At 35.1% G+C, this 115,343-nt stretch carries 115 protein-coding genes, 1 tRNA gene and 1 other annotated feature (2 of these 117 only partly in view); of the genes, 33 read left to right on the forward strand and 83 right to left on the reverse strand.

Annotated elements, in window-relative coordinates:
* The 4 genes in view from ACI6PB_RS10815 to ACI6PB_RS10830 are tightly spaced (at most 45 nt apart) and all read right to left on the reverse strand, a layout consistent with a single transcriptional unit that may run on beyond the window.
* A protein-coding gene (locus ACI6PB_RS10815) for a TatD family hydrolase (protein WP_025084368.1) crosses the window boundary here: on the reverse strand, positions 1-621 show its 5' portion. It extends 141 nt beyond the left edge of the window; only the first 621 of its 762 coding nucleotides appear in the window; it begins with the start codon at positions 619-621; the stop codon falls past the left edge of the window.
* Positions 621-2,642 carry a methionine--tRNA ligase gene (gene metG, locus ACI6PB_RS10820; protein ID WP_404280445.1) on the reverse strand — a complete coding sequence of 674 codons (2,022 nt, stop codon included), beginning with the start codon at positions 2,640-2,642 and terminating at the stop codon, positions 621-623. The genes ACI6PB_RS10815 and metG overlap by 1 nt, the downstream gene beginning before the upstream one ends.
* Positions 2,643-2,687: 45 nt before the next feature.
* Positions 2,688-3,389, reverse strand: coding sequence for an NAD-dependent protein deacylase (locus ACI6PB_RS10825; protein ID WP_404327979.1), 702 nt, complete (start codon positions 3,387-3,389; stop codon positions 2,688-2,690).
* Between the two features lie 24 nt (positions 3,390-3,413).
* Positions 3,414-4,370, reverse strand: a complete 957-nt coding sequence (locus ACI6PB_RS10830; RefSeq protein ID WP_025084367.1) for a hypothetical protein — start codon at positions 4,368-4,370, stop codon at positions 3,414-3,416.
* Positions 4,371-4,401: 31 nt separating this feature from the next.
* Between ACI6PB_RS10830 and ACI6PB_RS10835 the strand changes: the two genes are divergently transcribed.
* Positions 4,402-4,908: a YbhB/YbcL family Raf kinase inhibitor-like protein gene (locus tag ACI6PB_RS10835; RefSeq protein WP_025084366.1), complete on the forward strand. Its 507-nt coding sequence runs from the start codon at positions 4,402-4,404 to the stop codon at positions 4,906-4,908.
* Positions 4,909-4,912: 4 nt separating this feature from the next.
* On the opposite strand, the gene ACI6PB_RS10840 is transcribed toward ACI6PB_RS10835, so the two are convergent.
* The 10 genes from ACI6PB_RS10840 to trpS form a co-directional block, all read right to left on the reverse strand.
* Positions 4,913-5,830, reverse strand: coding sequence for an exopolyphosphatase (locus ACI6PB_RS10840; protein ID WP_025084365.1), 918 nt, complete (start codon positions 5,828-5,830; stop codon positions 4,913-4,915).
* A 72-nt stretch (positions 5,831-5,902) separates the two neighbouring features.
* Positions 5,903-6,676: an ABC transporter permease gene (locus ACI6PB_RS10845; RefSeq protein WP_025084364.1), complete on the reverse strand. Its 774-nt coding sequence runs from the start codon at positions 6,674-6,676 to the stop codon at positions 5,903-5,905.
* Positions 6,669-7,316, reverse strand: coding sequence for an ATP-binding cassette domain-containing protein (locus tag ACI6PB_RS10850; RefSeq protein WP_404278288.1), 648 nt, complete (start codon positions 7,314-7,316; stop codon positions 6,669-6,671). Before ACI6PB_RS10850 ends, ACI6PB_RS10845 begins: the two co-directional genes overlap by 8 nt.
* A 210-nt stretch (positions 7,317-7,526) precedes the next feature.
* Positions 7,527-8,375 carry a peptidoglycan-binding protein gene (locus ACI6PB_RS10855; RefSeq protein ID WP_404327406.1) on the reverse strand — a complete coding sequence of 283 codons (849 nt, stop codon included), beginning with the start codon at positions 8,373-8,375 and terminating at the stop codon, positions 7,527-7,529.
* Between the two features lie 3 nt (positions 8,376-8,378).
* On the reverse strand, positions 8,379-9,311 hold the full coding sequence (locus ACI6PB_RS10860) for an IS30 family transposase (RefSeq protein WP_404327407.1): 933 nt from the start codon (positions 9,309-9,311) through the stop codon (positions 8,379-8,381).
* A 112-nt stretch (positions 9,312-9,423) separates the two neighbouring features.
* Complete coding sequence (locus tag ACI6PB_RS10865; protein ID WP_404327408.1) at positions 9,424-9,834, reverse strand: SLAP domain-containing protein; 411 nt, start codon at positions 9,832-9,834, stop codon at positions 9,424-9,426.
* 707 nt (positions 9,835-10,541) lie between these two features.
* Positions 10,542-11,273 carry a DUF4811 domain-containing protein gene (locus ACI6PB_RS10870; protein ID WP_404327409.1) on the reverse strand — a complete coding sequence of 244 codons (732 nt, stop codon included), beginning with the start codon at positions 11,271-11,273 and terminating at the stop codon, positions 10,542-10,544.
* On the reverse strand, positions 11,273-12,778 hold the full coding sequence (locus ACI6PB_RS10875; RefSeq protein WP_404327410.1) for an MDR family MFS transporter: 1,506 nt from the start codon (positions 12,776-12,778) through the stop codon (positions 11,273-11,275). The genes ACI6PB_RS10870 and ACI6PB_RS10875 overlap by 1 nt, the downstream gene beginning before the upstream one ends.
* 26 nt (positions 12,779-12,804) lie before the next feature.
* The gene (locus ACI6PB_RS10880; protein WP_025084360.1) at positions 12,805-13,242 is read right to left on the reverse strand and encodes a MarR family winged helix-turn-helix transcriptional regulator; all 438 of its coding nucleotides are present in this window, start codon (positions 13,240-13,242) and stop codon (positions 12,805-12,807) included.
* A 129-nt stretch (positions 13,243-13,371) separates the two neighbouring features.
* Positions 13,372-14,388 (reverse strand): tryptophan--tRNA ligase, encoded by a 1,017-nt coding sequence (gene trpS / locus ACI6PB_RS10885; RefSeq protein ID WP_309510715.1) that lies wholly within the window; start codon positions 14,386-14,388, stop codon positions 13,372-13,374.
* A gap of 323 nt (positions 14,389-14,711) precedes the next feature.
* On the opposite strand from trpS, the gene helD reads away from it, so the two are divergent.
* The gene (gene helD / locus ACI6PB_RS10890) at positions 14,712-16,985 is read left to right on the forward strand and encodes an RNA polymerase recycling motor HelD (protein WP_404327411.1); all 2,274 of its coding nucleotides are present in this window, start codon (positions 14,712-14,714) and stop codon (positions 16,983-16,985) included.
* Positions 16,986-17,111: 126 nt separating this feature from the next.
* Here helD and ACI6PB_RS10895 read toward each other — a convergent pair whose 3' ends face one another.
* Positions 17,112-17,777, reverse strand: a complete 666-nt coding sequence (locus tag ACI6PB_RS10895) for a type II CAAX prenyl endopeptidase Rce1 family protein (protein ID WP_404351071.1) — start codon at positions 17,775-17,777, stop codon at positions 17,112-17,114.
* Positions 17,778-17,890: 113 nt separating this feature from the next.
* Between ACI6PB_RS10895 and ACI6PB_RS10900 the strand changes: the two genes are divergently transcribed.
* Positions 17,891-18,964, forward strand: coding sequence for an acyltransferase (locus ACI6PB_RS10900; RefSeq protein WP_025085222.1), 1,074 nt, complete (start codon positions 17,891-17,893; stop codon positions 18,962-18,964).
* A 35-nt stretch (positions 18,965-18,999) separates the two neighbouring features.
* Here the strand turns inward: ACI6PB_RS10900 and ACI6PB_RS10905 are convergent, their stop codons facing one another.
* Entirely contained in the window at positions 19,000-20,976 is a 1,977-nt protein-coding gene (locus tag ACI6PB_RS10905) for a collagen-binding domain-containing protein (protein WP_025085221.1), read from the reverse strand.
* 136 nt (positions 20,977-21,112) lie between these two features.
* The gene (locus tag ACI6PB_RS10910) at positions 21,113-22,279 is read right to left on the reverse strand and encodes an MFS transporter (RefSeq protein ID WP_025085220.1); all 1,167 of its coding nucleotides are present in this window, start codon (positions 22,277-22,279) and stop codon (positions 21,113-21,115) included.
* A 195-nt stretch (positions 22,280-22,474) separates the two neighbouring features.
* Between ACI6PB_RS10910 and ACI6PB_RS10915 the strand changes: the two genes are divergently transcribed.
* Complete coding sequence (locus ACI6PB_RS10915) at positions 22,475-22,834, forward strand: winged helix-turn-helix transcriptional regulator (protein ID WP_404327413.1); 360 nt, start codon at positions 22,475-22,477, stop codon at positions 22,832-22,834.
* Here ACI6PB_RS10915 and ACI6PB_RS10920 read toward each other — a convergent pair.
* The 4 genes from ACI6PB_RS10920 to ACI6PB_RS10935 all read right to left on the reverse strand — a co-directional run bounded on the left by ACI6PB_RS10920 (position 22,831) and on the right by ACI6PB_RS10935 (position 25,020).
* Positions 22,831-23,169: a hypothetical protein gene (locus ACI6PB_RS10920; protein WP_025085218.1), complete on the reverse strand. Its 339-nt coding sequence runs from the start codon at positions 23,167-23,169 to the stop codon at positions 22,831-22,833. The genes ACI6PB_RS10915 and ACI6PB_RS10920 overlap by 4 nt on opposite strands.
* Before the next feature lie 105 nt (positions 23,170-23,274).
* Positions 23,275-24,144 carry a DegV family protein gene (locus ACI6PB_RS10925; RefSeq protein ID WP_025085217.1) on the reverse strand — a complete coding sequence of 290 codons (870 nt, stop codon included), beginning with the start codon at positions 24,142-24,144 and terminating at the stop codon, positions 23,275-23,277.
* Between the two features lie 228 nt (positions 24,145-24,372).
* A tRNA-Thr gene (locus tag ACI6PB_RS10930) sits at positions 24,373-24,446 on the reverse strand.
* Positions 24,447-24,498: 52 nt separating this feature from the next.
* Positions 24,499-25,020 carry an HdeD family acid-resistance protein gene (locus ACI6PB_RS10935; protein WP_025085216.1) on the reverse strand — a complete coding sequence of 174 codons (522 nt, stop codon included), beginning with the start codon at positions 25,018-25,020 and terminating at the stop codon, positions 24,499-24,501.
* A 121-nt stretch (positions 25,021-25,141) separates the two neighbouring features.
* On the opposite strand from ACI6PB_RS10935, the gene ACI6PB_RS10940 reads away from it, so the two are divergent.
* Positions 25,142-25,792 carry a metal-dependent transcriptional regulator gene (locus ACI6PB_RS10940; protein ID WP_025085215.1) on the forward strand — a complete coding sequence of 217 codons (651 nt, stop codon included), beginning with the start codon at positions 25,142-25,144 and terminating at the stop codon, positions 25,790-25,792.
* Positions 25,793-25,844: 52 nt separating this feature from the next.
* On the opposite strand, the gene ACI6PB_RS10945 is transcribed toward ACI6PB_RS10940, so the two are convergent.
* Complete coding sequence (locus ACI6PB_RS10945; protein ID WP_025085214.1) at positions 25,845-26,345, reverse strand: MerR family transcriptional regulator; 501 nt, start codon at positions 26,343-26,345, stop codon at positions 25,845-25,847.
* A 92-nt stretch (positions 26,346-26,437) separates the two neighbouring features.
* Between ACI6PB_RS10945 and ACI6PB_RS10950 the strand changes: the two genes are divergently transcribed.
* Positions 26,438-27,001: a sugar O-acetyltransferase gene (locus ACI6PB_RS10950; RefSeq protein ID WP_404327414.1), complete on the forward strand. Its 564-nt coding sequence runs from the start codon at positions 26,438-26,440 to the stop codon at positions 26,999-27,001.
* 154 nt (positions 27,002-27,155) lie between these two features.
* Here the strand turns inward: ACI6PB_RS10950 and ACI6PB_RS10955 are convergent, their stop codons facing one another.
* Genes ACI6PB_RS10955 through ACI6PB_RS10970 form a run of 4 tightly spaced genes read right to left on the reverse strand, consistent with a single transcriptional unit; the run spans position 27,156 to position 29,908 of the window.
* The gene (locus tag ACI6PB_RS10955) at positions 27,156-27,956 is read right to left on the reverse strand and encodes a DUF975 family protein (protein ID WP_056955774.1); all 801 of its coding nucleotides are present in this window, start codon (positions 27,954-27,956) and stop codon (positions 27,156-27,158) included.
* A gap of 57 nt (positions 27,957-28,013) precedes the next feature.
* The gene (locus ACI6PB_RS10960) at positions 28,014-28,946 is read right to left on the reverse strand and encodes a DUF4097 family beta strand repeat-containing protein (RefSeq protein ID WP_025085210.1); all 933 of its coding nucleotides are present in this window, start codon (positions 28,944-28,946) and stop codon (positions 28,014-28,016) included.
* On the reverse strand, positions 28,939-29,601 hold the full coding sequence (locus ACI6PB_RS10965; RefSeq protein ID WP_034544109.1) for a DUF1700 domain-containing protein: 663 nt from the start codon (positions 29,599-29,601) through the stop codon (positions 28,939-28,941). The genes ACI6PB_RS10960 and ACI6PB_RS10965 overlap by 8 nt, the downstream gene beginning before the upstream one ends.
* Complete coding sequence (locus ACI6PB_RS10970; RefSeq protein ID WP_025085208.1) at positions 29,594-29,908, reverse strand: PadR family transcriptional regulator; 315 nt, start codon at positions 29,906-29,908, stop codon at positions 29,594-29,596. The genes ACI6PB_RS10965 and ACI6PB_RS10970 overlap by 8 nt, the downstream gene beginning before the upstream one ends.
* 216 nt (positions 29,909-30,124) lie before the next feature.
* Positions 30,125-30,346: a binding site (T-box leader), on the forward strand.
* Positions 30,347-30,523: 177 nt separating this feature from the next.
* Between ACI6PB_RS10970 and ACI6PB_RS10975 the strand changes: the two genes are divergently transcribed.
* The 3 genes from ACI6PB_RS10975 to ACI6PB_RS10985 are packed head-to-tail and all read left to right on the forward strand — an operon-like array spanning position 30,524 to position 32,694.
* Positions 30,524-31,177, forward strand: a complete 654-nt coding sequence (locus ACI6PB_RS10975) for an amino acid ABC transporter permease (RefSeq protein ID WP_034544106.1) — start codon at positions 30,524-30,526, stop codon at positions 31,175-31,177.
* Positions 31,178-31,187: 10 nt separating this feature from the next.
* Positions 31,188-31,826 carry an amino acid ABC transporter ATP-binding protein gene (locus ACI6PB_RS10980; RefSeq protein ID WP_025085206.1) on the forward strand — a complete coding sequence of 213 codons (639 nt, stop codon included), beginning with the start codon at positions 31,188-31,190 and terminating at the stop codon, positions 31,824-31,826.
* A gap of 16 nt (positions 31,827-31,842) precedes the next feature.
* The gene (locus ACI6PB_RS10985; RefSeq protein WP_025085205.1) at positions 31,843-32,694 is read left to right on the forward strand and encodes a transporter substrate-binding domain-containing protein; all 852 of its coding nucleotides are present in this window, start codon (positions 31,843-31,845) and stop codon (positions 32,692-32,694) included.
* 13 nt (positions 32,695-32,707) lie between these two features.
* Here ACI6PB_RS10985 and ACI6PB_RS10990 read toward each other — a convergent pair whose 3' ends face one another.
* On the reverse strand, positions 32,708-33,661 hold the full coding sequence (locus ACI6PB_RS10990; protein ID WP_404327415.1) for an ADP-ribosylglycohydrolase family protein: 954 nt from the start codon (positions 33,659-33,661) through the stop codon (positions 32,708-32,710).
* A gap of 412 nt (positions 33,662-34,073) precedes the next feature.
* Between ACI6PB_RS10990 and ACI6PB_RS10995 the strand changes: the two genes are divergently transcribed.
* From ACI6PB_RS10995 to ACI6PB_RS11020, 6 genes are all read left to right on the forward strand, one after another.
* On the forward strand, positions 34,074-34,547 hold the full coding sequence (locus tag ACI6PB_RS10995) for a nucleoside 2-deoxyribosyltransferase (RefSeq protein ID WP_025085203.1): 474 nt from the start codon (positions 34,074-34,076) through the stop codon (positions 34,545-34,547).
* A 9-nt stretch (positions 34,548-34,556) separates the two neighbouring features.
* A complete protein-coding gene (locus ACI6PB_RS11000; protein WP_056955775.1) occupies positions 34,557-35,108 on the forward strand; it encodes a TetR/AcrR family transcriptional regulator in 552 nt (183 codons plus the stop codon).
* Between the two features lie 409 nt (positions 35,109-35,517).
* A complete protein-coding gene (locus tag ACI6PB_RS11005; RefSeq protein ID WP_025085202.1) occupies positions 35,518-36,693 on the forward strand; it encodes an MFS transporter in 1,176 nt (391 codons plus the stop codon).
* Between the two features lie 11 nt (positions 36,694-36,704).
* On the forward strand, positions 36,705-37,355 hold the full coding sequence (locus tag ACI6PB_RS11010; protein WP_404327416.1) for an HAD hydrolase-like protein: 651 nt from the start codon (positions 36,705-36,707) through the stop codon (positions 37,353-37,355).
* Positions 37,356-37,490: 135 nt separating this feature from the next.
* Entirely contained in the window at positions 37,491-37,943 is a 453-nt protein-coding gene (locus ACI6PB_RS11015; RefSeq protein WP_025085200.1) for a PTS sugar transporter subunit IIA, read from the forward strand.
* Between the two features lie 130 nt (positions 37,944-38,073).
* On the forward strand, positions 38,074-38,748 hold the full coding sequence (locus ACI6PB_RS11020; RefSeq protein WP_025085199.1) for a TVP38/TMEM64 family protein: 675 nt from the start codon (positions 38,074-38,076) through the stop codon (positions 38,746-38,748).
* A 39-nt stretch (positions 38,749-38,787) separates the two neighbouring features.
* Here the strand turns inward: ACI6PB_RS11020 and ACI6PB_RS11025 are convergent, their stop codons facing one another.
* The 3 genes from ACI6PB_RS11025 to ACI6PB_RS11035 are packed head-to-tail and all read right to left on the reverse strand — an operon-like array spanning position 38,788 to position 41,517.
* Positions 38,788-39,285 (reverse strand): PTS glucose transporter subunit IIA, encoded by a 498-nt coding sequence (locus tag ACI6PB_RS11025; protein WP_309510709.1) that lies wholly within the window; start codon positions 39,283-39,285, stop codon positions 38,788-38,790.
* A gap of 11 nt (positions 39,286-39,296) precedes the next feature.
* Positions 39,297-40,808: a PTS transporter subunit EIIC gene (locus ACI6PB_RS11030; RefSeq protein WP_025085197.1), complete on the reverse strand. Its 1,512-nt coding sequence runs from the start codon at positions 40,806-40,808 to the stop codon at positions 39,297-39,299.
* A 19-nt stretch (positions 40,809-40,827) separates the two neighbouring features.
* Positions 40,828-41,517: an N-acetylmannosamine-6-phosphate 2-epimerase gene (locus ACI6PB_RS11035; RefSeq protein WP_404327417.1), complete on the reverse strand. Its 690-nt coding sequence runs from the start codon at positions 41,515-41,517 to the stop codon at positions 40,828-40,830.
* Positions 41,518-41,677: 160 nt separating this feature from the next.
* Between ACI6PB_RS11035 and ACI6PB_RS11040 the strand changes: the two genes are divergently transcribed.
* Positions 41,678-42,496 carry a MurR/RpiR family transcriptional regulator gene (locus ACI6PB_RS11040; protein ID WP_025085195.1) on the forward strand — a complete coding sequence of 273 codons (819 nt, stop codon included), beginning with the start codon at positions 41,678-41,680 and terminating at the stop codon, positions 42,494-42,496.
* 31 nt (positions 42,497-42,527) lie between these two features.
* On the opposite strand, the gene ACI6PB_RS11045 is transcribed toward ACI6PB_RS11040, so the two are convergent.
* The 4 genes from ACI6PB_RS11045 to ACI6PB_RS11060 form a co-directional block, all read right to left on the reverse strand.
* Positions 42,528-43,859 (reverse strand): aryl-sulfate sulfotransferase, encoded by a 1,332-nt coding sequence (locus ACI6PB_RS11045; RefSeq protein WP_082603697.1) that lies wholly within the window; start codon positions 43,857-43,859, stop codon positions 42,528-42,530.
* A complete protein-coding gene (locus ACI6PB_RS11050) occupies positions 43,834-44,004 on the reverse strand; it encodes a hypothetical protein (RefSeq protein ID WP_404327418.1) in 171 nt (56 codons plus the stop codon). The genes ACI6PB_RS11045 and ACI6PB_RS11050 overlap by 26 nt, the downstream gene beginning before the upstream one ends.
* Entirely contained in the window at positions 44,001-44,687 is a 687-nt protein-coding gene (locus ACI6PB_RS11055; protein WP_404327419.1) for an IS30 family transposase, read from the reverse strand. Before ACI6PB_RS11055 ends, ACI6PB_RS11050 begins: the two co-directional genes overlap by 4 nt.
* Before the next feature lie 172 nt (positions 44,688-44,859).
* A complete protein-coding gene (locus ACI6PB_RS11060) occupies positions 44,860-45,348 on the reverse strand; it encodes an NUDIX hydrolase (protein WP_025085692.1) in 489 nt (162 codons plus the stop codon).
* A gap of 96 nt (positions 45,349-45,444) precedes the next feature.
* Between ACI6PB_RS11060 and ACI6PB_RS11065 the strand changes: the two genes are divergently transcribed.
* The 3 genes from ACI6PB_RS11065 (at position 45,445) to ACI6PB_RS11075 (ending at position 46,854) form a co-directional block, all read left to right on the forward strand.
* Positions 45,445-45,822, forward strand: a complete 378-nt coding sequence (locus tag ACI6PB_RS11065) for a hypothetical protein (RefSeq protein WP_056955800.1) — start codon at positions 45,445-45,447, stop codon at positions 45,820-45,822.
* A gap of 149 nt (positions 45,823-45,971) precedes the next feature.
* Positions 45,972-46,406, forward strand: a complete 435-nt coding sequence (locus tag ACI6PB_RS11070; protein WP_056955801.1) for a MarR family winged helix-turn-helix transcriptional regulator — start codon at positions 45,972-45,974, stop codon at positions 46,404-46,406.
* Between the two features lie 10 nt (positions 46,407-46,416).
* Positions 46,417-46,854 carry a GNAT family N-acetyltransferase gene (locus ACI6PB_RS11075; RefSeq protein WP_404327420.1) on the forward strand — a complete coding sequence of 146 codons (438 nt, stop codon included), beginning with the start codon at positions 46,417-46,419 and terminating at the stop codon, positions 46,852-46,854.
* A gap of 40 nt (positions 46,855-46,894) precedes the next feature.
* Here the strand turns inward: ACI6PB_RS11075 and ACI6PB_RS11080 are convergent, their stop codons facing one another.
* From ACI6PB_RS11080 to ACI6PB_RS11090, 3 genes are read right to left on the reverse strand one after another with little or no spacing between them, the layout of a single operon-like run.
* On the reverse strand, positions 46,895-48,370 hold the full coding sequence (locus tag ACI6PB_RS11080; RefSeq protein WP_404327421.1) for a glycerol kinase: 1,476 nt from the start codon (positions 48,368-48,370) through the stop codon (positions 46,895-46,897).
* A 17-nt stretch (positions 48,371-48,387) separates the two neighbouring features.
* Complete coding sequence (locus tag ACI6PB_RS11085) at positions 48,388-49,332, reverse strand: transketolase C-terminal domain-containing protein (protein WP_309510707.1); 945 nt, start codon at positions 49,330-49,332, stop codon at positions 48,388-48,390.
* Positions 49,332-50,156 carry a transketolase gene (locus ACI6PB_RS11090; protein WP_309510706.1) on the reverse strand — a complete coding sequence of 275 codons (825 nt, stop codon included), beginning with the start codon at positions 50,154-50,156 and terminating at the stop codon, positions 49,332-49,334. The genes ACI6PB_RS11085 and ACI6PB_RS11090 overlap by 1 nt, the downstream gene beginning before the upstream one ends.
* A 287-nt stretch (positions 50,157-50,443) precedes the next feature.
* Here ACI6PB_RS11090 and ACI6PB_RS11095 point away from each other — a divergent pair, with 287 nt between their 5' ends.
* Positions 50,444-51,874: an L-fucose/L-arabinose isomerase family protein gene (locus tag ACI6PB_RS11095; RefSeq protein WP_056955803.1), complete on the forward strand. Its 1,431-nt coding sequence runs from the start codon at positions 50,444-50,446 to the stop codon at positions 51,872-51,874.
* 105 nt (positions 51,875-51,979) lie between these two features.
* On the opposite strand, the gene ACI6PB_RS11100 is transcribed toward ACI6PB_RS11095, so the two are convergent.
* On the reverse strand, positions 51,980-53,419 hold the full coding sequence (locus ACI6PB_RS11100) for a glycoside hydrolase family 1 protein (RefSeq protein ID WP_404327422.1): 1,440 nt from the start codon (positions 53,417-53,419) through the stop codon (positions 51,980-51,982).
* Positions 53,420-53,582: 163 nt separating this feature from the next.
* Here ACI6PB_RS11100 and ACI6PB_RS11105 point away from each other — a divergent pair, with 163 nt between their 5' ends.
* From ACI6PB_RS11105 to ACI6PB_RS11115, 3 genes are all read left to right on the forward strand, one after another.
* A complete protein-coding gene (locus ACI6PB_RS11105; protein WP_025085686.1) occupies positions 53,583-54,596 on the forward strand; it encodes a LacI family DNA-binding transcriptional regulator in 1,014 nt (337 codons plus the stop codon).
* A 177-nt stretch (positions 54,597-54,773) separates the two neighbouring features.
* Positions 54,774-56,051, forward strand: coding sequence for a DUF4038 domain-containing protein (locus ACI6PB_RS11110; protein ID WP_404327423.1), 1,278 nt, complete (start codon positions 54,774-54,776; stop codon positions 56,049-56,051).
* A 4-nt stretch (positions 56,052-56,055) separates the two neighbouring features.
* Positions 56,056-57,969, forward strand: coding sequence for a beta-glucoside-specific PTS transporter subunit IIABC (locus ACI6PB_RS11115; RefSeq protein WP_404327424.1), 1,914 nt, complete (start codon positions 56,056-56,058; stop codon positions 57,967-57,969).
* A 37-nt stretch (positions 57,970-58,006) separates the two neighbouring features.
* Here the strand turns inward: ACI6PB_RS11115 and ACI6PB_RS11120 are convergent, their stop codons facing one another.
* From ACI6PB_RS11120 to ACI6PB_RS11145, 6 genes are all read right to left on the reverse strand, one after another.
* Positions 58,007-58,792 (reverse strand): hypothetical protein, encoded by a 786-nt coding sequence (locus ACI6PB_RS11120; RefSeq protein WP_404327425.1) that lies wholly within the window; start codon positions 58,790-58,792, stop codon positions 58,007-58,009.
* A 39-nt stretch (positions 58,793-58,831) separates the two neighbouring features.
* Complete coding sequence (locus tag ACI6PB_RS11125) at positions 58,832-59,959, reverse strand: AI-2E family transporter (RefSeq protein ID WP_056955805.1); 1,128 nt, start codon at positions 59,957-59,959, stop codon at positions 58,832-58,834.
* A gap of 78 nt (positions 59,960-60,037) precedes the next feature.
* Positions 60,038-60,901: a helix-turn-helix domain-containing protein gene (locus ACI6PB_RS11130; protein WP_404327426.1), complete on the reverse strand. Its 864-nt coding sequence runs from the start codon at positions 60,899-60,901 to the stop codon at positions 60,038-60,040.
* A 220-nt stretch (positions 60,902-61,121) separates the two neighbouring features.
* Positions 61,122-62,027 carry a glycine betaine ABC transporter substrate-binding protein gene (locus ACI6PB_RS11135; RefSeq protein ID WP_025085935.1) on the reverse strand — a complete coding sequence of 302 codons (906 nt, stop codon included), beginning with the start codon at positions 62,025-62,027 and terminating at the stop codon, positions 61,122-61,124.
* Between the two features lie 10 nt (positions 62,028-62,037).
* Complete coding sequence (locus tag ACI6PB_RS11140; RefSeq protein ID WP_404327427.1) at positions 62,038-62,901, reverse strand: ABC transporter permease; 864 nt, start codon at positions 62,899-62,901, stop codon at positions 62,038-62,040.
* Positions 62,894-64,105 (reverse strand): glycine betaine/L-proline ABC transporter ATP-binding protein, encoded by a 1,212-nt coding sequence (locus tag ACI6PB_RS11145; RefSeq protein ID WP_404327428.1) that lies wholly within the window; start codon positions 64,103-64,105, stop codon positions 62,894-62,896. The genes ACI6PB_RS11140 and ACI6PB_RS11145 overlap by 8 nt, the downstream gene beginning before the upstream one ends.
* Before the next feature lie 185 nt (positions 64,106-64,290).
* On the opposite strand from ACI6PB_RS11145, the gene ACI6PB_RS11150 reads away from it, so the two are divergent.
* Positions 64,291-65,214 carry an IS30 family transposase gene (locus ACI6PB_RS11150; protein WP_404327429.1) on the forward strand — a complete coding sequence of 308 codons (924 nt, stop codon included), beginning with the start codon at positions 64,291-64,293 and terminating at the stop codon, positions 65,212-65,214.
* 338 nt (positions 65,215-65,552) lie between these two features.
* Here ACI6PB_RS11150 and ACI6PB_RS11155 read toward each other — a convergent pair whose 3' ends face one another.
* From ACI6PB_RS11155 to ACI6PB_RS11190, 8 genes are all read right to left on the reverse strand, one after another.
* A complete protein-coding gene (locus ACI6PB_RS11155; RefSeq protein ID WP_059075255.1) occupies positions 65,553-66,587 on the reverse strand; it encodes an IS30 family transposase in 1,035 nt (344 codons plus the stop codon).
* 279 nt (positions 66,588-66,866) lie between these two features.
* Complete coding sequence (locus tag ACI6PB_RS11160; RefSeq protein ID WP_025085933.1) at positions 66,867-67,280, reverse strand: MerR family transcriptional regulator; 414 nt, start codon at positions 67,278-67,280, stop codon at positions 66,867-66,869.
* Between the two features lie 105 nt (positions 67,281-67,385).
* The gene (gene dltD, locus ACI6PB_RS11165) at positions 67,386-68,648 is read right to left on the reverse strand and encodes a D-alanyl-lipoteichoic acid biosynthesis protein DltD (RefSeq protein WP_404327430.1); all 1,263 of its coding nucleotides are present in this window, start codon (positions 68,646-68,648) and stop codon (positions 67,386-67,388) included.
* A gap of 3 nt (positions 68,649-68,651) precedes the next feature.
* Positions 68,652-68,891: a D-alanine--poly(phosphoribitol) ligase subunit DltC gene (dltC, locus tag ACI6PB_RS11170; protein WP_371125783.1), complete on the reverse strand. Its 240-nt coding sequence runs from the start codon at positions 68,889-68,891 to the stop codon at positions 68,652-68,654.
* Between the two features lie 23 nt (positions 68,892-68,914).
* Complete coding sequence (dltB, locus tag ACI6PB_RS11175; protein ID WP_025085930.1) at positions 68,915-70,126, reverse strand: D-alanyl-lipoteichoic acid biosynthesis protein DltB; 1,212 nt, start codon at positions 70,124-70,126, stop codon at positions 68,915-68,917.
* Complete coding sequence (gene dltA / locus ACI6PB_RS11180; protein WP_404327431.1) at positions 70,119-71,639, reverse strand: D-alanine--poly(phosphoribitol) ligase subunit DltA; 1,521 nt, start codon at positions 71,637-71,639, stop codon at positions 70,119-70,121. The genes dltB and dltA overlap by 8 nt, the downstream gene beginning before the upstream one ends.
* Before the next feature lie 18 nt (positions 71,640-71,657).
* Complete coding sequence (locus ACI6PB_RS11185; RefSeq protein ID WP_025085928.1) at positions 71,658-71,807, reverse strand: teichoic acid D-Ala incorporation-associated protein DltX; 150 nt, start codon at positions 71,805-71,807, stop codon at positions 71,658-71,660.
* A gap of 728 nt (positions 71,808-72,535) precedes the next feature.
* Entirely contained in the window at positions 72,536-73,408 is an 873-nt protein-coding gene (locus ACI6PB_RS11190) for an ROK family protein (RefSeq protein ID WP_404327432.1), read from the reverse strand.
* 288 nt (positions 73,409-73,696) lie between these two features.
* Here ACI6PB_RS11190 and ACI6PB_RS11195 point away from each other — a divergent pair, with 288 nt between their 5' ends.
* The gene (locus tag ACI6PB_RS11195) at positions 73,697-74,449 is read left to right on the forward strand and encodes a WxL domain-containing protein (protein WP_025085134.1); all 753 of its coding nucleotides are present in this window, start codon (positions 73,697-73,699) and stop codon (positions 74,447-74,449) included.
* Between the two features lie 192 nt (positions 74,450-74,641).
* Here ACI6PB_RS11195 and ACI6PB_RS11200 read toward each other — a convergent pair whose 3' ends face one another.
* The 7 genes from ACI6PB_RS11200 to ACI6PB_RS11230 form a co-directional block, all read right to left on the reverse strand.
* A complete protein-coding gene (locus ACI6PB_RS11200; protein WP_404327433.1) occupies positions 74,642-76,030 on the reverse strand; it encodes a glycoside hydrolase family 1 protein in 1,389 nt (462 codons plus the stop codon).
* A 3-nt stretch (positions 76,031-76,033) separates the two neighbouring features.
* Complete coding sequence (locus ACI6PB_RS11205; RefSeq protein ID WP_309510702.1) at positions 76,034-76,921, reverse strand: ROK family protein; 888 nt, start codon at positions 76,919-76,921, stop codon at positions 76,034-76,036.
* Positions 76,922-76,923: 2 nt separating this feature from the next.
* Complete coding sequence (locus ACI6PB_RS11210; RefSeq protein ID WP_404327434.1) at positions 76,924-78,408, reverse strand: sialate O-acetylesterase; 1,485 nt, start codon at positions 78,406-78,408, stop codon at positions 76,924-76,926.
* Positions 78,401-78,742, reverse strand: a complete 342-nt coding sequence (locus ACI6PB_RS11215) for a PTS lactose/cellobiose transporter subunit IIA (protein ID WP_025085137.1) — start codon at positions 78,740-78,742, stop codon at positions 78,401-78,403. Before ACI6PB_RS11215 ends, ACI6PB_RS11210 begins: the two co-directional genes overlap by 8 nt.
* Positions 78,743-78,756: 14 nt before the next feature.
* Positions 78,757-80,187 (reverse strand): PTS sugar transporter subunit IIC, encoded by a 1,431-nt coding sequence (locus ACI6PB_RS11220; protein ID WP_025085138.1) that lies wholly within the window; start codon positions 80,185-80,187, stop codon positions 78,757-78,759.
* Between the two features lies 1 nt (position 80,188).
* Entirely contained in the window at positions 80,189-80,497 is a 309-nt protein-coding gene (locus tag ACI6PB_RS11225; RefSeq protein ID WP_025085139.1) for a PTS sugar transporter subunit IIB, read from the reverse strand.
* Positions 80,498-80,743: 246 nt separating this feature from the next.
* On the reverse strand, positions 80,744-81,439 hold the full coding sequence (locus ACI6PB_RS11230) for a GntR family transcriptional regulator (RefSeq protein ID WP_054642886.1): 696 nt from the start codon (positions 81,437-81,439) through the stop codon (positions 80,744-80,746).
* 192 nt (positions 81,440-81,631) lie between these two features.
* Here ACI6PB_RS11230 and ACI6PB_RS11235 point away from each other — a divergent pair, with 192 nt between their 5' ends.
* Both ACI6PB_RS11235 and ACI6PB_RS11240 read left to right on the forward strand, forming a co-directional pair.
* On the forward strand, positions 81,632-82,708 hold the full coding sequence (locus ACI6PB_RS11235; protein ID WP_404327435.1) for a GDSL-type esterase/lipase family protein: 1,077 nt from the start codon (positions 81,632-81,634) through the stop codon (positions 82,706-82,708).
* Positions 82,709-82,860: 152 nt separating this feature from the next.
* Complete coding sequence (locus ACI6PB_RS11240) at positions 82,861-83,583, forward strand: GntR family transcriptional regulator (protein WP_025085143.1); 723 nt, start codon at positions 82,861-82,863, stop codon at positions 83,581-83,583.
* 50 nt (positions 83,584-83,633) lie between these two features.
* Here ACI6PB_RS11240 and ACI6PB_RS11245 read toward each other — a convergent pair whose 3' ends face one another.
* The 7 genes from ACI6PB_RS11245 to ACI6PB_RS11275 form a co-directional block, all read right to left on the reverse strand.
* A complete protein-coding gene (locus ACI6PB_RS11245) occupies positions 83,634-84,365 on the reverse strand; it encodes a GntR family transcriptional regulator (protein ID WP_056955810.1) in 732 nt (243 codons plus the stop codon).
* A 62-nt stretch (positions 84,366-84,427) separates the two neighbouring features.
* A complete protein-coding gene (locus ACI6PB_RS11250; RefSeq protein ID WP_081784508.1) occupies positions 84,428-86,077 on the reverse strand; it encodes an alpha,alpha-phosphotrehalase in 1,650 nt (549 codons plus the stop codon).
* 568 nt (positions 86,078-86,645) lie between these two features.
* Positions 86,646-88,376 (reverse strand): ABC transporter ATP-binding protein, encoded by a 1,731-nt coding sequence (locus ACI6PB_RS11255; RefSeq protein WP_309510700.1) that lies wholly within the window; start codon positions 88,374-88,376, stop codon positions 86,646-86,648.
* Complete coding sequence (locus ACI6PB_RS11260) at positions 88,373-90,139, reverse strand: ABC transporter ATP-binding protein (protein WP_404327436.1); 1,767 nt, start codon at positions 90,137-90,139, stop codon at positions 88,373-88,375. The genes ACI6PB_RS11255 and ACI6PB_RS11260 overlap by 4 nt, the downstream gene beginning before the upstream one ends.
* A gap of 45 nt (positions 90,140-90,184) precedes the next feature.
* Entirely contained in the window at positions 90,185-90,649 is a 465-nt protein-coding gene (locus tag ACI6PB_RS11265; protein WP_158136974.1) for a MarR family winged helix-turn-helix transcriptional regulator, read from the reverse strand.
* 608 nt (positions 90,650-91,257) lie between these two features.
* Entirely contained in the window at positions 91,258-91,941 is a 684-nt protein-coding gene (locus ACI6PB_RS11270; protein ID WP_056955811.1) for a GTP pyrophosphokinase family protein, read from the reverse strand.
* A gap of 73 nt (positions 91,942-92,014) precedes the next feature.
* Positions 92,015-93,451 (reverse strand): MFS transporter, encoded by a 1,437-nt coding sequence (locus tag ACI6PB_RS11275; RefSeq protein WP_056955812.1) that lies wholly within the window; start codon positions 93,449-93,451, stop codon positions 92,015-92,017.
* A 68-nt stretch (positions 93,452-93,519) separates the two neighbouring features.
* Between ACI6PB_RS11275 and ACI6PB_RS11280 the strand changes: the two genes are divergently transcribed.
* The gene (locus ACI6PB_RS11280; protein ID WP_025085147.1) at positions 93,520-94,050 is read left to right on the forward strand and encodes a PadR family transcriptional regulator; all 531 of its coding nucleotides are present in this window, start codon (positions 93,520-93,522) and stop codon (positions 94,048-94,050) included.
* A 134-nt stretch (positions 94,051-94,184) separates the two neighbouring features.
* Here the strand turns inward: ACI6PB_RS11280 and ACI6PB_RS11285 are convergent, their stop codons facing one another.
* Complete coding sequence (locus ACI6PB_RS11285) at positions 94,185-94,763, reverse strand: TetR/AcrR family transcriptional regulator (protein ID WP_025085148.1); 579 nt, start codon at positions 94,761-94,763, stop codon at positions 94,185-94,187.
* A 185-nt stretch (positions 94,764-94,948) separates the two neighbouring features.
* Here ACI6PB_RS11285 and ACI6PB_RS11290 point away from each other — a divergent pair, with 185 nt between their 5' ends.
* On the forward strand, positions 94,949-97,273 hold the full coding sequence (locus ACI6PB_RS11290) for an ATP-binding cassette domain-containing protein (protein WP_309510698.1): 2,325 nt from the start codon (positions 94,949-94,951) through the stop codon (positions 97,271-97,273).
* Positions 97,274-97,759: 486 nt separating this feature from the next.
* On the opposite strand, the gene ACI6PB_RS11295 is transcribed toward ACI6PB_RS11290, so the two are convergent.
* The 5 genes from ACI6PB_RS11295 to ACI6PB_RS11315 all read right to left on the reverse strand — a co-directional run bounded on the left by ACI6PB_RS11295 (position 97,760) and on the right by ACI6PB_RS11315 (position 103,649).
* Positions 97,760-98,608 carry a DegV family protein gene (locus ACI6PB_RS11295; protein WP_025085150.1) on the reverse strand — a complete coding sequence of 283 codons (849 nt, stop codon included), beginning with the start codon at positions 98,606-98,608 and terminating at the stop codon, positions 97,760-97,762.
* Positions 98,609-98,610: 2 nt separating this feature from the next.
* Complete coding sequence (locus ACI6PB_RS11300; RefSeq protein WP_025085151.1) at positions 98,611-99,147, reverse strand: DUF1836 domain-containing protein; 537 nt, start codon at positions 99,145-99,147, stop codon at positions 98,611-98,613.
* Positions 99,148-99,253: 106 nt separating this feature from the next.
* The gene (locus ACI6PB_RS11305; RefSeq protein WP_025085152.1) at positions 99,254-100,882 is read right to left on the reverse strand and encodes an APC family permease; all 1,629 of its coding nucleotides are present in this window, start codon (positions 100,880-100,882) and stop codon (positions 99,254-99,256) included.
* Positions 100,883-101,364: 482 nt separating this feature from the next.
* Positions 101,365-102,987 (reverse strand): APC family permease, encoded by a 1,623-nt coding sequence (locus ACI6PB_RS11310; RefSeq protein WP_025086412.1) that lies wholly within the window; start codon positions 102,985-102,987, stop codon positions 101,365-101,367.
* 107 nt (positions 102,988-103,094) lie between these two features.
* Positions 103,095-103,649 carry a TetR/AcrR family transcriptional regulator gene (locus ACI6PB_RS11315; protein WP_025086286.1) on the reverse strand — a complete coding sequence of 185 codons (555 nt, stop codon included), beginning with the start codon at positions 103,647-103,649 and terminating at the stop codon, positions 103,095-103,097.
* Positions 103,650-103,777: 128 nt separating this feature from the next.
* Between ACI6PB_RS11315 and ACI6PB_RS11320 the strand changes: the two genes are divergently transcribed.
* From ACI6PB_RS11320 to ACI6PB_RS11330, 3 genes are read left to right on the forward strand one after another with little or no spacing between them, the layout of a single operon-like run.
* The gene (locus tag ACI6PB_RS11320) at positions 103,778-104,830 is read left to right on the forward strand and encodes an ABC transporter permease (RefSeq protein WP_404278405.1); all 1,053 of its coding nucleotides are present in this window, start codon (positions 103,778-103,780) and stop codon (positions 104,828-104,830) included.
* Entirely contained in the window at positions 104,830-105,498 is a 669-nt protein-coding gene (locus ACI6PB_RS11325) for an ABC transporter ATP-binding protein (RefSeq protein WP_025086284.1), read from the forward strand. The genes ACI6PB_RS11320 and ACI6PB_RS11325 overlap by 1 nt, the downstream gene beginning before the upstream one ends.
* Before the next feature lie 17 nt (positions 105,499-105,515).
* Positions 105,516-106,013 carry a zeta toxin family protein gene (locus ACI6PB_RS11330; RefSeq protein ID WP_025086283.1) on the forward strand — a complete coding sequence of 166 codons (498 nt, stop codon included), beginning with the start codon at positions 105,516-105,518 and terminating at the stop codon, positions 106,011-106,013.
* Positions 106,014-106,211: 198 nt separating this feature from the next.
* On the opposite strand, the gene ACI6PB_RS11335 is transcribed toward ACI6PB_RS11330, so the two are convergent.
* The 9 genes from ACI6PB_RS11335 to ACI6PB_RS11375 all read right to left on the reverse strand — a co-directional run bounded on the left by ACI6PB_RS11335 (position 106,212) and on the right by ACI6PB_RS11375 (position 112,880).
* On the reverse strand, positions 106,212-106,610 hold the full coding sequence (locus tag ACI6PB_RS11335; protein WP_025086282.1) for a DUF3021 domain-containing protein: 399 nt from the start codon (positions 106,608-106,610) through the stop codon (positions 106,212-106,214).
* 1 nt (position 106,611) lies between these two features.
* On the reverse strand, positions 106,612-107,070 hold the full coding sequence (locus ACI6PB_RS11340; RefSeq protein WP_404327437.1) for a LytTR family DNA-binding domain-containing protein: 459 nt from the start codon (positions 107,068-107,070) through the stop codon (positions 106,612-106,614).
* A gap of 12 nt (positions 107,071-107,082) precedes the next feature.
* Positions 107,083-107,940 carry an ABC transporter permease gene (locus ACI6PB_RS11345; RefSeq protein WP_404327438.1) on the reverse strand — a complete coding sequence of 286 codons (858 nt, stop codon included), beginning with the start codon at positions 107,938-107,940 and terminating at the stop codon, positions 107,083-107,085.
* A 1-nt stretch (position 107,941) separates the two neighbouring features.
* Positions 107,942-108,817 carry an ABC transporter ATP-binding protein gene (locus tag ACI6PB_RS11350; protein WP_309511211.1) on the reverse strand — a complete coding sequence of 292 codons (876 nt, stop codon included), beginning with the start codon at positions 108,815-108,817 and terminating at the stop codon, positions 107,942-107,944.
* Between the two features lie 161 nt (positions 108,818-108,978).
* Positions 108,979-109,749, reverse strand: a complete 771-nt coding sequence (locus tag ACI6PB_RS11355; protein WP_404327439.1) for a DeoR/GlpR family DNA-binding transcription regulator — start codon at positions 109,747-109,749, stop codon at positions 108,979-108,981.
* Between the two features lie 62 nt (positions 109,750-109,811).
* The gene (locus ACI6PB_RS11360; protein ID WP_025086277.1) at positions 109,812-110,279 is read right to left on the reverse strand and encodes a helix-turn-helix domain-containing protein; all 468 of its coding nucleotides are present in this window, start codon (positions 110,277-110,279) and stop codon (positions 109,812-109,814) included.
* Positions 110,280-110,334: 55 nt separating this feature from the next.
* On the reverse strand, positions 110,335-110,820 hold the full coding sequence (locus ACI6PB_RS11365) for a PTS glucose transporter subunit IIA (RefSeq protein ID WP_025086278.1): 486 nt from the start codon (positions 110,818-110,820) through the stop codon (positions 110,335-110,337).
* Between the two features lies 1 nt (position 110,821).
* Complete coding sequence (locus tag ACI6PB_RS11370) at positions 110,822-112,432, reverse strand: PTS transporter subunit EIIC (RefSeq protein ID WP_404327440.1); 1,611 nt, start codon at positions 112,430-112,432, stop codon at positions 110,822-110,824.
* A gap of 145 nt (positions 112,433-112,577) precedes the next feature.
* Positions 112,578-112,880: a hypothetical protein gene (locus ACI6PB_RS11375; protein WP_025086280.1), complete on the reverse strand. Its 303-nt coding sequence runs from the start codon at positions 112,878-112,880 to the stop codon at positions 112,578-112,580.
* Positions 112,881-113,123: 243 nt separating this feature from the next.
* Here ACI6PB_RS11375 and ACI6PB_RS11380 point away from each other — a divergent pair, with 243 nt between their 5' ends.
* Positions 113,124-114,158, forward strand: coding sequence for an IS30 family transposase (locus ACI6PB_RS11380; RefSeq protein ID WP_059075255.1), 1,035 nt, complete (start codon positions 113,124-113,126; stop codon positions 114,156-114,158).
* A gap of 107 nt (positions 114,159-114,265) precedes the next feature.
* Here ACI6PB_RS11380 and ACI6PB_RS11385 read toward each other — a convergent pair whose 3' ends face one another.
* Both ACI6PB_RS11385 and ACI6PB_RS11390 read right to left on the reverse strand, forming a co-directional pair.
* A complete protein-coding gene (locus ACI6PB_RS11385) occupies positions 114,266-114,859 on the reverse strand; it encodes an NAD(P)-dependent oxidoreductase (RefSeq protein WP_025085653.1) in 594 nt (197 codons plus the stop codon).
* Between the two features lie 29 nt (positions 114,860-114,888).
* A protein-coding gene (locus tag ACI6PB_RS11390; protein WP_309510693.1) for an aldo/keto reductase crosses the window boundary here: on the reverse strand, positions 114,889-115,343 show its 3' end. It continues 463 nt past the right edge of the window; 455 of the gene's 918 nt are visible here — the last part of the coding sequence; the start codon falls outside the window, past its right edge; its stop codon occupies positions 114,889-114,891.

A 115,343-nucleotide genomic window follows, 5' to 3' on the forward strand; every position in this document is an offset into this window, starting at 1 on the left:
TGTTAAGTATGGTGCATCAGTTTCCACCAGCAATCGATCTAGCGGTGTATTCTTGGCTGATTCATGAACCTCGGGTGCGTTTTTAAATGAAACGACGCCACTATAAGAGATCCATAAACCAAGGTCTAAGAAACGATTAAGCCACTTAACATCCCCATTGAAACTATGCAAGATAATACCTGACTTAGACATATCATGATTCTTAAGAATTTCATACATATCATCAAAAGCATCACGACAATGAATTGAGACTGGCATGTTATATTGTTTAGCCACATCCAACTGTTGAATCAAAACTTTTTGTTGAATCTTGGGATCTGGGTCTTCTTCCCAATGATAATCCAAGCCAATTTCACCAATACCAACAACTTCGGGCAATTTGATCTGATTAACCAATTGTTCTTCATTGTACTCTTTGGCAAATTCAGGATGCCAACCGACTACAGCATGCAATGGTTGGTAATTCTGTGCTAAACGAATGGCTTCAATATTGAACTCTTCATTAGAACCAATAATAGCCATTTCAACAACATCTAACTCTTTTGCATTATCAATGAATTGTTGGGTTTTACCAGCAAAAGCTTCATCATTTAAATGTGTATGTGTATCAAAGATTTTCATTAGCCTAAAATAGCTCCATTTTTATGTGAATTATCCACGATAGCAAGTTTTACTTCGTCACCTTTTTCAGTTGATAGCAACATTCCGTTACTCCATTCGCCAACCATCTTACGAGGCTTCAAGTTAACAACTGCTAGGACTTTCTTACCAATCAACTCTTTATAGTTAGGGTAGAATTTGTGCATTCCTGAAAGGATTTGACGATCAACGCCTGATCCATCATCCAACTTAAATTGAAGTAATTTACTTGAATTTTCTACTGGTTTTACATCAAGAATCTCGGTTACAACCATCTTAACTTTTTCAAAATCATCAAATTCGATTTCTTTAGGATAACCATCGTCAGAAGCTGCTTGAGCTTTAGCCTTAGCTTGAGCAGATTTACTCAACTTACCAGCACCATGCTTAGCTTGTTCTTCAGCCATCTTGCCCTTAATATACTTAACTTCTTCTTCAGCATCCAAACGTGGGAAGATTGGTTCTGGTTTAGCAGTAACAGTCTTACCTACCACTGTGTCGCCAAAATCAAGTGACTTATCACTACTATAATCAAGGCCCAATTGAGAGAACATCTTAACTGGAGCTTGTGTCATAACGGGACTGATGAGCAAGGCAATCAAACGTAATGATTCAGCCAAGTGACCTAAGACAGCTTGTAGTTCGGCCTTCTTACTGTCATCTTTAGCAAGAACCCATGGTTGTGTCTCATCGATATACTTATTAGCACGACTGATGAATGACCAAACGCTAGCTAAGGCATCAGGGAATTCAAATTTATCCATATGTTCTCTGTAAGCTGCCAAAGTGTCAGCATATGATTTTTCAAGATCTTTATCAAGATCTGTTACAGCAGCGATTGAAACAACCTTACCATCATCATACTTATTGATCATTGAAATGGTTCTGTTCAATAAGTTTCCTAAATCGTTAGCTAAATCGTAGTTAATCTTGTCAATGTAATCTTCAGGAGTGAAGACACCATCGCTACCAAATGGCATTGCACGCATCAAGTAGTAACGAAGTGAATCTAGTCCATATCTAGAAACTAACATTTCTGGATAAACGACATTTCCCTTAGATTTAGACATCTTACCGTCTTTCATCAATAACCAACCATGACCGAAGACTTGCTTAGGCAATTCAACACCCAAAGCCATCAAAATGATTGGCCAGTAAATAGTATGGAAACGAACGATTTCCTTACCAACAAATTGAACATTAGCTGGCCAATATCTCTTGAAGAGTGAATCGTCGTCGCTTTCATAACCAAGAGCTGTGATATAGTTCAAAAGCGCATCAATCCAAACATAAACAACGTGTTCTGGATTACTTGGAACTTTAACACCCCAGTTGAAAGTTGTTCTAGAAATAGCTAAGTCTTCTAGACCTGGTTTGATAAAATTATTGATCATTTCATTCTTACGAATTTCTGGTTCGATGAAGGTTGGGTTGTCTTTATAATATTGCAAAAGACGATCAGCATATTTGCTCATCTTGAAGAAATAACATGGTTCTTTAACAAGTTGAACTTCATGACCTGAAGGAGCTTTACCACCGATGACTTTACCATTTTCATCATGATAAACTTCAGCCATTTGTGATTCAGTAAAGTATTCCTCATCGTCAACTGAATACCAACCTGAGTATTCGCCTAAATAAATATCCCCTTGTTTAATTAGACGTTCAATAATTTTTTGAACAGCTTTAACATGATAATCATCTGTTGTACGGATGAATTTGTCGTTAGAAATATCGAGCTTCTTCCAAAGCTCCTTGATTCCTTTAGCCATCATATCAACATATTCTTGTGGTTCCATATGCTTTTCTTCGGCTTTTTGTTCGATTTTAAGACCATGTTCGTCAGTTCCTGTTAGGAAGAAAACATCATAGCCTTCATTACGCTTGTAACGAGCCAAGGTGTCCGCTGCAATCGTTGTATATGAGTTCCCAATTGTTAATTTTCCTGATGGATAATAAATGGGTGTTGTAATGTAAAAAGTTTTTCTTTCTTCAGTCAATATATTAACCTCCACCGCTTTCAAATTGATATTAAGTATAGCATTCTTTTATATTTGTGAAAAAACGTTCGTCGCATCATCATCGATAGCTAGAATCGATGAATCAATGTTTAAATCTTCTTTATTGATAACCACTAATTTAGCTTGGGAAGTGCTATATTCTAGTAATCCTGCAAAAGGATATACTTTAAAACTAGTTCCCACTACCACTAGTAAATCAGCCTTTTGAACTGCTAAAGCAGCATTTTGAAAGTTTTTCGGGTTAATATTTTCCCCATATAGGACGGTCGTCCCAGGGCGAATAATACCGTTATCTTCATGGTGTCGATAATCTTTTAAATAGTCCTTATAATCAAACTCTTTGCCACAAGTTAGGCAATGAATATTATCATACAAATTACCATGAAACTCTACCACATTCTTAGCTCCCGCTTTTGTGTGAAGTTTATCGACATTCTGTGTTACGATGGCACCCTTTTGATTACTGATCTGTGCCATTTTTTTATGGATAATATTAGGTTGTGCATCAGGAAAGTACATATTATGAACTACGAAATCATGGAAAACATCAGGATGTTCAACTAAGTTGTCGTGACTCAACATATATTCTGGTGGAAAATTATAACTCTTCCGCTTATACAATCCGTTTTTTGAACGATAATCGGGAATTCCCGATGGTACAGATACGCCTGCACCAGTTAGAAAAGTTACAAAATTAGCTTTGTCTAGTAATTCTTTAAACTCTTCAATCTTATCTTGCACACAAATCCCCTCTTATCTAATTAAGTATTTAACTTCTTCTTTTTCGAAAACATCAATGATCTTGTATTGGTAGAAGGCCTTGTAAAATTCTGGCGTTACTTTACCGGGATCAATATCCAAAGTCGTAACGCTTTGACCATCATTAATACCCAAAAGTACGAAAGCATCTTTGCCAGTTGCACGATTCTTAAATGAAGAATGTTTTACTTGATAAACTTGATTTAATGATAATCTCAATTGACGTTCTGATAATACAGGTGTGATATTTAAAAATTCGTGATAGCCTAAACCTTCATAACCATTAGATAAAATAATTTCATTATAAGTGTCCAATGCATTAACTAAAGCACGTCTAAAGTGGAATGCGCTCGATAAATCATTAGCTTCTGCAATCTTAACCAATTTTTCAGCATACTTGTACGATGTTGGAAATTCATCTTTCCATTTATCATCTTGAGCGTGTTCACTAAAAATAATGCCATCAAACATGATCAAAGTACGGTAGAAGCGCATATTAGCCAAATCTAAAGAAACTTTAGGTGTAAGGGCTGCTTCAATTCCTTTGAGAAATTCTTCTTTGACCTCGTCTGTATAAGTTCCATCAGCTTTTTGAGATTTCAAAACCGAGATATGTTCTAATGTTTCAAAGATTGAATTAGCAATTGCTAGAATACGGCCATCATAATCTGGTTTGCCAGATGTTACAGCACAAGAGATACTTGGCTCATCAGACAATTCCAATGCAATATGATAAAGTTCATGTGCCAAAACAAATTCACTGTATTTTTCATTAGTGATAACGACTTTTACGATATCACCATTAACCTCATGACTTGCTTGATCTAAAGTCAAAAACTCTTGTTTTGAATAGTCTGAGTAAATCTCGACTTTTTTATTATATTCTTGCTCAATTTTTTGAACCTGCTCTACAATACTAGTAGATAGGTCGTTGTTATCTATTTGTTTCATTATTACACCTCATTTTAAAGGAGATTTTTTTATGGATGTTAATGTATCTTTACCAAATAATCTCTTGCCCGATAAATATGGCAAGCATGCTGCTCCTGAGGATATAAAAAATGGGAAACCTCTAATTAGTTTCCCAATTCAATTATCCAATCTACCGGCAGATACAAAAACTATTGCTTTGACTTTTACTGATCCTGATTCAATTCCCGTTTGTGGATTTGAATGGATTCACTGGACAATGGCAAATATTCCTAATTCACAGTTAGAAATACCTGAAAACTTCAGTCGACTTGCTCAAAGTCCAATTGTTCAAGGAAAGAACAGTACAGCCAGCCCATTATTTGATGGCCCCAAAGATTTGGCCACTGGTTACAATGGACCATATCCACCAGATCAAACCCATGATTATATTCTCAAGGTGTTTGCTCTAGATGATAACCTTAACTTGGAAAATGGTTTTTGGATGAACGAATTATTACACCAAATGGATGGACATATTCTTGACCAAGCTCAAATAACCATCCCTAGTCGCGCATAATTGTTTACTCTTTTAAATGCATCTTGTGGAAATAATTAAAGACATAGCCTTCTCTAACTCCGAAGTTCGAAAAACGAATTTCGGTAGAGGGGGTCTTTTTTATGATTTCAGAAATTATTAAGATTCCGCCCAAAATAACTTCATATCTACCATCACTCAACTCTTTGATTTGACTCCGTTCTTCCATTGAAGAATGAATCAATTGGTTAAATAAATCATCAATTTGGTCAACGGTAATCACTGAATTGTGAAGCGTCTTTTTTCTTCTATTTTCACGATTCAAAATACTAGTTACGGCCCTTAAAGTTCCGCCCAAACCAACAAAGGTAGCTTTTGCATTCATCCATGTAAGTCGGTCTAAACGTTCACTAATATCTTTTCTTGCCGCTCTTAGTTGTTCACTTTTTATTGGATCACTTTCTAAATACAAATCCGAAATTGAAATAGCACCAATTGGAATACTAAGACCGTGTTTTAAGCGTCCTTTTTTTGCCAAACTAATTTCACTACTACCACCACCGACATCAACAATCAATGCATCTTTGATCCGCATTGTGCTACGTACGGCCACATAATCATAATAAGCTTCTTCTTGCTCATTGATGATTTCTAGCTGCAAGCCAGTTTCTTTAAGAACAGCAAAAATTAGTTGTTCTTGATTTTTAGCCATTCTAACTGCTGCAGTGGCGATTAAACTAGTTCGATCTACGTGATACCTTTCAATTCGAGTTTGAAATTTCTTTAGAACATCAATGGTCTCTTCAATTTGATCATTAGTTAAAAGACGGCTCTGAGCAATTGATTTGCCTAATCGAACCGGCTCACGCCAACGATCCAAAGTTTTAAAGCGATTCTTTTTTGAAGATCGATACACTGATGTTCTAATGGAGTTAGATCCAATTTCAATAACTGCTAACTTCAAATTTACATCACATCCCATTGTATCAATTATATAAAAAAATAGGCCTATATAGTAGACCTATTTTTCACAAAGTTAAGAAATTAATTCATTTTTTAACTGTTTTCTTTCATTAAAGAATTGACGATAACCTAAATAACAGGAAATAATTGAACCGATACTAGTCGATGCTAACAGCATAAAGGTAACCATAATCTGATATTTAATTGCCTTAACTGGATCAACTCCGGCGAAGATCAAACCCGACATCATCCCTGGCAAACTGACCAAACCAAGTGTCTTAATTGAATCGATTGTGGGTTGCATACCACTCTTGATACTGTCTCGTAAAATATCGAGTGAAGCTAGTTTAATATCAGCGCCTAAAGCTAGTTTTTCCAAAATCTGTTGATGGCGATCAGAAAAGGTCTGCTTCATGTTGCGATAACAAAGGCCAATAGCGACCATGATATTACTAGCAATCATTCCGGTTACAGGGACGATCTGTTCAGGTACAAATTTAATTGAGCCAGTAAAAACTAACGTTCCTAAAGTGATGGTCGTTCCCACAAAAATGGCTAATAATGACGATTGAAATGCTTTTGGAATACCATTACCTCGTTTTCCTGCATTATAAGAAGCATTGATAACAATAATAATGAAGCAGGCTAAAGTTAACCAAATATCGTCAGCCTTAATAACAAATTTTAAAACATATCCAACAATCGACAACTGAATGATTGCTCGAACAACACCAATAATAATATCCTTATCAATATGTAATTTTTCAATATAGCCAATTACTAAGGCCACAATTACTAAGACGAAGCCCAACATTAGAGTTGAATTGGAAACTGTTAAATTAGACATTATCCACTACCTCCCCATTTTTGATCGTTATTTTATCCTGTGAGGCTTCAATTTCTGACTCATCATGTGTTACTCGTAAGATTGTCAATCCTCGTTGATTGAATTCATTTAGCATTGAATGAACAATATTTTTGTTTTCCACATCCAACCCAGCAGTAACCTCATCAGTTATTAACACTTCCGGTGGAAAAATCAAATTACGTAAAAGTGCAATTCGCTGTTTTTCACCACCAGAAACATCGTTAACACTCTTATCAAGATAGCTTTCATCTAAATTGACCATCTTTAAATATTGTTTAACTTTGCTCTCATCAAACTCTTCGTTACGAACTTCAAAGGGAAACATTAAATTATCTCGCACTGTTTTACCAAACAGGGTTGGTTGTTGAAAAGCATAAGAAACTCTTTGACGATATTCTGTTGGCTCATAGGAATCAACTGTTTTACCATTAAATAGTACTTTCCCCGATGTTTGACTGATCATTGAGGCCAAAATTCGCATAAAAGTACTTTTTCCACTTCCTGAAGGTCCAACTACTGTAATGTACTTCCCCTTCTCTATTTCTACACTGATATGTTTTAAAATCTCTTTATCACCAACTTGATAGGACAAGTCTTGAACATCAAAAATCTTTTCCACAATCATCTCACCTCTCCCACTAATTTCACTAACAATTATCAACATGTCTTTCTATAATACATAATAATCGGCTTATAAATAAAATCATAGATAAATACAAAATCTCGACCAATTAACCAATAATTGATCGAGATTCTTTTATTTAGGAAATTGAACACATTCTATCCCTATTGATAAAACCGAATTCTATTATATCGGATTCATTTCTGATTAAGCAAATACACGTTTGACACCGGCGATGTTCCCGCGTCCTGAATAGATTGAGTGTACTTGCACAGCATATGGCCATGATTCAATCATCGTATCACGATTTAAAAGAATCCCCACATGCCAAATCAAGCCAGTCGACGGATCAGTATAGAAAATCAAATCGCCTCTTTGACGATTATTGAAGTCAACTTTTGGCATACGATTATCACTCCAAAGCATTCGGCTATTCCACTCATTACCCACTTGAGCGTGTTGAATAGCCGAGACAGGTGCTGGATTGATACCTGAAGCATATAAAGCTTGTGTTACCAGTCCTGAACAATCAACACCATACTGTGGTGAACTGGCAGCACCAGAGATCCAAGTCTGACCTAAATACTTATAAGCCTGGTTGATCATGGCCTCAATATGATCCGATCTCGTACTTGTCTGGTTAGTTTCAAGCGGCGCTACGTACGAATCAAGGCTATACCAAGAAGACTCTGAGAAGCCCATATTTTTCCATGTAGCCAAGTTGACTACACCTGTTACAGGTAATCCTCTACGAGCTTGAAAACTTTTGACACTTGCTGCAATTGAACTGTCATAGATCGTATGAGTATTGGAGTAACCAAAATATTTTCTTACTAAATAAACTTTGACACCTTCAACACCATTATAAAGATCATACCCAACATTCCCCACGGGTTTGATTTGAGTATTTTGAATCTGGAACCATCCACTCGGATTCTGATAACCAACTGCTATGGTCGCATCGTTACTATTCACCCAAATATCATTGCCAATTCGATAATAAGTCAATCCGCCGCTCTGATCGACTTGATCGTATTTCCATAAGGTAGATTGCAACAATTAATCGAATTTTTCGGACAAGTCACCAAAGAAGACTTGGAGTGGCGTTTTCCACCCTAAACATTTCCGGGGACGCCAGTTTAAGTACTTTGAGATCATAGTCAGCTCTTCGTCCGTAACGCTCTCAATTGGCTGGTTCTTTGGAATGTGTAGCCGAATCTCGCGGTTCAACCGTTCGTTGGTTCCGCGTTCATGTGGCGCATACGGGTGGGCAAAATAATGGGCAATTCCGCAGGCTTCAATTTTCTTGAAGCCTGCGAATTCCTTACCGTGATCACTGGTAATTGACTTGACCAAGCCGCGCAACTCCTCGTTAAGCTCTAGGATTGCCTTAGTCATAGCTTTACTATCACGTCCCGGTAAACGACGAATAATCATTAGTCGGGACTTACGATCAGTAAAGGTAGCTAGGACCTCGCCCCTGGTTTTTCCTGATAGGATGGTATCGACTTCAAAATGACCAATCTCTTGACGCAGGTTAGCCTCGTCCGGGCGTTGGTTGATAAACTTCGCCCCACGTGTGTACTGACCACGACCGTCGTGGCTCTTTCGGTACCGCACACCGTGGTCTGGAAGGACCTCGCGTTTGATGTCCAACCAGCCCTTGTCCAGCCAGTTATAGAGGGTTTTGAATGGCATTTGGAGAATATGCGCGATGACTTCAAAACTCCACCGCTGTTCGAGAATGATCCCACGGACGAATTCTCTTAAATTCTCTGTTAGAAGAGTTTTCCGCCCCCGGTGAGTTAGCTTCTTTTCGCAGTCTTCCTGAGCTTGATCAGCGTCATAGTATCCCTTAGGACAGCGCTTTAGTTCATAGTTGATGGTTGAAGGAACTACACCAACTTCTTCAGCAATTTGTTTTTGTGAGTAACCAACCTTAAGCAGCGTTTGGATGACAGTTCTATCCGATAATGTTAAAATGTGACTCATGGGTAATGGACTCCTATTGTTTATAGTTTTGTCACTTAAAACAATACCGGGTCCATTGCCCTTTTTCTATCCAAATTTTTCGTCTGGGTAGAATTCTATTTAATCTTACAATCTACCATAACGAATTAGCCACAAAATTCTTTTGACCATTACGATAAAAGCCATTATCATCATGAGAAAAACTGACGCCACCCCAGTCATTGATAGCTACTATTCCAGATTTTGCATGACCGTAACTGATAGTTACATCTCCGGCTGCTATGTACTCATTCGTAGCCACTCGATAATAGGTTTGGCCTTGATACGTCAGTTTCTGATCAGTCACCCAAGCCGTATTAGCGCCTAATTTTTGATTTTGAATCAACTTACCATCTTCTGTATATAAATTCGTAATTGATTTCGTGTTAACAATCGCCTGCGAATCAATTTTGGATGTATTAGTCGTATCGGCTTTAACACTTTGCGGAGACATCATTAATAAAGCTAAACCACAAACAAAAGCAATTTTGAATCTTTTACTCATTTGTCTGTACCTCTTCCTTATAAATAACGAGATTTATTAATTTATATGTTTATAATTTTTTCGTAATAAATTTAACATCATATTTAATATTACTTAAATATTTAGGCGTCATTTTGATAGACGTTTTGTCTCCGTGATGTAAGGAGGTGTTCTACTACTACTGCTGTTGCTAGGATAGATATTCTATTGCCGTCTTCCACAAAAATTGGGAATGCCTTGGAACGCCATGGGCACGATTTGAAACTAATAATCTTACACTTTGTGTAAGATTATGGATTTCCAAAGTCGGCCTCATTGTGAGTGGCTATGCCACTTACAATGATTTCATGGCTGAAGGCATTCCCAATTTTTGTTCCAGACTAAAGAGTATTTCAATTTTTAATCTGAGAAATATGATTTGGCTTCTTTCATACCAATATTTCCAAACTAAAATTAATTTTATTATATGCTCTTCGATATGGATTGTTTTCTTGTCTTCTTTTCGTTAACATCCCTAGCATCCCTGAATTGTAAAAAGGGTCAACACTATTTCTTTCTCAATTGTGATTAGTTTTCCACTCTATCCACACAATATATATACATCCATTCCAAATAGAACTGTTCTCTAGTCTGAAGTAAAAGTTGAAAATGGCACTTTACACCAACAAAAATAGCACCTATCGGAAACTACCCAATAGATGCTATTTATTTTGTCCCACAAAGGAACTCTATTTTTGATTCTTAATTTCTTGAATTAGCTTAGCTTGTGCTTCGGCCTTAAATTCTTTTTGAGCTTGTTGAATAACTTTCTTTTGCTCAGCTGATGTCATAGTTGGATTTGCTTGCATTGCTTTGGCTACTGCTGCCTTCACGTAAGTTTGTCCTTCTTGTTTCATTTGAGCTTTGAAAGTTTTACTCTTCATTTTCTTTTGTAGTTGACTAGCTTGTTTTGTTGTCAAAACTAACCAATCATTTCCAACTTTGAAAGTATTTTTTTGTTTAACAAATTCTTTGTTGTTATCAGAAATTCCAAAGAGGAATGAGTAAAAACCATTCTTGTATTCCCAACGAGTTGTTTTCTTTGTTAATGTGGCGGCTGAATAATTTCCAGTCTTTACTACGTTCTTAACATTTACATCAACTTTAGTTGTTTGAGGTTTCTTAGCTTTAGCAGTTTCAGGGGTGCGATAAACATAAACGCTCTCCTTGCCACTTGTACCCAACTTTTTCTCTAAGAGTAAATTAGATCCCTTTTGAACTGATTGAATTTGATAAGTCTTTTCATTGGTTACTTTTTCCATTCCAAAATGACCATATTCATTTGAAATCAAAAGTACCAAACTTATGATGAATAAAGTGATAAATGTGAATGATAGTCCATATCCCACTTTTTTATTCTTTAAAAAGACAGCGAAGAAATATGCTAATCCTGCACAGATTAAAATTGTAATTAAAATCATTATTCTTCACCTGCCAATTCTGTTTTCTTCAATTGATCAGTATCGATTGTCTTTGATTTAGCACTGCCCTTAACCATAAACGTGATCAAGAAACCAATTAAACAAAAGACAATAGCAACAGCAAAGGCTGCGTGATATCCACTCAATGTAGCGTTGAAGAATTTATCTTTATACTCTAATGGTGTTGCTTTAAGAATGGCATGTCCTGGTTTTAAGTTGTTTGTAACATTAGTCAAGACACTGACCAAGATAGCTGTACCCATAGAACTGAAAACTTGTCTAACAGTATTATTAACGGCTGTACCATGACTCATCAAGTTGAATGGCAATGCATTCATACCATCAGTTGTAACAGGCATCAAGACCATTGAAATACCAAACATACGAATCATGTATAGCACAACGATATCTAAAACAGGTGTACTCTTTGTTAGGAACAAGAATGGAATTGTACCGGCTGTTAACAAGAACATACCCATACGTGCCAAATCTTTTGGTCCATATTTATCAAAAGCATTACCAGTAATTGGACTCATAACACCAATCATCAAGGCACCTGGTAGTAAGGTTAATCCAGAATGGAAAGCTGACATACCTTTAACGATTTGTAGGTACAATGGAAGCACCATTTCAACCCCGACCATGGCCATGTTAGTAACTGATGACAAAGCAGCCGCAATTGCGAATTTCTTTTCTGTGAAAACACGTAATTCCAAGAATGGTGTATCCATATGTAATTGGCGATAACCAAATAATAGGATGAAAATAATACCAACGACGATTGAGCCAATAACTTTCATTGAACCCCAACCATCATCACCAACAGATGAAAAGCCATAAAGAATGGCACCAAAACCAAGTGTTGATTCAAATAATGAAAGCACGTCTAATTTAGTACGGCGCGTTTTGATAACTGGACGCATAAAGAAGAATGCCAAAATCAAAACGATGATGACAATAGGAATGATCATTCCGAAAAGTTGTCTCCATGAAGAGTTATCAATAATGAAACCTGAAAGTGTAGGTCCAATAGCTGGAGCAAGTCCAATAACTAATCCACCAAGACCCATGGCGGCACCACGTTGATTAGCTGGGAAAATTGATAACATAACCACTTGCATAAGTGGCATTGTAATACCAACACCGACAGCTTGAATAAAACGTCCGGCTAAGATAGTACCGAAGTTTGGTGCTGTGAAACACATAATTGTACCGACTAAGAAAGTCGACATTGCGATAATATACAAAATCTTTGTACTAAAATTGTTACTTAACCAAGCAGTAACAGGAATCATAATTCCATTAACCATCAAAAATCCAGTTGTTAACCATTGAACGTCAGAAGTAGTAACGCTAAATTCCTTCATCAAGGTTGGAAAGGCAGTGGTTAAAATTGTACCGTTTAAAACAGTACAGAATGTACCAACAAGAAGCACTAAAACCAAAAGATTACGGTTAAAGGGTTTCCCGTGTGCATCCACGATTGCTTTATCATTATTCGCCATAATAACAAAATTCCTCTTCTCTATAATTATTTAGAAGGTATTTCGATATCATCAAGGTTCTTGTAAACCTTCATCAAAATATTTTCTAATTCTGTTTGTTCCTCAGAAGTTATGCCTTTAAAGATTGCATCATTACTCTCACTGAAAGCCTTGCGTACTTCACCATAAAGCTCTGAACCTGCTTCAGTAATGCTAACAATCTTCTTACGACGATTATTAGGATCAGCATGCCGGGATACAAATCCGCGATCCTCAAGTTTTTTTAACGAACGGGCAATACTGGCACCATCAAACAATGTGATTTCACCAATTTTATCCTGACTACATTCATGTCTTTTATAGACAATGGCTAGTAAAATACTTTCAAAAGCATTTAAATCTTCTTTTTTCAAATAGCTAGCTGCGATTCGCTTCCTGATCATCGTATATTTCATCACGAAACCAATCAAATTATAGTCATCCATAAATCTACCTCATTTTCTTCAAAAAAAACTTTAATTTTTTTAGAACAAAAAATATGCTACACCCGACTCTTGATAAAATCAAGAGTTAAGCATAGCATTTTTCTGTAAAAGCGTTTTTATTTTCAGAAACTAGTCAAAATAGTTAACACCAATTGCTTTTCTAACTTCTGTTAAAGTTTGGTTAGCAACGATGTTGGCGTTGTCGCTACCCTTTTTGAGAATATCGTAAACACCAGGAATATCCTTTTCATATTCAGCACGACGATTACGGATTGGTTCTAGAATTTCTTGTAGAACATCATTCAAATAACGTTTTACTTTAACATCTCCTAAACCACCGGCTTGATATTGTGCCTTTAACTCAGCAATCTTGTCTGTATCTGTTCCAAAGGCATCTAAATATGTAAAGACAGTGTTACCTTCAATCTTACCTGGATCTTCAACGTGAATGTGATCTGGATCAGTATACATAGACATAACTTTTTTAGTCACAACATCAGCAGGATCTGATAAGTAGATACAATTACCTAGTGATTTACTCATCTTGGCGTTACCATCAATACCAGGTAATCTACCTTGGCCCTTAGGTGGGAAGACACCTTGAGGTTCAACCAATGTATCAACATTATAAGTGTTATTGAAAGTACGAACTATTTCACGAGCTTGTTCCATCATTGGTTCTTGATCATCACCAACAGGAACTGTGTCAGCTTTGAAAGCTGTAATATCAGCCGTTTGACTAACTGGATATGTTAAGAATCCAGCAGGAATACTTTGTCCAAAACTCTTTTGTTGAATTTCTGACTTAACAGTAGGATTTCTTTCCAAACGAGAAACAGAGACAAGATCAAGATAGTACATTGTCAATTCATTTAGTGCTGGAATTTGTGATTGTACTAAAATATTAGTTTTGCTTGGATCAATTCCTACAGAAAGATAATCAAGCGCAACTTGAATCAAACTGTTACGAACTTTTTCTGGATTTCTGGCATTATCAGTGAAAGCTTGCATATCAGCAATCATGACAAACATTTTGTATTTGCCTTCATTTTGAAGCTTAACACGATTCTTCAATGAACCTAAATAATGACCAATGTGCAATTTGCCTGTGGGACGATCCCCTGTCAAAATAGTATTTGTTTTCATATTTTTCCTCCTGGATTCATTAATGCAAAAACATTTTTGAGATGGTATAATGGCTCTTCATAAAAAAAGCGCCCTATTATATTAAATAATAGGACGCTTATACGTGGTGCCACCTGTTTTGTAAAGTATACTCTACCGCTCAAAGTTATAAGGTAACTAACCATACCCATTTCCCAAAACAAGGTTGATAACTTTTTCAGCCATGAAGTTATTCTCTAAAAGCAACTACTTGAATTAGTACTCAAAAATGCTTATGCTTTAATGTACTCTAATTGCTATTAGCATAATTAAAAAACGACAAATTGTCAACGAGAGGTATTTTAATGACGATCAATCAATCCAAAGAATCAGAACAAAAGCGTGTCGATCAGGTTGCTGGAAAAATCGAACGACAGATTGAACGTGTTGATGCTAGTATTGCACAAGCGCACAAAGAAACTAGCCGTATCGAACGTAATTACGGAGAAAATACCAAAGTTAATACCACTGAAGTCGACGACCAAATGGAAACTAACGCTTCTGTTCAACAGCAGAAACAATTGGTTGCTTTAGCCGTTGAAAATGAAAATATTTTGAATTCAAACCGTCTCAAACTGGAAAATCTTCAAGGTTCTCCTTACTTTGGACGAATTGATATTGTTGAAGATGGTGAGGAAGACACGCTTTATATAGGCACTTCTACACTTCAAGATGACGATGGTGAATTCTTAATTTACGATTGGCGAGCTCCTATTTCCGGTATTTACTATAACGGTACTTTAGGAAAAGTCACTTATCCCACTCCCAATGGCACTGCTGAAGTTGAATTAAAGAAAAAGCGTCAATTCCAAATCGTCCATAATAAAATTCGAAATATGTTCGATACTAATGAAACCGTTGGTGATGAAATTCTCCAATCAGTTTTGAGTGAATACAGCGATGAATATCTAAAAAGTATCGTTGCAACTATCCAGCATGAGCAAAACATCATTATCCGTGATACTCGTTCCGATGTTCTTTTAGTTCAAGGTGTAGCTGGTTCAGGTAAGACTTCAGCTATTTTACAACGTGTTGCTTATCTGCTTTATCACAGCCGTACAACAATGAATGCTGACAATATTGTTCTCTTCTCCCCTAATAAATTATTCAGTAATTACATTTCCGAAGTTCTTCCTAGTTTGGGTGAACGAAACATGCGCCAAGTTACTCTCAATGAGTTCATTTCACTACGTCTAACTGGTGTTCAAGTGGAAACACTCTTCGAACGTTATGAAAAAGATGAACGTAATCTGCCAGAGACAACTATCAAAATGCGTTTATACAAAGAAAGTGGTGACTTTCTAGAACACTTGGAACAATTAGAAAACGATCATCGTGAACATACACCATACTTCGAAGATATTATTTTTGAGGGTAAACCGTTCTTCACTGGGGACGAAATTGCTGAAATTTATCAAAGTACCAATCCGGCCTACCACATTCCCGACCGTTTTCTAAAAACTAAGAACGCTTTGATCAAGCGTCTCCAAAGAAGGATTCATGAGGATCGAAATGAAGATTGGGTTCAAGCTGAAATCGATAATTTGTCTGATGAAGATTTTCAACAAATCATTACAGATCATAATATTGAAGAATCGGCCAACCAACGTGAAATTATCGCTGAAGAGTTTTTGCGTGAACGTTATGCACCAATTTATAACGCTCTACTCAATAATTACTTCTTTAATCCTTACAAGGAATATCTTTTCTTGCTTAATGAGACGCAACAAAGCTTGGTCTCTGACAGTGTTTGGCAAACTATGATTGAATCAATTGATAACCAAATTGAGGCCCATAAATTAAACCTTAGCGATTCGGTTGCCATTCTCTATTTAAGAGATTTTGTTACCGACGGTGGTATCAATCATGCTATTCAACACATTTTTATTGATGAAGTTCAAGACTACACAATGGCTCAGTTAAAATACATTTCCCACGCTTTTCCTAATGCTAAAATGACCTTGTTAGGCGATCGTTCACAAGATGTTTTGACTAGTTCTTATCGTAAAAATGATTTGGTTACTGAGGTTAATGAACTATTCAAAAAGAAACGTATCACTACTATTACTTTGAACCAGAGTTATCGTTCAACTGCTGAAATAACTAATTTTGCCAAGAAATTATTACCCAATGGCGATGAAGTCAAAGCTTTTTCCCGTCAAGGCGAGGATCCTGTTATCAAAGTTTTCAATAATGATGACTATTATCAAGGCTTGAAAGAAACAGCTAAAGAATTGAACAAAAAATATGACACTGTTGCGATTTTGGCCCGTAATCAGGCCCAAGCTGAACAAATTTACACCCATTTCAGTGACGAATCCATCGTTACATTAGTTGATGCTGATTTCCGTTCCATTCCTAAGGGAATTTTGATTTTACCAATCTATTTGGCTAAGGGACTTGAATTCGATGCTGTTATTGGCCACGATATTTCGGCTAAAAATTATCCTGACCTTCGTAGTACTGACGTTTTGTACACAATCTGTACTCGAGCAATGCATAGTCTAACTCTGTGCGTTGATGGCGAATTGTCACCTTTACTCCAAAAAGAACCTCAAAATTTAATTTCTGAACACTAATTTTGGACAATATAAAAAGTCGGCCTTTGTCTGGTCGACTTTTTTGATGTTCTTTTTTAGATAACCAATGTGCCTGACAATATAGTGGAAACGAGCTACGCAGGGACAACTCCTGCTTCGCTCTCTCTATATTATTATGGTTCCAACTGCGGCACTGACCATGGCTACAAATATCGCCATTTTTTCATCTTTGGTGTACAAATATGTTAAAGCATAACACCAACCTAGAGCCATCATCATTAAGAACTGTAAGATTGACCCTGGTAAACTAATTACTCCGGCTATAATTCCACTAAAAATAATTCCCATTACGGCGCTGTATGCTGAACTTTCTCTAAAGAAGTAATTGAAGAAAAAGCCTGTTTGCACCAATTGCTGCTGAACCGCAACAACAAAGACGTTCGCAATCATATTAAATACAAATACTTTTTGATCAGAACTGGCTATATCATCATTTTTGAAACTTGGTAATTTCCCAGTTACTTGTAAATAACTAACCATAATTCTTAACAAGCAAACCATTACGATCATCAAACTAACTAGACCGATGTTAGAAACTAGTGAATAGGCAAAGCCCTCTGCTGTATCTGAAAATGATTTTTCCTCACGGACATATTTTCTAATCATTAAAAACAGGGTGAAAAGTCCAATTAGGAAAAATATAACGGTAATCGGTATATTCAAACCCTTTTGGGTGGCAGCCGCGTTTTTAAACATCAGTGTAACAATAGAAAACACTATCCAAATTATATATCTGACAAAATCTGTACTTGGGGATTCTCCTACGCGCATAATAAATTCTTCCAATCAATAATTTTACTTTGCCATTATATCATACGCTAATACTTCATTTTAGAGGCGTTTTACATTATTATGGAGAGAGCTACTTAGGGGAGAATCTGCTCATGGATAAAAAACAACGGATTTTTTATTTAGATTTTATTCGTGTCATCGCTATTCTTTTAGTTATATTTATACATGTATCAACGATTGACACTACTAAACATATTGGAACTACCGACTGGCAAATTATAAAAATGCTTAACTATTTTGCCCATATCAGTGTCCCTATTTTTTTTATGATTTCTGGTACTTTAATTCTTAATAGTCCAAAAACTTTATCTTTAAAGTACACTTGGCAAAGAAGAATTCCTCGAGTTGTCATCCCTTTTATTATTTGGTCAATAATTTTACCAACTGTTATCAGCTTGACATCGAATTTACTATCAACTAATGATGTCTGGGAACGACTGAAATTCATCCTTAACAAACCAACTATTCCTGTTTTCTGGTTTATGTATCCTTTAATTGGAATCTACATTTTGGCTCCAATCATTAAAACTTTTGTCGATAATGCTAGTCTCAAGATGTTATTTTATGTTACTAGTGTTTGGTTAGTCACCTGTTCCTTGTTACCATCACTCAACGTTATGATGGGAAAAGATATGAAGCACGTTTTCCAATTATCACCAGTTTCAAATTTTTTATTGATTGGTGGGTTTACTGGTTATTTTATCTTAGGGTATTTATTGAGTCATATGGATTTTAGAAATATTAGTAGTTTCGCCTTGTTAACTTTATTTATTGGAATTGGAACTTTTGGGAACTTCTTTTCAGAATCTGTACCTAAAACTTTTGATAACAATAATAGTTACTATGTAACTTCTCTTTTCATTCCCATTATGTCGATTGCAGCTTTTATCTTATTACAAAAATGGGGAAGTAATATACGGTCCAGGGGGACAATTAACTTTTTTGAAAGTCTAGCACCTTTAGTTTTCGGAATTTATTTATTACATTATTTAGTCATATTTTTCATTGAACCGTGGTTTTTTAAAAATGTCGATCTTCGTGGCATTTCTGCAACTTTCCTTCGTTATATTGTCGTAATTATTATCACTACAGCAATTATTTGGTTAGTCAGTTTTATTCCTGGTATTAATTACTTACTCACTGGTCATACAAGGTCAAAAAAATAAACGATTTCCAAATGGAAGTCGTTTATTTTTTTGTGTTAGTTTTTCTTAGTCTTGGTCGTCTTTAATAAAAAACCAAAGATAATTAAAACAATTCCTGCTATAGTTGCGAGGATACTTGAAGCTTCACCAGTCTGTGGTAATGCTCCAGCTTCATCAGATGTACCAGTAGTTGGTAATTCTGATTCGTCCTTGTTGCCAGCAGTATCGGGTAATAAACCTTCTTCAGCATTACTTTCAGATTGACTACCTTCAGAACCACCATTGATTAAGTTTTGATTGCCATCTTCTTCAGTTGTTGCTTCCTCAGAATCAGAATCTTCTTCCTCTTCTTTGTCGGTATCTGGAGTTACTGTGCTGCCACCATTATCTTCCTCACTAGGTTTTTCTTCATCAGGTGTACCACCATTGTCACCAGTATCTGTGGTGTCATCTTCGTCTTCATTGTTATTTTCTTCAGGATTTTCAGGATCTGTGGTATTTCCTTCGTTATTATTGTTTTCATCGGGATTTTCAGGATCAACACCTAGATTACCATCTTCGTCAATATCCATATCTTCTTCTTCATCAGGTTCTTCAATATTAGAACCATCATTCTCATCTGGTTTCTCTTCATCAGGTTCTTCACCTTCATTAGGGAACCAATCTACTTCACCAGGTATAACAACTGGTTTTTCAAACTCAGTTTCAATATCTGAATTGTCCTGCAAATCCCATCTATGAGTCTCTCCACCAAGAACATTTACTTTATCAGCAACTATATTTCCATCTAAGTTTTGATGAATATTTATAGTAGCATCAGGAGCTAAGATACTACCTTGGAATGGACGATTAATCTCAATGTCACCAGCAAATTGATTATCCGATGCACTACTATCATAGAAGTTCCACAATAAATGATTATCATCAAAGAATTCAGTTTCTTGATTAGGACGTTCAACGTTGTTAACGCCATCACCATGGTTATAAATCAATTTAATCTGAGAATTAACATTAAGCGGATTAACACCCTTACCATCAACATTAATGATAATAGTAGTACCTCCCTTATCAGAAGATAATCCAGCAATAGTAAGAGGTGTATCCATATCTAACACATCTGCATCAAGATCAATGACAATCTGATTATTGGTAGGTTCGTAATTTTCCAAGTTGATAACACGCTGATTACGATCTGGAAAATCACTATTCTTTATACTTACAGTAGTATGACTATTGGCCAAATCAGAGGATGTTTGTTCTAGCTCTTCGAAATATTCCTTAAAATCAATATACTTATTTGTACCTTTATCTTGATAAATTTCATCGTTATCCAGATGATCAATCTTTATTTCATTAACTGATGGATTATTACCATTCTCACCTAACTTAATATCGTTATCAACTCCAAAGATAACCTTATTTGATCTACTATCAGTTTTATTAACAAACGAACTGTTTGCTAAATTGTGTACATTTTCAACGTACGAAATATCTTTATCTATTAATTTGTCTTCAGTCACATTAGTTCCAAAGTTTACATTGCCATTGAGATTTCCAACAGCGACATTACCATTAGTATGAGCATTTAAAGTTGCTTCATTAGCAAAAATATGAAATTTAGATGCATATCCTAATTTATTGTTAGCAACATCTGGAAAATCTTCAGAAACATTTCCCCCATCTTGAACATCGTTATTAACAGATTGTGTAGCTACTCCACTAGTAGAACTTTGAGTAGCAACTGGTGCTTGAGCTGTAGCTGAACTTTGAGCAGATGCAGTTTGTGCTGCATTTGTTGAACCTGCTACATTTTGATTCTGCACTGTATTTTGTGTAACTGCTCCCTTAGCAGTTTGTGCTGCATTATTACCACTAATCTGGCTTTGATCAGTTTGATTATCAGTACTTTGAGTTGTTGCCGTTGCACTGTCTGTTTCATCAGCATTTACAGTTGTAGCACTCATCCCTGTTAGCACTACCGCACTTATAGCAACACACGACAAAGCCCATTTTTTCCCTTTTCTCATTAACATAATCAACTAAATCTCCCTCGTTGAATTCAGAATAATAATTATTATTATCTAATAAAAATGGTAATAATTATATTTATGTCGATTATTGCTCTACTATTTTTTATTGTCAAATAACGATTTATTTAATGAGAATTAATCATTTTTTCAATTTTAAAGTTTCAATAATTGCGATTCCTAACGCTATAATAGAAATTATTCCTAACCCTGTAAAACCAACCGAAGAATATAAAATTGCTCCAATTAATGAACCTAGGGTTAATCCTAAGTAGAGAAATGAACTATTAAAGGACATTACCGTTGAACGTTTATCCGGCACAACACCCACAATATAAGTCGTTAAGGCTGTAACACCCAAGCCTTGAGCCAAAGCTAACAATATAAGAAAAATTATTATTCCCCATAACTGGTTTTGGCAAATCACCAACCCTAAAATAAAAATCATTGAGAAGAAACCATTGAGAATGACATCTTTCATAGCTCCTATTTTAGACAACAGGTGACCTCCGCAAAAGCTGGCAATAAAGTTGCTTAAACCATAGGCAATAAAGATATTGCCCGTTTGAGCTGTATTAAAATGAAAATTTTGATTCAAAAAAGTCCCCAGAAAAGTATAAATTAAATAGAACCCAAACATCCAAACCAAATTAATCGACAACGAAAGTAAAGCTCTTTTTGACTTAACCAAGGTTTGAAAGCTAGCTAAATACTTTAATTTCTCCTGACCATTCATTAAATTGGGAACGACTAATAATAAAACGACAAAGGCCACTAACGTCAATAAGATCGAACCCCAAAAGGCCATATGCCAGTTAGATAACTGTGATAATAATGTGCCCATAGGCACGCCGATAGCAATTGACAAGGATAAGGCTGACATTGTAATTCCCATTACAACATTCAATTTCTTACCCGAAAAATAGCTCCCCACAGTTGCCCAAATATTAGGCATTGTCACTGCTGCACCGATTCCTGCTACAGCTCTGCCAAAATAAAAGATTTTAATATTAGCGGCTTGTGCACAGATAAAACTACCTATTAGAAAGATTAATAATCCGACTATTAAGAGTTTGCGCTTATTAAATTTGTCTCCCAAAGGCCCGAAAAATGGACTCCCGATGGCGTAACACAAAGCATAAATAGTCACTGATAATGCTGCTTGCGAGGTTGTCACAACATAATCTTTTTCAATTGCTGGTAACAACGGCGAAATAATGAATGAATCGGCTCCAATAACGAAGACAACCAGGAATAAACCAATAACCAGCAAGATATCTTTAAATTTATAAGTATCATTTTGTTTCATAATTAATACTTCTTTCTAAATTTAATAAAAATTATTCTTAAGCATCTGCAATATAAATCCACAAATAAAAAAGTACAATACGGGAATTTAATGATACTAGGTATCAAAGAATTCCCGTATTGTACTTTCAAATTATTAGGTTCTAAACTGTTCTGATGATACAATTCAGCTGAATTTAACTATTGGAGGCCGATTATGGTTGCAGCTGAAATGAGCACTAGACATGGCGAGCGTTGTCCCTTGGACAGTACTCTCAAGATTCTCTATGGTAAATGGAAATCCATTATTCTTTGCCGATTAATGCAGCAAAAGGAGATGCGTTATAGTGAAATTCTTCAAACATTGTCTGGCTGTACAAGACGTATGCTTTCTTTACAATTATCCCAACTAGAAACCGACCACATCATAAAAAAAGAGATCGACACATCGTTTGTACCCATTAAAACCAGTTATCACTTAACCGAATTGGGACAATCACTCGTGCCGATCATTAAAGAAATGGATATTTGGGGACAAATGTACCTAGACACCCTATGTAAAATAAAGAATAGTTAAACTAACTTCTTGATGTCGTGGTTCAGAATCATTAATTGTGAGCCACAGAAAATTAAAACCAATCCTGTCAGTAAAATATCGATTCCGCTCAAAACAATCAAAACTGTATCCTCTAGATCTCTCATCATATTTAGAGAGAAATAAAGATAGACGACAATAATTGGAATAATAATTACGAGATAAATAACATTATAGACATAACTCTTGTTGAAAATTAAATTTAAATCTAAATTGTATTTTTGTGTTTTCATATCCATCACGTGAAAATGACGATCAATTAAATAGATTAGTCCTAAAGGATAGAAACCTAGAAGCATATTGTACAAAAGTTGCATGCGTATTCTCCAATGTATTTGATAATCTAACACTATCGATTTAAAAAAAATGGAGCAAGCAATTTTGACAATACTTTTATTTAGTTAACTTACTTATGAATATAATTATTGTCTATCCTGAGTTCCTAACGCAAAGACGGCCACACAACCGAATCCAGTATGACTGGAAATCGTCATACCAATAGGATTGACCTGAATATCAGCTTTAGGAATTTGACTGACAATATGTTGCTTAACCAATTCAGCTGCATCCCAGTCACCACTAGTCGTAATAATAATTGGTTGATCAGGATCATTTTGAACCGCTGTTACTACTTTTTCTGCCAAGGTTAACAGCGATTTTTTTCGTGTTCTAATCTTTGAAACAAAGCGTAATTTTCCTGCGGGATCAACGTCCAATAATGGCTTTACTTTAAGTAGCGTTCCCAAAGTGGCTGAAGCTCGGGAAATACGACCGCCGTGATAAAGATAAGTTAAATTATCAACTGTGAACCACTGTTGTAAACGTAACTTGTTTTGGTCAAACCAGGAAACCAAATCATCCAAGCTGGCACCAGTCTTTTGTAATCTGATTGCTTCAAGAAGCAGACGGCCTTCACCACCACTAGCTGCTAAAGTATCGACAATACGAATATCAGCTTCAGGGAAGTCTTCTAATAGGATCTCTTTGGCTTGACGAGCACTAGACATTGAACCGCTTAAACCGCCGGAGAAGCCTACATAAACGATGGCCATTTTCTTTTCTACATACTTTTTAAAAAATTCCAAGTATTCACCAACATTTACTTGTGTCGTAGACGGTAAAACTCCTGCTTTAATTTGTTCATAGAATTTATCTAATGAATAACTCTTGCCGAAATCATTGACGAGCTCTTTCCCATCAATTTCTGTGTGAAAATAAATTGCCTTAACATTATTTTCTTCCAAAAACTTCGCTGGCAAATCACATTCTGAGTCAGTTAAAATTTGATACATTTCATGTCCCCCTACAAAGGTTCCTCTAAATTCATTCCATAATAATACCATTTATCAAAATAATATACATTGCTTCTATACTTCTATCTGAGTTCATAATAACAGTAAAGATAGATTTAAAATATCATTTTAGAATTTTTTACATATATTTCAAAAAACAAAAAAGCACCTAAATGCTGGTTTAACAACATTTAGGTGCTATGAAGTTTATAACTGACGTTCTTAAAAAGCCGTCTATCGGATTTGAACCGACGACCCCCACCTTACCATGGTGATGCTCTACCTATCTGAGCTAAGACGGCAATACATCTCCTACATTTTATCAAACTTATATCATGTAGAAAATGCTTTTAATTAAAATGCTTCAATAATTTCGGCGATACCTGTAGCAAAGAAGAAGAATGCCAACATAAAGACAATGAATCCTCCTGCTAATACTGGATTGAACAATAGAATGATCGCAAACAACAGGTTCAAACAAGCCAAAATTACAATGAAGATGTAGTACTTTCTACCGAAGAAATGGTAAAAACGAGATGTCAGTATTTGCAAAACCGCATCTAGTAAGAACCAAATAGCAAACATGTAAACAATTGCTACAACTCCGACTTGTACGTGAGCGACAAAAATAATACCGATAATAATATCAACAACTGCTCCAAAAATGGTCCATCCACTTCTAACGCCTAAAAATTTAGTCATTTGAGAACCGAACCATAATTGATAAACTCCTCGTAGAATGGCGAAGAATCCGAATAATACGGCAATAGTCGACAAACTTCTCAATGGATACCAAGTTACTAAATATCCAGCGTATAAAGAGATTAAACCAATAATAAAACCAAACCAATCAAAACGTTTCTTAGGTTGACTCATATTTCTACCTCCCTTCTAAATACCAACAATTATTTTAACATTAAGAGTTATCAAAGTTGAGTAATATGCGTTATAATAGAGAGGCTAATAAAATTTTTAGGCTAAACGAAGGGTTGAAAAATTGTCACCTAACAAAGAAAACTATTTAAAAACTATCTACGAACTAAATTATGATTTCACAAAAATTACTAATAAACGTATTTCTGAGATCATGAATGTTTCCGCCCCATCAGTTACTGAAATGCTGAATGCTTTATCAGGCGAAGGCTATTTAACTCACTCACCTTATAATAAAATTGTACTTACCCCTAAGGGAAATAAGGTCTCTGAAAAACTAGTTAAAACACACCGTCTTTGGGAAGTATTTCTAAATAAATGCTTGAAGTACCCTGTTGACAACGTCCATCATAATGCCGATGCTTTGGAACATTCTTCAGATGACGATTTAATCGAACACTTGAATGATTTCTTGGGTCATCCCCAACGATGTCCACATGGTGGTATCATTCCTGGCAATGGTCAGGGTGAAACAGATGCCGATGATAAATTGTTAAGCATGATTCCAGATGATACTAAAGTTCAAATTGTTAGAGTATCTGACAATTATGACTTCTTACAATACTTCGGTAGCTTGAATCTTGAAATTGATGATACAATTACCGTTCTTAAACATGAAAAATTTGATAATTCCCTTGTTGTTGAAAAAGATGATGGTTCAAAATTAACTATCGGGGCTAAAGCTATCGATTACATTTTCGTGGAATTACGTTAAAAAATATATTTTGCATAAATAATAGGACGAGAAACCAATCTGATTTCTCGTCCTATTTGCGTTTATCGCGTTCAACTTCAATTAATTCACTCAAATCATGACACTTTTCCAAAGCCTCACGATACTGTTCATGAATATCTGGATCAACTCGCCTACCATCACCAGACGGTACCATATGAATATCCTCGGTGTCAGCCTCGACAGCTGTTTTAAAATACCACATCTTATAATGAAGAAAATCCAATTGATCTTGGAGAGTTTGAATCTGTTCTTTTACCGTTGCCGCCTCTTTTTCCAATAATTCATAGCGACCCATTAACGTAACATCACCTTGCATACATAGATCAATGAAGTGACGAATTTCAGTAATTGTCATTCCACACTTTTTCATGCATTCAATTACTTGTAAAAAGTTCAAATCATTATCCTTAAAACTTCTTCGTCCTGCACTATCACGATCAACAAATGGCAGTAATCCCTTACGATCATAATAACGTAAAGTTGAAGTTGGCAAGTTCATTTCCTCTGCCACATCTCCAATTGAATATCTCATTTTCAATTCCTCCTTGACTTGAACCATGGTTTAACTAGTAGTATAGCAGATGAGAGTATCAAATTTACTACTGATAGAGAGGATTTTATACAATGGAAAAAACTGAAATGCAGAAACTGTTAGATGGCGAATGGTATCGACTCACTGATCCTGAAATTGCAGGCCGAAAAACAAGCTCCGCAACTTTATGCCAAGATTTTAATGCTATCCCCGAAAATGAACCAGAAAAACAAACCGCCAAGGCACGTAAAATCTTTGGTTCTGCTGGCAAGAATTTAACTGTACACAGTCGACTAACCGTTGACTATGGTAAGAATATTCACGTTGGTGATAATTTTTTGTCTAATTATAATTTAACAATACTAGATATTGCACCAGTAAATATGGGTAACAACGTCTGGATTGGCCCTGATACTGACATCTATACTGTTAATCATCCTTTAACTGCAAAGGGACGTAAGCAAAGATTAGGAATTGGTAAACCAGTCAATATTGGTAACGATGTCTGGATCGGTGGACATTGTACGATTTGTCCTGGAGTCACAATTGGTAACGGTGTAGTCGTTGCAGCAGGAGCAGTCGTTACAAAAGATATTCCTGATAATGTCTTAGTCGGCGGTGTTCCAGCCAAAGTAATTAAGAATATTGAACAATAAAAAAAACGTCCTCCATTAAGTATTCAAGATATATCCCTTACTTGAATTTCTTAATAGAGGTCGTTTTTATTTTACAAAATCACTTATTAAACATACTTACCTCAAGAAAAATATTATTTAGTCTGGAGTAAGAATCCCGATTCTCTTTTTTTTACTATTTTTGTGTTTGTTGATTATTCTCGACAATTTTTTTATAGAAGACAGCCATAACTAATTGTTCATATGGTTGCAACCAAACAGACAACAACTCATGTGTCATTGCATTAAGAATTTCCCAGAAAAAAAACTCAAAAATAATTGAGAAGTAAGTCCACTTGTATCCACGCATCACGATCGTACTGCGACTAAAGCTAGAAAAAGCCATTCGTAATGACCATTTTCCTTGGTCAGCTTGATCGTCCTTGAAAACCAAGAATGACTGGGAAAAGATTACCAAAAACCAAATCCCAGGAAGTACATAAAGCATGAATCCAGCTTCCAAAAACAGCCCTAATAACGCCGTTATGAAAAGCAGTGGAAAGAAGTATTTGCCACTAAAAGCCTGCAAACTATCCTTAATAGCATTGATTTGATAATCTGGATTTCTCAACTTATCAATCAAAGCATAAGAAACACCAGCACAAACCATCATAAAGAAGAAAAAGAAAGCATAAACTGCAACGTTACTCTGTGGTGTTAAATTCAGCATATATTGCGATGCCGAACTTGGATCATTTGCCATACTCATTGAAATCTCTGACAGGCGACGGCTAGCCTGCTCTGGATCAGCTAAATTAACATTTATATTAGCCATCCAAGTTGTATAAATTTTCATTCCAAAATACACTGCTAGAAATCTTAACAAAATCGGTACGATATTAAGTGCAATATTTCCTTTAATATCTTTTCTAAAAGCACGATGTGCTTCACGTCTGACTTCAAAAGCAGATATTCGATTGTAATTAGCGTTATTCATCAATATCCCTCACATTAGATAACGCCATTATAACAAAGATGGATTAACTAAACTAATTTACTTTATTGTGATTGGCGCCTTTGTAGTCTTGATCATTAACAAATTATTAGCATCAACCTTATTCTGATAGGAGTTGCCATACTTCTTATCGAAGTATCGAACATAACCATGCTCACTCGTTAGATCTAGTCCTTCAACACTAAGTCCTGAGCCAATGAAATGTCCAGCGCCAAACATTCTGAAGTCATTATGATTCATCAAAGTTGTTTTAGAAATAGAAATTTTACTATGATTATTCAATGATTTCAACGTATCTAAATTAGACTGTTTAATATTCATCTTAGACTCATCTAAATTAAAACTAGATTTCAAAATAGTTGAATTAGTAGCCGTAATTTGTGAATAGGCACTAGCAACTATGTTGGCATTAGAAATCTTACTATTCTTCATTGTTAGCTTGGCATCATATAAGTTCATTTTTTCAATATTATTAATTGTAGCGTCACTCATATAAACATTGGAATCATAGTCTAAGTCTTTGGCTGACTTGATAAAGTTATTTATCGTTACATCGTTTATTTTAATATTTCCTTCAGCAAGACGAACATTTACATTATCCAATGACTGATTCATAGGAATAGTTATCGTTACGTTATTGTCATCCAATAAATCAATACCAACATGATTTTTTCTCTCCTGACCCGTAACGGTTAGAGTATTATTTTTAATCTTATAAGTTGGTTCTGAGTTTTTTTCACCATCAATACGAATCTTATAACGGTCACCTAAGCGGAAGGTAACATTAGTATTTCTACCTTCAACGTACACATTTTTGAAATTACTCAACGGATAAGTTTCATCAATCTTTTGGATAATTTTAAATCCGTGATTCCAAACAACCGATTTATTTCCACCCATAATGAATCCACCGAGCAATAATAAACCACCAACTATTAATAAATAAAATCCGGTTACAAAATACTTACGCATTTTCTTTTTCCCCCTTCATTGGAGTCTTTCTACCATGAAGCAATTTCTTACCCAACCAACGGAAGAAAATAACAACTACACTAAAGAACCATTTCAATAAAGCAATTGTTATAGGAATCAAGAAGAAATCGATACCCAGAACTAATAGTCCTCCACCAATGTAAAAGATAGCTACAGAAAATGATTGAAAAATAACTGAAAGGCCAATAAATATTGCTCCAATACCACCAACTACTGAAACAGCGACCAAGAATAAGAATATTAAGACAAACAATATTGCTAAACCAACTACTAAAGCCAACATTAATATCACTATAAATGCAATTGGTAAAGCAATTGGCGATGCCATTAACGCCAATAAAACTAATCCGATCATCGTTAGATTTCTCTTGAAACGATCATTATTTGAAATATGCCCATTAGCAACATTTTGATAATTTTGTTCTGACATTTTAATTGAGTAATCGGCTAAAACCTTACGTGCCAAATTCTTAGGTGTTCCCAATTCATTAATAATGGCATCGGACGTACTCAATTTAGCATCGATTATATATTCTCGATAAAATTCGATTACATCTTGTTGTTCAGCGTCACTCAATTGATGTAAATATATTTTAAATTCATCAATATACGAATCTATTGCTCTATTATTCATTATTCCCCTCCAAGATAGTATCAGTTGCTGACTTCAATTCCTGCCAATTTTTTCTAATCCTATCCAGTTGTTCTCTACCTAAACCAGTAATTTTATAATAACGACGATTTCTACCTTCGTAGGCCTCATCATAAGTACTCAACCAGCCTTCTTTTTTTAACCGACGCAAAATCGGATACATGGTTGATTCGGAAATAGGAAATACCATCTGGACTTTCCTAGTGATCGCGTACCCATAATAATCTTCACTTGTAAGCAGAGCTAAAACAGAACCCTCAAGTATCTCAGTTGAAACTTGAATTGCCATATTATCTCCTCATTTCTATCATATTATACAACGTATAATATCGTTCAATTAATAATATATGATAAAAAATAGTATAAGTCAATTTAACTCTCTATTTTGGGTGGTATAACATGCCGTGGCCCATAGATTTTTTTGTGGACGACAGCATATTTAATCTAAAAAGCTTGACAATCTTTTTTTTACGTCGTACGATAATTGCAACATTTTAAAACAAATCTAAAAACGACGACAGAAGAGTAACTAAGTTAATTAGTCCAGAGAGTTAACGTTGGTGCGAAGTTAACCTAATCCTTAGTGAAACACATCTGTAAGTTGAATGCCTGAAACAAGTAAGTCATTTCGGTAGCACCGTTACAGCTGAAGTTATTGTAACTTCATGAGTCTAATATTGTGAGATATTAGAAATCAGAGGTGGTACCGCGAATATTCGCCCTCTTGGTCCTTTTGGATCGAGAGGGTTTTTTATTTGGGATAACCCTTATTTAGTGACAATAACTTCTTGAGGTTAATATCGTGAGGTATTAACAAATTAAGGTGGAACCACGTTAAAAACGTCCTTTAGCAAATTTGCTAGAGGACGTTTTTTTATGTCTTTAGTTAAAAGGGGAAAAGATTATGATGAATTATATTTTTGAAATTTTACCATCGCTTTTGAGTGGTACAGCTATGACTTTAAAAGTTTTCTTTTGGACATTGATTTGTTCATTACCACTGGGAGTTTTAGTTTCTCTCGGTCGTAGTTCGAAATTCAAACCACTAAGCTGGTTGGTTTCCTTCTACATCTGGGTTATGCGTGGAACGCCTTTGTTACTACAATTAATTTTTGTTTTCTATGGACTACCTAATATGCCATTCGTCCATATTGTTTTTGAAAGATATGATGCCGCATTATTTGCTTTCATTCTCAATTACACAGCGTACTTTGCCGAAATTTTTCGTGGTGGCTTCAGCACTGTCAGCAAGGGACAATTCGAAGGTGCTAAAGTTTTAGGACTCAACTATTGGCAAACATTGAGAAAAATTATTATTCCACAAGTAGTTAAAATTGTGCTGCCATCAATTGGTAATGAGGTTATCAACTTGGTTAAAGATTCATCATTGGTCTACGTTATCGGTTTAGGCGACTTGCTTCGTGCTGGTAACATCGCCAGTTCACGAGATGTAACACTTCTACCATTAGTATTAGTTGGTATCATTTACTTACTATTGACCTTGATCTGCACCTGGTTGTTAAAAGTTTTAGAAAAACATTTCAGTTATTACCGTTAGGAGAAAAATTATGTTGAAATTAGAAAATATTACTAAAAGTTTTGATGGTAAAACCATCTTAGACAATTTAAACCTTGAGGTTAAAGACAACTCAATTCTCAGCATTGTTGGCCCTAGTGGTGCCGGTAAAACAACTCTTTTACGTTGTATTGCTGGTTTGGAAAAAGTTGATTCTGGAACTTTTATACTTAACAACAAGCCTTTCGATCCCTTTGATGAATCAGTTAAAGAACGAGTTATTGGTGTCGTCTTCCAAGACTTCAATCTCTTTCCCCATCTGTCTGTTATGGAAAATATTTCCCTAGCACCCAAGTTAGTTTTGAAGCAGGATAAAACTACTGTGCAAAAAAATGTGGATAAACTTTTGGCTCAATTAGGTCTCACTTCTTTAAAAGATCAATATCCTTTTGAATTATCAGGCGGACAAAAACAACGTGTTGCTATCGCTAGAGCTTTGGCCATGCAGCCACAAATACTTTGCTACGATGAACCGACTTCAGCACTTGATCCTAGTTTACGTGATACTGTAGCTCAAGTTATTTTAGACTTGAAAAAAACTGGCATTACACAAATTGTTATCACCCATGATCCTGATTTTGCCAAAAAGATTGCCGATCAGTTACTAGAAGTTAAACCAATCAATGATTAATCTCCGGGGGTTAAATATGAAGAAAAAATTATTAATATTCATGGCTTTATTCTTACTTGCCTTGGGATTAAGCGGATGTAGCGATAATCAAAAATCCGTTGCACAAGAGGCTAACACTACTGATACTTGGAATCATATCAAGAAACGTGGTCGTGTCATCATTGGTTTGGATGATACCTTCGTACCCATGGGTTTTCGTGAGAAGAATGGAAAGTTAGTTGGCTATGACATTGATTTAGCCAAAGCTGTTTTTAAACAATACGGTATCAAAGCCGATTTCCAACCAATTGACTGGAATATGAAAGAAACCGAACTTCGTAATCAGACTATCGACCTAATTTGGAACGGTTACACCATCACTCCTGCCAGAAAGAAACAATTGGCTTTTTCACGTCCATATATGGCCAATCAGCAAGTTTTAGTCACGAAAACAAATAAAAATATCTCTTCATTTAAAGATATGCAAAATAAAATTCTTGGTGTCCAAACTAGTTCCTCTGGTGCTAGTCTTTTAGATGAACATCCTACTAAGTTAAAAAATTACATTAAACATAAAACACCCGTCCTTTACGACTCATTTAACAATGCCTTAATGGATCTGGACGACAAACGAATTCAAGGATTATTGATCGATAGTGTTTATGCTGGTTACTACATTAGTAAGGAAAAAGATCCTGCATCCTATCGAATAACTCGTGGTGGATTCACTGGTGAAGATTTTGCCGTGGGTATGCGCAAAGGTGATAAAACTCTTAAACGAAAAATTGATAATGGTTTACAACATCTTGCTAATACCGGCGAACTTCAAAAGATAAATAAGAAATGGTTTGGTAATTCTGATAATTCCTTAATCCAACCTGAAAACTAAAAAAGCTGATCAATTAATTTTGACCAACTTTTTTAGTTTCTACCATTATAAATGGATCAATTATGCTATCCAATAGTTCCTTATTTTGTAATTGTGCCACCCATTCAGAATTAACAGTGTCTGTTTGATATACGCAACTGGCCAATGTACCAGTGATACTAGCAATTGTATCCGTATCTTCACCTAGATTAACAGCCATTAAAATTGCCTCATCAATTGATTTCGAATTTAATACACACCAAACACAGGCTAATAACGTATCAACATCATAGCCGGTTGATTTGATATTATTACGACTGATATCTTTAAAACCAGGTGTAAAAATATCTCTATAATAGATAAATTCCGACCATTCATCCGGTTCATTTTGTAGTGCTACTTTTAATTGTTCAGGCAAATCTTTTAAAATATCATTTAGGTTCTTACCATTTAGTAATCCATGTAAAATTTCTAAATAAATATAACTTCCCATGATGGCTCGTGCATGCCGATGAGTCAAACTGGTATAATTTTTAGTTAATTTCAACCGTTCGGACAGATTCTTTTTTGTCTGTAAATGAATTGCTAAAGGTGCCAATCTCATCAAAGCACCATTGCCATTAGCATATTCACTAGGATCGCCACATTCCAAAGCAGAATAATGATTTGTCGACCAGTTACGCACAGCTTTTGCACAAGTACCGCCAATTCCAAATGCAATTCCCTTAGGCGTATATTTGTTATGGAACATATAGTTTTCAAACTTCTGCATTAATTTCTCATAATCACTTTTTTCAGTTAGACTCTCAACTAAGGGCAACGTAAAAGAAGTGTCGTCTGACCAGCTACCGGCATCTTGTTCCCAGGTTCCACCAGAAATCATTGCATCAACATAATAGGTATCACGTTTTTTAAATTCTACAGGAACGCCCAAAGCATCCCCCACAATTCCGGCATATAAAATATTCTTTATTAGATCAGCTTTCATAATGCATCTCCAGTCAAAAAAACTGGGACCGAAATGAATTCAGTCTCAGTTATCATTTATATTTTAGAGTTTCCTATCCCATCTATAGCACGTATAATCCTAAAAGATCAATAAAACAAACGCCAGAAAAATACCAAATACTGCTAGCATACTGACTTTTCTCTTATCGTCATGAATTTTTCGCAATCCATTTTTATCCATAAGCATCATTCTTCCGTGCCGTCTTTATTATATCATCTAATCTCCACTATGAAAAGGCTTTTTTGAAAAATTAATAATTTATATTTCCTCGCTTTTTGATTAAACTATATTCTAACCACAAAAATATTTAATCTCAATATTATTTTTCACTTATTAAGCAAAAATTTAAGTATAATTAACATATAAACACAAAGGAGCTACTGACTTAACCATGAATAAAAAGAATCGAGTATATTTGGCTGGACCTTTCTTTAGTGAAAATCAAATTAAACGTTTAGACGAAATTCAAAAATTACTAGAGGCCAACTCTACAATTGGTGATGTATTCAGACCTGGAGACGACGAATATACAGCAGCCGAGTTTGGCTCATTTGAATGGCAAACTGCCGTTTACAAACATGATATTAACAATATCAATAATTCCGATGTTGTTGTCGCAATGTTAGATTATAAGATAGAAGAAAACGAATTAGAGCCAGATTCTGGTACAATGTGGGAATGCGGTTATGCAGTGGCTAACAATGTTCCTGTTATCGGAGTTAGAAATATTAAAGATGAACCCCTTAACCTAATGCTTGCTGGCAGTTTGACAGCTTTCTTCAATGGCGCCGACAGTATCAAAGAAATTAAGGATTATGACTTTAATAAACTAATGACTAGATATGAAAATGTAAAGGTACTTTAGGAGGGAAACATGTCACAAGTAACAAAAAGAACAGAGAAATCAATTATCACAGCAATGTTTTCACTGCTTCAAAAGAAACCATTTGAGAAGATCACCGTTGGTGACATCTGTGATGAAGCTTTGATCAACCATAGTACTTTTTACCGTTACTTCAACGACAAATACTCCCTTTTGCATGCTGTTTTTTCATATTTATTAGACGATTTATTGAACAACACTTCCAATGCCAAAACTATTGTCTACCAAATAGCAGACTTTATGGAAAAAAATAGCAAATTCATGCATCATATTTCTCCACAATATCAGACTAAAGCTAATCTTTACCCTGAGTTCAGAAGTATTTTACGTGATATTGTTAAAACTAAAAGTGCCGATCCTGAAAGTCAAAGTGATCCGCTTATCAAAATGATTACCGAGTCAGACAGCCCAGAATTAATGATTAGCTTCATCGTCGGAGGATTGATTGGTTTAGTAGAATATCTGGAAGATAATGACTTTAATGTTTCCTATGATAAATTCATTGATTTCACTGAAGATCTTTTTACTAAATGGTCTAAATGAACTACTTCGACACTGGAGTACCGAACCTCTAAAGACGTTTCAAAATTGCTAACCGATATTTTAATCAACTAGTAGCAGTTAAAAACATTTTACTAAAGCTTGTCCCATCTCAGTATTCAATTGAATTTATTAATCTTTGATAATTGTTTTATCTCTTCGTGAACTATTAAAAGTGTGTAATACTTGTTAGTTGATGAATTACAATCAGATACACGATTATAATTATTAGGCATCTTTAATCGTCAAATTATTTCATGAGTGTACATAGGAAATGTGGTTAAAGAAATTTTAATAGAATACATGAATCAACAATTAACGACTTTATAAAAGGATTGTGTCTTAGTTGGCACAATCCTTTTTCTGTTCTAAAATAATAATATTGTGTTCATCTTTGAGGGGGGAAGTTCAAATGCAAACTACTAAATCAAAAAAATATTTTCTATTAAGTATGATGTTAATTGCTGCCAATCTACGTTTGCCAATTATGATTATTCCTCCATTAATTAAATCAATTGAAAGCCAATTAGGTTTACCTAAGTCTATGGCTGGACTAATTACTTCAATTCCACTGATTACTTTTGCTATACTCTCGCCTATCATTGTCAAAGTTGCTAAAAAATTGGGCAATGAGCTAACAATCTTCATCTTCTTTCTACTATTAATAATCGGAAGTTATTTGCGGATTATTCCCACAATCACAGCTTTAATGTTTGGTACTTTTTTAGTCGGTATCGGGATTGATAGTGGAAACGTTCTAGTTCCTGCGATTATTAAGGATCGTATGCCTGATGAAATTCCTTTAGGAACCAGTTTATATACTCTTTCAATGTTATTGATTGGTGCTATTGGTACAGCTTTATCAGGAATCTTGATTACTAAAACAAATCTCCAGACAACTTTGGCTTTACTTTCAATTATGGGAGTCATCGCAACTATTTTTTGGTTACCTAATCTTAAAAATAATCAAAAAGACAACACTCAACAATCACAATCCAAAGTTTATCGAAGTGTTTGGAATCAATCCTTAGGATGGTTAATCACTGCTTTCTTCGGATTACAATCAATTGTTTACTACTCTTTTATCACTTGGTTACCTTCAATTCTTGAAAGTAGCGGTATCGCTAGTATTACTGCCAGTAATCTACTTACCTTATTGCAGCTGAGTGGTTTACCTTGCTCATTCATCGTTCCTTTTCTTTCAGTTAGAACGGGAGGAATGAAAAAACTTTTAACAATGCTATTTATTGGTTACGCAGTTGCACCATTAGGATATTTAATTTCTACTAGCAGTTTAGTCTTTTTAACTATTGTGACGGTGGTGACTGGATTTGGATCAGGTTTAGCTTTTAATATGGCTGTAGTCTTCTTCACTGAAAAAACTACTAATCCGATTCAGACCGCCGAAGTATCTGGTATGGCTCAATCTGCTGGTTATCTGTTAGCTGCAATTGGCCCAACGCTCTTTGGTTTTCTACAAAGCAGCACTCAATCATGGAATTTAATTATTATTATTTTAATTTTATTATCAATCTTACTAACACTATCAGGAATTTTTATTGCACATCACAAACCTATCAAAGAATGAGGATTAAAAAAATGAAATATATCTTTTTCGATTTCGACGGTACAATCGCCGATACTAAAGTTGGAACTATTAAGGCACTTCAATACATGGCTCAAAAATTGAATATCACTGACTTGGGGGCTGACACTTATCAAAAATTTATTGGTTCTGCTATCACCGAAAGTTTTGGCAAATATTATCCCAAACTTCCTAAAGAACGTTATTCTGAAGCTATTGCTGCCTACGACGAATATTACAAAAATGAAGGTCTCTATCAATTGACCCTTTATCCACAAATTGAAGATGTTTTATCAGCCTTAAAAGATGATGGCTATCGACTTTACATTTCGTCCGCAAAAACTGAATCACTTATTAAGAAGTTAATTGCTTACCTCAAATTAAACCAGTATTTCACCGGTCTTTACGGTGCTTCAGAAGATGAAGTAACACGTTCAAGCAAAGCTGACATTCTCAAATATGCACTTGAAAATGCTAATGCTAACGCCGATGAATCAGTTATTATTGGTGATCGTTCAACCGATATTCAAGGTGGCATTGCTAACAACGTTCACACTCTAGGTATCACTTACGGATTCGGAGATTACGCTGAATTACGTGATGCAGGTGCCGAATCAATTTTAGAAGATCCTACTGAAATTCCTTCTGAAATTCGAGCAATGTAGTTAGAAAACTTTTTCAAAAAATTTGAGCTTTTCCCTTGATATGAAACGGGTTCGATAAAGTAACATAATAATTGTAAAGAGAGTAAGACATGTCGAAGCTCCTTCGTTAAATAATGACAGAGGAGATATAATATTATGCTATTTAAAATTTTTAGAAAAAACCATACTACTGCTAACATCGAATTAAAGGACAATAATCAATTAAGTGCTTTGAAACTAGCTGCTGAAAAGGCCGCTGATGAATTCAGTTTGGACGCTCAAACTGTGCAAAGCAGTTTATTTGCTAGTGCCGCTCAAGAACCAACTATTCTAGCTGGTCGTGTTGTTTACATGTTTGTAACTAGTGACAAGAAACATAAGGCACACTCAATGACTTTAACTTTCAAAAATCCTATTGCTTGGGGAAATGATAAAGTCCCTGTTGACTATATGATAGTCGGCGTATTATCCGATGGTGCTGGCCAAGAGGATGCCGATCAACTAAAAGAACATATTACCGATAAAGTTAATGAGAACGCTGATAAATTGGATGATATCAGATTTAACGATTCCGAATTAAACAAATTCAATCAATCATTTACAGAATAAAAGAAGTCGACCAACCGGCCGGCTTTTTTGCTATAAAAATTAGAACAAGAAACCTAAGACTTTTCTATAGTCAGATTGAGTTTTTTGCTTAATAATAGTAGACAATGAGTATATATTGAGGGGAATAGCTATGAAATTCTATCATAAGGTAATTTTTATTACCCTAGGCATTTTAGGAATAATTCTTTTTTCTACCATGATTTGGTATCAGTATAGCGATATTATTCAAAGCTTCTTTAACTATACTTTCGATCGTGAAACACTTATTGATCTTTTAAGACATCAGGGTCGTCATAATGCTATCTTATTCATCGCCATAATTGCTATTGGTTCAGCCATTCCAGGAGTTCCAATTGCTGCGGTCGCAATTCTTTCAGGCGTCTGCTTTGGCCGTTGGCTTGGTTTCGGAGTTAATGTGATTGGTGCTGTTATTGGTAATATGCTGGCTATAAATATTTTAGGTTCATTCCCCCACAAAGTTCGCCCCAGTCGTTTTAGACCATTAGCCGATAAACTCAAGAATATGCGCCATCCCAGATTAGGATTAAGTATTGGTTACGCCGTACCTATGTTACCAACCTTATTAGTTAATTATGCTGCAATCGAAATGAAATTATCATGGCGCAATAAACTCATTTGTATTTTCTTAGGTTCTTTACCTGTATCATTCTTATACGCTTTTGGTGGAGATGAATTAATCTTTGGCAATATTAAAGTCACCATAATAGCCATTCTGATAGTAGTTTTAATGATTGCTTTGTACGATTTTATCCGTCGAGATCAGAGGATTAAACAAAGTATTTAAATAACTAAAAAAAGTCGACCGCTTTGGTCGACTTTTTGTTTACTTAACTTTCATTTCCACTACCTTTGACCCAATTTCTAAATCAACACCATTTTCCTTTAATAAATTGGTTTTATCAATTTTATCCGCAGTATTAGTTATGATTGTCAGAACAACAGTATCCTTTTTGGCAAGTTTTACTTGTTCCAAATCCATTCTAGCAATAGGTGTTTGAACTTTAACTTGTTCTCCTTCTTTAACTAAAATTTCAAAAGGTTTTCCTTCAAGCTCAACTGTATCTAATCCCATGTGAACCATAATTTCTAGACCACTTGGAGTTTTTAATCCTAAAGCGTGTTTAGTTTTAAAAACTGAGGTAATTGTTCCTTCCACCGGTGAACAAATATCTCCCTGAGTTGGTACAACTCCAAATCCTTCACCCATTAATTTTTGTGCGAATACTGGATCATTAACATTTTCTAATGTCTGTAATTTACCATTTGATGGAGCATATATTATTTCAGTAGTTTTTTTCTTTCCTAATCCGAATAATCCCATTTAATTTACCTCTATTCATCTGTTCCTAAAATACCATTTATCTCTTGGCTATATAGATCAGCCTTTCCACCGTAGACTGCTTGTAGTCCACCACTAACATCTAATACTGCCGTGGCGCCCAAATCTTTCAATATCTTTTTATCAACTTTTGTATTATCAGCAACAGCAATACGTAATCTCGTAGCACAAGCTTCAACACTTTGAATATTTTCAGCTCCGCCTAATGCACCAATAATTTGTTGTGATTGATCATGTAAACTGGAATTTTTATCAGTTGTCGATTCATTTGCTGAAGATTGTGTATTATCATCATCTTCCATTCCCGGAATTGCTACATGGAATTTTGTAATACAAAATCTAAACACCACATAATAAACGACAGCCCAAATTAATCCGAACCAAAGTACTGTAGGCCAATTAGTTTTATCCTTACCTTGTAAAACTCCGAACAATAAATAATCAATTAGTCCTCCTGAAAAGGAATTACCAATTCTAATATTAAGAATATCTGCAAAATAAAATGATAATCCATCTAGAAAGGCATGAATCACATAGAGCCATGGAGCAACAAACAAGAAAGTATATTCAAGTGGTTCAGTAATACCTGTTAGAAATGATGTCAATCCACCACTCAAGTAAAGTCCACCATCTTTTTTTCTATTTTTCTTTGGTAAACAATGATACATAGCTAAAGCTGCGGCTGGTAAACCAAACATCATCGTGGCAAATCTACCAGCAAAGAAACGTGTTCCATATGTAAATAAACCAACATGATTAGCATCTGCTAACTGTGCAAAGAAAATATTTTGAGCACCAACTACAGTATGTCCAGCAACAGTCGCGATGCCACCAAGTGATGTGTACCAGAATAATGGATAGATTGTATGATGCAAGCCAACAGCACCTAACAAACGAAGTAAGAAGCCATAGAAGAAAGTACCAATACTACCCATTTTGGCAATATTATGACCTACTATTACTAGCCAACCTTGAACGGGTGGCCAAATCATAAAGAATAATGCTCCAATAAAAATTGCTGTAAAAGATGTAATAATAGGAATAAATCTTGAACCACCGAAAAAGCCTAAAAATTGTGGCAATTCAATTTTACGATATCGGTTGTGAAGATAAGCAACCATACCGCCAATCACAATTGAACCAACTACACCAGTGTCAATGGTTGTTCCTTTTGGAGAAAACATTTGAATAAAACCAGCTATGGTAGCTGTATAAACTAAGAAAGAAACACCGGCAGCTAAACCGGCAGTACCTTTATCTCCATTCGCCAATCCAACTGCAATACCAATAGCAAATATTAATGCAATATTATTGAAGACGGCGCTACCAGCAAAATTCATAATCTTTAAAATTGTTTGTAACCAAGGCATTGATAGAAATGGATATGTCTTAACGGCGGCATCATTAGTTAACGCTCCACCTAAACCTAACAGAAGACCGGCTGCCGGCAAAATAGCTATCGGTAGCATAAAAGCTCTTCCTAACTGAGAGAATTTTTTGAACATTTTTATTTACCCCTTATTTTTAATTAAGTGCCGCAATAAAACGTTGTGCAATTTCCATTGGTCTTGTAATCGCTCCACCAACTACAATTCCAGTTACGCCCATATTCTGAATTTCTTTAGCTTGCTCTGGAGTATGAATCTTACCTTCAGCAATTACGGGCATCTCGGCATCAACATATGCCTTTATCAAATTGATATCCGGGCCATTTTGTTTTTTACTTTCTTCTGTATAACCGCTCAATGTCGTTCCAACAAAATCAACTCCAGCTTCATAGGCATTCTTACCTTCTTCAAAAATTGAAGTATCTGCCATCAATAACTGTTCCGGATATTTAGCTTTAACTTCTTTAATAAATTCTTCAACGGTTTTGCCATCATGGCGTTTGCGCAATGTACAATCTAAAGCAATTACTGCTACTCCTGTTTCATGTAACTCATCAACTTCTTTCATTGTTGCTGTAATAAATGGTTTTTCCGGTGGATAATCTTTTTTGATAATTCCAATAACTGGCAAATCAACCACTTCTTGTATTTCCTTAATATCTCGAACTGAATTTGCTCTGATACCAACAGCTCCAGCACGTTTAGCAGCGAGAGCCATTAATGGCATGATTCCTCCTTGTTCTGCATAAAGTGGTTCTCCAGGAAGCGCCTGACAAGAAACAATCAAACCACCTTTAATTTGTTTTATAAAATTTTCTTTTTTCATCCTTCATTTTCCCTCCAAAATTAATTAATTTGGATTACATTCTCCAGAAAGAAATATAAAACATTATTTAGTGTTTGTAAACCCTTTCTTTTTTAAGATTCTAAATAATCATCAGAAAATGTATAATTATCAAGAGAAATACAATTGGAGAATTTTCAAAATGAATATTGATAATTTAATTAAAGACAAATACGAAACTCTAACTAAATCAGAAAAGAAAATTGCACAATATATTATGAATAATAAAAAATCCATTATTTATGGGACAATGGAAACAATCAAAAAAAACGTCTCTGTGGGTGATGCCACGATAGTACGTTTTTCAAGAAAATTAGGTTTTTCTGGTTTTAATGATTTAAAAATCGATTTAGCTAAGACCGAACTGGAAGAAAGTAATATTGACTCTAGTCATGATTATTATGATGACATAGCAGATCGTCTGATTTCGACAATTAAGGATACCGCATCACTTATCGATCCAAATGATTTGAATGAAGCAATACGACTAATCACAAATTGTCATAAACTTTATATTTTTGGAGTCGGACATAGTGGTGAAATTGGAAAAGATTTTTCAAAAATGCTATTAAGAATTGGTCTAATCGTTCAGGCTGAAACTGATCCACATTTTCAGTCGCAAATGGCTGCCATGATGTCAAACAATGATCTTGTTATTGGTATATCTCTTTCTGGAGAAACCAAAGATACTTATGATTCACTCCAAATAGCTAAAAAAAGTGGTGCAAATATCATCTCTATTACTAACAATAATCTTTCATCCATTGCACAAATTAGCGATATAACGCTACGAACTTCAATCGAGGAATTCCTCAATGGCGGTTCATTAGCTGGTCAATTATCGCAACTATATGTTTGTGAAGTTCTAATTCGCGGTTATGAAAGACAAAATGGTGTAGATGCCGTTTCTCTTCGTGAAAAAGCATTACGTTCAATTATGGATAAAAGATTAAATAACTAAAAAAAGTCGACCGCTTTGGTCGACTTTTTGTTTACTTATTAACATCAAAAACGTATCCTTGTGGATAAAATTCTAGGCGATAGGCTCGATAAACATAAACTTTTGATGAAGCATTCTTAACTGTCACGTTGAAAACTTGATTACCACTTGAATCAACCTCAATCACATTACTTTCGGTACCATTATCTTTATATCCGAAATCGACTAACGTATTCCCATTACTTTCTCGTTCAGCATAACCGATAATATTTGTAAAATTAGTCTTTCCCAGTGATTTTCCATATGCCCAAGTCTGATCTATTGTCATCTTCTTAGTATCAATATGGTACTGAACTGCCTGTGAATATTTACCTGACGTCTTCTTATTACCATTAGTAACATCGACGTTATTATCATAAAGTAAAATATTCTCACCGTTCTTATCTTTACTTAACTGATAAAGTCCGTGCTGTCCACCAGTTATCGTCGTGCCTTTCGTCGGCGTCAACAATTTGCTGAGATATTTCTTAGGCCAGCTCTTCTTCGACTTCCCACTGTAAATCCAAATTATCTTATCAGTCTTATAATTCAACTTCATAATCATATCTTGATTACGTCCCGAAATCATAATCGTATTATCTGACTTATCATAATCAACAGCATTTTGATGGAACCAATCAATTTTTCCGTCTGATCCAGCTTTATAGTTCTTATACATTGAGCTAGGTAGAATTTTCTTCAAATCAATCACTTTAACTATTTTTCCGGTTTTATGGGAAATCTGAACCATCACATCTTCTTTATATTTAGATCCATCATTTACGGTCGCTAAAATATCCTTATTGGGCAATTCCAAAAGATCATGATGAATGACAGTTGTTTCATCCTTAGCATTACCACTGTCATTGGATTTAACTTTACTATTAAAACTATATTCTTGATAAACTCGACCTAGAACATCCGTCTCAATCAAATCATTATAAACAGTCGAATCAACATTTTTCTTAGTTAAAATCAAAAAGTGTCCATCATCGGTTTGTTCAATCGTATGTTGTGAATAATTAGTCGAATACCATCTGACCTCTCCGTCTGCATCAATGGCAAATGGTTCTTTAGTTGTACGGTTCATTAAAGTTAACTTATTATCGCCAATATCCATTTTGGATTTATCATTTTTAGAAACTACAATCTTGGCATTCTTAATATATTTAGGTAACTCTTCAGTTTGTAAATGTAGAACTTTTTGCTCCGTACTACCATCTTTATAAGTTACAGTAACTGTCACAGTATTATTGTAGTCAGCATACAAACCCGCTATTGGCACTTGGTGTGTTTTTTGATAAGGTAGATTGCAACAATTAATCGAATTTTTCGGACAAGTCATCAAAGAAGACTTGGAGTGGCGTTTTCCACCCTAAACATTTCCGGGGACGCCAGTTTAAGTACTTTGAGATCATAGTCAGCTCTTCATCCGTAACGCTCTCAATTGGCTGGTTCTTTGGAATGTGTAGCCGAATCTCGCGGTTCAACCGTTCGTTGGTTCCGCGTTCATGTGGCGCATACGGGTGGGCAAAATAATGGGCAATTCCTCGTTAAGCTCTAGGATTGCCTTAGTCATAGCTTTACTATCACGTCCCGGTAAACGACGAATAATCATTAGTCGGGACTTACGATCAGTAAAGGTAGCTAGGACCTCGCCCCTGGTTTTTCCTGATAGGATGGTATCGGCTTCAAAATGACCAATCTCTTGACGCAGGTTAGCCTCGTCCGGGCGTTGGTTGATAAACTTCGCCCCACGTGTGTACTGACCACGACCGTCGTGGCTCTTTCGGTACCGCACACCGTGGTCTGGAAGGACCTCGCGTTTGATGTCCAACCAGCCCTTGTCCAGCCAGTTATAGAGGGTTTTGAATGGCATTTGGAGAATATGCGCGATGACTTCAAAACTCCACCGCTGTTCGAGAATGATCCCACGGACGAATTCTCTTAAATTCTCTGTTAGAAGAGTTTTCCGTCCCCGGTGAGTTAGCTTCTTTTCGCAGTCTTCCTGAGCTTGATCAGCGTCATAGTATCCCTTAGGACAGCGCTTTAGTTCATAGTTGATGGTTGAAGGAACTACACCAACTTCTTCAGCAATTTGTTTTTGTGAGTAACCAACCTTAAGCAGCGTTTGGATGACAGTTCTATCCGATAATGTTAAAATGTGACTCATGGGTAATGGACTCCTATTGTTTATAGTTTTGTCACTTAAAACAATACCGGGGCCATTGCCCTTTTTCTATCCAAATTTTTCGTCTGGGTAGAATTCTATTTAATCTTACAATCTACCGTATAAAAAAAATGTTGATATTCCATCAACATTTTTTGAATTTTTTGTGAAAGCCTTATGACAGAACCTGCCAATGAGGATATTCAGTATCCTTAGTTTCAAATGTTTTTGTCAGAAGATACTCTCTTGCTTTAAGAACCAAAGGAGAACTATTATTAACATTCAATTCAGACAATGGTATCCAAATTGCACCTAACGAATCTTGACCAATAAATTGTGTCACAGTGGTTTGGGCCTTTCCCTGATATTCTTCTATCAGGTTGAACACACAAACATGTTCGTTCCACGTATATCTTTGATACTTCCAAGGAAATCTGAAACTGACTGTTCCCAATTGATGCAACTTTGTTACCTTCAATCTTGTCTCTTCAGCAATTTCTCTAACAGCAGTATTTTCTAATGGTTCTCCCTCGTCCATACTTCCACCAGGCAAATCGTAGCGATTAATGTATGGACCATCATTTTTCTTGATCACCAATAGCCTTCCTGATTTATGAATAATTCCGTAAGATCCGAATGCAAAATGAAAAGTTTTACTGCTCATTTAGCCCAACCTCCCCTATCATTGAATTGAAAGTATTATTATAATAGTCATAATAAATATTAAATTCAATAAAATCTTATTCAAGGGGTAGATATTATGGCAGAGATTTCATCAGACGACTATTTCAAAATTGTTAAAAAAGTATGGGCAGGCGGAAAATTCAAAGACATGGGCGTTACAACTGGTAAGAAATATATTCAAATGTACAATGAATTCATGAAAAATGTCGGCAACGGTCAAACAACTGAAATTGAAGAAAAATTTCATCCCGATGATTGTGAACTAATCGCCTCAACAAATGTTGACGAGGGCCAAATGGTCATCATGTGTTCTCAAGAAAAGAATGGTAAAACCTATTTAGAAACATTTTCAGCCATCACTGATATTGATTTCTCAAATATGACACCCGTTGAAAGTGAATTTTATCATGAAATGATCCGTGCAGATACACAAGGACGTATTAAGGAAATTTAGGGAACAAAAATAAATTCTTAACATACAGCACCAATTATTTAATCCAGTAACAACCAATAAAAATAGTTACTGGATATTTTTGTGTAAAGTAGTGGACTTAGTCCACTACTATGCTATAATATCCTTAATTCAATAAAGGAGGTTTTCTATTGTTAAATCAAAGTGAGATTACATCAATTCGTAGTTTTAATCGTAACTACACTAAATTACTAGGCATTCTTAACAAAAAAGTTTTAGATACTCCTCTTAGTTGGACCGAAGGCCGTGTCATTCTAGAAATATATTTTAATCAAGACAAAACTCCAATTGAGGTTGCCAATCACCTATCCCTTGATAAAAGTTATACCAGTCGTATCCTCAAGCGCTTTGAAAAAAATGAATTACTCTATAAGTCTCCCTCCTCCACAGATCTCCGTTCTAAAAAGATCCATTTAACCTCTCAAGGAACAAAACTCGCTCAACAGTTAGATGAACGTTCCGACCAGCAAATCAAAGATTTATTAATCAATTTGTCCCCTCAACAGCAACAAGAATTTTTTGAAGCCGTCGAAACATTAGATAAATTACTATTCAATAGAAAGTAGGTTCTTTTCAATGTGGTATTCCAAAAAATTTTCAGAATTAAGCACCGATGAACTTTTCAAAATTTTATATTTACGCACAAAAGTTTTCGTAGTTGACCAAAATAGAGTCTATCAAGAAGTCGACGAACATGATCCCGAAGCTATTCATATATTCGACTTAGAAAATGGCCAAATTGTAGCTTATGCTAGAGTCTTTAACCAGAATGACAAAGTTACTTTCGGTCGAGTTCTCACTAGCCCGGACTACCGTGGTCAAGGATTGGGAAATGAACTAATGCAACATATCCTTAACACAATAAAAAAAGACTTTCCAAAGAAAGAAGTCGAAATTGATGCTCAAGTTCAAGTAGAAGGATTCTATCAAAAATTTCATTTTCAAACACAAGGTTCAGCCTTCTTGTTTAACCACACACCTTATTTAAAAATGACTCATGAAATGATTAGCTAAAAAAATTCACTCATCAATTTGAGTGAATTTTTTATTATGCCTAAATATTTATTAACGAGACTGTCTTTTGCCATCCTTGAACTTTTTCATTACATTCATTAATCGACATTTTGGGTTCAAAACTACGATATTCAATTGCAGCCTGCAAGACTTTTTCATCATAAAGATTTAGTTGCAGACCAGCTAAGAAGACTGCGCCCAAAACACTTAACTCTTCCACATTAGGAATCTTCACAGTTGCTTGTAACAGGTCACATTGAAATTGCATCAAGTAATTATTAGATGTGGCCCCACCATCGACTTTCAAAATATTGATTTGACCGCCAGTATCTTTTTTCATTAATTGCAAAATATCATTGATTTGATAAGCAATACTCTCTAAGCCTGCTTTAACAACTTCATTCTTTCGGGTTTTACGAGTCATACCGACAATAGTTCCTGTCGCATCATCATTCCAGTAAGGTGCACCCAATCCAGTGAAAGCTGGTACTAAATAAGTCTTGTCACTCTTATTGGCTTGATAAGCCATCTCTTCAGTTTCAGCACTGTGCTCTATCAATCCCAAATCATCTTTTAACCACTTGATAACTGTTCCGGAATAATTGACATTACCTTCCAAAACGTAATTCGACTGACCATTAATTCTCCAAGCAACCGATGTGATTAAACCATTTGACGACTTAACTGGTTTAGAACCGATATTCATCATGATTGATGATCCCGTCCCATATGTGGATTTAACATCCCCAAAGTTGGTGCATCTTTGACCAAATAAAGCCGCCTGCGAGTCACCTAACACTCCGTAAATTGGGATTTGATGATTCAAGATTCCTTCAAAATCAGTCATTCCAAATTTATCATTTGAATCAACAATTTTAGCTAAATACGATCTCTTTAAATCAAAAATTTTTAATAAATCATCGTCCCAGTCACCACTCTTTAGATCCATTAGCTGTGTTCTGGAGGCATTAGAAGGCTCAGTTTTAAAGCTTTGACCTTCAGTTAATTGATAAATTAACCAACTATCAACTGTTCCCAGACACAAGTCATTCTTTTGAGCAGCATCTTGAACTTCCGGAATATTCTCTAGTAGCCAAGTAAACTTAGCTGCTGTGAAATATGGTGACAAGGGCATACCTGTTTTTTCATAAATAGCTTGTTCAACACCAGTTTTTTCAATTCGTTCACAAATATCTTTAGCACGTGAACATTGCCAGACAACTGACTCTGACAAAGGTTTACACGTAGATTTTGACCAAGCTGTTGCCGTCTCTCTTTGATTAGTAATTCCTAATCCAACAATTTTAGCTGAATCAACTTTAGGGTCATCTAGAATTTTTCTTACCAAAAACAAAATATTTTGGTAAATCTCACGTAAATCATGACTGACCCATCCCTGCTTGCTAATAATTTGTCGATGATTACGTGTTACTTTTCTTAAAATCTGACCATCTTGATCTACTAGAACTACTTTGGTACCCTGTGTGCTCTGATCAATTCCCAACAAATACTTCATAATAATTTCTCCTTAAACTAAGAAATTGATTTTTCAACATTTTTGGCAATTCCGGCACCATCTAGACCATAGTAACTAAAAACTTCATCTTGGGTACCAGCAATTGCAGGTGCATCTGGGAATCCTAGAATATGAAGTTTTGCACTGCCTGATGTAGCAACCACTTCAGCTACGGCTGATCCAATACCGTTATAAATACTATGTTCTTCAATTGTATAAATATCAGAGAACTCATTACTAATCTTACTCAATAGTTCCGTATCCAATGGCTTCAAGCTAACTAAGTCAACAACTGTAGCTTTGATACCTTGTCTTTCAAGTAAATCTGCAGCCTTCAACGCTTCGGGGACTGTTTCTCCCATAGCTACTAACGCAACATCCTTACCGTTTCTCAAGACATTGGCTTTACCAGGTTTTACAAAGGCCTCTTCAGGGTTACTGTAACAATTGTTCAAAGCTTTCTTACCAATTCTGATATAGGCAGGTTTATCCGATTTAACTAAATACTTAAACAAGCCAACTGTTTGATATTGATCACAAGGCATATAAACTTCCAAATTTGGAATAGCTCTAGTGATTGCCAAATCTTGTAGAGAATGGTGAGTACTGCCCAAAACACTATAGGAATTGCCACCACTGATACCTAGCAATTTAACATTAGTATTAGAGTAAGAAACATCCACTTTAACTTGTTCGATACTTCTCATTGTCAAAAAGGCGGCTGGTGATACGGCGAATGGACGTTTAGCACTGTGAGCTAATCCAGCACTAATTGTGACAAGATCTTGTTCAGCAATACCAACTTCGACAATTTGCTTAGGCAATTCCTTGGCAAAAGGAACCAAAGACCCCGAACCTCTAGAATCACTAGTTAGAACAACAATATCAGAATCCTTCTTCCCAGCATCTACTAATTGTTCACAGATTACTTCCCCAACTTTACGTGCTTTTTCTTCTGACATTATTCTCTTTCCTCCAATTCTTTATCAAATACATCTAAGGCTTCTTTATATTGTTCTTCTGTTGGTACTTTGTGATGCCATTCAGCCTTGTTTTCCGCGAACGAAACACCACAGCCCTTAACCGTGTCAGCCAAAATCAAAGTAGGTTTATTTTGAACTGGCTTCAAATCGAAAGCATCAACCAATTGCGACATATCGTTACCATCAATTTCAACGACATTCCAACCAAAGGCTTCATATTTAGCTTTCAAAGGTTCACTATTCATAACATCCTTAGTCTTACCTGTAATTTGAAGACCATTGTGATCAATAATAGCCGTTAAATTATCAAGTTTGAAACTACCGGCAGCCATGGCTGCTTCCCAAACAGAACCTTCTGCTTGTTCGCCGTCACCCATTAAAACGTAAGTATGATAATCTTTGTCATCCATCTTAGCTGCTTTAGCAATTCCAACACTCAAAGCCAAACCATGTCCCAGTGAACCGGTATTCATTTCAATTCCCTTAATGTGATTATTAGGATGGCCAATATATGGTGATTTGAATTGTGAATATGTTAGAAGATCTTCTTTAGGAAAATATCCTCGATCGGCTAAAATATTCAAAAGAATTTCTACAGCGTGACCCTTTGATTGAATGTAACGATCACGATCTTCATTCTTAAATGTTTCTGGAGTTTGATTAAGTACCTTATAGTAGAGAGCAACCAAAATATCTGTACATGAAAGATCTGAACCAGTGTGTCCGGTTTTGGCACGATAAATCATTTCCCATGTCGCCTTTCTCATTTCAATAGCTTTTTTCTCTAGTTGTTCGACATCCATAGTAATTTCTCCTTACAGTCAATTTCAGTAATCGCTTTCAAAATTTATACTAAACTGTTTATCTAAATTTTTCAATAGTTTAGTTAAATAAATTAATCATTTAAAATGATCAGATTTATTTTATATGACATATATTCCCGTCAAATAAGCATTTATAGAAGATTGTTCTATTTTTGTTTAGTTATTAGTTTTCATAAACTATTGAATATTAGTTAATTCAGTTTTATAGTTTAGTTATGGAAACGCTTTCCCAATAATTAATTTATTAAATTAAGGAGCAATTATTTATGAGTGTAGATAAAATCAAATTAGGTTTCGCACCTACTAGAAGAAATATTTTTTCAGCTGACGCTGCTATTGAGTTCGCTAATTACACACGTAAGAAGCTAGATGATATGGGAGTCGATTATGTTGATATTAAAGATGTTAATGATGATGGTCTTCTTTATGATGACGAAGGCATGAACAAGATTGCCAAGAAATTTCAAGATGCTGACATTGGTGGTTTGTTTTTAGCTAATGAAAACTTTGGTACTGAATACGAATGTGCTCGGTTAGCAAAGAAACTAAACGTTCCCGTTTTACTTTGGGGACCAAAAGATGAAGCACCTGCGGCAGATGGTTCACGTTTAAGAGATACTCAATGTGGTCTATTTGCAATTGGAAAAGTTCTACGTCGTTTCCAAATTCCATTCACTTATGTTAAAAACTGTGATCTTGACGACCCTGCTTTTGAACAAGGTGTCAATGATTTCATCAAAGTATGTAATGTTGTTAAGACATTCAAAAATACTCGTATCTTACAAATTGGACCTCGTCCATTCGACTTTTGGAGCACAATGGTCAATGAAGGTGAATTGCTAGAAAAATTCAATATCTCACTCTCACCTATTCCAATTACAGAATTGGTAGAAAAGATTCATGAGTTGATCGACAAGAAGGATCCTGAAATTGCAGAAACTGAAAAGACTTTGAACTCTGTCGCCGATGTCCAAATTTCTGACAAAGATTTACAAATGGTTGCTACACTTAAAGTTGCTATCAAGAGATTAGCTAAGGCCTATGGTTGCAATTCTGCCGCTATCCAATGCTGGACTGCTCTTCAAGACGAAATCGGTATTCTTCCTTATGCTTCTGAATCCTTGCTTCAAGATGAAGGTTTACCCGTAACTTGTGAAACTGATATTCACGGCGTTATCTCTGAACTATTGGTTGAAGCCGCAACTATGGGCGACCACAGAGCCATTTTTGCTGACGTTAACTGTCGTCATCCAGAAAATCCTAATGGCGAATTACTACAACACTTGGGTGTCTTCCCATATTCAACTGCTAAAAACAAACCTATTTTGCCAAAATCACACTTTGTTTTCGATTATCCAGGGTCAGTAGGATTCCAAGCTCAAGATGGTAACTACACTCTCTGCCGCTTTGATGGTGATAACGGTAAGTACTCAATGTTAATGGGTAACGCTAAAACATGTGAAGGACCATACGAACAAGGTACTTATATTTGGTTACAGTTTGCTAACCTCAACCGCTTCGAAACTAAACTAGTTTATGGACCATATATCCATCACATGGCTGCTGTTCGTGATGACGTTGTGCCTGTTCTCTATGAAGCATGTAAGTATTTAGGTGTTACTCCTGATTTCTATGATCCTATCGAGGACGATGTTAAAGCTTATCTTCGTGGCGACACTTCCTCAATCATTAAATAATTCAGTACGCAAAAAGAGTGATGTATTCTATTAAAAATACATCACTCTTTTTATTTCAAAAAAAAAGCCAAACCATTTCTGATTTGACTTCTTCAAATAAATTAACTACAATTCTTGACCATTTGATTCAATAACTTTTTGATACCAGTAGAATGACTTCTTCTTGTATCTGTCCATATTACCATTGCCATCATCGTCTAAATCAACATAGATAAAGCCGTAGCGTTTGGACATCTCACCTGTAGAAGCACTAACTAAATCAATGCAGCCCCATGGAGTGTAACCCATCAAGTCAACCCCATCGTCAATTGCACCGGCCATCGCTTGAATATGTTGTTTCAAGTAATCAATACGATAATCATCTTCAACATAATGATTATCATCTGGTTTATCGATAGCACCTAAACCATTTTCAACAATGAATAGTGGTTTTTGATAGCGATCATACAATTGGTTCAAAGCAATTCTCAAACCAGTTGGATCAATTTGCCAGCCCCAATCACTTGCTTTAAGGAATGGATTTTTAACACCACCTAATAGATTTCCACTAACTGTATCGTTATCTTTCTTAGTAGTTTCAACTGCTGAAGACATGTAATAACTGAAACCAATGTAATCAACTGGATACTTCTTGATCAATTCCAATTCTTCATCAGTTCTATCCAAATCAGAAAGTTTCAAACCGTATTCAGCTAACAATCTCCTTGTATAACTTGGATATTGACCACGAACTTGAACATCGCCACAGAAGAAATTGAAATCTTGGTTTTGTTGCAAAGTAGCCAATTGGTTGACTGGATTTGCATCATAACTATAAGTTGTAGCGTACAGAATCATACAACCAATTTGTAGGTTTGGATCCAATTCGTGACCGATTTTAACAGCTTTAGCACTAGAAACAAATTGATTATGCCATGCTTGGAAAACATTCTTCTTGTCGTTAGCACCATTTGAAGGAACTAAGCCTTGACCCATAACTGGGAAATGAGCAGCACTATTGATCTCATTGAAAGTCATCCAGTACTTAACTTTCTTGTAGTAACGTGTCAAAACAACTTTGGCAAATCTTTCGAAGAATGTGATTAACTTCTTATTCTTCCAACCACCATAATTTTTAGCCAAATTTAATGGCAATTCATAGTGAGAAATAGTAATTACTGGCTCAATATTGTATTTTAGACATTCATCGATTACTCGATCATAAAATTCCAATCCCTTTTCATTTGGTTCTGTTTCGTCACCATTTGGAAAGATTCTTGACCAAGCAATAGAGAAACGATAACACTTAAAGCCCATTTCTGAGAATAATTTGATATCTTCTTTAAAACGATGATAGTAATCGATACCGACATGATTAGGATATTTATATTTACTTTCATCAATCGTCCAGTCAAATTCAGGACTTTGAACAATTTGGAATCTCTCTTTGCCACCAGGCAAGGCGTCCGCAATAGATAGGCCACGTCCATCTTCCTTATAGCCACCCTCTAATTGATTAGCAGCTGTAGCGCCACCCCACAAGAAATTCTTTGGAAATTCTGTCATTAGATTCACCTCAAAATAAATTATTTAATTAAATGATACCGCATATTAATCGTTTCTGTAAACGTTTTACTAAACAAATTACATTATTTTACATAAAAAGTGTAATAAATTTTGCAATACCGATTTTAATTTAGTATTATTTTATGTGATAGGAGGTCATCTCATGACAGTAAAAATGGATGACATTGCACGTCTCGCCAACGTTTCTAAATCGGCCGTATCCTTAGCCCTAAATGGTAAAGACGGTGTGAGTCAAGAAACTAGAGACAAGATTTTTGATGTAGTAAACAAATATGGGTATAAACCACTTAGAAAGAACAAGAAGAATACTGATAAAGTTCTTACCAGCGTTAACTTCTTAGTTGTTAAAACAGCCGGCTTAGTTAGTGGAAATTACCGTTCGTTACCCTTCTTTGATAGTTTGATTTCTTCGCTATCAGAAAAAGTTAGTGAAACTGGTGGTAGCTTAAAGATAATCACTACTGATAGTGAATCGCTCCCTCAAACATTGGATGAAATTAAAAAGGATCAGACCGATGGTACAATCGTTTTAGGTACTGATTTGAATGCTACCCAAGCGGAACTAATTAACAATAAACTGAACAGTGTAATATTTGTTGATACATATTTCGACAATATAACAGCTGACTTTGTAACAATGGATAATTATCAGGGAGCCATGCTAGCAGGTAATTACATTTTAAGTAAAGGTTATAAAGATATTGGTTATTTTGCTTCCGATAAAATTATTTCCAATTTCATTGAACGAAGACGAGGTTTCCGTGATTCTCTTAAATTGGCCAACATTAAAATTAGCAATGATCATTTTTATTCAGTCTCTCCCACAGAAGTTAATCCAAAGGGATTAGATATTGAAAATATAACTAAAAAAGATTTACCTGAAGTAATCTTTTGTGAAGATGACTATATTGCCATTAGATTAATAAAAGCTGCTCAACAAAAGAACATCAAAATTCCTAAACAATTGGCTATTATTGGTTTTGACGATATTTACGAGAGTTCTTTGATAAGTCCTGAATTAACAACCATTCATGTCCCCGTTGATCAAATGTCCGAACAAGCTCTTTTCCAATTACAAAGACGACTATTCACTCCAAATTGGTCCCCACAGAAAACTCTTATCTCTACTAAATTAATTAAACGTAATTCAATTTAAGTCGAAGCAAAAAAGTTTCGACTTTTTTTATTGTCCAAAAATCCAATCAAATCAATGTTTTTATAAAACACACATTTTATTTTAGTTCTATTTTAGTAAAATACTCTTGATGTTTAATAATCTATGTGGTAATTCAGAGTCGTTAAAGAAAGCGGATACATAAAAAGGAGGACAACAATGCTTAAAGTAAATAATCATCAAATATATAAAGATGATAAGCCATTCTTCTACTTAGCAGATACTTGTTGGAGTGCTTTTACCAATATTTCAAACAGTGATTGGAAATATTACTTAGATTATCGTAAACAACAGGGATTCGATGCAATACAAATCAATGTTCTTAAACAATGGGATGCTAGTGGAGATGATTTAAATTTATATCCATTCCCCATCACTAGACACGAAGACGGAAGTTACTCATTTGATTATACAAAAATAAATGAAAAGTATTTTGATCGTGCCGAACAAATGCTATTCGAAATGCAAAAGCACGACATGGTTCCTGTTTTAGTTCTAATGTGGTGTAATTACGTGCCCGGAACCTGGGCATCACATTTAGCTATAAACAATCAGTTCCCTTACGAACAAATTGAGAATTATGTTAAATACGTTACAAATAGATTTAAAAAATTCAATCCAATTTATTTTGTAAGTGGTGATACAGATTTTCCGACTGAAGAAACTATTAAATACTACAGAGAAGTTTTTAAAGTAGCTAAAGAAAATGATCCTAACGCAATTTACACTTTCCATATTAAAGGAAGATATGAAGAGTTACCTGAAGAATTTAAAAAGCAAATCGACTTCTTTAGTTATCAATCTGGACATAATTTTGAAGGACAACACACCGCATATGATATTCCTATGCATCAAAGGTCTTTAGGGTTTGATAAACCAATTATTAATACAGAGCCATGTTATGAACAAATCAGCTACAGCCGTAACATGTATGGTCGTTATTCTGCTAAAGATGTTAGAGCTGCTTCCTGGAGTTCGGTTCTATCAGGTGCTAACGCCGGTATTACCTATGGCGCTCATGGCATTTGGAGTTGGCATCACACTGGTGCAACATTCGGTGTAGTTGAAGGTGAAGGATTTGATTCTCCCTTTGATTGGCACGATGCAATTCATTTTAACGGTGCAAACGACATAGCCTTCTTAAAACACATTATGGAAAAAGAATTTCCAAATGGATGTCAGCCAACTAATATCAAAATCAATAAAGAGGAAAGTATTAGATCAGCTATAAATGATAAAAAAGATAAAATGATTATTTATATTCCAACTAATACCAAAATTGATTTAAAAGATTCTGATTTTAACGAAAAAAATTCTCATGCAACAATTACTGACTTATTAACTTACAACACAAAAAATCTAGATTGGTTTAAACCTAAAACTCTGAATATGAGTAATGTTCAATCCGATTCAATAATTATTCTTTCAAAGGAGTAGAATCATGACTGATAAAGAATTAGCGCAAAAGATTGTTGATCTAGTTGGTGGAAAAAACAACGTTAATAGCTTAATTCATTGTGTAACTAGATTAAGATTTAAATTAAAGGATGAAAGTATTGCCAAAACAGATGACATCAAAAATCTTGATGGAGTCATGACCGTAATTAAAAGCGGTGGTCAATATCAAGTCGTCATCGGTGACAAAGTAGCAGACATCTATAATCAAGTTATGCCTATATTAGGTCTAAAGATTGATGATGATAACGCTGCCGAAAATATCGACAATAACAAAAAAGAAAAGAAAAACATTTGGAATTCATTAGTTGAATTACTATCATCCCTATTTATGCCTGTACTTGGTCCTTTAGCTTCAGCAGGTATTCTAAAAGGTATTTTAGTATTATGTACAGTTACTGGTATTCTCACCGAAAAGTCCGGTACCTACATGATCCTTTACGCAGCTTCAGATGCTGTGTTCTACTTCTTACCAATCATTTTAGGTTTCTCTGCAGCTAAAGCATTTAAAACAGATCCATTTCTTTCAGCAATTATTGGTGGTGCTTTAGTCTATCCTAATATGGTCAGTGCATACAGTGCTGGTAAGGCTCTACACTTTATGGGAATTCCTGTAATTCTTATGAATTATACTCAAACATTAATTCCTATCGTTGCCGCAATTTATTTGCTATCAATCGTTCAAAAGTACTTAAACAAAATTGTTCCTAAACAATTAAAGGGTATCTTTGTTCCTCTATTATCTCTAGTTATCGTTGTTCCATTATCATTCCTTATTGTTGGTCCTGTTACAAGCACTCTAAGTCAATGGTTGGCTGACGCTGTTCTATGGATTTACGGAATTGCACCAACATTTGCCGGTTTCCTTTTAGCTGGTATTTGGCAATTGGCTGTTCTTTTAGGTTTGCACTGGGCATTCATTCCTATTTTCCTAAACAACATTGCAACAAAAGGATTTGATCCAATTAACGCTATGCTTTACTGTACTGTTTTTGGTCAAGTAGGTGCTGCTTTAGCTATGTCTATTAAAGCCAAAGACCCTAAGTTTAAGGAGCTGTCTATTTCAGCAACCATTTCTGGTTTCCTTGGAATTACAGAACCAATTATTTATGGTGTTACCCTTCCACATAAGAAATCATTCCTAATGGCATCTATTGGATCTGCTTTTGGTGGTGCTATCGCCGGATTCTCTGGTGCCAAAATGTTTGGTGGCTTTGCATCAGGTGGTATCTTCGGTATCCCAATGTTCATCGGTAATCATGGTATCAATTCTTCATTTATTGGTTTTCTAATTTCATTGGTAGTAGCGTTCTCAATTGCATTAGTTTTAACATTAGTTTTAGTTCCTAGTGTCAAAACAAGTAAAAAAGATACAAAAGGAGCTACTACCGAAGTAACAGATTCAAGCATTGAATCACCATTATCAGGTACAGTAATGCCTCTTTCATCCGTAAACGACGAAGTATTTTCAAAAGGATTTATGGGTAAAGGAGTTGCAATTAGTCCCACTCTCGGAGAGGTATATGCACCATTTGATGGAGAAGTAGTATCAGTATTCCCTACAAAACATGCGATTGGCTTGAAATCTAATGCAGGTGTCGAATTACTAATTCACATCGGTTTAGATACAGTTAACTTAAAAGGAAAACACTTTGACACTCAAATCAAAGCAGGAGATACTGTTAAATCTGGTCAGCTTATAGAAAAATTTGATTACAAAGCAATTCAAAAAGATGGCTATGATATTACTGTTCCAATCATCATAACTAATTCAAATGATTTTAAGGACATTAGTGTTTTAAAATCCAATCAATCAATTGAGCATGGTGACGATTTACTTAATGCGTCAAATCAAAATAATGATGATGAAATTAACAGTACAGTTACTAGTCATGCTTAATCAATAAAAAAGAGGCTTCCAGTCGGAAGTCTCTTTTTTATATAAATCCTAATATCTTAATAACTACCATAGCTAAAACAATGCTGACAATAGCATGAAACATAAACAAAATTGAAAATGCTACAAAGTAAATTGCTCCAGTCATAACAGCTGTCCTTAAATTAAACAAATAAAGTATTGATCCCAAAATTAATAGAACTACGACCCATGGCAAAATGCCTTTATTAACGGTGATAAAATCGTTCTTACTCAAGTCATAACCGGTGCTGGCTATCATGATGGTCAACAATACATATACCAGAATCATCCACCATGAGGCATTAGCAAAACTTGATTTCATATTATCCAAAACGGAATCAAAGATTATGCTAATGGAAACACTCTTGTTAACATTCAAACTCTGAATCAATGTACTAAAACTAAATTGAGCTTTTAACAAGAACTTCTGTAACAAATACAATGCTAACGAACACATATAATACGGTGCTAAGCCTATAAAGAAGTTCCCTAGCATTTGATAAACATTGTGATCATTCCACTTATGATCTACAGAACCTAATGATCCTGATTGACGATAATTCAAGTTTAACAATTGAACGTTAGTTACCTTATGTCCAAACAGATAAGCAAAAATGGCATGACCTAATTCATGAATAATGACGCCGACTCCACCAACAATTAGCTGACTACTGTTTCCCAAATTATTAACCAAAGTAATTTTTGACAGATGTCCCAACCAGGAAGTTACCAGTGACGTTAAGTACGGAATTAAAGTAAAAGTAGCTACGAAAATTAACACGAAATCAAAATAATTATTCCACAAAGCTCATCTCTCCTTAGTGTAATTTTGTAAATTATATAACTATTTTACTTTTTCTATTCCATTTAGCCTGCGATTTGTATCATTCTTAAGTAATTGATAAATAGTTGCGGCTACGGGCACTCCCAAAAGCATCCCGACGATGCCGCCAAGTCCACCACCAACAGTAATTGAAGCCAAAACCCAGATTCCTGGTAGTCCAATTGAAGTCCCGACAACTCGTGGATAAATAACGTTACTTTCAAACTGTTGTAAAACTAATAGGAAAACGATGAAGAAAACTGCCTCAATCGGTGATTTAACAGCAATCAACAGGAATCCAACAATTCCACCCAACCATGCTCCCAAAATGGGAATCAAAGCTGTAATACTGACAAATGCACCAACTGATAAAGCATAAGGAAATCTAAATATTATCATTCCTAGTGAACATAAACTTCCTAAAATAATTGCTTCTGTAACTTGTCCAGCAATAAAATGGCTAAACATATCATCTGCAATATCAACTACATACTTAACCTTTTGGATATGTTCATTTTTCAAATAAGCATGAGCCAACTTTTTAATCTGACGACCTAACTTTTCCTTAGTAGCCAGAATATAAATAGCAAAAGTTAAAGCTAAAATGAAATTGACAAAGCCTTTAGTAATACCAGTCACAATTTTAAAAGTTGAGCCAAAGACACCACCCATTCCGCTAGTCAGATACTTCATAACTTTGCTTTGTACGGATGACCAATCAATATTCATTGACTCCAATTGATCAGAGATAACCGAATTATGATTTATTTTTTCTAACAGAGCCGATAAGCCTTCAAAGAATGAAGGAATATTTTTGAAGAAATCAGCTAAGGCATTGAAAAATTGAGGCAAGACCAATCTAAATACTCCTACCATTACTAAAGTCACAATAACCAAAGTGGTCAAAATAACTAGTGCCCGACGACTCTTCTGTAAAATTTTGATCTTAGTATTAGGAAAAAAATATTTTTCCAACTTAACACATAAGATATTTAAGACATATGCCAATACAGCTCCCAGAATCAGTGGCATCGCAACTCCCAAAATATTTAAAAAAATATTATAGATTTCTACTGGATATATCAGGATAAACAATACTAATACTATGATTATTCCATATTGGATTAATTTTTTTCGACTTAGCTTCATAGACTACTCCCTAATTTACTTGTCTAACCAATATATCATAAAAAAGGATGCCATAAATACCATGACATCCTCTTTCTTTTAAAGATTATTTGCTTTAACCCATCGTTTAATAACTTCAATCTCTTTTTTGTTACCATTAAACTCTGAGAAAACGAGTGCTTTATCGATGTAATCCTGTACTTTCCCATTATTACCGTTAACTCGATTTTCATTCATTGCTAGTTGAGCATAAATTCGAGCAATGTAATATGTAACATGATTCTCAGCACAGACCTTAACACCATAATTCAACAATGCATTAGCTGTTTCCAAATCCTGTTTTTCCGAATAGTAAATCGCAGAATAAAAAATAATATTGATATAACGCCAGATCTTGCTTACATCATCAATAGACATTGTATAAATATTATTGAATACCTTGCTGAAGTAGTATTCACTCTTCGAATCGTCACCTTGCTTGGCATAAACCATACCCATACCTACAAATGATAAGAAGGTAAAAATGGTTTCACCACGAGTATCTAATTCCGATAAAATACGATTGAAATCAAAGACCGCATCAAACAAATCTCCGTCATCCAAAACATTCAAATAACCTCTCAAATAATAATATTGCATCAAGAGGTTCTTATCATTATTCAAAATGTCAGGGTCAATCTTATTAATAATTGCCCAGGCATCATCATATTCCTGAATAATCAAATTGAATTCTGCTTGGCTCATTTCTTTAGCGACTTTTTTACTGCTGCTATCATTTACGCCAATAATACTATCTAAGGATAGACCGAGACGATTACATAATTTAATTAAAATTTTCAATGATGGAATTTTACCATTATTCTCAAACTTACTTAATGTAGCTTGAGTACAGATACCATTGCTCAATTCCTTTTGTGAGAGTCCTAACTCTTTTCTTTTATCAATAAACGCCTGTATATCCACGCCATCGCCCCTGTATAATAAATTTATATATAATTAATATAATTATATACCCATAATTAAAGCGTGTCATTGGTATAAAGTTGTCATATTGTCTAGTCCATTGTAAAAATATTGTTTTATATAATTAATACCATGACAAATAGATAATTTTATTCCATTTATATATTTAAAAGCTATTTAACGCAAAAAAAAATTGGAATTTCTTCCAATTTTTAATAAATTATTTATTTTTTAGATCATTAATGGAATTGATATTAGTCATATATTTTGGAACGGCTAATCCAACTTTGGCACCTTCCAAGTTAGCACCGAGATCTTCAAACTTACCTTTGTAATCAGAATAGAACTTAGCTGATGTCTTAGGCAACCAGGCACTGACAGTTGCATCAGCGGCTTTTGTAGAAATAGAAGCCCAGACAGGTTGCATTTCCATAGCTTGAATAGTTACTTTATAACCTTGATCTCGCAATACTTGTGCAATCACATTAGTTGAGGCAATTTCTGAATCCCAGGCAACATATGTGATCTTCAACGATTGACCATGAACCTTCTTGACGCCTTTAGTCCATTGTTGAACTAATTTAGGATTATTTTTAATCCATTGTTTAGCGGCCTTATCAGGATCCATACCACCATTAACTTTCAACATAACATCTGACATCTGTGAAGGTGTCCAATGGAAACGATCCAGAATAGTGTATGCTTCAGGCTTATCCTTCTTCAAACCTTTACGAACAACAGTACTGATATGTTCTGCTTTACCATAAACGTTCTTAGGATCTTTCAAAAACTTCAATTTATATTTTTTGAACATCCAATGTGGTTGCCATCCGGTAATCACAATTGGTTGTTTATTTTTGTAGGCTTTATCCAAAGTACTTGTCATAGCTGAAGTTGAACTAGGCTGTAATTGCCAGTTGTTCTTCTCCAAACCGTAATCTTTCAAAGCTGTTTGAGTAGAGGCCATTACACCAGCACCGGCATCAATACCTGTAATTGTGTAATTAATTTGTGGGCCCAACTTTTCCTTACTTTTGTACGGAGCTGTTTGGGAACTACATGCGGAAATAATTGGGATGATTAATACTGCTAACAAGAAAAGTTTAATAAACTTTTGTTTTTTCAAAAAATCCCTCCTAGTTCTTTCTGCGTGTTCTTGTTAATGATTGAGTCAATCTATCTAAGATGATAGCTAAGATAACAATAGCTAAACCAGCTGAGAAACCATTACCAGCATCGTTTCTACCAACGGCGAAGTAAACTTTAGTACCAAGTCCCATTGCACCAATCATAGAAGCAATAACAACCATTGATAGTGAAAGCATCATACTTTGGTTAACACCAGCCATTAAACTAGTCTTGGCAATTGGTAATTCAACCTTAAATAGTTTTTGCCATTCGGTTGATCCGAATGAATCAGCGGCTTCGATCAATTCATCAGGAACTTCACGAATACCCATGTTTGTCATACGTACTGTTGGTGGCATAGCGAAAATAACTGAGGCTACAATACCAGGAACCATACCAATACCGAATAAAGCAACAGCTGGAATCAAGTAAACAAAGGCAGGCATTGTCTGCATGAAATCAAGAATTGGTTTCAAAATAATCTCAGCAGTATGACTCTTAGCCATCAGAATACCCAATGGAATACCAATAACTAAGGCAATCAAACTTGAAGTTAATACTAAGGTCAAAGTTTGTGTCATATCACGCCAGTAATCTAGGTTCCAAATCAATAAGAGACCTAAGAATTCGAAGATCAATAGACCCCAATTTTGCTGATCACGATTAACGTAATATGTTAAAGCAATAACTAAAACAATAAAAAGCCAAATTGGAATAATGTCGAATAACCATTGAAAGGCATTATTGATTGATCCAATAAAATTAGTGATGGCATTGAAAAATCCAGTAAATTGAACTAACCAATCAACAAAATTATCAATCCAGTGTGCTAATGGAATTTGTGGAATACTACCTAATAAAAGACTATTCAAAATCACTCACCTCATTTCCGGCTAAGGCACCTAGAACGGCACCACGAACGATGATTCCCTTTAATTGCTTCTTATCATTGATAACAGCAAATGGAATACCTGTTTGGGAAATATCATCCATTAAATCAGAAATTGGTGTATCTTCTTCAGTTGTTGGAACTTTAGTTTGAATAATAGGTGTAATATCCCCTTTCTTCTCACGAACTAGTTTAATAACATCATTGGCATCAACTACTCCGAGTAATTTACGTTCGGCATTGACAATATAAGCGGTTGAAACTTCGTTAGCCTTCATCATCTTCAAGGTCAAACGAGGACCAGCCTTTTCAATATTAACTGTCATTGGACGAATCATTACGTTACCAGCAGTCAAAACCTTACTTCTATCAACATTTTCAATAAACTCTTCAACATATTCATCAGCAGGATGTGTCAAGATATCCTCTGGCGTACCAGTTTGAATAACTCGAGCATCCTTCATAATCATGATACGATCACCGATCTTCAAGGCCTCATTCAAATCATGACTGATAAAAATAATTGTCCTATGCAATCGTTCTTGGATATCCAAGAGTTGATCTTGCATATCGGTTCTGTTCAATGGATCAAGAGCTGAGAAAGCCTCATCCATTAATAGAATTTCTGGATCATTTGCAAGAGCACGAGCTAATCCGACACGTTGTTGCATACCACCTGACAATTGATCAGGATACTCATCGTTGTAACCAGTGATACCAACGGTTTCCAAAGCTTCTTTAGCTTTCTTTTCACGTGTATCCTTATCTACACCTTGAATTTCCAAGCCATATTCAGCATTTTCCAAAATAGTTCGATTAGGTAACAATCCAAAACTTTGGAAAACCATGCTCATTTTCTTACGACGAACCTCACGAAGTTCTTTCTTATCCATCTTCATTAAGTTTTCGCCATCAATCAATATTTCCCCATCAGTTGGGTCGATAAGACGATTGATCATTCTTACCAATGTTGACTTACCACTACCAGACAGACCCATAATAACGAAAATTTCACCATTATAAATCTTAAAGTTTGCTCGGTCTACACCAAGTGTGGCACCTGTTTCCTTGAGAATTTCCGATTTATCTTTTCCCTGTCTGCTTAACTCTTTAGCTTTATTGATATGCTTACCAAAAATCTTAGTTAAGTTTTTGACTTCTACTTTTGTACTCTTATTAGTACTCATTAAATCCCCCATTCTTGGAATTGAAATAAACATACTTTCCTATGCTCATTAATTAGAAATAAAAAAGCTATTATTTAAAAGTATGGCAGATTGTAAAATTTAAGTTGAACATTTAAGTGGACAGAAAAACCCATCAAGGTCTTTAATGGTGTTACCACAACATTCCATTAGAAAGAAGGACCTTAATGGGCACCACTATTTTATCATTCCAGAACCGTGTTGTCATTGAAACGCTTCATAATGAAGGACGTTCCTTGCGATACATCGCTAACTACTTAGGCTTTAGTAAGACCACCATCTTTAACGAACTTCACCGGCTAAATAGTGAGTACCAGGCTGAGCTAGCGCAAACTGACTTTGAACGAAAGGTTAGTCAACGGGGGCGGAAGTCTTCGCTCACTAAAAACCTTAAACACTTGGTCGAGGAAAAGATTCAAGTCCAGAAGTGGTCCCCTGAACAAGTTGCCCATGTGGTTGGGATTGCCTACAAGACGGTCTATAACTGGATTGATCAAGGCTGGCTTGATATACAGTTGCCCGATTTGCCTGATCATGGAATTCGTCGTCATCGTGCTAAAGAAAAGCGTGGTACGTTCAGTCACGGCCGCTCCATTGAGGAGCGTCCTCATAAAGTCGAAACTCGCCAGGAATTCGGCCACTTTGAAGCTGATACCGTACTTTCTGGCAAATGTAAAGGTCAAGCTGTGGCTACTTTTGTGGAGCGTAAGAGTCGCCTGACAATTGTTAAACGGCTCCATGGTCGCGACAGTCAGTCCATGACTCAAGCCGTACTTGAACTAGCTAGTCAACTTCAAAACAAGCTCAAGACGCTTACCGTAGATCATGGTAAAGAGTTCGCTAACTATCAGACAATTGAACGGCAAACTGGTACACAGGTTTATTTTGCCCATGCCTATTCACCACATGAACGCGGTAGTAATGAGAACCGTAACCGAGTTTTACGACGCTTTATTCCCAAAGGCCAAGCCATTGAAGAGTTAAGCGATCACAAGCTGATTCAAATTAATTGGTATTTGAATTCACGGCCACTTAAATGTCTTAATTGGCATACACCAATCGAGATCTTCTTGCTTAATTTACGTCACTAAATTCGTTCAAGTTATTTCTTGCAATCTGCCGTATAAATAACAGCGACCTTTATAACCCTAACAAATATTTCAAGCTTGTGCAAATATTTGAATCCATTGTAAGCCGTTTAGATTCGTAAAAAGTCCCGATTTTCGGCATTTTCAGGCACCATTCAACTCCACTTATAGTATAGGCTTAAGAGCTTTCACAAAGTTTCTAAGACAATTTATAAAAAAATAATCTATATTTCTCAAAAAAATATTATATTTTTTTCGAAAATTTCAATAACAAGTTAGCCACTTGGACAAAATAAATTGAATCCAAGTGATATCAGTATTTGAAGTTTATAAATATGTCTTTAAGCGCCACAGGAACTAGCAAAGAGTTCTTGTGGCGTTTTATAGTTCAATAACTTTCTAGGCATATTGTTGAGCTTAAATTCTATGTCTCTTATTACTTTTGGGCTGACTGTATCCAGTGACAGCCCTTTGGGCAAGTCACGACGTATCATTCGATTATGTACTTCATTTGTTCCACGTTCACAAGATGTATATGGGTGTGTGAAGTAAACATCCGCAACGCCAGCCATATCAGATGATAGATTAGAGAACTCAGGGCCATTGTCTGCAGTGATTGAATTGATAAGATCACCATAGTTCTTTATGATCTCTTTCATAGCATAATCTACAGAGTCGGCATCTCTACCGTCAATAAGTCTCATTATTTCAAAGCGTGTCTTACGCTCTATGAGCGTTAAGACGACACTCTCATGGCCATTTCTTTTGCCCACAATCGTGTCTATCTCAAAGTCCCCAAAGGATTCTCTGCTATCAACACTTTTAGGGCGTTTCTCAATACTACGACCAAGTAGACGCTTATGCTTTTTTGAAGTATGTTGCTTAGTCGGTCTAGTTGACTTTTCTACCAGATCAATATTCCGGATTTCAAGTCGTTGTTCATCAATATATTTGTAAAGTGTAGTAGTACAAACCATTTCATCTACTAAGAATAATTCTTCGTTCTTAGCTCGTCCAACGGCCGTATCAGGTGACCATCCATTATCTATGAACTGGCTTACAAAGAAGCCTAAAAAGGCTGTGACTTGGTCGAATTTAGAAGGACGATGGCAAAGCTTACGGTTCTTTACATACTTTTGATGTGCAGTGTCAGGAAAGTAGCAATTCAAGTGTTGAACTTTACCATTAACTTTCTTGATCTGCTCAACAGTACCTCTGTTAATTTCATTATTAATAGTCTGAGGTGAAACGCCGATAGCTTTAGCTATCTGGCGATTCGAGTAGCCAATTGAATGAAAGGAAGCAATCTTTCCACGTTCAATTTCAGTTAAATGATGTCCTTTAGGACGATTTATGATATTCTGTTCTAGCACCAAGACGAAAAACCTCTTTCATTGTTTGTGTGAGAACTCCAATGATACCTGATTTTTACGTCTTGGTGTTTTTATTTTGTCATTTTTCTAAAGTGGCTAACTTGATTATAAAATTCGCCATTATATTTTTTTCATTTAGCAACACAAAAAAAGAAATCTTTTTCTTTCTAAAAGACAGTTTAGAGTATGAATGTGCTTAAATTTTTATTTTCAAATCAAAAGAGGTGTTCATTATTGACCGAATTTAAACGGTTAATATCAACACCTCTTTTAAAGAACCTTTTAAGGTCTTTCTAAATGCATTTCTTTTTTAACATACTTTTCTGTACCATCTTCCGTGGCTTGTCCATAATACTTACATTTAAAATCAATTGTATTGAGAGTATTTTGCATAGCTTCCATTTGTTTCAAAACAGAAACACGTAATTCTTGAAACATCTGATAACGTTTATCCAAACTGGCATCCCCTTCAAGGGTCCATTGCATAAACTGCTTAATATCTCGAATAGGCATACCTGCATTCTTTAAGCATTCAATCATCTGCAAAGAGCCAATATTTTCTTCTGTAAAGCGTCTCACACCAGCTTCATTCTTATTAAGGTTAGGAATTAATCCTTCTTTATCATAGTAACGAATTGTTGGTAAACTCAATCCAAATTTTTCTGCTACCTCTCCAATTGAATAAGTAGTAATCATTTCTTGCATAAATAAACCTCCATATGCTTAACCTAAAGTTAAGTTTAGGTATTTGAGCTTTATCATAACATCAAAATAAAAAAGATACAGAATTCTGCATCTTTTTTATTTTGTAACATTTTTAGTTTGTACCCATTCGTTAGATAGGAAGTAATCATCCATCTTATACTGTGTATTTTCAGGATTTGCCTTCTTATCTTTGTAATAGCCTTTCAAATGATGATCTAGCATTAACCAGCCACGCCAGCCCATATGGATAGTATCTTCAGCAATATAGTTAGAATTCTTAACATTAGAAAGGTCTACTATATTATTGAAGCCTTGAGTTCTCAACTGATACTTAATTTTCTTATCGAAGTTAGTAATTGAACTCTTTGGCATTCCAGTATACTTAACCCAATGTGGATTAATAGGTTGAATTACAAACATTACTTCTACCTTATTCCTAGCAAACATATAAAGTAGTGCTTGAAAATCATTATACTCTGGCGAACTAGTATATTTAACGTGACGATGAGTATTCTTATAAGTTCTAATTCTCTTTCTTAATTGACGCTTGTAGAAAGAATCGCCAATTTGCATATCGTTATCACGTGAATTATGCTTTGCCATCTTAGTAGCTAATTTATTTAAATCCTTATAATTATAACTATCAGGCAATTTACTTGCGGCATCATTAATCATATTCTCATGATCATTCATTGATAATGATCCGAACAGATTATCCTGACTTTGTAAGCTTGAACGTACAAATGTCTCAATATAGAAACGTTGGAAACTAGTAATCTGTTTACCTTCAGAAATACGTTCTAGAGCATCATCTTCGATGGGGCCTTTGCTGACTCCCAAATCAAGAATCCTTCCAGCAACATATTTGTTCATTGCTTTATCACCAGTATTAGATTTCAAAATGAAACCTGTTAATTGCAATGGTGATAGGAAATATTTGAAAGCATCAGCTTGAACACCGGATTTACTAAACCATTGTGGAGAAATAATGAATACAGCTTTATTTCCCTTAAGATTAGACATCCCACCAACATTCATTGCTTGTGTCAATGAAGCAGTACCAGGATTCCCCTGCAAAAATGGTTTATTCTTCCAGTGATATTTTTGTGCCATGGAAGATGGATGGAACGGATCCATTCTAGAAAGTTCTGACGAACCAATAATAGGAATATAGTTTTCCTTTTCAGCAGCATTCTTCACACTTTCACCCTTCAAAACTCGGATGTCCAATGAAGTAGCGGCCTGTCTAACTTTTTGCGGTGTAACCGTCTTAAAGTTGATTGGCGCCCAGAGAAGAATTAATAAAGCAGCAATGGCAACTATAACAGGTCCAAAAATCATCCATAACTTTTTTTTCATAGTCTATTCCAATTCTTGTACACGTTGAGCAATTTTGTTAACTGTTGACCATTGTGAACGGTCGAATTCTGAAACTGGTACTTGAATTCCGAAATCATCTTGGAGTGTTACCAAAACTTCTACTGTTGCCATTGAATCTAGAACACCATCTTTAAATAGATCTTGATCAGCATCTTGGCCGACATTGTCTAGGCCTGTAACATCTTGTAAAATACCTACGATTTTTTCTTTAATATCATCCATAATAAACTCTCCTAATTTTTAAATTAAACGAACCATAATTTATTTAAAATACCTGAGAAAATCATAAAACTGAAACATACAACATTAAATGTTAAGAAGATAGCAAATGCTTCTGTAAACTTATTGCTTGGAATTTGTTTACGATGTTTCTTCTTATATCTTAACCAGGCATCATTGGTAATCATTGCGCAGGCGTGGAAAATACCATAAACAATGTAGTACCAAGTCTCACCATGCCAGAATCCCATGATCAGGAACAAAGTAATGTAGCCAACATTAGCAATTGTGACACGGTTCTTTAACCATTTATGTTTGATAACAGTGAACATTAAACGCATATAGATGAAATCACGGAACCAAAATGATAAAGTGATATGCCATCTATTCCAAAAGTCCTTAATATTGTGGGACTTGAAAGGAGCTCTAAAGTTCATTGGTGTCTTTACACCCATGAAATTACTAATTGCTACAGCAAACAGTGAGTAACCAGCAAAGTCAAAGAATAAATACATACTATATACATACATGTAGGCTACTAGTGCCCAAGAAAGTCCTAACGGAGTCTGACCTTTATAAGATAAAGTCAAAATCTGAATCTTCGGTAACAATAATGTGCCAAAGAAGTATCCGATAATGAATTTATATAGCAACCCTTGCATCAATTTGTTAACACCACTGTGCAAAAGTTCAACATACTCATCACGACTAGGAACATTCATAACATCTTTTTGGAAACGTCTAAATCTATCAATAGGTCCAGACGAGATGGTTGGGAAGAATAGTAAGAAACGAACGAATTCATATGGCTTAATATCCTTAATTACACCATCACGAATTTCCATAATTATTTCGACCGCTTTAAAGGTTAAATAACTGATACCTAAAAAGGCAAATAATGAAATGGTTTGATTCTTAAGAAGTGGATCTAACTTTACGAAAACTAGAGGAATGATTGCCAATACAACATAACTGGTAAAGATCCAGAAATTATTGTGTTTTTTACGATACGACAGATATGTAAACACTAATAACATTTCGTAAAGAACATAGAAAATCAATGAAATTCCTTGAGACATATTGCCACCAAAGAATGTGATTATTAAGATAATGACTGTTGCGATAAAATCATAAACTCTGAAACGTTTACCAAACCATAAACCAATCATGATTGGTAACAAGAGCAACATTAAATAGATAAAATAATGTGGACTACTATAGGGTGTAATGTTATTCATTAATCTGGCCTATTAAAGTCTTTCTATCAATTTTTCCATTTTTACTAATTGGTAGTTGCTCTACAAATTTCAAAACGTTAGGAATCATATATTCCATTGTCGTTTCTCTCAATGAGTCTTTAATATCAGAATTTAAATCATTCGCATCATTATCTTTAAATTCATCTTCCAAAACGATACAAGCAATCATCTTGCTTACTTGTTTCTTATTGTTATACAAAGGAACTGTACATGATTGCTTTACCTGTCTTAGGTTACCAAGCATTGAATCCACTTCTTCTAGTTCAATTCTGTAGCCATGCATCTTAATTTGGAAATCAGTTCTACCATGATAGAACAATAAACCGTCATCAGCTTCACTGACCATATCACCGGTATGATAAAACATCTTACCGTCAATCTCTTCAAAAGCTTTTTCAGTTTGGATAGGATTATTGAGATAACCCTTTGATACATCCGGACCACTGACGAGTAATTCACCTGTCATCAATCCAGTTTTTTCATCAATCGCACCGATAATTTGATGATCCATATTTGATTTCAAATAACCAATTGGTAGACGATCAAATTTATCTAATGCATCTTGATCAATTTTGATCGATGTAATTGCAACTGTGTTTTCAGTTGGTCCATAAGTGTTGTAAAGCTCAGCACTAGGGAACTTCTTCAACAGTTTTTTAGCAGTTGCATGAGTCAATTCCTCACCACAGAAGATAAACTTATTCAATTGTGGCATGTGTTCTTCATCAAAGCCTCTAAATAATAGACACATTTCAAAGAATGATGGTGTTGAAACCCATGTATTGAAATCTGATTCAATAATAGCCTCTTGCAATTTACCAAAATTCTTAGTTGTATCTTTATCAACTACATTTAATGTAGCGCCATTCATCAAGCCTGGATAAATATCAAAGACTGACAAGTCGAAAGAAAATGGTGCTTGCAATAACATATTCATTTTATCTGAATAGTTAAATTCTTTCTCAGCCCATTGAACAAAATCCAAAACGTTGTTCGTACTAATTTGTACACCCTTAGGAGTACCTGTTGTTCCTGAAGTAAAAATGATATAGAAATTGTCATTCAATCCAACACTACGATTGCTGTCATAAATGTTGTTGTCAGAATTTAGTACATTGGACATCTCTGCTTTAGTTATTTGCGGAGTATCTACTCCAAAATCTGTTGTGTCACTCCAATTAAGGATCAAAGAAGGTTTAGCAACCGAATTAATTTGAATAATTCTTTGTGGATCCGAACCATCATCAACTGGAATGTATGCGTGGCCGGCTTTAATTGAACCTAAAAACATTACTAACATTTCAAATTGTTGTCCACCATAGATGATAAGTGGACTTTTAGTAGGAAGAAATTTGTCCTGTATAAAACTTGCTACACGGTCTGATTGTTGCATTAATTCTTGATAAGTATGTGTCTCTGACCCATTCTTGTAGCAAACTTTGTCAGGGTTTTGTAATGCGACGGTGGTTATTTTTTCAATGATTTTATTCATTAATATTACCTTCTCCCGTTAAAATTCGTTGTAAATAAATTTGGCACTACCAACACCGTTATACCCATATATATATAAGAGCACTAAGAAAATAGCGAAAAATACAACTGTCTTAATAACAAAAACCGTGGCCGGCTTTTTTAGAAAAACAAGTAAACTATTTTTCATAATTAACACCTCGTTAAAAAGAGTTTGCTTTATGCGAAAACTATCTAACCATTCAATATAAATGGTGTCAAACCAAGAAATGAACCTAAATAATTGATTATTGTTATTTCTATATCATTTGTATAAACATTATAATAAAATCTCTAGTGTCATACGAAGGCTCTTTTTATAAAGAAATTTATTACTTTTTGACCAAACGCAACGCTGACATATGATTGATCGATTATCTGTTTAAACAAATTTATTATAATTGAAATAACTTTAACTTTCCACAATATACGCTTTGTAATTGGCAAGCTTTCTTAATAAAAACTACTTTTCACTTTTTAGAAAATTTCAATAAGGAATTGCTTTACCGTTTTTTATTATGAACGACACATATTAAAAGTAAATGAATGATCGTCACAATTACCAAAGTGTTAGTCTCATGTGACATTTTTGTAAGATAAATCGGTTACATTGAAACGATATATTTTTTGCTTTATTTGTTTAAAATAACAAAAATCACAATTATCATATTTCTTTATTTTGTTATTTTTGAAATAAAGAAATAACTTGATATATTCGATTCCACTAAAACTTTACTAGAATGTGAATACGTTCAAATTCCTGTTTTACACAAAAAGAAGTGTTCATACTGACCAAATTTAATTGGTTAATATGAACACTTCTTTTTCCATCAATTGATAATTCTACAATGTACGTCTTGGCAAAACTTTAGTAAGATTCTAAATGCTTTGTTTGAAATCAACATAAGCACCAATTAGATTAGCATCGTTACGATACTTACATGCCTTGATCATTGGCATGAATGGGGCGATCTCTACCTTATCTAATATAACTTGAATTTCTTTTTCAATATTTGGTATTAATGTATCTGATTGAGAAATTCCTCCACCTAATACGATCATCTCTGGGTCAAAACCATATTGTAGATTATAAATTGCTACAGCTAAGTGATGATATAAATCATGAGCATACTCTTGAGCTAGCTTATCGCCATTCTTAGCCAAATCAAATATATCTTTTCCAGAATAGTTAGTTCCTTTAGCATCATTGTAACGTTTAGCTAGTGACACAGCTGTACCAACGTTGCTTAACGTCTTATATCCTTCTGCAATAGTGTAACCAAATTCACCACCAAAAAGATGTTTTCCATGATGAACATGTCCGTCCATGATAACTGAACCACCGACACCTGTACCAATAACAATAAAGATCAAATTCTTTAGTCCTTTAGCTACACCACGATTCATTTCGGCCAAAGCAGCACAGTTAGCATCGTTTTCCATGCTTACTGGTAGGCCAAATCTTTTTTCTAATTCAGTTTGTATTTTAAAATTGTGAATATAAGGTAGGGCACTGGCACCCTCAATAACACCAGTTTCCTTATTAACTGCTCCTGGAGTACTCATCCCTACTCCCGCTAGTTCATGATTAGTTTTAAAATTATTAATTACTTTGGTCAAGCCTGCATAATAACCTGTGAGATCTTTCGGAGTATCAAAAGCACCCTTTTCGATTAACTGATCATTTTGACTATCCCACAATCCGTATTTAATACTTGTACCGCCGACATCTATTAAAGCAACATCCTTCATTTTTTCTCTCCTAATGCAATCGTTTTCATTTAATACTTCTAGATTAACATATCTATTAATAAATCGTTCAAAAGATTAGAAATCGAACACTTTTAATATATATAGCTGTTTAAACACAAAATATACTTATTTACATTTTTTTAATAGAAATGGTCTTGTTTTTGTTTATAATCATTTTTCAATTTAGATAAAAAACATTTATAAATTTAGATACAAACCGTCTGGCTTCTTTTGATAAACTCTAAGTATGAAATAGTTTCATGAATATCACAGTTAGGGGGTTAGCTAATGAAATTCTTAAAAAATATCATTCGTCTATTAGCTTTGACAAGTCTTAGTTTGTCTTTAACTCCCCTAACAACTATTAAGGCTGCCGAAGCTGATGCTATTAGTGTTGATAAATCTGACTCCGTTGTTACCTCATTAGCAGCCAATGATTCAACTGAACCTAATTCAACGACCTCAACCGTTACTGTGACCGTTCTTTCAGGTTATTTAACACTTGATGCTGTACCTGATTTCAATTTTGGTAATATTGCTTTAGGCTCAACGGCTAAATTGAAAAATAACACACCTGATACGACTGGTATCAATAATGCTGTTGATGATGGTAACAGCAAAGGACTTTTACAAGTCACTGATTCACGTAATTTAACTTCTAAAGAAGATATTCCCGGATTTAATTTATCAGCTAAAATGGGATCTTTAGTTGGAACTGATAACACATCACTTGATGCTATTTTGGATTTAAGTTCTATGCCTTTATTGGATTCTAATAACAATAACGTATCTAGCAGTTCCACTTCTCTTTCAACTCAAGCTGCTTCTTTAGTTTCAAATGCCAGCTCCACTTCAACTGTTATGGATCTAAAAAAAGGATCATACAATCCTGGTGTTATTAAGGCTGAATTTAATACACCTGATTCAGCAAGTATGACTCTCCCCAAAAATTCTGACTACAGTTACGACAAAACATCTAAAAATATGAATGCTGTGGTAACTTGGACATTAACTGCAAATCCTACAACAACAACTAAATAGATATCAAAATCCTCTAGCTTGAATATAAACTAGAGGATTTTTTATGATTAATTACAAAAAAAGACTTCCATTAAGTATTCAAGATATATTCTTTACTTGAATCTCTTAATAGAGGTCGTTTTTATTTTACAAAATTACGTATTAAACACACTCACATTTTAACCAAATTTGATTTTGATCTAACTGTCTTCTTTAAAATCCGTTATCAGCACTAATTTTAGCATACCATTGTCCTGATTTTTTCAATGTCTTTGTTTGCGTATGAATATCATCGCGAATCAAACCGTAACGATTACGATAGGCATTCTTCCAGGACCAACAGTCGATTGCCGTCCAAACAAAGTAACCATGGCAATTAGAACCAGCTTCGATACCCTTGTGCAATTGGACCAAATGATCATGAATAAAGTTGATTCGATAATCATCTTGAATAACGCCATCTTTCATGAAACGCTCTTCTCTTGAGACGCCCATACCATTTTCGGAAACGAACCATGGAATGTTTTTGTAGTTATCACGAATATTAATTGCAATATCGTAAAGCGTCTGTGGATAAATTTCCCATCCTTTATCAACATTCATAACTCGACCAGGCATTTCGTAATTATCAAAATAAATATCGGGCATCCAGTCTTGAAGACTCTTTGGTGAAACACTAGGTCTCTGGACTCTTTCAGGATGATAGAAATTAACGCCTAATACATCGACTGTATTGTCAGCAATCAACTTCAATTCTTCTGGTGTGCTTTGGAAAAGTACACCTGCATCATCTAATATTTGTACCAACTCTTCAGGAAAGTGTCCTAAGACAGCTGGATCCAAGAACATATTGTCATCCCACATAGTGGCGAATTTAGCAGCTTTGACATCTTCTGGATCATTTGAAGCTGGATAGGCTGGTGTTAAGTTCAAAATGGTTCCAATCTTAGCATCAGATTTGTTAGTTTTCTTCCAAGCTCTGAAACGCTTAATAGCTTTAGCAGATGCCAAATTCAAATTATAGGCAACTTGAACAGATGCTGGTCCATCAACTTTTAGTGGATAGTGAAATTGATACAAATATTCGCCATCCAAAATAACTTTAGGTTCATTAAATGTAAACCAGTTTTTAACTCGATCACCAAACAACTCAAAACATTTTTCAGCATAATCAGCAAATAGGTCAGTTACATGTTTTGATTCCCAACCACCAAATTCCTGATAGAGTTGAATAGGTAAATCAAAGTGAAACAAATTGATATACGGCTCAATTCCATTTTCAATCAAACAATTGATTACATTGTTATAAAATTCAGCACCATCTGGATCAACTTCACCAGTATCCAAATTTTTGATTAGACGTGTCCATTGAATTGAGGTTCTTAAAGCTTTGATACCAGCCTTTGCCATTAATGGAATATCTTTTTGATAGTCGTTATAGAAGTTGGAGGCTTCATCAGGCCCTACCCCATCGTAAAAATCATCCGGTTTCTTTTCAAACCAATAATCAAAGACATTTTGATTAGGCTTGTGAAAGTTACCTTCCGATTGTGGACCTGAAGTAGCTGCTCCCCAGGCAAAATCATCTGGAAATTTTATCATCGTTTAAGCATCCTCCTTTGGATACGTTTGAGCAAAATCAACTGCTGCTCCACGTAAATTAGCCTCGTCAGTGTAGTGACATGGTACGATTTCAGGTTTAATTGAAGCAATTTTAACAACTTTACGGATCTTTTCGATTTCCTTATTAACTTCAGGAATCAGATGTGGATTGTTAGATACTGCTCCCCCCAGAACAATCAATTCGGGATCAAAACTATATTGCAAGTTATAGATTCCTTTGGCTAAGGAATAATACATCGTCTGAACTTCTTTTTGTGCGCGTGTATCTCCATGATCAGCCAAATCAAAAACTTCTTTACCACTATAATTCGTAATTGGTTTGGAATTGGCATTATATCTTTGAGCCACACCAACTGATGTAGCCAAATTACTCAAAGTACTTTTATCATCAACCAGTGTAAAACCAAATTCACCGCCGAATAAATGTGCACCGTGCCAAATTTGATGATTGATAATTACTGATCCACCGACTCCTGTACCAATAATTAGAAACAGCAAACTTGAAACATCCCTACCAGCTCCTGAATCTAGTTCTGCCAAAGCGGCACAATTAGCATCATTTTCCATGCTAACAGGTAAATCAAAACGTTTGCTTAAAGCCTGTTGAATTTCAAAATTATGAATATACGGAATAGCGGAGGCTCCTTCAACTACACCAGTCTTCTTATTAACAGCTCCCGGTGAACTGATGCCAACACCTGTAATTTGATATTGTGCCTTCATCGAATCCACTTTATTTGTCAAAACTTGATAAAACTCTTCGAGTGTTTGCGGAGTTTTAACTGGTTCTAATTTTTCTAGTTGGTCATCTTTCATCACTGCAAATTTGATAGATGTTCCACCAATATCAACCAAACCTAAATTACTCATCTTTATTCAATCTCCATTTCAAAAGGTGCTAGTGGAGCACCAAATTCATTAAACAAGGTACACTTTGGATAATTTGCATAAGCATAGCGAATCTTTTCAATATCTTGAGCGTTACTGATTACGATAACATTACCAACTGCGGAAACTTCTTGTGTCGACCACTTACCTGCTTTTCTAACTTCCATTTCGGCTTTTCCGCGTTGAACCAAGGCACTTACCGATGCAACAAACAGAATTAATTGATTGCCTACTATTTGTTTCCGATAAACATATGGAGTCGAATTGTAACTTTTATCTGAGAGAATTTTACCAATTCTAGTTCCTGCTATTCGTTTATGAGTAGGATGAATATTGTGTTTTTCACCTGTATCAGCAATAGAAACTAAGTGAACATCATTCAAAGTTTGCGTAATTTCTAATTGGTGTTGTCGAATAATAGCCCAAGCATCTTGTGGTTCATCGTAATAACCTGGCAATTGCACAATATAAAATGGCAATGATTGATCAGCAAACAACTTACGCCAACTCGAAACTAAACCACGGAGCATAATGGCATATACATCAGGATTGTCAGCATCATTTTCTCCTTGATACCAAACAACTTTATTAAAAGAGTAATTACTTACTTGTTCAATCATCGTATGGAACAAACCATTGGGACGTAAATAGGAAGTCGGTGTCATTGGAGGTGGCCACGGTGTGTGACCAACTTTATCCTTGGCATCACTCAATGAAACCTCAGGATTTTCTTTTTGAAATTTGGCTAAATCGGTATTATGTTTTTCCACCGAAGCATTGTAGTCAGCAAACTCGCGGTCATAATCAATTTGAGTCTTACCAGTCGTAGCTTCTTTAAATGGTTCAACATAACGATCAATTAATTCTTGGCTACTTTGCAAAACCTCTTCTGGCACCCATGATGATATTGAAGTTCCACCTTTATAACAGTCAATAATACCAACCACTTCATCAGGATCCAATTTTGATAATTCTTTGGCGATCCAATAACCAATATCGGACATTTCCCCAAGAGTATCTTTGTCTGCAATTTCCCACTTAGATGTAGTTAAACCTTTTGGTAATGTGATTTCATTATCCTGATATTCTAACTGTGGAACATTATAAAAATAAACATTTTGTAGATTCAAATGATCAATTTGTTCTTGATATTCGGCGTCATCTCGAAATTTGAATTCAATATTAGATTGTCCTGTCAATAAAATAACTTTACCCGTTTTAATATCTTTTAAAGTTAACGTCTCGTCTAAATTCTTCAATTCAATATCAGCAACTGTCTTTTCTGGCAAGGCCGAAATCTTAATTGTCCATAAACCATCATCATTAGTATTTGTGATAAAAACCCGATCCAATACTTTGGCACTGACAATCGTATTACTAATAGCTCGTCCACTAATCTTAAAAGACTTATTTTCAGGAACAACCATCTTATCTGTATAGATACCGTCTACTTGTAAAGTCCTATCCATTTACTTGTTCCTTAGCCTTTAATTGAGCGATTTCATCATGCAAATTAATTACCTTTTCAGCCACAGTCATCATAATGTCAGCTGAAATGAAATGATCTTGAGAATGAATCAACATGATTGATTTCTCAACCTTTTCCCCATTCATCTCATCAGTCATCCATTTAGTCTGAATATTGTGTGCCTCATGTAAAGTTTTTTTAGCATCTTTTAAAGTTGTTCTAGCAGTGTCGATTTCACCTTTTTCTGCTTGATTCATAGCATTGATACACATTGATTTAGCAGTTCCGGCAACCGAGATCAATTCCATTGCACGTTTTAATTGTTTTTCATCCAAGTTAATGACATCTCCTATGCTTGACTTGTCTTTAATTCCTTTTCTGATTCTTTATGAGCTTCGTTCATTTCTGTTTCTTTAACAATATCTGGATTCAACTTGTTATCCATCTTAATGAATGGGTAGTAAATGGCTGTTGTAGCAACAACAATAACTGCCTGAACAATTAATCCATTGATTGATCCAGTGTATAGAAGTCCTGAAAGTAACGTAGGCACTGTCCATGGAACATTATTTACGATAGGTCCAATAAAACCAAGTTTTGTAAATAATAGTCCGATGTAGAATGCTAATGGTTGAGCTACTAACCATGGAATAAAGTACAAAGGATTCAAAATAATTGGCAAACCGAAAGTAACAGGTTCAGAAATATTGAAGATAGCAGGCATCAAAGAAATTTTAGAAACTTTCTTTGCGGCAGCTCTCTTTGAAAATAGGATCAAAGCTAAAACTGGTGATACTGAACATGAACCAGCAGCAACAGTTGAGAAATTCATGAACAATGTTGAGTAAATATGATGTGCTTGACCTAGCATGTTTTGAGTATCATTGATATTCCATGTTAAACCAAAGATTGGTCCCCAAATTGATGTTGGATGGATACCAAACCATTGAAGCAAGCTCCATGTTGTTTGCGATACAAAGGCAAATAGTCCAGTACCAGAAATAGCAAGAGCAGGTTTTTGTAAAGCAGTTAATAGCAATTCAGGCATTGTTTCACCAGTGAATGTTGTACTTAAACCTGTCAAAACAATGAAAACACCCATTGTAATAACACCAGGAATCAATGATTCAAAACTTCGTGCGACGGCTGGTGGTACTGAATCTGGCATTTTAATAGTAATGTTCTTTTCAAGAACCTTATTGTAAATCCAAACGGCAAACCCACTAATTAGTAAAGCAGCAAAAACACCTTTTGTACCAAAGAATGTTGTATCCATGTAATTTAAAACATCGATAGGTTTTTTAGCACCATCAGGTGTGTATTGGAACTTCCATGGCATACAGATAAAGAATGCACCTAAAGCATATAGAACAGAAGTCATATGTTCCTTACTCTTTGGGAAATATTTGCGTGAAAATGTATGTGAAAAAATAACAACTAATAGTACAGCAAAGGTATTTAATGAACCATTTGAAATAAGTCCAATCAAATTACCTGTTGTCGTTAAACCTTTAAACAAACCAGATGCAGCCCATGCGGACCATGAACCACTGATCAAACGACCTAAACCTAGACCTTGTTTACCGAAGATCAACCCGTTAGTTGGATCAACGAAAACATTTTGAATCATAATAGCAAAACCAGCAATCATTGATGTTGCAGCAACAATGATAAATGAATCACGTAAAGTTAATAACAACTTATTAGCAGCAATTTTACCAGCCACTCTAGTAAAATTTGCTTGGAAATTTTGTGTTCTGCTTCCTTTGCTCTTTCCCATTTTAGCCAATTCCCTTCTCTTTCAATACATCTACAAGAACTTGTCCGTCCATGCTACCGAATTGTTGCATGGTCAATAGAATTACTTTTGTATTTGGATGAGCTTCCTTAGTTTGATCATATGCCCAGCCAATTTGTGGAGCTAGCAAGATAACGTCAACATCATCACCAACTTCATCAACCATACCAAAATCATAAGCATCAACTTTTACATCGGCACCTTCGGCGTCGTATACCTTTTGCATCTTTGAACCAATTAGACTTGTGGAGAATCCCCCACTACAAAAGATAGCAATCTTTAATTGTTTCATAATGAAACCCCCTTCATTTGTTAACGCTTTCAGTATAAAAGCATATACTTTTGAAGTCAATACCATTTCTAAATTTGTTATAACAAATTTAGAATGCACATTGTCAACTACTAAACCAATGGTTATCCGAATTGCTTATAAAAGATGTTCAAAAAATGCCCTTTCAGCGCTATCTTGTGTTTTTTAGATAAAAAAAGTGCAAACTTGCTTTCGCAAATTTGCACTTTCTGAAATTAAACATTTGTTTTAAACTGATTCATGTAACGAGAATTGTGATGAACGAATGTAAGTATACGCATACTCGAAGATTTGCCCATTATCTAGGAATGAGCGCTGCTCCACTGTCAACAGAGGTTCAGGTTTTGATAGGTCCAATATTCTAGATGTATCATCATTGGAAATTTCTGAAGAGACAGTCCTGATAGCACTATCAATATTCAAATCTAATTCCTTTTCAATGAAGTCATAAATTGACCCCATTAAAGAGCCCATCTGCATTCCCTGAATTATCTTTACGGGCATAAAAATATTCTGTAAAGCAATAATTGTCTTACCATTCATAATCAAACGCTCAATTTCATAGGTCAAATCGAATTGATTGATATTCATTTGATCCATTACTGTAGGGCTAGGCTTACTTACGCCAAAATTAATCAGCTTCACGGAATACTTATTAAAATCAAATATTTCTAGAGATTGCTTACTTTGGACACCCTCACCTGGTTGATTATCCTTGACGAATGTCCCTGAACCTTGTATTCGATAGATCAGTCCTTCATTTACCAGAATATCTAAAGCCTTTCGAACTGTGATTCGACTGACATTCAATGACTTAGCTATAGCCGTTTCTTGGGGTAGCTGTTCATTGATTTGATATTCCTTCTCCAAAATCTGCTGTCTTAAACGATTCGCCACAATCACATATTTGGGCGTCTCTTTCATATACGTGCCTCCGAACTAAACTCAATATTTGTTATAACAAATATTTACTTGAACTATAAGTAATTATAACTCACGGTATAGATAAGTCTAACAATTCATCTATACCATTATTTTTTCAATTTTATCTTTAACTTTAATTGTTTAAACATGCTATGATACTACTATAAAGGTCTGAAAGAAGAAGGAATTATTATGATTAAAACTACCACATGGAAACATAATTTCAGTAACTACGATAACCTTGACCATATTAATGCTAATGGTCATCAACATTTAGAAATATTCCAACCTTTTGCTAGCAAAAAAATTCGATTGCAACTCAACAATCTATATGGCGAAATGCCACTAGTAATTGAGAGCCTAGAAATTTATACTGATTCCAAGAAAAAAGTTGCAGTAACAAAAGATGGTCGAAAATCATTTGCTGTGGAATCTCGTTTAGTGGAATGGTCTGACTGGATTGATTTCAACTTGCCAGCTGAATCCTACCTTTCAATTGACCTTGTCTCACCTACTAAAGCCATTCATACGTTAGGATTAACCATTTCTAACGATTTAATTAGGACTGAAAATTCTGATCCTAAGGAAACTAAATATTTCTTTGGCATTTCAGAAATTCAAATAAAAACTGAACACGCACATAAAAAAATTGGCCTATTCGGTGATTCTTTAACCAATCAGGGTAACTATACCGCTCCACTTTCTATTGATCTGGAAAAAGAATTTCACTGTGTCACCGCTAATTATGGCATCTCAGGTAATCGTCTACTTCATCCTGGCCACAGTACTTCACAATGGTCTACTAGTTTTGGTGAAGCTGGTTTCACCCGTTTCGATCATATGATTGCCGAATATCAGCCTAACATTGTTATATTCATGGAAGGTGTCAATGATTTACTTCATCCTGGTACTGGCGCCCCGGTCAGTGAATTACCTAATGCCAATGCCTTAATCAAGGCTATTCATACTTTAAGGAAAAAATGTAAAAAGCACGGTATTACTTTCGTTCCAATGACCATTACCCCTGCTTATGGCAATATTAACGGTGGTGTTTTTGCTTGGTCCGAAGAAAAGGAAAAAATTCGTCTGGCAGTCAATCATGAATTATTGAAGATGCCACATGTTATTGATATTGCTAGTTTCGTTGGTGAAGACAATAAACTTAAATCAGAATTTGACTATGGCGACCATGTCCATTTATCTGCTGAAGGTGGTAAAAAAGTTGCTAAATTTGTTGAAGAACAGTTAATTCGCAAACGAATGGTTTAAAATAATATTCCATGACATATAAGCTACATAAGTTTTTGGAATATATTCTTATATTTATAATTAAGTTTTTGGGTAATATGTTTAAATCATTTTTAATATAATGTAATATGAATAGTATATATTGATCAATTATGTTTATTGGAGATTTAATAATGGTTGAAACTACTAACAGTGATATTTATACAATATTAAAAGAGCGTGTCTTAAGCGGACAATACAACATTAAGATGCGTTTGCCAACTGAAGATGCTCTGATTGAAGAATTCAACGTTAGTCGTTATGCAATCAGAAAGGCCATTAAACAGTTGGTTAATGAGGGTCTTGTTTACAGTGTCAAAGGTAAAGGCGTTGTTGTTTTAGAACAGACTCCTCAAACTAAAGAAATTAATCTTAGCTTGGCAAAAATAAATGGTCTTCAATCTCTCAATAGTGCTCAAAAAATCGATCGAAAAACAATTATTGCCGACTTCCAACAGATTATCGTTGACGAAAAACTTCATCAAAAAACGTCCTTTTCTGTAGGTGTTCCCGTCTATGCTATCAAACGTATTCGTAGAATTAACACTAAAAACGCCGTTTTGGATATCAATTATTTCAACGCACAAATTGTTCCGAAGATCACACCTAAAATTGCATCAGGTTCAATCTATGATTATATAAAAAAAGATTTACAGATGAAAATTGCCGTAGTCAAACGACAATTACGAATTGAACACGCTTCTCAAATTGACTATGAACATCTCAATTTAGGAATCAACAATTGTGTTGGTAATATGATTAGTTTTGCCTTTAATGATGATGGCAAACAATTCGAATATACTGAATCACATTTTATTCCTGATAACTTCATTTTCAATCAAATCATTAAATTCTAATCATAACAAAAAGTGAGTAACCTTTCAGTGGCTACTCACTTTTTTTGTCTCTAATATGATTCAAATCCAACTAATGAGAAATGGTTAGGAATATATTTAGTTTCCGTACATTCAAACAAACTTCCCAAATCAGTATAAACATATTTCTTCAAAACACCGACACAATTAGATTCATTCAAATCCAATAGATCTGTTTCTCTTTCATCTGCTGTCTCTACTGTTGCTACCGATCGAGCAGCCGCAATTTTAAAGAGATCTTCATCACGAATATATTGATAAATGGACTTTTGCGCGTCGTTTTTACTCAAATTAGGCATATTTTCTTTTCTAAAATAACTCGTATCTAAAGCCATTGCCTTACCATTTACCATACGCAATCTTTCGATATGGTAGGCTATATCGCCTAAGCTAAAAGAAGTCTGCTCTGACAATTCACTATCGATCTCAACCTCTTCAAAGGTTAAAACTTTTGTAGCTAATTCCCTGATTGACTTGTTCTGTGGAAAACTGGTCAAATCTTGGAATCCAAAATGATTAGCCGCTGAAAAAACCATTCGATTATCGGTAACGGGTTCTAATACAACTACCCCACGTCCTTTTACTGTGTAAACCAGGCCCTCAGATTGCAGTTTTTTCAAAGCACGGCGAATCGTATTTCTAGTTACACTGAAACGTTCTGATAATTCTTCCTCACCTGGCAAAATTGTTTTTGGTGGATAAACATCACTATCGATTTCACCTTTCAATATGTGATATATATCTGAATATAAATTTTTTGGCATAATTTCTCCTCAATATAATTGCTTAACAGCAACAACCTCATCTATTTGAAGATATTAAATATCTACTTCTTTTCTAACATGACCGATTCATATGGGCGCAAAGTTATTTTTCCTTGATTGAGCTGCATATCGCCATAATTCCCCAAAATTAAATCGAAACCAGCAGCCACATCACGCTCTTGAGCATGTTCAGTAAAATTGGCCATTACTAAAATTTTACGCTTATTATTAAATCTTTCATAGCTATAGACACTATTGTCCTTGGGATTCAATAACTTGTACTCCCCATCAACAAGTACTGTTTTATGTTTTCGTAGAAAAATCAAAGCACGATAAAAATCGAAGATATTGTTCTTCGTTTTCAGCACTTTCTCAACTGAATAGTCATCATGATGTTGCGGTTTTAACCATGGTTGACCTGTTGTAAATCCATAATACTTAGTCGAATCCCATTGCATTGGTAAACGTGAATTTTCTCGCGATTTCTGTTGCAAAATTTGAAGTGCCAGATCCTCAGACATTCCATTTTTTAACATTTCATGATAAGCATTGATCGATTCATGATCCTTATATTGCTTGATATCAGTAAAATAAGCATTCTTCATTGCAATTTCATCACCTTGATAAATATAAGGTGTTCCTTGCAATCCAAATTCCACCATTGCTAACAATTTAGCTGACTGATCACGATATTCATCATCATTGGTAAATCTCGAAATTGCTCGTGGTTGATCGTGATTATTCCAGAATAAAGCATTCCAACCACCGTGACGTTGCATCTGTGTTTGCCAAGCACTTAAAATACTGGTCAAATCAGTTAACTTATAATGTCCCAAAGTCCATTTTTTACCATTAGTATAATCAACCTTCACATGATGAAAGGTAAATGCCATCGACAATTCTTGACGTTTAGGATTAGTATATTTCACAGCTTCAGAAATAGGTGTTGATGATAATTCACCAACCGTTACAAACTTATTAGGTCCAAAGACCTTCTCGTACATTTCGTGAATATATTCGTGGACATGTGGTCCATTGGTATAGAAGTTTCGTCCATCATCCAGAGGAGTGTTAAAAGTATCATTTGGCATATTTTTATCTTTGGAAATATTGTTAATAACATCCAAACGAAAACCATCAATACCCTTGTTAGCCCAATACGTCAGCATTTTAAAAATTTCAGCTCGTAAATTTTCATTACGCCAATTCAAATCGGGCATCGTTACATCATATAGATGTAAATAATATTGGTCTAATTCCGGTACATACTTCCAAGCACTACCACTAAATTTTGAAACCCAATTATTTGGTTCATGTCCATCAACCGGATCACGCCAAATATAATAATTGTGATACGGATTATCTTTTGATTTCAAGGCCTCTTTAAACCAAGAATTTTCATTTGAAGTATGATTCAATACCATATCCATAATGATTTTGATATCACGCTTATGCGCTTCCGATAGTAATTTCTCAAAATCATCCATTGTTCCAAAAACAGGATCAATCCTGTAATAATCAGCGATATCATATCCATTATCATTTCCGGGTGAAAGGTACATTGGCGTTAACCAAATCAAGCCAATTCCCAGCTTTTGTAAATAATCGAGACGCGAAATAATACCGTTGATATCACCGATACCATCCCCGTTAGAATCTTGAAAACTGCGCGGATAAATCTGATAAACAGTTTCTTTTTGCCATTCCTTCATTTTAATACTCCTCAATATAAGTCCTCACTTAACGACGCAATTTTATAATATGTTTATACAACTGTCAATTGTTCTATACCGGATGGAATAATGGAATATAGTCAAAATGACTATTATCACAACATTTCCAGGTAAATTTTAATTTAAAAAATAATATATTTTTTATGAAAATAGTTTATTTAATTTGGAAAAAATCGATGGATTGCTGGAACGTGGTGGACACGACTTGGAGCTAATATTATCAAATAAAATTGCAGTGTTTTGAGATTTCTAGCTCTGTATAATCATCTAATCCAAATAAGAATTTTAAGTCAAAAAAAGCCCTATTAAGTATTCAAAATATATGTTCTATATACTTGAGTATTTCTTAATAGAGGCTGTTCTTAGTTATTATTCATATTTTACAGTAACTGATAAGCAAAGCAGACTTTAGTCTGGAACAACAAGAAAATTGGTTCAGCCATGAGATTCTCTTAGCAATTTATTGTTTAGGGAAAGGTCGAGCTTGAAGCTAAACTTTCTTGTTGAAAAGGACAGCAATTTAAACCATTCTTTTCTTCAGTAATTACTACTCTTTAGTAAATTGACTATTGTACATATTTGTGTAGAAACCATTCTGTGCCATCAACTCTTTATGAGTTCCTCGTTCAATAATCTCTCCATCTTTAACTACTAAGATCAAATCAGCATTCTTAATAGTTGAAAGTCGATGCGCAATGACAAATGATGTTCTGCCCTTCATCAAAACATCCATTGCCTTTTGAATCTGTTCTTCAGTTCTAGTATCAACTGAACTAGTTGCTTCATCCAAAATCAACATAGGAGCGTTTCTAATTAGAGCCCGTGCAATTGTCAATAATTGCTTTTGTCCCACTGAGAGGCTCACTGAATCATCCAGAACAGTATCGTAACCGTTTGGTAGTGTTTCAATAAAATGATCCAAATCGACAGCCTTGGTTGCGGCTTTAATTTGTTCATCTGAAATATTTTTTTGATTGTAAACTAAATTATTTCTAACAGTATCCTCGAAAATCCAGGCCTCCTGCAGAACCATATCGAACTGATTTCTAACGTTGGAACGTGGCATATCTTTAATATCAACACCATCGATCGTAATTTTTCCGCCATTCAAATCATAGAAACGCATTAATAAGTTAACAGTAGTTGTCTTACCTGATCCCGTTGGACCAACAATGGCGACTTTTTGTCCTGCCTTTGCTTTCATCGAGAAATTCTTAATGATTTTCTGATCTAGCAGATAACCGAATTCAACATTATCAAATTTAACATTTCCTTTCGCACCAGATAAGGTTTGCTTGTCAGCATCTGCTTCAACTTCTGCTTCACCGAGAAAATTAAAAACTCGTTTCATAGCTGCTTGAGCTGATTGCAAGCTGGTAAAAGCCTGTGTAATCTGTGATAGAGGTTGCGTAAACAATCGTACATAGATCATAAAAGCTACAATTACACCAATACTGATTTGACCTTTCAATACTAAAACAGCGCCGACAACACTGACCATTACGTAACCAAAGTTACCAATGAAATTCATCAACGGTTGCATTATTCCTGATAAAAATTGTGATTTCCAAACATTTGTCTGTAGATCATCATTCAATTGTGTGAATTCTTGCTTTGCTTGGTTCGTATAGTTATAAGTTTTTACAACATCATGTCCAGCATAGATCTCTTCCAAATAGCCTGAAACATCAGCTAATTTGTTCTGTTGATTGTAAATGTAACGTTGTGATTTTGAGATTAACAGTATTGTCAAAGCAAATCCTACTAACACTGACAAAACGGCAGTTGTTCCTAATTTAATATTAGTAGTAAACATCATAACGATACTACCTAAAAGCAATGTTACAGCTGAAACTAATAATCCTAAACTTTGATTCAATGATTGACCAACAGTATCCAAATCGTTGGTTACTCGACTTAAAGTGTCACCTTCATTATGAGTATCAAAGTATTGTAACGGTAAATTATTAATCTTTTCAGTTATTTTAGTTCTTAACTTTTGAGTAAAACGTTGAGTAATAGTAGCCATAATATAACCTTGACCATATGATAGGACCGCAGCAGCTACGTAAATAGCGGTCAAGATTATTACAATATGCATAACTTTTGTTAAATCAATTTTTCCAAATAGACCTTTACTGATTAAATCAGTGATCTTGCTTAATTGACTAGGACCCACAATTGTGAAGATACTACCTGCCATGGCAAAGACAATTGCTATAATCAATGGCTTAATATATTCGGAACCATATTTCTTAATTCCATCAATTACTTTCATTCAGCTAATTCCTCCTTTGACAATTGTGAATAGGCAATCTCTTGATAAACCTGATTATTCTTAAGTAATTCATGATGTGTCCCTTGTCCAGCAATGTTTCCGTTATCAAGCACAATAATTTGGTCGGCATCCATAATGGTACTGATTCTTTGAGCAATAATAACTTTTGTTGTTTTTGCAGCCTTTTCTTTTAAAGCCTTACGTAATTTCTTATCAGTCTCATAATCTAAGGCCGAGAAGGAATCGTCGAAAAGCAAAATTTCTGGTTTTCTAGCAATAGCACGAGCAACAGCCAAACGTTGTTTCTGACCACCGGAGAAGTTGTCACCATGTTGTGCAACCTTGCTATCAAGCTGATCTCGTTTTTGATCGACGAAATCACGTGATTGCGCAATCTCTAAAGCTTGATTGAGCTGTTGATCTGATTTTTTAGCAGTAATATCGGTTTGTCCAAAATCAAGGTTTGAACGAATTGAACCACTAAATAGAACAGCTTTTTGTGGAATATACCCTAAACGATTGTTCAAATCTTCGATAGCATAATTTTTAACATCTACGCCATCAACCAAGACTTGTCCTTGAGTAACATCATACAATCTAGGAATCAAATTCATAACAGTCGATTTACCACTACCAGTTGATCCAATAATGGCAATTGTTTGTCCTTGTTGTGCCGCAAAGCTTAAATTGTGAATCGCATCAGCTTCGGCATGTGGATATCTAAAACTAACATCTTTAAATTCTATGGTTCCTGTCTGTTCAACATCTTCAGTTGTTTCCTTTTCACTAACAACGGATGGTTTTACGTCTAGGACTTGATTGATTCTGGATACTGAAACTGTCACACGTGGTAAAAGAATGAAAATAATTGATAGTAACAAGAATCCTAAGATAACTTGCATGGCATATGATGAGAAAACAATCATATTACTGAACAATGTCAATCTTGTGGCACTAGCGGTTGCTTGATTAATTATGATGGCACCGATCGCATAAACTGAAAGTGTTAGGGTACTGGAAATGAAACTCATTCCGGGATTCATCAAAGCCAATACTCGGTTAGCAAACAAGTTGGTATCAGTTAAATCTTTATTAGCTTGATTGAATTTATCATTTTGGTAATCTTCGGCGTTGTAAGCATGAACGACTCTGATACCTGATAAATTTTCTCTAGTAACTAAATTCAAACGATCAGTTAAACTCTGAACCATTTTAAATTTAGGTTGAACCATACCCAAAATGAACGTTAACATCACGATCAAAACAATAACGGCTACGGCTGTGGCAGTCGTCCATTGCCAACCTTTATTAGCAATCTTCGTGATCGCCCAAATGGCTGTAATTGGAGCTTTAATAATAACCTGTAAGCCCATGGCAATAAATTGTTGTAGTTGCGTCAAATCGTTTGTCGAACGTGTCAACAAACTAGAAACAGAAAATTTCTTAATATCTTGTGTCGAGTAATCCATAACCTGATTGAAAATTTGGCTTCTCAAACGAGCTGTAAATCCTGCCGCCACATGAGCTGCCAAATAACCGACGATGATTGAAGCAATGACACTAAAAATTGATAAGAGAATCATCATCATTCCTGGCTGTAAAATCTGATTGATCGTCGTTCCTTGCTTTTCCAGTCTTTCCGTAATAGTCGACATATAACTAGGAATTTCCAGCTCCAAGCCAACTTGCAATACGATAAAAATCAAACTAATAAAAATCATTGAATATTCTTTTTTATTGATTTTTTTAAATAGTTTTATCATTAAGTCCTCATATAGTTCGTATGTGAACCATAACCGCAAATTTTTTTATTTTGTATTCTTCCTTATTTGATCTATAACTTTAAAAAAGGTTGCCAAATCTTCCGGTGAAATACCTTGTTGGAGTACTTTCTCCGTTGTTTCAGCCTGATTGTTGATCTCATTCATGGCGTCTTTAGCATACGTAGTTAGATTAAGACATTTAACTCTAGCGTCATCAGGTGAAGGAGTTGTGTAGATCAAACCATTCTTGACCATTCGCTGCACTAACCCGCTAGCAGTTGACTTACTAATAGACATCGCTTTCTCTAAGTCTTTTTGAATAACTTGTCGATCTTGATGAGTATACAAAAAGCCTGCTGTCATGCCTTGTAATCGAGAAATGCGTTCACTTCCGTGTGTAACAAACACATTATTACCAACCTTTTTTTCATCATTGTTTTGAATATAATGGGAAATATGATTCGATAAATCTCTAATATTGTAAACAATCGTCTCTTTAAAATTAAGCATCTTAATTTCCCCTTTTGTTCGTATGCGAACTATATTAGACTTAAAAAAATATAAAGTCAATAATTTTTTCTTTATTTTTATTAGTGACTTCTCCATGCCGTCCTCCACAACAAGAAAATTTGGCTGGAACGCCATGGGCCGACTTAGAGCTAATTTTCTTGTTGCTCCGGACTAAATCCTGCTTTGCTAGGTAGTGTCATTGTAAAATTTGAATAATAAATAAGAACAGCCTCTATTAGGAAATACTCAAGTATATAGAACATATATCTTGAATATTTAATGGGGCTGTTCTTTTGATTTGAAATTTTTATTTAGATTATGTAGATCTAAAAATCTCGAAACACTGCAATTCTACTTGATAATATTAGAACTAGGGAACTAGTCGGTAGTAAAAAATTTGTGGTCCCTCAGTGGTGAAATTATACTTAGCTTGCGTAGCAAGGTTAGTATAAGACCGATCTTCGAGATCCATAATTTCGCACAAGGTGCGGAATTATTAGCTTGAAGTCGTGTCCACCACGTTCCAGCGGCCCACAGATTTTTTGCAGACGACGGCATACTTCAGTTATATTTGTTAGCATTACAACAAAAATCATACCTTCTTTACTCTAGATCAAATCTCTATGAATATCCTGCATGCCACGTTCAATATCTTCTAGTTCGTCAGCGTAACCCTTCAAACGATCGCCATACTTATCGACTAAGTTGCTATCAGTATCTGTTTTATAGCGTAACTTATGTTCCAAACTGGCCCACATATCCATACCAACTGTTCTAATTTGAATCTCCACTGGGACATCAATTGGCCCTTTAGATTGAAAAACTGGTACTTTAACTACAATGTGCAAACTACGATATCCGCTTTCCTTAGGATGCTTTAAATAATCTTTTCGTCTCAATAATGTGACGTCAGTTTGACTAGTCAGTAACTTTTCGATTTTATAAATATCATCAATGTAATTAGTTATTACTCTGATACCAGCAATATCATAAATATTCTTTTGAATACTTTCAGCCGTTAAATCATAGCCCTTACGTTGAGCCTTTTCGAACAAACTTTGAATCTTCTTCATACGTGATTCCATATGATGAATTGGATTGTAATCGTAATTAACTTGAAATTCTGAATCCAAATTTTCCAATTTAGTACTGATTTCTTTTTGACCTGCTTGATAAAGTTGATACATTTTTATCATTTTAGATAGTTCCTGTACATCAGGTCGGTTATCCAAATCCCCTAATTGTGACTTTAATTCCCGCAAATTAATAGTATTGGATCTTTCTAGTATCATACTTTCCGTCCTTTTAAATTAGTAATTATCAAAAAAGCAGCCATAGTGGCTGCCCTAATTTTAACTCTAAATATTATAATTTTAATGACGGATTTTCTTTTGACACTTTACGATGCCATAAATAAATTCCGACTAACAATAAAACACTAATAGTACATGACAACCCAAAGGTCAAATGCATTCCATCAATAAATAACTGTGGATCACTCGGTATGTAAGAAGTAACTCTGGAACCTTTCAAGATTGACATTGAACCAAATAACAACGTTGTCGACATTGCTGAACCAACTACCATCCCAACTGTTCTTGCCAAACTATAAACACTACCAGCCGATCCATAATCCTTTTCATCAACTGTACTCATAACCAAAACGTTATTAGGTGAATGGAATAATCCGTTACCCAATCCAGCCATAGCGGCTCCAAAAGCAAAAATCAAAACAGTATTCTGCAATCCACTAAGAACATAGAATATCTGACCAAAACTGATGATAGCTAATCCAATTAAAGTAATTTTAAATGGATCATGTTTATCGGCCAAACTCCCTGAAATTGGTGCAACGAATAATTGTACGACTGGGAAAATCAATAAGAAGAAACCACTGAACAAGGGACTGAACTCTCGAGCATTCTGCAAGTAAAATGGTGCAATCACATCAAAGAAGAAATCAATGATAAAGACCATAAAACAAGTTAACAATTGTACAGAAAACCATTTATTTTTAAATAAAGTTACTGGCAAAATAGGTTCATCTTGTTTATTTTCGTAACGATACAATAATGCTAAAAGAATTAGGCCAATGATTGTTAGAGTCAAAATACGCCAATCACTCCAACCTAATTGCTGACTTAAAAGAATACCAACAAACATACTGGTAAATCCAATAATCAATAAAATCGAACCAAACAAATCAAATTTGGCACTAGCAAATTTCTTATCCAAACTGCTAGGTAAATATTTAAATAGAATAAAAATAGCAATAAAACCAATCGGTACATTTAGCCAAAAAATGATGTGCCATGGGAAGAAGTTCAAAAGAATTCCACCCAAGCTTGGCCCAATAATACCACCTAGTGAGACGAATGATCCCATCCATCCTAGTGCTTGACCACGACGATCATCTGGAAAAATTTCAACAATAATTCCATTTGAAGTAGCCATTGTCATCGCAGCTCCAATTGCTTGCAAACTTCTAGCAATTATTAGAGTCAACCAGCTAACTGATAAAGCGCATAAAGCAGAACTGATGACAAAGATCAAAGTTCCCCATTGGAAAAATTTGATTTTCCCGTACTTATCACCCAATTTTCCAAAAATCATTAAAGTACTACTCATCACAATCAGATACATTGTTACGACCCAATTGATCAAACTCATATTAGTGTGAAGTGCCTTGCTTAAGACTGGTAGCGCTACAGTGACAATGCTACTATCAAGAGTAGACATAAAAATAACGATTCCAACACCAATCAAAATCATCGTTAAATTCTTTCTTTGAACTGTTTCCATAATCGTCCTCTATACTATATATTAATATATAGTTTAATACATAGTAAAAATTTGTAAAGGAGCATTCCATGGCACGTTCTAATACACTTCAATATATGATTCTAGGTTTACTTACTCGTCAACCGATGACTGGTTATGACATCAAACAGATTTTCGATAAAGAAAAAGCCGAATTCTGGACCGCACCCTTCAGCCAAATTTATCCCGAATTGAACCGCCTTTTGAATAAGGAATTGATCAGTTTAATACAGCCGACCGAAGATAATTCTCGAAGAAAAGTTTATCAACTAACTAAATTAGGAACTGATACTTTCACGGACTGGTTAAAATTGCCATTGTCACCAGAAATAACTCAATTAAACAACGACGATTTTATCTTACGCTTACACTTCTTAGGTAAGGACCATATTGATATTTTAAAAGCTTTGTTAAATATGAGAGAGCAAACTTTAAAATTAGAGCTAGCCCAATTGGAACTGGAGTTATCAGAAGTAGTTCACCATCCCGAACAATTTGGACGTGAATTGATTATTCAAAAAGAACTTTCTAATAAGAAGTCAGATTTGAAGCTCTGGCGTTCTGAATTAAAGAATCTATAACACTAAAAAACGGTCTCTATTAAACATATTAATAGAGACCGTTCTTTAATTTATTATCTAATTCAAACGTACACAGATAATAGAACAGGATACTAGTCTGAAAGACGGCAATTTAAGCCTGTGCTCAATTTCAATTAAGCTTCAGAAAAATCAGTCTGTTCCTCTTTAACTTCATGTAAATCAAAAAGAGACTTTTTATCCTGCAATTCTTCGGCGAAAACAACTTTAACAATAATATTCGTCAATACTTCTGGTGATTCCTTCATACCACTCTTAACCCAACGTTTCATAATGCCTTGGACACCCAGCATGATATAAGTAGCTTCATACTTATCCATCGTTGTCTTAATCATCTCCTCATGATCATGAAAATGACTCATCCGATCTAGCAATTTCGTTTTGCCTTCTACAAAGACTAAATTACTCAATACCGGATTTTTATAGAATTCCCTTAGCATAATTCTCAATCCTTCAATCATTGAAGTACCCTGAGGGATTTTTAAATTGTCTAAAAAATCAGTCTCGATACTGTCGACACACGAATATACATCATCGTAATAACGATAAAAAGTTGTTCGATTAACGTCAGCAGCTTTGCAAACTTCCGTTACAGTTATAGAATCAATCGATTCTTTTTGTAAAAGTGATAAAACTGTTTCTTTAATAATCTTTCTGGTATATTGTGCCCGACGATTATTTTTTATCCCGACCATGGTTTCTCCTTGAATGCAACAAATAAATGATTTTCGTTTAATTAATGACGCTTTGTCTCAAATTGATGGTTGAAAATTCATTAAATTGTTTTTATTATGTGAAACATAGTGTTGCAATAATGACATTCTAACAGAAATTTTATTAGAATCCATTAAAAATTTGAAGATTAGAGAGAGTTCAATTAATGCTGGAATTAAAACACATAAAAAAATACTATTATGTCGGCGATTCTGTTACTAAAGCCTTAGACGATGTGTCTGTCTCCTTTAGAAAACAAGAATTTGTCGCTATTCTGGGACCTAGTGGTTCCGGTAAAACTACTATGCTGAACGGTATCGGTGGCTTGGACATTTACGATTCAGGTGACTTAGTCATCAATGGTAAATCTACTAAAGATTTTTCCGAATCTGATTGGGATGCCTACCGTAACAATTCTGTTGGTTTTATTTTCCAAAGTTATAATATTATCGGTCATTTAAGTATTATCGATAACGTTGAATTGGGGATGACACTTAGTGGTGTCAATGCAGATGAAAAAAAGCGTAAGGCTCGTGAAGCTTTGGAGCGAGTTGGCTTAGGTCCTCATATCAACAAGAAACCTAATCAACTATCCGGTGGTCAACTTCAACGTGTTGCCATTGCTCGTGCGATTGCTAATGATCCTGAAATTTTACTTTGTGATGAACCAACTGGTGCCCTAGATACTGAAACCAGTGAAGAAATCATGAAATTGATCAAGGAATTATCAAAAGAACGCCTTGTCATCATGGTTACTCATAATCCTACTTTGGCTAAAGAATATGCTGATAGAATTATCAACTTTGCTGATGGTAAAATTTTAGACGATTCTAATCCTTTCGTTGATGATGCTACTAAGGATAATTTCGAACTTAAGAAAACTAAGATGACCTTCTGGACTGCTTTGAAATTATCCTTCACCAACTTGAAGACAAAGAAAGCCCGAACAGCTTTGACAGCTTTTGCTTCTAGTATCGGTATCATCAGTATTGCCATCGTTTTAGCCTTATCATCTGGTTTCCAAAAACAAATTGATAAGACTCAAGGCAATACCTTGGCACAGTTCCCAGTTACAATCTCCCAAACAGCTTCTAAGCAAACTGCTCCGGATACTAAGGTTAAGAGTTCCAGTTCTAAAAAGGTAACTGCTAAACTTAGCCAACAAGAAAAGTCAACACACACAAACAAATTGAGTAAAAGCTATGTAAACTACATTAAGAAACTTAATCCTGAATTAAGTAAAGACATTACTTATAATTATTCAACCGGAATGAATCTTTTGAGTAAAGTCGATGGCAAAGTTAAAACAGCTCAATTCTCAAACACAAGTAGCTCTAATTCAATGAGCAGCATGTCAGCTGCCATGGCTTCATCCACAGGTGTTGGTAGTTCTGTATATCCTTCATCAAATAACAATGGAACTAACTTCTTGAAGAAACATTACAAGGTTATCTCCGGTTCACTTCCTAAGAATGAAAATGATGTTGTTCTGATTGTCGATCGTGATAACTCTACTAATGTCAATGCTCTAAAGAATATCGGTATGAAAGTTAAAGACAATCAAAAATTAGACTTCAATAAAATTGTTGGCCAAGAGTTCAAAGTTGTTTCTAACAATGATTACTATAAACAAGTAACAGCTGGTCTCTTCACACCAAATACTGATCTTGCCAGTCTTTACAATAATTCTAACAATAAGACTTTAAAGATCTCAGGTATCTTAAAGGTCAAATCAAAATCATCAGAAAACATTCTCTCATCAGGTATCGCATATAGCGACAAGCTAACTAAAGATATCGTTAATACTAATAAAAACTCTGATATCGTTACTGCCCAAAAGAACAGTGATACTAACGTTCTAACTGGTGCCAGCGTCGATGATGCTACAACTAAAGAGAGCCTTGTTAGCTACTTAGGTGGTTCCGCTACACCATCAAGTATTCTAATTTACCCAAGCACATTTAAGACTAAAGACAAAGTATTAAGCTACCTTGATAAGTACAACAAAGACAAAAAAGCTTCTGACAAAGTTATTTACACTGACCTTGCTGGACAAGTTTCAAACCTTACAGGCGGCTTAATGGATGCTATCACTTATGTCTTAGTTGCCTTTGCTGGTATCTCATTAGTAACAAGTATGATCATGATCGGTATCATCACTTACACATCAGTTCTTGAAAGAACCAAAGAAATTGGTATTTTGAAAGCCTTGGGTGCTAGAAAGAAAGACGTTACCCGAGTCTTCGATGCCGAAACAACTATCTTAGGTGTCTCATCAGGTGTCTTAGGTATCGTAATTGCTTGGTTAGCAACCTTCCCTATCAATGCTATCTTGAAAGGACTAACCGATTTAAGCGGCGTTGCTCAATTGAACCCTGTACATGCGATAATCTTGATTGTCATCAGTACTGTTCTAACCGTTATTGGTGGACACATTCCTGCTCGTATGGCAGCTAGAAAAGATGCAGCTACTGCATTAAGATCAGAATAGAGAGCGAAGCAAGGGCGGTTAGCCCACGAGGATTTGCCTAAGTATCAGAATTACACGCGTATTTTGCGGATGATTTTGATACTGTAGCAAACCGGAATGGGTTGCCCTCGCGTAGCTCATTTCAATAGAGAGCGAAGTAGGCTTGGGAATTTCCGAGGATTTACCTAAGTATCAGAATTGCACGCGTATTTTGCGGGTGATTTTGATACTGTAGTAAACCGGAAGAAATTGGCCTACGCAGCTCATTTCAATAGAGAGCGAAGCAAGGGCGGTTAGCCCACAAGGATTTGCCTAAGTATCAGAATTGCACGCGTACTTGGCGGGCGATTTTGATACTGTAGCAAACCGGAATGGGTTGCCCTCGCGTAGCTCATTTCAATAAAGAGCGGAGTAAGCCCGCTTCCACTATAAAACATAGACCCATGGTTATTTCCCCAAAAGGACCAGTACTCAAATTCCGAGTACTGGTCCTTTTATGTCTATAAACTAAATTTTAACTACCGCGACCCCAATCAATCCAGGTCCGGTATGAACACCTAAAGCTGGTCCCACTTGCTCCGTAAATTCTTGTTGGCCTTTAATGCCATTTTCATGCAATAAATCCAGCATATTCTTACCACCAGCCTCATCAGCACCTTGTCCAATACCAATTAGATAATTTTTATCTTCACCAATAAACTTTTGGGCAAAGTCTAGCATCATCTTTTGACCTTTTTTCATACCTCGTGCTTTAGCAGCAATGGTATATGAACCGTCTTCTTTACAAGTAATAATGGGTGCTAATTTCAACATTCCACCAACTACAGAAGCGGCAGCGCTAATTCTACCACCAGCTCTTAAATAAGTCAGCGTGGGAATACAGAAGTAAACAACAGCATGTTTAATCATAGTCGCTACTTGAGAGGCTACTTCATCAAAGCTTTTTCCCGCATCTATCAAATCTTTAGCACCAATTGCAATTAAACCTGAGGCTATTGCTACTTGCTTGGTATCAAAATATTTCGTCGTGAAACGATCATCGTCATCCAAAAATACTTTGAGAAAGTTGAAGGTTCCACTTAATCCTGAAGAAACAGAAATGGAGATAATATGAGTACAGCCAGCTTCAGCAATATCATCTAGAGCTTTTTCGATTGATTCTCCTGAGGGTAATGAAGTCTTAGGAATTTCAACAGGAAGATGTTCATAAACTTCTTCGGCTGAAATGTCGACACGATCAAGATAAGTCTTGTCATGATAAGCAATTTGCATTGGTAACTCATAAACGCCATTTTTATCACGGTATTCTTTTGGTAAATCGCAGCAAGAATCTACCAACACAGCAATTTTTTCCATTTTTATTCGCTCTTTTCGTCTTGATTATTACTTTCAATCATTAATATTTTCTTAGTTATTAGCTTTGTTGCAAAAGACATTGTAGCCATTTCAACCATTAAGTAGGCTGAAGACTGATTCTTCTCTGAGAGGATTTGTCCCTCTTCACGATGATTTAACATTTTCAAAGCTAACTCTTGCTTATCACAGAAGAAATCAAAGGCCTTAGCAATTCCACCATTTAAATTGGTTTGAATTTCCAATCCCGCTTGAATCTCATTGATGGATACGACTTGTTTTAAAAAAGTTATCGCAATCAGATATGCTAAATGTTCGCGTGTGTAACGTTTCTTGATGGGATGTGGCAATAGTCCATTTTTTACGTAATTATTGACCATCGATGTTGTTACTACTGGTCCGTCCTCCAACCAAATTGGTCCAATATATTTATCAACTAAGGTTAAAAGTTGATCACGATACAGATCTAATTCAGGTAGATCTTCAAACCTAGGTAAACGATAATTTTCTAATTTGTCTAACCATTCTTGTAACTCATCCATGAACACGCACTCCTTTTATAATTACAAATATAATTTATCATAATTATTAATACTATTCAATCTAGTTTTAAAAGCTAGATATATTTATAATAAAAAGCCTTGAACATTACTCAAGACTTTCTTTAAGATTATATTCACGCCAACCGAAAGCAACCGTCATAACGATGCCAACTGCTGTCAATAAGACGATATAACCAACATTACTACTGAAATTAGTATCTCCCAGATACAAATCACCAAGTAAAGTTGCTAAGACAGTTACCCAGATTCCAATTCTTTGAGTTCTGGTAAAAGCTGTACCTGTCTGACTTCTCTTTTCTCTCTTTGTTATATATGGTAATACAAAACCCAAGCCAATTAAAACAAATATGGCTACAAAATTAATAACTAATTCATACCACCACATTGAAGATCCGAAAGCAACATCCTGTGGGCCAACCGCAGCAATTGTAGCTATCCCTGTCAGACCTAGACACCACCAGCCGACGATCAATGACATGGTTTTATTCTTAATATAAACATACCCTGACGAATAGATATCATCCCTCATTCTAACTTTGATGAAGGACCAGAAGATCCAACAAGTAACTCCTGGTGAAATAATTCCGTTCAGGTTTAATAACCAATTGAAAATATCTTTCATGTTTGGCAACAAGATGCCTAAGAACATGATAAAAGCACTCAACCCAACTGTGAGTAAGTAACCATTAATAGGCAATCCAGCTGAGTTAGTTTTTCTCAAAAATTCTGGCATGTATTTATTACCAGTATCAGAAATCAACATTCTAGTCATCGCATTCAATAGTACTGCTAACAAGGCTGCTAAGTAAAAGATTTCCGTGAAGGCGAATAAATACATTAAAGTATTGCCCATATGAAATTTATTACCTAAAGCTTGAAAAGCATAATAGGAACCATTGATCTTCAAATCATCTGGTAGATGATAAGCGTTAAAGAACACTCCTAAAGAGAATGATCCAAAGATTGTCAAAAAGCCTGTCATAACAGATAACATAATCATGGCTTTAGGAAAATCTTTATTAGGATTACGCATCTTTGTAACAAATGGCGCAATTCTTTCAGCTCCGTTAATAGCAAAAATCAGAAATCCTAAAGTTGTTAAATAGTGGAGATTGAATGAAGGCACAATCGTATGGAATGTTAATGGTTTAGTCGCAATGTGGCCTCCCATCATTAAAGCAGTAACGGTCATTATTACGAATAAAACAGTCATACCGAACATGGCAATTCCGCCAATTGTACTCAGTACTTCCAATGAATGTTCAAATCGTGACTGAATGATAATGAAGAAAATAAATATCAATAAGGTAAATAGTGCGAAATGACTGTTCGACATCTGTGTCTGCATTCTGTCACTACCATTAACGACCCAACCCATAGCTACAGCAATCGTATTAGCTGTATCAACGACATAAGGAATCGAAGCAGCCCAATATGTCCAAGCTGCAAAATATCCTAAAAATTCTCCACTAGTTTCTCTGACCCACGATGTTAATCCACCACCATCATCATCAAAGGTTGAACCTAATTGGCCTACCATCAATGAATACGGAATAACATACAATAAAATCATGATGATCCAGGACGTAATGACGCCCATTCCTTGATTTTGAAAATTGTAGGTCAGATCATCGAATCCAACTACAGTTACAAAATCCATTAAAGCTAGCACAGGCCAGCTGATATACTTCTTCTTTGTTCCTAAATCTGTCATGGCGTTTTCCTCAGTGAAAATAAATCATACTTTCTTAATTTACTCACCAAACGGTTACTTAAAATATACAATATTTTTTGCTAAATAAATTAAAAAATGATTCGAAAGTATAAAAAAATTTAAGCGCTTACTTACCCGACATGACCGCAACAGTAGCTGTTGCCTATTTTGTGTACAATTTGGAAAGTTAGCGACTCGAAATATTCTACCATAAAAGCAACGAACTAGATATATAAAATTTTCTTATCAAAAAGAAATTCTCTCGGTTTTAATTAAAGTACCATTAAATCCAACTGTTGATGAAAATGCTTCGACTTTAGACAAAAAATGTCGAACAGATTATAAATATTTTGAATTAATCTAATATTATTTATTCAGAAATAAAAAACGACATCTATTTAGAAACGTGTAGACACGTTTATCCTAAATAGATGCCGTTTATTTTAATTTTGATAATCTAAGAAAGAAATTAATAAATTCTATTATGCCTCTTTTAGATTATATTCTTTCCAACCAAAGGCAATAACCAAAGCTATTCCAATTACACTAATAAGCACAATTGAAACGATGTTATGTTCATAATTAGAACCACCTAGAGCCAAGTCACCAACAATTGTTAGGAACAACGCAGCCAGGATTCCTGTCCATTGTAAACGAGTAAAGGCTGAACCGGTAGTACTTCTACCCTCACGACGTGTTACATATGGCAAGACAACACCCAAACCAATCAAGACGATAATGGCAACGAAGTTAATTACTAATTCGTACCACCATGTTGATGAAGCAAACTTAACATCTTGAGGTCCGATACCAAAGATTGTAGCTACGGCAGTGATGATCAAGCACCACCAACCAACAGCTAGGGCTAATTTATCATTTTTAATATAGACGTAATCTGAAGGGAATTTTTGACTGTCTTGTCTGATCTTAATGAAAGCAAAGAAGATCCAGCAAGTAACACCTGGCGAAATAATTCCGTTCAAGTTTAATAGCCAATTGAAAATATCATTCATACTTGGTAAGAAAATACCTAGTAACATGATGAAAGCACTCAAACCACAAGTTAATAAGTAACCATTAACTGGTAGGCCATTGGAATTAGTTTTACGTAAGACCTTAGGCATGTACTTAGCACCTGTATCAGAAATCAACATTCTTGTCATAGCGTCCAATAGAACTGCCAACAAGGCTGCTAGGTAAAATACTTCAGTCCAAGCAAAGATATACATCAAAGTATTACCCATATGATATTGCTTACCTAAGGCTTGGAATGCGTAGTAAGAACCATTCATCTTCAAGTCATTTGGTAAGTTGAATCCATCAAAGAACACACCCAATGAGAATGAACCAAAGATAGTCAAGAAGGCCGTCATAACGGCTAACATGATCATGGCTTTAGGGAATTCACGCTTAGGATGACGCATCTTTGTAACGAAAGGTGCAATAAGTTCAGCACCGTTAACCGCATAAATCAACAAACCAATCGTTGTTAGATAGTGAAGATCAAACTTAGGTACGATGGTATGAAGATTCATTGGTTGTGTTGCAATATGACCACCAGCAGCAAGTCCGGCAAAAGTCATCAATACAAACAATACAGTCATTCCAAACATGGCAATACCACCAATAGTACTCAAAACTTCAAGTGAGCGTTTGAAACGAGATTGTACAAAAATAAAGACAATAAAAGTTACTAATGTCCAAAAAGCAAACCAACCGTTTGACATTTGACTTTGCATCTTGGCATTACCGTTGTAGGCCCATCCGAGTCCAACAACGATTGAATTAGCAGTATCAACAACATAAGGAATTGAAGCTGCCCAGTAAGTCCACGCAGTAAAGTAACCTAGAAATTCACCACTAGTACCGCGAACCCATGAAGTAAGTCCCCCACCTTCATGATTGAAAACTGATCCCAATTGACCAACCATTAATGAATATGGAATAACATATAGAAATAACATGATAACCCATGAAGTGATGACACCCATACCTTGGTTTTGGAAGTTATAAGTTAAATCATCAAAACCAATTACGGTAACGAAATCCATTAAGGCAAGAATAGGCCAGCTTATATAGTTCTTTTTTGGTTCTAAATCTTCCATAATAAGCTCCTATAAATTTATATACATATTAAGCACAATTTTATATTCTACACTTTTGAATTTATATACATAGAGCCTAAAAACGTTTTCTTTAATTAAATTATTTATTATTTATCAATTTCAATTGTTGATATTAACAATTTATCTGCTAAATTCGACAATTTAGTGATATCAAAATCTTTTTTACGCATCGCCGTGTGCAAAACTCCTACCATTCCCCAACAACAATAATTCAAAATATATTCAGCTTCTTCTTGATTTGAAAAAGGAATCACTTGCTGACCATTGGTAACAGTCAACTGGATCAATTTTTGCATCAATTCTGAATCGGGATTACGGCACAAGACACCAATCATTTTTTGATTATCTTCAATGTAAGACATGACGACCTTAAAGAATTGCGGCCCTATATCACTTTCCTCATTGGGAGGTTCAAAATCCTTCAGTATTTCACCAAAACGATTCATGACAAAATCTTCGGTCTTATGAAGCAAATCGTAAATATCTTCATAGTGAAGATAAAAAGTACGACGATTAATGTCAGCTTTATCAGTAAGCTTTTGAATCGTTATTTCTTCAATTGGCATAACTGACATCAAATCAATGAAATTATCGCGGATCGATTTTTGTGTTCGTCTAGTTCGACGATCATTCTCGTTCAATTTGTCCCCTCCTTTACTACACAACTTTGCCATTTTCGTGTATTAAGACACGAAAATAATAACTTTGTTTATTGTTCACAAAGCATCTTCTTAATATTATATAGCCATTAGTCAAGGAGGTACACATCATGTATTTAACTTTAAGGGAACTCAGACACGATAAATGGAAATTTAGTGCATTAGGATTAATCATCTTTTTGATTGTTTTCCTTGTTCTCTTCATTACCGGATTAGCTAATGGTTTGGCTAACGACAGCGGTTCAGCCATTAAAGAGACTCCTGCTGAAACTTTTATTTTACAAAAGGGATCACAGGCTCGATTAAACCGCTCTAAATTAACTGATCCAGATTGGCAAAAGTTCCAAAACAAATATCATAACGACGTTACAAAATTAAGTGTTGCTCAAATGACAATTCAAAAACAAAACAATGCTAGTAAGAAAACAGATATTGCCTATTTTGTTATAAATAAGGACAGTTTTCTTGCTCCTAAATCTGTTAAGAAAACCGATGGTAACCAAGTCTATGTCAGTCGTAAATTAGAATCTGACGGTTACAAAGTCGGTGACAGTTTCAAGGACTCAAACAGTGGCAAAACTTTCAAAATTGCTGGCTTCACAAATACTGAGTCCTACTCACATTCACCGGTTATTTATTTGAACAATCAACAGGCCCAAAACATCCTACCTGATTCCAAGAGTTTCAACGCTATTGCGTTAAAGAAAAATTTAACCAAGAGATCTGGTTATCAAGTTATCAGTAAACAGACTTTAATTAACAATATTCCTGGTTATTCAGCTGAGCAGAGCTCACTTTACTTGATGATTGGTTTCCTATATCTCATTTCATTATTCGTTCTCGCCGTTTTCTTCTATATTATTAATTTACAAAAAATCAGTGATTTCGGAACGCTCAAAGCTTTGGGTACCAAGACTGGTTACTTAGTTGGACATGTTTTAACCGAAATGGGACTATTGTCTGTAAGTGGGATTCTCGTCTCATTCTTGGTAACCTATTTGATCAAACTCAAAATGCCAGCTTCAATGCCATTTAGTCTCAGTTTAACGACTCTATTAGGAACTGGACTACTATTTCTCGGTATCGCCCTCTTAAGTGCCCTTCTCTCGTTAATCAAAGTTGTCAAAGTCGATCCTATCAACGCTATCGGAGGTAACAATTAATGCCAGTTTTAGAATTGAAAAATATTGTCAAAAATTATCCCGATGGGGAAAATATCAATGAAGTTTTGAAGGATATCTCCTTTCAAGTGAAAAAGGGTGAATTTGCAGCTATTATGGGACCTAGTGGAGCCGGTAAAAGTACCCTGCTTACAATCATGGGTGCCTTGCTTTCACCTAGTTCTGGAACCGTTTTGTTGAACAATCAAGATATCAGTCATTTTTCGAAAAAACAGCAGACTCAACTTCGCTTAAACGAGATTGGTTTTATTTTCCAAAATTCTGATTTGATTCCTTATTTAAAAATTTCCGAGCAACTACAATTCATCCAAAAGATTTCTAATAAGAAATCAACTGATGCCATTGCTATTCTCAAACAATTAGGATTAGGACATCGTTTAAGCAGTTATCCCAATGCCCTTTCTGGTGGTGAAAAGCAACGTGTTGCTATTGCTAGAGCCTTTATCAATCAACCTGATTTAATCTTAGCTGATGAACCTACAGCCAGTCTGGATTCCAAACGTGGTCGTGAAGTTGTACAGATTATCCAAGAAACCGTCCACCAACAAAACAAAGCTGCTGTGATGGTCACACACGATGAACGTATTCTCGATTTAGTTGACTCAATTTGGCAAATTGAAGATGGTAAACTGAATAAAGTAAATAAGTAGTTTGAAAGGCTTAAATTATGCAACCGACTTTAATTATTCTTCGTGGCAATTCTGGTAGCGGCAAAACTGCATTAGCCAAGAACCTTCAACAGTATTTTGGCACTGATAAATGTTTGCTAGTTCAACAAGACGTTTTACGTAGAGAAATTCTACATGCTAGCGATCATCCAAATACACCAGCTATTGATTTCATCGAAACCATCGTAAAATTTGGTTACCAACATTATCCTGTGGTTATTCTCGAGGGAATTCTCAGAAAAGATGTCTATGGTGAAATGTTGATAAAACTGTGTAAAACTTTTGCTCCTAGAGTCTTGGTCTATTACTTAGATGTTTCTTTTGAAACCACATTGAAGTTTAATGTTCTCAAGAAAACACCTTTTTCTGAGTCCGACCTTCATTCTTGGTGGTTAGATTCGGACTATCTGACTAATTCCGACTACAAATTAAATGCAGTTGGTACCGCAAATTTAAGGCAACAAGTCATCACTGACTATCTAAAATTTAAAGAATAGAAAACAACCTCTATTAAGTATTCAAGATATGTTCCTTTACTTGAATCTCTTAATAGAGGTTGTTTTTGGTTTACTAGATCAAATCACTTTACAATGATTACGTATTAAACATACTTATCTCAAGAAAAATAAGCGAAATGCTATTTAGTCTGTAGTAAGAATTTAAGCACATTCACACTTTTTCTGATTTAAGATCATTTAGGATTTTTTATTACGCATTTTTACTAATTTAGTTAATTTCTTAGCATCAATCATTTGATTGAGATATATTCCTAACCAAATAAAGATATAAATAATAACAAACATAAACAGATTGTTCCAACTGTGTTTGGATAAAATACCAAACCAACCGTTATAAGAAGTCATTGCTATTACCAAAGCTAGAGTCACTACAAAATGAATCACTATTTCTAATAAAATATTCAAATCATATTCAAATATCATCGATAACCAACCAATAAAAAGACTCATCAACCAAATGCTAAAAATATTTTGAGGTGTAACTGTGGTTGTGCCCTGCATAATAAGAATTGCTAAATAGGTCAACGATCCAATCAGAATTCCAATCAAGCCATAACGGAAAAGTTTTCTTATCATCTTACATCCCCAAGCTTTCTTTTAATTGTGTTAAATATTTACGACTAACGGTTAATTTTTCATCATTATCCATAAAAGCTAGCATATTACCCGAAAACGACGCTTCCAATGAACTCAAATGATTCAGATTTATCACAGCACTTTTAGAAATCTGGATAAAGTCACCATTATTCAGACGTTGATACATTTCTTTCAATTTTCCCCTTAATTTATACGCCTTGACTTGTGTATAAACCGTTAATTCATTTTTGTATACTTCAATCGCAATAATCTTATCCAATTGAATCATAACAACACGATCATCTACCGCTAACGGTACAACATCAGTATGATTATCCAAATTATCAATTGTCTTCATCAAATTTTGGACGTCGTCAGAAAAACTTTGTGCCTCAACGGTTACTTTAGCTTTGTCCACCGGCATGTCATCTTTTTGTTGATAATTAATTTCTATTTTCATAAGTTTTCCTAATTAAACTTTATTTAGAACTACATTTTTATTATATCGATAAAGTCCCAGAATTAGGACAATCACAATTATAAAAGTTATTCCCATGTTATATGTCTCTGTGGAAAATCCTTTACCAATAACGATTCCCATTGATTTTTTGAAATCCAAAACTTTATCCACAGGTAATCCTTTTAATGCATGATTCAGTTCTTTATTCATCATTACCTGTCGATAAATTGCAGCATTATATGGGACTGGTGTTAATTTAATTAATGATTTAGCAAAAGTAGGCATAGCTCCTATAGGAAAATAAACTCCCGCAAAGAATCCAGCTGCAGTTCCAATAATCGTATTGATTTTTCCAAAGGTGTCAGATGTCTTTACAAAAGTAAAAATCAAGAGATTGATCGCTGACCACAATAAACTACTTAAAATCATCAATCCTAATAACTTTAGAAAAACTACTCCATCAAAACTTATCTTGTCCTGAATCATGAAGTAAACTTGCATGATGGCGTACATAAAACCTTGCATAATAAAACCAATTATCCAAGCACTCAATAGATAGGATAACGTAATTTTAGTGTAGGAGGTATCAGTTAAAACTAAATCAGCTAATCGATTGCTTTCACGATCACTAACTAAATTGGTCATCGCACCTCCGGTAGTGGTTATTGTCGTGACTGTCAACGTTCCACCTATCAACCAGTAATCTAATATTTTTTGTGAATCTTTAAGTGCTGACCAACTTTCTTGCATACTCTGTCTTAAAAAAACTAAATAGAGTACAAATGAAATCAACGCTCCCAATAATGAGAAGAAAACTTTACTTTTACTAGAGAAGAACAATCTTAAATTACGCTCAATTAAACTTTTCATCCTATTCGACCTCTCTCCCTGTCAGATTTAAAAATATATCATCCATATTGCCTTGACGATAATCAAAACTGACTATTTGGTCAGATAACTGACTCAGAATTTCTAAACAATCTGATGTTGAAACAGATACAAAAATTTTGTACCCATCCCGTTGATATTGATATTTTCCCGGTAATTGAACATTCTTTGATCTAACCTTCATTGTTAAACGATTCTGAGCATATTTACATTTCAAATTCTCCACAGAATCCGACGCAATAATTTCACCATGATCAATTACATAAACAAAGTTTGCTTCCTCAGCTTCTTCTAAATAATGTGTTGTCAAAATTATGGTCAAATTCATTTCTCGGCGCAATTCATTAAGAACCTGCCAGATTAATTCTCTAGTTTGAATATCCAAACCTGTTGTCGGCTCGTCGAGGAATAGAACCTCTGGTTCATGCAGTAATGCACGTACAATATCGACTCGTCGCTTCTGACCTCCAGACAAAGTTCGATATTTCTGATCGATGATTTTTTGTAGCGCAAATTTTTCAATCCAATAATCGAGATTATTATTTAAATGTTGATACAACCCCCGACGGATCATTAAATTTTGTCTGACTGTTAGATCATCATCTAAAATGCTTTCTTGAAAAACAACACCAATTTTTTGACGATATGCTTTCTCTTGAGGAGTGAATCCATTTAAAGATATCTGACCTTGAGTTGGTTGAATAATTCCAATCAACATATTGATCGTAGTTGATTTCCCTGCCCCATTAGGACCCAAGAAAGCTACCAAATCACCTTTTTTGATTGATAAATCAACATTCTTAACAACTGTTTTATGATTGAATTTTTTAGTAAGATTTTGAACTTGTAAAAACATAATTTTGAACTCCTTTATTGAGTGAATTCATTATAGCCAGGACTTTTTCATCATGGTTTAATTCTTCGATAAGTGGTCAAAATTGATTGTTAAGATGTTGATTTTTAAACATAAAATACCACGTTATAGTATGTATATTGCATACTGTAACGTGGTATTATTTTTTACTTATTTCCAATTGTTCTAAAAACTACACTAGCTCTAAAATAACTAACATATTTAGGATCTAAGCCCCTGTCGGTAACTAACACATCGACTTGTTGACAATTCGTTACAACGTAAGGCGAAGTTTTCTTAGTCGTAAATTTATAATTCTGTGTAACCAAAATTATCTTCTTACCTCGTTGAACAGCTTTTCTCAAAATAGCTGCATCAGCTTTACCCATGACTGTTATGTCACCTTCATCCGTGATTCGAGAAGCACCGATAAAGACACCGTCGAAAACAAAATCATTCAGGCGGATCAATGTATCCAGTGATGATGCATAACGATTGATCTTATCAACAATTCCACCTAACAACTCAACTCTAGGAAATTTATTTTCCATCAAATGTTCAGCGTTGTCGATGCCGTGCGTCACGATTGTCGTATCAACTTCCCCCAATAGATCACAAAGTTGCACTAACGTCGTAGAAGCCCCGATAAAATAAAGTTTATTTGGATGAACATATGTCGCTGCGATTTTAGCCATTGAAGTTTTAACGGGTGACAAAATACGCTTTCTATTCAAGAATTCAGGTACTTCATCACCTTGAGTGATCATAATTCCGCCATGAACTCGAATAGCTTGGCCAGTAGAGGTTAAATGCAGAACATCCCTTCTAGCAGTATCAAAGTCTATCTCAAAATGATCCGCAATCTGTTTGGTTGATAACCAACCTTTTTCTTTTAATACTTCTAAAATCTGCACTTCTCTTTTTTCCTTAGGAATCATCCGCACTCGTCCCCTTATCATTCTCTACCCGAAAAATAGTTATTCTTGAAGTTAATCCCCCATCAGAACTCAATTGTTGCACTATCTAACTTTATTGCCCGCAATGACAATATCTCCGAACGTAATAGTTCATTCTCATGTTCTAGCTCACTTATTTTTTCACGATCAATAACTAATTGCTGAACATCTTTTCTGAATAAGCCTGTCCCTGTCCAACCGACATCATCATATCTTCTCTGCCAGTTGGCAATTGTCCCCGGGTTACTGATTTGAAAGTGATCCGCCGTTTTGGCATAAGTTGCCTGATGAGACTTTTTCCACTTTAATACACGTAATTTGAAATCGCCATCGTATTCATGACTATCCGTGCGTTTTTTCAAACCTTCAGAACCATATTTTTTATATCGTTGTACCCAATTGAAAACACTAAATTTACTGATGCTAAATTTTCTCTGCAAATTGATAGAACTTTCACCTTGTAGGTAAGCTGTTACTACCTTTAATTTCAATCCATAACTTATTTTAGTCAAAGTAAAACCTCCTATAATCTTTTTTTGAGGACCATGGGAGGATTACTTCAAAAATCTATTTTTCTTTGACGTCTGCAATTTTAGTCAAATTATCAACTTGACTACCAACTTCAGCCACCTGATTATAATCTTTCAAAACATCATTTGAATTAGTAATCAAAACCATTGTCATTGAATCCTTTTTAGCTGCTTTAATTTGATCAAAATCAACTTTAACTAGTCTCGTATTATTATCGACTTCATCGCCGACACTAACTAAAGTTTCAAACGGAGCACCTTTTAGATCAACGGTATCAATTCCAATGTGAATCAAAATTTCCATTTTTCCACAATTTATCCCTACAGCATGTTTCGTCGGAAAAAGTTGACTGACCGTTCCCTTCACAGGACTATAAATATTTTCATTACTAGGTTCAACTGCAAATCCTTTACCCATCGCACCGCTAGAAAAGACCTCGTCACTTACTTTATCAAGTGCAACTAGTTTTCCCGCTACGGGAGCGAAGAAATCTGTTTTCTTTTTAAAATTGAACAAACCCATATTATCCCTCAATTCCTAAATAATCTTCTACTTCTGGTCCAATAGTTGAAACTTTTGTACCATAAATAACTTGAACACCTTTTCCATGGACAACTGTTCCCACAGCACCAGTGGATTTCAAAAGGTTTTTCTTAACAATATCAGAGTTATTTACACCAACACGTAATCTGGTAGCACAAGCTTCGAAGGTACTGATATTATCTTTTCCACCTAAACCATCAACAATCATAGCTGGAATACTATCAGTTGATTCACCATTAGCATTCTTTTCATCAACATAATCTTGTTTTGTATGTAGAACAGCTTCTTCTTCATCATCTTCACGACCAGGAGTCTTCAAGTTGAACTTGAGAATAGCAAATTTAAAGACGAAGTAATACAAAGCAAAGTAGAATAAAATCAATGGTATTAAGCCCAACCAATTAGTACGAGCTTGTCCAGGCAAAACACCATAGAGAATCATATCTAGTAAACCACCGGAGAACGTGAAACCAACACCAATCTTCAATAAGGAAACAAAGACTGCTGAGAAGGCAAACAAGACACAGTGAATACCCCAGAATAGGAATGGTGAAGCAAATAAAATAGTAAATTCTAGTGGTTCAGTAATACCTGTCAAAATTGATGTCAATGAAGATGATAGTAACAAACCTTTAACATCCTTACGCTTATTCTTTTTGGCACAATGATACATGGCCAAAGCAGCAGCTGGAAAACCACCAATCATAACTGGGAATTCAAAGGCAAAGTATCTAGCAGCCTCCCATGAAATCTTTTGACCAGCAGCCATTTGAGCAAAGACAATATTTTGTGCACCAACAATTGATTTACCAGCAATAGTAGCAGTACCACCAACAGCTGTTTGCCAAAATGGTAAGTAGAACACATGGTGTAAACCAAATGGAATCAAAGCACGGTAAACATATGCGTAGAAGAAAGTACCAAAGTAACCCGATTTACCAATCAAAGTACCTAATCCAGCAATTCCCATAGCAATGTATGGCCATAGAAAGGCCATGATAAATCCTCCAACAATACCAGCTAAGGCGCCGGCAATAGGACTAAAGTGTGTGCCACCGAAGAATGAAATAGCATCGGGAAACTTGATTTTGTAATACTTATTATGTAACCAAACACAAATCAATCCAATAAAAATTCCTCCAAAAACACCAGTATTCATGGTGTTAGTGAAGCCAAGCATATTTGTAAGTAGACCGCCAATTTTCTTTAGACGTTCCAGCTCACCAAAGTTAACAATGGCACTAGTCATAGTGGCATACATCATGAAGTAGCCAACTAAAGCTGACAGTGCCGCGACACCTTTTTCACTCTTAGCCAAACCAAGAGCAACTGAAACAGCAAATAAGAGACCCAAATTATTAAAAATAACACTACCACAATCATTAAAAATCGTTAGTAATCTGTTCAAAAATGTACCTGGTCCTAAAATTGCCTCTAGATGATACATTTTGATAAATGATGCACCTGTAAATGAAGCACCGATTCCTAAAAATAGTCCCGCAACAGGCAATAAAGCGATTGGAAGCATGAAAGTCTTACCGACATTTTGTAGTGCAGCAAAAGCCTTACTTCCCTCTTTATTCTTTGACATATTAACCCTTCCTTATCAGGGTTACCGGTAACCTAATTGTTAATTAACGTTATTTATACTAGCATGCAATTATTCCAAACCGACAGTTTCTTCTTTATTTCAAGAAACTATCTACGTGCTTTTCAGCATTTCCGATTTCAAATGCTTACAGATGATTATCTACAATCTGTGATAAAGCGTCTCTTTTAAAATAGTCATACTCACCAAAACCACTCCAAATGAAGACAAACTCCAATCCTCGATGGATAAATTCTATTTTTTTCCAACCTTGATATTCCTCTTTACTAACATCAGAAATTTCTTTCAAGGATAGATGATAAGTTTGCTTATTGGTTAAATTTTTCAAGTCTAATACTTTAACCAATAGCTCGTCGTCATTCAAAGAATAGTCTACATAACCCACTGTGACTTTATTTTGCGGTGCTATCACCTGTACGTATTCAAACATTTACTCACGTCCCTTCTTGTTTACAGAAAATACTGTAGTCCATCAAACGCGTTTCATAACAAGTAAAAATGCAAAAAAAATCTCTAGATATTAGATTTTTTTCTAATATCTAGAGATTTTTTGTTTTGGCGAATTTTATAATCAAGTTAGCCACTTTAGAAAAATGACAAAATAAAAACACCAAGACGTAAAAATCAGGTATCATTGGAGTTCTCACACAAACAATGAAAGAGGTTTTTCGTCTTGGTGCTAGAACAGAATATCATAAATCGTCCTAAAGGACATCATTTAACTGAAATTGAACGTGGAAAGATTGCTTCCTTTCATTCAATTGGCTACTCGAATCGCCAGATAGCTAAAGCTATCGGCGTTTCACCTCAGACTATTAATAATGAAATTAACAGAGGTACTGTTGAGCAGATCAAGAAAGTTAATGGTAAAGTTCAACACTTGAATTGCTACTTTCCTGACACTGCACATCAAAAGTATGTAAAGAACCGTAAGCTTTGCCATCGTCCTTCTAAATTCGACCAAGTCACAGCCTTTTTAGGCTTCTTTGTAAGCCAGTTCATAGATAATGGATGGTCACCTGATACGGCCGTTGGACGAGCTAAGAACGAAGAATTATTCTTAGTAGATGAAATGGTTTGTACTACTACACTTTACAAATATATTGATGAACAACGACTTGAAATCCGGAATATTGATCTGGTAGAAAAGTCAACTAGACCGACTAAGCAACATACTTCAAAAAAGCATAAGCGTCTACTTGGTCGTAGTATTGAGAAACGCCCTAAAAGTGTTGATAGCAGAGAATCCTTTGGGGACTTTGAGATAGACACGATTGTGGGCAAAAGAAATGGCCATGAGAGTGTCGTCTTAACGCTCATAGAGCGTAAGACACGCTTTGAAATAATGAGACTTATTGACGGTAGAGATGCCGACTCTGTAGATTATGCTATGAAAGAGATCATAAAGAACTATGGTGATCTTATCAATTCAATCACTGCAGACAATGGCCCTGAGTTCTCTAATCTATCATCTGATATGGCTGGCGTTGCGGATGTTTACTTCACACACCCATATACATCTTGTGAACGTGGAACAAATGAAGTACATAATCGAATGATACGTCGTGACTTGCCCAAAGGGCTGTCACTGGATACAGTCAGCCCAAAAGTAATAAGAGACATAGAATTTAAGCTCAACAATATGCCTAGAAAGTTATTGAACTATAAAACGCCACAAGAACTCTTTGCTAGTTCCTGTGGCGCTTAAAGACATATTTATAAACTTCAAATACTGATATCACTTGGATTCAATTTATTTTGTCCAAGTGGCTAACTTGTTATTGAAATTTTCGGATTTTTTGTTTTTCCAATCAATTATTGATCGATATCTTCAACACCTAAAGTAACATTCTCCTTAGCATTATCAACAGCGTCAAGGGCTGCCAAAACAACCATGCTGACGGGTAAACTTCTGTGTGGTTCATTACTATCAACAGCTTCCTCATCGGATACCATTGTAGCTGGTCTCAAGATAACACTTCTGAATTTGCGTTTCTTCAAATCATCTTCGGCATCACGTTTTGTTTGAATATATCTCTTGTTTGCATTAGGAATGTCGTCAACTGAGAAGTAAACAAAGACAGGAACATTGTTCTCTTCAGCTGCGTCGGCAATATTTAGAGCACTCTCATAATTAACTTTTTCAAAAGTAAGGTTCTCGTTAGAATCTTCATGCCACTCACCGATTGTATCAATAACAACATCCGCATCCTTTAAATATTGTGTCCAGAATCCCTTGGATAAAGCATTTCCAATCTTCCAATCAACCTTGCTGTGCCATGAATCATTTCCAACTGGTTCACCAGTTCTAGAAATACTTGTAACTGTATAATCATCTTCTAAAAGTTGTTGAGCAAATTCCTTACCTGCAAATCCGTTTGCTCCTAAAATAACTGCTTTCTTAGTCATAATTTATCCCTCTTTCAATTAATTCAAAGCTATTCAACATCCATAAAAGCTTCGTCAATCGTGCGATAATCTTTATCACTCAGTTTGATATCTAATGACTTAACGTTTTGATCAACTTGTTCCGGTTTTCTAGCCCCTGGAATTACGATCGAAATATTAGGGTTTTGCATGTACCAAGCTAAAATTACTTGGGCGACGGTTGCTTCGTATCTGTCAGCAATCTTCTCCACAATTTCCAATGAAGTTATAATATCGCCAAATTTTTCACGACTGTATTGACTAAACTTATCACTGTCGCTGAATCTATATTTCCCAGTCAACAAGCCCGACGCTAGTGGGAAATATGGAACAAAGGAAATCTTATTTTCCTTCAAATATGGGAATAATTCTTTTTCAGCGTCACGGTGTAATAGGCTGTAATTATCTTCAACAATATCAACAAGCCCGTCTTTATTAGCCTCTTTAATTTGATCCAATGAAAAGT

This window comes from Companilactobacillus paralimentarius (assembly GCF_963227125.1).
GTDB classification, from domain to species: domain Bacteria; phylum Bacillota; class Bacilli; order Lactobacillales; family Lactobacillaceae; genus Companilactobacillus; species Companilactobacillus paralimentarius.

Bases quoted from the DNA above. Each gene is read 5' to 3' on its own strand.
- ACI6PB_RS10875 (WP_404327410.1), bottom strand. From the start codon at position 12,778: ATGGCGAATAATGATAAAGCAATCGTGGATGCACACGGGAAACCCTTT.
- ACI6PB_RS10905 (WP_025085221.1), bottom strand. From the start codon at position 20,976: ATGTTAATGAGAAAAGGGAAAAAATGGGCTTTGTCGTGTGTTGCTATA.
- ACI6PB_RS11085 (WP_309510707.1), bottom strand. From the start codon at position 49,332: ATGTCAGAAGAAAAAGCACGTAAAGTTGGGGAAGTAATCTGTGAACAA.
- helD (WP_404327411.1), top strand. From the start codon at position 14,712: ATGACGATCAATCAATCCAAAGAATCAGAACAAAAGCGTGTCGATCAG.
- ACI6PB_RS11260 (WP_404327436.1), bottom strand. From the start codon at position 90,139: ATGATAAAACTATTTAAAAAAATCAATAAAAAAGAATATTCAATGATT.
- ACI6PB_RS11060 (WP_025085692.1), bottom strand. From the start codon at position 45,348: ATGAGCAGTAAAACTTTTCATTTTGCATTCGGATCTTACGGAATTATT.
- ACI6PB_RS10965 (WP_034544109.1), bottom strand. From the start codon at position 29,601: ATGAATAATAGAGCAATAGATTCGTATATTGATGAATTTAAAATATAT.
- ACI6PB_RS11290 (WP_309510698.1), top strand. From the start codon at position 94,949: ATGCTGGAATTAAAACACATAAAAAAATACTATTATGTCGGCGATTCT.
- ACI6PB_RS10910 (WP_025085220.1), bottom strand. From the start codon at position 22,279: ATGAAACAAAATGATACTTATAAATTTAAAGATATCTTGCTGGTTATT.
- ACI6PB_RS11045 (WP_082603697.1), bottom strand. From the start codon at position 43,859: ATGACTTGTCCGAAAAATTCGATTAATTGTTGCAATCTACCTTATCAA.
- ACI6PB_RS10915 (WP_404327413.1), top strand. From the start codon at position 22,475: ATGGTTGCAGCTGAAATGAGCACTAGACATGGCGAGCGTTGTCCCTTG.
- ACI6PB_RS10900 (WP_025085222.1), top strand. From the start codon at position 17,891: ATGGATAAAAAACAACGGATTTTTTATTTAGATTTTATTCGTGTCATC.
- dltC (WP_371125783.1), bottom strand. From the start codon at position 68,891: ATGGATGATATTAAAGAAAAAATCGTAGGTATTTTACAAGATGTTACA.
- dltD (WP_404327430.1), bottom strand. From the start codon at position 68,648: ATGAAAAAAAAGTTATGGATGATTTTTGGACCTGTTATAGTTGCCATT.
- ACI6PB_RS11245 (WP_056955810.1), bottom strand. From the start codon at position 84,365: ATGCCAAAAAATTTATATTCAGATATATATCACATATTGAAAGGTGAA.
- ACI6PB_RS10870 (WP_404327409.1), bottom strand. From the start codon at position 11,273: ATGATTTTAATTACAATTTTAATCTGTGCAGGATTAGCATATTTCTTC.
- ACI6PB_RS11225 (WP_025085139.1), bottom strand. From the start codon at position 80,497: ATGAAACAATTAAAGATTGCTATCTTTTGTAGTGGGGGATTCTCCACA.
- ACI6PB_RS11250 (WP_081784508.1), bottom strand. From the start codon at position 86,077: ATGAAGGAATGGCAAAAAGAAACTGTTTATCAGATTTATCCGCGCAGT.
- ACI6PB_RS11015 (WP_025085200.1), top strand. From the start codon at position 37,491: ATGCTATTTAAAATTTTTAGAAAAAACCATACTACTGCTAACATCGAA.
- ACI6PB_RS11105 (WP_025085686.1), top strand. From the start codon at position 53,583: ATGACAGTAAAAATGGATGACATTGCACGTCTCGCCAACGTTTCTAAA.
- ACI6PB_RS10980 (WP_025085206.1), top strand. From the start codon at position 31,188: ATGTTGAAATTAGAAAATATTACTAAAAGTTTTGATGGTAAAACCATC.
- ACI6PB_RS10950 (WP_404327414.1), top strand. From the start codon at position 26,438: ATGGAAAAAACTGAAATGCAGAAACTGTTAGATGGCGAATGGTATCGA.
- ACI6PB_RS11150 (WP_404327429.1), top strand. From the start codon at position 64,291: ATGGGCACCACTATTTTATCATTCCAGAACCGTGTTGTCATTGAAACG.
- ACI6PB_RS11125 (WP_056955805.1), bottom strand. From the start codon at position 59,959: ATGAAGCTAAGTCGAAAAAAATTAATCCAATATGGAATAATCATAGTA.
- ACI6PB_RS11285 (WP_025085148.1), bottom strand. From the start codon at position 94,763: ATGGTCGGGATAAAAAATAATCGTCGGGCACAATATACCAGAAAGATT.
- ACI6PB_RS11325 (WP_025086284.1), top strand. From the start codon at position 104,830: ATGCCAGTTTTAGAATTGAAAAATATTGTCAAAAATTATCCCGATGGG.
- ACI6PB_RS11340 (WP_404327437.1), bottom strand. From the start codon at position 107,070: ATGAAAATAGAAATTAATTATCAACAAAAAGATGACATGCCGGTGGAC.
- ACI6PB_RS11345 (WP_404327438.1), bottom strand. From the start codon at position 107,940: ATGAAAAGTTTAATTGAGCGTAATTTAAGATTGTTCTTCTCTAGTAAA.
- ACI6PB_RS11295 (WP_025085150.1), bottom strand. From the start codon at position 98,608: ATGGAAAAAATTGCTGTGTTGGTAGATTCTTGCTGCGATTTACCAAAA.
- ACI6PB_RS11005 (WP_025085202.1), top strand. From the start codon at position 35,518: ATGCAAACTACTAAATCAAAAAAATATTTTCTATTAAGTATGATGTTA.
- ACI6PB_RS11190 (WP_404327432.1), bottom strand. From the start codon at position 73,408: ATGAAGGATGTTGCTTTAATAGATGTCGGCGGTACAAGTATTAAATAC.
- ACI6PB_RS11255 (WP_309510700.1), bottom strand. From the start codon at position 88,376: ATGAAAGTAATTGATGGAATTAAGAAATATGGTTCCGAATATATTAAG.
- ACI6PB_RS10925 (WP_025085217.1), bottom strand. From the start codon at position 24,144: ATGTATCAAATTTTAACTGACTCAGAATGTGATTTGCCAGCGAAGTTT.
- ACI6PB_RS11305 (WP_025085152.1), bottom strand. From the start codon at position 100,882: ATGACAGATTTAGGAACAAAGAAGAAGTATATCAGCTGGCCTGTGCTA.
- ACI6PB_RS11160 (WP_025085933.1), bottom strand. From the start codon at position 67,280: ATGATTACTACTTATTCAATTGGAGAGGTAGCAGAAAAATTTGGATTG.
- ACI6PB_RS10835 (WP_025084366.1), top strand. From the start codon at position 4,402: ATGGATGTTAATGTATCTTTACCAAATAATCTCTTGCCCGATAAATAT.
- ACI6PB_RS11230 (WP_054642886.1), bottom strand. From the start codon at position 81,439: ATGAAAGAGACGCCCAAATATGTGATTGTGGCGAATCGTTTAAGACAG.
- ACI6PB_RS10860 (WP_404327407.1), bottom strand. From the start codon at position 9,311: ATGAGTCACATTTTAACATTATCGGATAGAACTGTCATCCAAACGCTG.
- trpS (WP_309510715.1), bottom strand. From the start codon at position 14,388: ATGAAAACAAATACTATTTTGACAGGGGATCGTCCCACAGGCAAATTG.
- ACI6PB_RS11000 (WP_056955775.1), top strand. From the start codon at position 34,557: ATGTCACAAGTAACAAAAAGAACAGAGAAATCAATTATCACAGCAATG.
- ACI6PB_RS11075 (WP_404327420.1), top strand. From the start codon at position 46,417: ATGTGGTATTCCAAAAAATTTTCAGAATTAAGCACCGATGAACTTTTC.
- ACI6PB_RS10865 (WP_404327408.1), bottom strand. From the start codon at position 9,834: ATGAGTAAAAGATTCAAAATTGCTTTTGTTTGTGGTTTAGCTTTATTA.
- ACI6PB_RS11310 (WP_025086412.1), bottom strand. From the start codon at position 102,987: ATGGAAGATTTAGAACCAAAAAAGAACTATATAAGCTGGCCTATTCTT.
- ACI6PB_RS10945 (WP_025085214.1), bottom strand. From the start codon at position 26,345: ATGAGATATTCAATTGGAGATGTGGCAGAGGAAATGAACTTGCCAACT.
- ACI6PB_RS11065 (WP_056955800.1), top strand. From the start codon at position 45,445: ATGGCAGAGATTTCATCAGACGACTATTTCAAAATTGTTAAAAAAGTA.
- ACI6PB_RS11220 (WP_025085138.1), bottom strand. From the start codon at position 80,187: ATGGGAAAGAGCAAAGGAAGCAGAACACAAAATTTCCAAGCAAATTTT.
- ACI6PB_RS11300 (WP_025085151.1), bottom strand. From the start codon at position 99,147: ATGGATGAGTTACAAGAATGGTTAGACAAATTAGAAAATTATCGTTTA.
- ACI6PB_RS10985 (WP_025085205.1), top strand. From the start codon at position 31,843: ATGAAGAAAAAATTATTAATATTCATGGCTTTATTCTTACTTGCCTTG.
- ACI6PB_RS11205 (WP_309510702.1), bottom strand. From the start codon at position 76,921: ATGAGTAATTTAGGTTTGGTTGATATTGGTGGAACATCTATCAAATTT.
- ACI6PB_RS10960 (WP_025085210.1), bottom strand. From the start codon at position 28,946: ATGCGTAAGTATTTTGTAACCGGATTTTATTTATTAATAGTTGGTGGT.
- ACI6PB_RS11035 (WP_404327417.1), bottom strand. From the start codon at position 41,517: ATGAAAAAAGAAAATTTTATAAAACAAATTAAAGGTGGTTTGATTGTT.
- ACI6PB_RS11210 (WP_404327434.1), bottom strand. From the start codon at position 78,408: ATGGATAGGACTTTACAAGTAGACGGTATCTATACAGATAAGATGGTT.
- ACI6PB_RS10955 (WP_056955774.1), bottom strand. From the start codon at position 27,956: ATGAATAACGCTAATTACAATCGAATATCTGCTTTTGAAGTCAGACGT.
- ACI6PB_RS11240 (WP_025085143.1), top strand. From the start codon at position 82,861: ATGGTTGAAACTACTAACAGTGATATTTATACAATATTAAAAGAGCGT.
- ACI6PB_RS10845 (WP_025084364.1), bottom strand. From the start codon at position 6,676: ATGTCTAATTTAACAGTTTCCAATTCAACTCTAATGTTGGGCTTCGTC.
- ACI6PB_RS11335 (WP_025086282.1), bottom strand. From the start codon at position 106,610: ATGATAAGAAAACTTTTCCGTTATGGCTTGATTGGAATTCTGATTGGA.
- ACI6PB_RS11115 (WP_404327424.1), top strand. From the start codon at position 56,056: ATGACTGATAAAGAATTAGCGCAAAAGATTGTTGATCTAGTTGGTGGA.
- ACI6PB_RS11370 (WP_404327440.1), bottom strand. From the start codon at position 112,432: ATGTCAAAGAATAAAGAGGGAAGTAAGGCTTTTGCTGCACTACAAAAT.
- ACI6PB_RS11055 (WP_404327419.1), bottom strand. From the start codon at position 44,687: ATGAGTCACATTTTAACATTATCGGATAGAACTGTCATCCAAACGCTG.
- ACI6PB_RS10935 (WP_025085216.1), bottom strand. From the start codon at position 25,020: ATGAGTCAACCTAAGAAACGTTTTGATTGGTTTGGTTTTATTATTGGT.
- ACI6PB_RS11040 (WP_025085195.1), top strand. From the start codon at position 41,678: ATGAATATTGATAATTTAATTAAAGACAAATACGAAACTCTAACTAAA.
- ACI6PB_RS11265 (WP_158136974.1), bottom strand. From the start codon at position 90,649: ATGCTTAATTTTAAAGAGACGATTGTTTACAATATTAGAGATTTATCG.
- ACI6PB_RS11030 (WP_025085197.1), bottom strand. From the start codon at position 40,808: ATGTTCAAAAAATTCTCTCAGTTAGGAAGAGCTTTTATGCTACCGATA.
- ACI6PB_RS11330 (WP_025086283.1), top strand. From the start codon at position 105,516: ATGCAACCGACTTTAATTATTCTTCGTGGCAATTCTGGTAGCGGCAAA.
- ACI6PB_RS11025 (WP_309510709.1), bottom strand. From the start codon at position 39,285: ATGGGATTATTCGGATTAGGAAAGAAAAAAACTACTGAAATAATATAT.
- ACI6PB_RS11365 (WP_025086278.1), bottom strand. From the start codon at position 110,820: ATGGGTTTGTTCAATTTTAAAAAGAAAACAGATTTCTTCGCTCCCGTA.
- ACI6PB_RS10880 (WP_025084360.1), bottom strand. From the start codon at position 13,242: ATGGATGACTATAATTTGATTGGTTTCGTGATGAAATATACGATGATC.
- ACI6PB_RS10830 (WP_025084367.1), bottom strand. From the start codon at position 4,370: ATGAAACAAATAGATAACAACGACCTATCTACTAGTATTGTAGAGCAG.
- ACI6PB_RS11270 (WP_056955811.1), bottom strand. From the start codon at position 91,941: ATGATACTAGAAAGATCCAATACTATTAATTTGCGGGAATTAAAGTCA.
- ACI6PB_RS11235 (WP_404327435.1), top strand. From the start codon at position 81,632: ATGATTAAAACTACCACATGGAAACATAATTTCAGTAACTACGATAAC.
- dltB (WP_025085930.1), bottom strand. From the start codon at position 70,126: ATGAATAACATTACACCCTATAGTAGTCCACATTATTTTATCTATTTA.
- ACI6PB_RS11200 (WP_404327433.1), bottom strand. From the start codon at position 76,030: ATGATAAAATTTCCAGATGATTTTGCCTGGGGAGCAGCTACTTCAGGT.
- dltA (WP_404327431.1), bottom strand. From the start codon at position 71,639: ATGAATAAAATCATTGAAAAAATAACCACCGTCGCATTACAAAACCCT.
- ACI6PB_RS11320 (WP_404278405.1), top strand. From the start codon at position 103,778: ATGTATTTAACTTTAAGGGAACTCAGACACGATAAATGGAAATTTAGT.
- ACI6PB_RS10995 (WP_025085203.1), top strand. From the start codon at position 34,074: ATGAATAAAAAGAATCGAGTATATTTGGCTGGACCTTTCTTTAGTGAA.
- ACI6PB_RS11095 (WP_056955803.1), top strand. From the start codon at position 50,444: ATGAGTGTAGATAAAATCAAATTAGGTTTCGCACCTACTAGAAGAAAT.
- ACI6PB_RS10975 (WP_034544106.1), top strand. From the start codon at position 30,524: ATGATGAATTATATTTTTGAAATTTTACCATCGCTTTTGAGTGGTACA.
- ACI6PB_RS11375 (WP_025086280.1), bottom strand. From the start codon at position 112,880: ATGTTTGAATACGTACAGGTGATAGCACCGCAAAATAAAGTCACAGTG.
- ACI6PB_RS10970 (WP_025085208.1), bottom strand. From the start codon at position 29,908: ATGGCAATTCAAGTTTCAACTGAGATACTTGAGGGTTCTGTTTTAGCT.
- ACI6PB_RS11280 (WP_025085147.1), top strand. From the start codon at position 93,520: ATGGCACGTTCTAATACACTTCAATATATGATTCTAGGTTTACTTACT.
- ACI6PB_RS11385 (WP_025085653.1), bottom strand. From the start codon at position 114,859: ATGACTAAGAAAGCAGTTATTTTAGGAGCAAACGGATTTGCAGGTAAG.
- ACI6PB_RS11100 (WP_404327422.1), bottom strand. From the start codon at position 53,419: ATGACAGAATTTCCAAAGAATTTCTTGTGGGGTGGCGCTACAGCTGCT.
- ACI6PB_RS10990 (WP_404327415.1), bottom strand. From the start codon at position 33,661: ATGAAAGCTGATCTAATAAAGAATATTTTATATGCCGGAATTGTGGGG.
- ACI6PB_RS11110 (WP_404327423.1), top strand. From the start codon at position 54,774: ATGCTTAAAGTAAATAATCATCAAATATATAAAGATGATAAGCCATTC.
- ACI6PB_RS11080 (WP_404327421.1), bottom strand. From the start codon at position 48,370: ATGAAGTATTTGTTGGGAATTGATCAGAGCACACAGGGTACCAAAGTA.
- ACI6PB_RS11195 (WP_025085134.1), top strand. From the start codon at position 73,697: ATGAAATTCTTAAAAAATATCATTCGTCTATTAGCTTTGACAAGTCTT.
- ACI6PB_RS11010 (WP_404327416.1), top strand. From the start codon at position 36,705: ATGAAATATATCTTTTTCGATTTCGACGGTACAATCGCCGATACTAAA.
- ACI6PB_RS11145 (WP_404327428.1), bottom strand. From the start codon at position 64,105: ATGAGTACTAATAAGAGTACAAAAGTAGAAGTCAAAAACTTAACTAAG.
- ACI6PB_RS11020 (WP_025085199.1), top strand. From the start codon at position 38,074: ATGAAATTCTATCATAAGGTAATTTTTATTACCCTAGGCATTTTAGGA.
- ACI6PB_RS11090 (WP_309510706.1), bottom strand. From the start codon at position 50,156: ATGGATGTCGAACAACTAGAGAAAAAAGCTATTGAAATGAGAAAGGCG.
- ACI6PB_RS10895 (WP_404351071.1), bottom strand. From the start codon at position 17,777: ATGCGCGTAGGAGAATCCCCAAGTACAGATTTTGTCAGATATATAATT.
- ACI6PB_RS11185 (WP_025085928.1), bottom strand. From the start codon at position 71,807: ATGAAAAATAGTTTACTTGTTTTTCTAAAAAAGCCGGCCACGGTTTTT.
- ACI6PB_RS10920 (WP_025085218.1), bottom strand. From the start codon at position 23,169: ATGCAACTTTTGTACAATATGCTTCTAGGTTTCTATCCTTTAGGACTA.
- ACI6PB_RS11275 (WP_056955812.1), bottom strand. From the start codon at position 93,451: ATGGAAACAGTTCAAAGAAAGAATTTAACGATGATTTTGATTGGTGTT.
- ACI6PB_RS11355 (WP_404327439.1), bottom strand. From the start codon at position 109,749: ATGATTCCTAAGGAAAAAAGAGAAGTGCAGATTTTAGAAGTATTAAAA.